This is a genomic window from Enterobacter cloacae complex sp. 342H5 (assembly GCF_050030905.1).
GTDB lineage: Bacteria > Pseudomonadota > Gammaproteobacteria > Enterobacterales > Enterobacteriaceae > Enterobacter > Enterobacter intestinihominis.
This window is the reverse complement of the sequence record NZ_JBLGVB010000001.1, coordinates 1,319,468-1,434,810: the sequence shown is the minus strand read 5'-3', so window position 1 is coordinate 1,434,810 and position 115,343 is coordinate 1,319,468. Positions and strand designations below refer to the sequence as shown.

The window sequence follows — 115,343 nt, the reverse complement described above, 5'->3', positions numbered from 1 at the left end:
AAATCGTCGTTCTGATAATTCATCTTCTTTCCGGCTCTGCCATATCTTTAGTAATGAAAGCAATGCTTTCAATCTAACTTGTCGGTCACGAAGTGTAAACGGGCTTTTACACTTCGCGCAGATAATTCCTGGAATTCGCCTAAAATACGCAACAAAATAGCGAAAAATGAGATCTCGCCTAAGCTTTTTACTTGTAACGACTGTTTTTAAATATTTATACGCGATTCCATCCTGACATAATTCAGGAATCTGGGATCTTTCGCCACTGAACAAGATGCACTGTTGGAGAATGTTATCCAGCGTAACGATAAGAACAGGAGCACCATGATGAAAATGACGAAACTGACTACGCTTTTCCTGACGGCAACCCTTACCCTGGCAAGCGGTAGCGTACTGGCAGCCGATACAGGCTCCTCCGGCAGCAACGGCGACGCGAATGCCGCTGCCGAAGCGGGCCAGGTTGCGCCGGATGCAAAACAGAATATCGCGCCAAATAATGTTGATAACAGTAATATCAACACGGGCAATACCAACACCGGCGGTACGAATACCGGCACGATGAACCATGACGGTATGAGCACTGACGAAGTTCACAAAAACTCAATGTGTAAAGACGGGAAATGCCCGGACCCGAATGACAAAGTGGGCAGCGATGCCAATACCAAAACGGACGGTACTACCCAGTAATCTTCCGTAAGGTAAAAGAGGGAGAGCGAATGCTCTCCTTTTTATTTAAGCTCTTAAAAACGCTACACTAAAAATAATAATAAATCAGGAACGATACCATGGCGCACTCCCACTCCCATTCCCACTCCACTGGCGATGAAAATGCCAAACGGCTTCTGCTGGCTTTTGGCGTCACTGCTACCTTTATGATTATTGAGGTGACAGGCGGACTGATCTCCGGATCGCTGGCGCTGCTGGCCGATGCCGGGCATATGCTGACCGACGCTGCCGCGCTCCTGTTTGCTCTGCTGGCCGTGCAGTTTGCCCGTCGCCCTCCCAATGCCCGCCACACCTTTGGCTGGCTCAGACTGACCACACTTGCTGCGTTCGTGAATGCGATTGCACTGGTGGTTATTACCATTCTTATCGTCTGGGAGGCGTTTCAGCGCTTTCGTCATCCACAACCGGTAGCCGGAACGACGATGATGGTGATTGCTATTGCCGGGTTGGTCGCCAATATTCTGGCATTCTGGATATTGCACCGCGGCAGCAGCGAAAAAAATCTGAACGTACGGGCCGCGGCGCTTCACGTGCTGGGCGATCTGCTGGGTTCCGTAGGTGCCATCGTCGCCGCGCTGATCATTATGGGTACGGGCTGGACCCCCATCGACCCGATTCTTTCCGTGCTGGTATCGTGCCTTGTATTACGCAGTGCCTGGCGGCTGTTGAAAGAGAGCGTGAATGAACTGCTGGAAGGCGCTCCCACGTCGCTGGATATTGGCGAGCTAAAACGCAATCTGTGTCGTTCCATTCCTGAAGTCCGTAACGTTCACCACGTTCACGTCTGGCTGGTGGGTGAGAAACCGCTTATGACGCTGCACGTTCAGGTTATTCCGCCCCACGATCACGATGCGTTGCTTGAACGTATTCGGCACTTCCTTGAGCATCACTACGAAATTGCGCACTCCACCATCCAGATGGAGTATCAGCCCTGTAACGGGCCAGACTGTCACCTGAACGAGGCGCAGTCCGGCCACTCACACGAGCATCACCATTAGCGGGAAAGCGCGCGAGAGCCACGCTCACGCGCGCTGTTGATCCACATGCGGCTACCGTTCAGGGCAATGACGGTCAGCAGCATATACTCCAGCGACATGGCATAAACGCCCTGACGGGCAAAAATCACCACGCTAATCACGTTGATGACCACCCACAGCAGCCAGTTTTCAACGTATTTACGGGTCATCAGGATCATTGCGGCAATCGACAGCACCATCATGCAGGAATCCCAGAACGGGAAGGCATCAGGCTGAAGCTCAGGCATCGTCACGTTTAATCCCAGACCCGACATGACCGAGACCGCCACGCGCGTCAGGAAGGCAAATACCGGGTCAATAAAGACGGTCATAAAGCCGATTGCCACCACGCAGGCCGCGAGCCAGGCAATGGCTTTTGGCAACGGCAGCCAGCGGATTTGCAGCTCCGCCTCCTGCTGACTGTTTTGCCGCGACCAGGCGTACCAGCCATAGATATTGGCCGCGAAGAAGAACAGCTGCAGAAGCAGGCTGGCGTAGAGCTGGATCTGGAAGAAGATGATCGCAAACAGCGTGACGTTTATCAGCCCGAACGCATAGTTACTGATCTTCTCAAGGCTGGCCAGCCAGATACAGAGTAAACCGGCCAGCGTACCTACCGCTTCAATCCACGACAGGTCATAACCGCCCGCACCAATCGGGATATGAACCAGGATGTTCTGTGTGCTAAAAAAATCCATTTTTTCTCCGGGGCGTAATAAGTTAAGTACGTAGTGTAGCCGCAAAATCCAGCATACGGTTAAGCGGAATTAACGCGCCTTCGCGCAGGGCGGCGTCTACGTGGATCTCATGCGCTGCGCCACCGATCTCCAGCCCCTCCGCTATCGCCTTAAGTCCATTCATCGCCATCCACGGGCAGTGCGCGCAGCTTCGACAGGTCGCCCCTTCTCCGGCGGTTGGCGCTTCGAGCAGCTCTTTTTCTGGTACGGCCTGCTGCATTTTATAGAAGATACCGCGATCGGTCGCCACGATGAGCTGCTTGTGCGGCAGGGTTTTTGCCGCGTTTATCAACTGGCTGGTTGAGCCGACTGCGTCCGCCATCTCAACAATCGACTGCGGCGACTCCGGATGCACCAGAATTGCGGCCTGCGGGTATAAGCGTTTCATCCGGGTCAGTGCCTGGGTCTTAAACTCGTCGTGAACGATACAGGCGCCCTGCCAGCACAGTACATCCGCACCGGTCTGTTTTTGTACGTAGTTTCCCAGGTGACGATCGGGCGCCCAGATGATTTTCTCCCCCAGGCTGTCCAGATGTTCAATCAGCTCAACGGCAATACTGGACGTTACTACCCAGTCTGCCCGGGCTTTCACCGCCACAGACGTATTGGCATAGACCACCACGGTACGGTCAGGGTGGGCATCACAGAAGGCGGTGAACTCATCAATCGGGCAACCGAGGTCAAGAGAACATTCGGCATTCAGCGTAGGCATCAGAATCGTTTTTTCCGGGTTGAGGATTTTTGCCGTTTCACCCATAAAACGAACCCCCGCGACCAGCAGCGTGGAGGCTGAATGCTTAGCACCGAAACGCGCCATCTCCAGGGAGTCTGAGATACAGCCACCCGTCTCTTCCGCCAGCTGCTGAATTTCCGGGTCGGTGTAGTAATGCGCCACCATCACCGCATCACGCTCTTTAAGGAGGCGCTTGATTTTTTCACGATAGAACTGCTTCTCATCCCGGCTTAGCGGAGCTGGCTTCGGCGGGAAGGGATAGATTGCGGTTTCGGGATCAAACATCACACTCATTATGGCTTCTCGTTTTACTGGCTTAACAATATTGCCTTTGTTTTGCATGAGATAACAAAAATGAGGCAATGATGTTTTATATACTAAACAAGATAGCGGATTTGAGGAGGAATGTCATCGGGAATTGATGCCGGTAGCACTTGTCGGCTGGTGGCTTCGCCTTACCCGACCAACAAGGCACTGGCGAACGACAGATAGCAAAAAGGCGCCTTTAGGGCGCCTTTCTACACTGGTGGGTCGTGCAGGATGACTCGGCTTCGCCTCGCCCTTCGGGCCGTTGCTAAAGCAACGTTATCCTTCACGTGTAGTATCTGAGTAAGACATTAAAATTGGTGGGTCGTGCAGGATTCGAACCTGCGACCAATTGATTAAAAGTCAACTGCTCTACCAACTGAGCTAACGACCCCTTACGGGATGTACTTCAAATCTATTCAGGCTGGTGGGTCGTGCAGGATTCGAACCTGCGACCAATTGATTAAAAGTCAACTGCTCTACCAACTGAGCTAACGACCCATTCGGGTGTTGCCTGAATTATCACTCGGAACCAATAAAATTGGTGGGTCGTGCAGGATTCGAACCTGCGACCAATTGATTAAAAGTCAACTGCTCTACCAACTGAGCTAACGACCCGAGTGGTGGGTGATGACGGGCTCGAACCGCCGACCCCCTCCGTGTAAAGGAGATGCTCTACCAACTGAGCTAATCACCCACTCTGTACTGCCGGAACTGCTTTAAGTGGTGGGTCGTGCAGGATTCGAACCTGCGACCAATTGATTAAAAGTCAACTGCTCTACCAACTGAGCTAACGACCCACTTTTGCGCTGCTTTCACGTTGTTTGATATCCCGTGGCAACGGCGGCATATATTACTGATTTAAGAATTCTGCGCAACAAAAATTTCGATGAAGATCACTTAACTGCTTAGGAATCATGCTGCACGACCAGAAATAACGCGATTTCTGGTCATGCGATAATCAACCCATCGAACTCAAACGTTTTTGCGCTTGTTTGGCGCCGTCTGTACCCGGGAATTTCGCAACCACCTGCTGATAAACCGCTTTGGCTTTTGCAGTGTCGCCTTTGTCCTGCATGATCACGCCGACTTTATACATCGCATCAGGTGCTTTCGGTGATTTCGGGTAATTTTTCACCACAGAGGCAAAATAAAACGCCGCATCATCCTTTTTACCCTTGTTGTAATTCAACTGACCCAGCCAGTAGTTCGCATTTGGCTGGTAAGTAGAATCAGGGTACTTCTTAACGAAGTTCTGAAACGCAACGATAGCATCGTCCTGGCGCGATTTGTCCTGTACCAGGGCAATGGCCGCGTTATAGTCCGTATTCGCGTCACCGCTCTGTACAGGCGCACCTGACGACGCGGAGGCATCTGCCGCAGGTGCAGGCGTCGCCGCACCGCTTTGATCGCCTGCTGCTGGCTGTGCTGCTGCTCCGCCGCTGTTCAGGCTATCCATCTGCAACAAAATTTGCTTCTGGCGCTCCACAACCTGATTAAGCTGATACTGGCTCTCCTGAATCTGACCACGAAGGGAATCAATATCATTCTGGTTATCGGAAAGCTGCTGCTGGAGTTGAGTTAAAAGTTGGCTGTGAGCGTTAGAAATACGCTCGAGTTGTGTAACCCGGTCTTCTACCGAGCCTGAGCCGACACTACTGATTGGTGCCTGAGCAAAAGCGGCCCAGGGGGCCGCTATTCCAACCAGTAACGACAGACTCATCAGATGATGTCTGAAGTTACTGCTCATGCAATTCTCTTAGTAAACGAGTACGGCACGACGGTTTTTGGAGTAAGCCGCTTCGTCGTGACCCAGTACTGCTGGTTTTTCTTTACCGTAAGAAACGATGGAGATCTGGTCAGCAGAAACGCCTTTACCCTGCAAATACATTTTAACAGCGTTTGCACGACGTTCACCCAGGGAGATGTTGTACTCCGGAGTACCACGTTCGTCCGCGTGACCTTCTACGGTGACTTTGTAAGACGGGTTGCTACGCAGGAAGTTTGCGTGCGCATCCAGCATCGCAGCGAAGTCAGAACGGATGTCGTATTTATCCAGATCGAAGTAAACGATGTTGTTCTGCTGTAACTGCTGCATCTGAAGACGCGCTTGCTCTTCAGAAGACATATTGCCATTGCCGTTAGCGTCCATACCGGTGCCGGCACCCATCATGCCTTCGCCGCTCTGGTCATTGCTTGCGTTCTTGTTAGAAGAACACGCTGCGATTGCCATAACAGGCAGAGCGATCATCAGCCCCTTCAGCACTTTGTTCAGTTGCATTTCTAAGATTCCTTTAGTAATCAATTAATTATTATTACAGATACGGCGACCAGGCAGGTGATTTTACCTGTCCATCAGTTGCCGGAAGACGCGCTTTGAAACGCCCATCTGTAGAAACCAGATTCAGCACGGATCCCATCCCCTGAGAAGAGCTGTAGATTACCATGGTGCCGTTAGGTGCCAGACTTGGCGTTTCATCCAGGAACGTTGACGACAGTATTTGTACGCCTCCCGTTACCAGATCTTGTTTGGCAATGTGCTGCTGACCACCCGCAGTGCTGACCATTACCATTGTTTTACCATCGGCACTGACGTCAGCATCCTGGTTCTGAGAACCTTCCCAGGTAATACGCTGCGCTGCTCCGCCGTTGATATTCACTTTATAAACTTGTGGACGACCTGCCTGGTCGGACGTAAAGGCCAGATTCTGGCTGTCCGGGAACCAGGTTGGCTCAGTGTTATTGCTACGACCATCCGTGACCTGACGGATCTGACCAGAACCAATATCCATTACGTACAGGTTCAGGCTACCGGTTTTAGACAGGGCAAACGCCAGTTTGGTACCGTCCGGAGAGAACGCAGGTGCACCGTTGTGACGTGGGAATGACGCAACCTGACGAACAGCACCGTTAGAGAGCGTCTGGATGACCAGCGCGGAGCGGCCGCTTTCGAAGGTCACATACGCCAGCTTAGAGCCGTCCGGAGACCATGCCGGAGACATCAGCGGCTGCGGTGAACGGTGTACGGTGAACTGGTTGTAACCATCGTAGTCAGAGACGCGCAGCTCATAAGGGAACTGGCCGCCGTTGGTCTGTACCACGTACGCGATACGGGTACGGAACGCACCTTTAATACCGGTCAGCTTCTCAAACACTTCGTCACTCGCCGTATGGCCAGCGTAGCGCAGCCACTGCTTGTTCACTTTATACGTGTTCTGAGCCAGAACGGTACCCGGCGCACCGCCGGTATCAACCAGCTGATAAGCGACGTTATAGCCGCCGTCTGGTGCAGGCGTAACCTGACCGACAACTACCGCATCAATACCCAGCGCAGACCATGCTGCAGGTTGAACTTCCTGCGCAGTACCCGGCTGCTGAGGCAGACGAGAACGATCTAAGGGGTTAAATTTACCGCTGTTACGCAGGTCAGCGGCAACGATGCCGCCAATATCTTCAGGCGCAGCGCCCGGGCCTGCCCACTGGAACGGAACGACACCAATCGGACGCGCCGAGTCCACCCCCTGGGTGATCTCGATACGTACTTCTGCGTGCAGTACAGCTGCCCACAGCATTAAAAAACTAACTGCTACACGTAATGCCTGCTTCATCATATCTCCCTTATCTGGGTAACCTTACCCACGATAATTTAGCAGAATGTTAACAAACCCAAATAGACAAAACTACTTATCCTGTTTACGACCATAGACTGTTTTTCATACTTCCGTTAGAAGAGTTGATTACAGCTTAAAGTCCAGTTTGGCATCTTTTATCCTTTCATAAACAGCCTCGCTAGGCGGTTTAGGAATGTTCGCCGATCTGGCTGCGGCCAGCGCAGCCTGACAGAGCGCAGGATCGCCCCCTTCAGACGTCACGCTTTTCAACCTGCCGTCTGGCGCAAGATTGATGTGCAGTACGCATTGCTTGCCCTGATACAGGCCTGCATCAAAGAGTCGGCTCTGAATCGCAACCTGGATCTGTTTGGCATAAGCACTGATATCTGCACCTGTTGCCCCACCGTTGGCTCCGGAGGTACCGCTGTCTTTTGACGGCTGTCCATTTCCTTTCGCCCCACCGCCCGTTTTCGGTGCATTCTTACCGGAACTCAGGTCGCCAAGCAGGTCATCAACACCGGCAGCAGCGGCTGCTTTTTCAGCGGCAGCGGCCTTTTTAGCCGCAGCTTTTTCCGCAGCGGCTTTCTTATCGGCAGCGGCTTTCTCAGCTGCAGCTTTTTTATCAGCAGCGGCTTTTTCCGCAGCGGCGGCTTTTTCTGCCGCAGCTTTCTCAGCGGCGGCCGCTTTTTTCGCAGCATCAGCAGCCGCTTTCTTCTCGGCTTCCTGCGCAGCTTTTTTAGCGGCTTCCGCTTCGGCTTTCTTCTGTGCGTCGGCAGCAGCTTTTTTCGCCGCTTCCGCTTCTGCTTTCTTCTTCGCATCAGCAGCCGCTTTCTTCGCCGCCTCGGCTTCCGCTTTCTGCTGAGCATCAGCAGCCGCTTTCTTCGCCGCTTCTGCGGCTAACTTAGCCTGAGCATCTGCCTGCGCCTTCGCATCTGCTGCGGCCTTGGCTGCCGCCTCTTCCGCTTGCTTCTGCTGTTCCTGAGCTTTCTTCGCGGCGGCTTCAGCCTGTTTCTGCTGCTCCGCCTGCTCTTTCGCCGCTTCCTGTGCCTGCAAACGCTCTTTCTCAAGCTGCTTCAGACGCTCCTGCTCGGCGGCCTGCTTTTCACGTAGCTCTTCCGCCTGCTGTTGCGCCTGTTTTTCACGCTGTTCTTCCGCACGTTTTGCACTCGCCTGCTGCTGTTGCTGGCGATTATAGTTCTGCACTACCGCACCGGGATCCACCATGACGGCGTCGATGGACGAGCCCCCACCGCCGCCTGATGCATCAAGGTGCTCATCGAACGAACTCCAGATCAGCGCTGCAAAAAGAATCACGTGCAGCACTGCGGAGACGATTATCGCTCGCTTAAGCTTGTCGTTCTGTTCGGTTGCCTTTGACACTATCGGTTCCCAAAAACTACGCAGATGATCAAATAGGCTGAGTCATTAAGCCAACTGACTTAACGCCCGCGCTATGTAGCAAGTTCAGCGCTTTGATAATTTCATCATATGGTACGTCTTTCGCACCACCGATTAAGAAGACCGTCTTCGGATTTGACTCCAGGCGTCGTTGCGCTTCAGCAATAACCTGCTCTGGGGGGAGCTGATCCATACGATCCTTCTCGACCACCACGCTGTACTGCCCTACGCCGGAAACCTCAATGATGACCGGAGGATCGTCATTGGTGCTTACCGCCTGTGATTCTGTCGCATCCGGCAGATCAACTTCTACGCTCTGGGTGATGATGGGGGCTGTCGCCATAAAGATCAGCAGCAGCACCAGCAGCACGTCCAGTAACGGAACGATATTGATTTCGGACTTGAGCTCGCGACGACCTCGTCCACGCGATCTGGCCATGGTTTACCCCTTGTTGCTCTCGGTGCTGGTAAACGCCTGACGATGCAGAATCGCGGTGAACTCTTCCATAAAGTTGTCGTAGTTCAGTTCCAGTTTATTCACGCGCTGGTTCAGACGGTTGTACGCCATTACCGCCGGAATTGCCGCGAACAGACCGATTGCGGTCGCGATCAGTGCTTCTGCGATACCCGGTGCCACCATCTGCAAGGTTGCCTGCTTCACCGCCCCCAGGGCGATAAAGGCGTGCATGATCCCCCACACCGTACCAAACAGGCCGATATACGGGCTGATGGAGCCAACGGTACCGAGGAAAGGAATATGCGTTTCAAGATTTTCCAGTTCGCGATTCATGGAAATGCGCATCGCACGCGACGCACCTTCTACCACGGCTTCCGGCGCATGGTTGTTAGCACGGTGTAAGCGAGCGAACTCTTTGAAACCGCTATAAAAAATTTGTTCGGAGCCTGAAAGGTTATCACGGCGTCCCTGGCTTTCCTGATAGAGACGAGAAAGCTCTATACCCGACCAGAACTTATCTTCAAACGCTTCGGCTTCGCGGCCAGCGGCATTGAGGATACGCGTTCTCTGGATGATGATGGCCCAGGATGCGATTGAAAAACCAATCAAAATCAACATGATAAGTTTAACCAGAAGGCTTGCCTTCAGGAACAAATCAAGGATATTCATGTCAGTCACTGCTTAAACTCCGCGACAATAGACTTAGGAAGCGCACGAGGCTTCATTATGGTTGGATCAACACAGACAATCAGGACTTCAGCTGAGTTCAGTACCGTGTTCTCTGCATTGACTATCCGCTGCGTGAAAACCAGTGAAGTTCCGCGCATTGATGTAATTTCTGTTTGGACTTCGAGCATATCGTCGAGTCTGGCAGGCGCAAAATACTCAAGCGTCATCTTGCGTACCACGAAGGCAACTCGCTCAGCCAACAGCACCTGTTGACTAAAGTGATGATGGCGCAGCATCTCTGTGCGTGCCCGTTCATAAAAAGCAACGTAGCTGGCGTGGTAGACCACACCACCGGCATCGGTATCTTCGTAATAGACACGTACCGGCCATCGAAACAGCGTTGTATTCACTTTACATCCCGGTAATACAAGAAAAGTTGGAGCTTTCAAACTTCGCTACTATACGCGCGGGAATGATGGTTTGGAATGGGGGAAAGTAAACGGAGAGTAAATTTTTATGGGCTCGGGTAAGCCCATATCATTAACGGACATTTCTTATTCAGAAGAAGAAGAAAATCAAACCGGCGAGAAGAACCAGATCGGCAATCAGCGGGCAGAAGATGCCCTGCCAGTGAAGCGCTTTCGGACGAAAGCCGACACCGTGAATCACACCTGCACACACCGCCCACATAATCAAGAAGCCGTGCCAGATCTCAAGCTCGCTGGTTTTAGCCGCGAAGCGCGACGGGTCCCAGAAGATACAGCCCGCCAGCAGTAATGCCATAATGAGGGAAAGCGCCCGCAGGGGGCGCTTGTCCATTACCGCATATAACGTTGCGATAATATTCATTAGTGCTTATCTTCACCTGCTTTAGACGCTTCTACATGCTCAAGCGCCAGGGCAGTGATGACACCAAATGCACAGGCAAGAAGCGTCCCTAAAATCCATGCGAAATACCACATATTCAGCTCCTTACTTAATACATAGAGTGGGTGTTGCTTTCGATATGTTCTTTAGTGATGCGACCGAACATTTTCCAGTAACACCAGGCGGTGTAGAGCAGGATAATCGGCACGAACACGCAAGCAACGTACGTCATCAGGTTCAACGTCAACTGGCTGGACGTTGCATCCCACATGGTCAGGCTAGCATTCATCATGGTGCTGGATGGCATCACGAATGGGAACATAGCAATACCTGCCGTCAGGATAATGCACGCCAGCGTCAGGGAAGAGAACACGAACGCCATAGCGCCTTTCTCCAGACGAGACATTAACACTGTCAGCAGTGGCAGCAGCACACCCAGAGCAGGGATCGCCCACAGTGCAGGCATATTGTTGAAGTTCACCAGCCATGCGCCAGCCTGACGCGCCACCTCTTTGGTCAGCGGGTTAGACGGTGCGGTATGGTTAATGGCGGAGGTCACCACGTAGCCATCAATACCGTACACGACCCACACGCCTGCCAGCGCGAAGCAGACCAGCGTCACCAGCGCCGCCACCTGAGCGGTCGCACGGGAACGCAGGTGCAGTTCACCCACGGTACGCATCTGGAGATAGGTTGCGCCCTGGGTGATGATCATCGCCACGCTCACCACGCCAGCCAGCAGACCAAACGGATTCAGCAGCTGGAAGAAGTTACCGGTGTAGAACAGACGCATATATTCGTCGACGTGGAACGGTACGCCCTGTAACAGGTTACCGAACGCCACACCAATGACCAGCGGTGGAACGAAGCTACCAATGAAGATGCCCCAGTCCCACATGTTACGCCAGCGGGTGTCTTCAATCTTGGAGCGGTAGTCAAAACCTACCGGACGGAAGAATAAAGAGGCCAGCACCAGAATCATCGCCACATAGAAGCCGGAGAACGCAGCCGCGTAAACCATCGGCCAGGCAGCGAACAGCGCGCCGCCTGCGGTGATCAGCCACACCTGGTTACCGTCCCAGTGCGGGGCGATGGAGTTGATCATGATTCGACGCTCGGTGTCATTACGACCGAGGAAACGGGTGAGCATGCCCACGCCCATATCGAAACCATCGGTGACCGCAAAACCAATCAGCAGAACGCCGATCAACAGCCACCAGATAAAACGCAATACTTCATAATCGATCATTTGATGACTCCTGTCTTAGCGTGCCGGCTGAGTAGTCGTAACAGACTGCTCGTAGTGGTAGCGACCGGTTTTCAGGCTGCTTGGGCCAAGGCGCGCGAACTTGAACATCAGGAACAGTTCAGCCACCAGGAACAGGGTGTACAGACCGCAAATCAGCAGCATGGAGAAGATCAGGTCGCCTGCGGTCAGGGAGGAGTTCGCTACCGCTGTTGGCAGCACCTCACCGATCGCCCATGGCTGACGGCCATATTCCGCAACAAACCAGCCGGACTCGATAGCAATCCATGGCAGTGGGATACCGTACAGCGCGGTGCGCAGCAGCCATTTTTTCTCACCGATACGGTTACGAATGACTGACCAGAACGAGGCCGCGATGATCAGCAGCATGATAATGCCGCAACCCACCATGATGCGGAACGCGAAGTACAGCGGCGCAACGCGTGGAATAGAGTCTTTGGTTGCCATCTGAATCTGCGCTTCCGTCGCGTCGGAGACGTTCGGGGTATAGCGTTTCAGCAGCAGACCGTAACCGAGGTCTTTCTTCACGTCGTTAAATTGATCGCGAACGGCCTGGTCGGTAGAACCGGCGCGCAGCTGTTCCAGCAGCGAGTAGGCTTTCATCCCGTTACGGATACGCTCTTCATGCTGCACCATCAGATCTTTCAGGCCAGTCACCTGTTTGTCGACGGAGCGCGTGGCGATAATACCCAGAGCGTAAGGAATTTGAATGGCGAAGCGGTTTTCCTGCGCGTCCTGGTCAGGCACGCCGAACAGGGTAAACGCTGCCGGTGCCGGCTGGGTTTCCCATTCAGCTTCAATTGCGGCGAGTTTGGTTTTCTGCACGTCACCCATTTCGTAACCGGATTCATCACCCAGAACAATAACGGACAGAATCGCGGCCATACCGAAGCTTGCTGCGATAGCGAAAGAACGCTTGGCGAACGCGAAGTCACGGCCGCGCAGCATATAGTAGGAGCTGATGCCCAGCACGAACATCGCGCCGCACACATAGCCAGACGCCACGGTGTGCACGAATTTAACCTGGGCAACCGGGTTCAGGACTAGCTCAGCGAAGCTGACCATCTCCATACGCATGGTTTCGAAGTTGAAATCAGATGCGATTGGGTTTTGCATCCAGCCGTTCGCCACCAGGATCCACAGTGCGGACAAGTTGGAGCCTAATGCCACCAGCCAGGTTACCGCCATATGCTGGACTTTACCCAGACGGTCCCAACCGAAGAAGAACAGACCTACAAAGGTGGATTCGAGGAAGAAGGCCATCAGACCTTCAATGGCCAGCGGCGCACCGAAAATATCCCCTACATAGTGGGAATAGTAAGACCAGTTTGTCCCGAACTGGAACTCCATGGTCAGACCGGTTGCCACGCCCAGCGCAAAGTTGATACCAAACAACTTGCCCCAGAACTTGGTCATATCTTTATAAATCTGTTTGCCGGAGAGGACGTAAACCGTTTCCATGATGGCCAGCAGGAACGCCATACCGAGCGTCAGCGGCACAAAAAGGAAATGGTACATCGCGGTCAAGGCAAACTGTAAGCGCGACAGTTCGACTACGTCTAACATTATGACTCCTTGCTCATCGCATGAAGACTCCGAGAGTGAACCCCGTTAGATAAGGATCCACACGCATGCCCCAATACAAAGTTATCTGCTTCCCTTCTTCGTTGCTTATTCTCTACAGGAGGAAAAAGCAATGATGAAAGGTTACAAATACGTTAAGAAAAAACCAAATTGATCCCGTAAATATAATACGCTGCAAAACCCTTACAATAAACAGGTTTTTATTCGAACAGATTTACGTTTTTCGACGGCGATCAATTTATAGCAAAATTACCACTTTTCGGCCATTTTGATCGGGAACAATTTAACGCCTTTTGGAGCCTTTTTCCAAGGATTAAACATTGATTTAAATCAAAAACAGCCGGTACTGTTAATGATGTTTCTTTGTGACATGGATAGTAAAAACCTTGTTAATAACATGTATATTTAAAGGCATTAATGGTTATAAAAGCCAGAAGATAATATAAACAGTTGTGATTTTTATTAACGCGTGTGAAAAAAGACCTTTTTGCAGGGAGAGAAACATATAATGTTATCCGCTTCACAGTATTTTTCTTTCGCTTTACTACCCGCCTAAAAGATTACATTTCATTCACCTTCGCTAATCTTAAAATTAACACCCTTTGGTGACTATTTGATGAAATAAAGGCCGCAGGGGATGCGGCCTTGATATTGTTCTTGAGATTACCTTTCAATTTTTATGCTGAAGGTCCGTGACTGGCCTGGCCTGAAAGACCCCGTAATGGCTGAGCCCTCCTCCCCTTGCGCTTTGCACACCTCATTCATGTCCGTTTCGCAACAGGCCTGGACCTCACGGTTCACAGACAAAGCCACGTCACAGGAGCGGGTCTCCGAAGGGTTGTACAGACGAAGAATCATCTCGTCACGATCCTCCGCTTTTTTCAGCGCACTGAGTACACATCCGTTAGGCGCCAGCGTTAGCAGGCTATAGCTACAGGGTGTGGTGAAAGAGGCACGGTTAAGCTTCATCGCATCCCACGGAATTTTGTTATAACAGTGCACTGGCGTTAACCACGACTTCGCCTGCTGCGCAACGCCAGCACTGACGGGCGTACCATTAAAACTGAACAGGCTAAAGCGACAGGTTAACTGGCCCCGCATCTGCGAATCAGGCACCGGCATTTTGATCCCGGACGGTCTGCCAGGGCGCAGAAGTAAGTCTTCCTTCCCAAGCAACCCGACGCCGCGAAGCAACGTCAGGGCAAACGTGTTTTGACGCTCACCTGTTACTTCAAATTCGCGCAACCCTTCGGTAAATAGCGCCATCCCGTTACGCCGTTCCTGGAGCACCGCGTAGTTGAGCAGATTCCACACCGGCAGCGGCGCTTCCTTCCATCCCTCCTCCTGCCAGTTTGCCATCGCTTCATCCTGTACAGGGCGCGTCAGCGAACCAAACTGGGTATCGGCTAAGACCGTCTCTGTGGTGAATGGTGTCGGGATCAGCACCCGCACACGGTGGTCATCCGCGTGATTTCCGAGACGTGCCTTGACGTCGATACGTCGGCTGTTATGGCTGAGCGTGACCGTGAGTTCTGCCTCAAGCGTTCCCGTCTGCTGACGCGCAGAACGTTCAGCGAGATCCGCTGGCACTGCCATTCGATGGCGGATCACCGCCCTGCTCTGCCAGGCCTCGTGGATCACCTCAACCTCATGTTCGCCCTGCGCGGAAGACAGTCTCCACTCTTCCCGTGAAGGCGAGTAGTCGTACTCATCGCCGTCATCCGAGCTCTCTTCAATTTCCAGCGCGCGGTCATAGATAAGCCCGGACGCTTTATCGAGCAGACGCAAAGTACCGTCCTCGTTTAACGTTACTTCCCAGAAAGCATTTTCCAGTAACGCCTCCGGCGATTTATCTGGCGTCTGCAGTTTGCCGGCCACGTGCGGCTCGATATAGAGCGTGCGGTAACCCATAGATGGCAGGATCTGGTTGAGCTGGATGTCAAACTCCATGAAGGGATCGTAGTTGCCGTAATGTACTATCTGCCGGTCAATCAGCCCGGGGTCTATCTCACGCGCGCTGCGGAGATAATAAGGGATTTCATTTCCCTTTTCGTCCAACAGGCGGAACTGGCTGGCGCGCAGACGTATCGTGGTGTTGATCACTTCCTCACGCGGCCAGGGCGTGAGGTTAAACATCACCAGTTTGTCTTCCTCGCTCTGCGGCATGTTGTCGACAATCTTGCGCATATAGAAGCACGTCAGGTTATCGGCCATGTCTTCCGCCAGCTCAAAGCGTGACATCACCTCGCGATGCACTTTATCGCTGCAGCAGCAGCCGATACTGTCGTGGGCGTGATTCTTGAGGATCTCTTTCCACATTTTTTCCAGCAAGCCGTGGTGATAGTCAAAGCCCAGCGTCCAGGCAAGCGTAGCCAACGGCTCGAGGACGTTGACGATTTTATTCTCTATCCGGGCGTGGGCGATTTTGATGTCCATCCGCGTGGAGCCGATCGTCCGGTGCACCCGCATATATTTACCGTCAATAAATTCCCCTTTCAGCGTCGCCAGTTCATCGCGGTGCGCATCGATATGGTCAAACACCTCCTCGAAGCGGCTCATCACAAACTGACGCTGCGGATAGATTTTGCGCAGCTTATCCATCACCGCAAATATGTTCTGCTGGAGCGGCATCTGATCATGGCCGTTAGGCAGCAAAATTTCTTTCGTCACGGAGGCTTTTTCGAGCACCTCGAAGTAGTTGTCGAGCCGTTTGCGCAGTCCGGCTTCATCCTCCGGTAAGTACTTACCAATCGCGTAGCCCAGCGGCAGCACCTGTGCCGTCACTTCGCTGCCGTCCTGGCTTTGCCAGAGAAATTCGGTTTTATCGGTACCGTGCCGCTCGGAACAGCCGCGCCAGAACATGGTGCGCGTGATGCCAAAACCGTTGTAAATGTGTGGCAGCTGGGAAGACATGCCGAAGGAGTCCGGCAGATAGCCAATTTTCATCGGCTCGCCAAAGGCCAGACAGTCGCGCATGCCGTACATCAGATTGCGCACAATCGACTCGCCGGAGACAAGGGTGGTGTCCGTCTGGGTATACCACGGCCCGATAATCAGCTTCCCGGCCGCCACCAGCGCCTTCACGCGTGGCCTGTTTTCCGGTTTCACGGCAAAATAATCTTCCAGCACCGCCGTCTGGCCGTCGAGAACGTAGTATTTATACTCTGCGTCCTGCTCAAGACGGGTGAGGATCTCTTCCATATTATTGACCAGAAGAATACGTGACGCTTCGGTGGTGAAGTACCACTCCCGGTCCCAGTGCATATGTGGCGTGATATGAACGCGAGATACAGCTTTCATCTTCGTTTCCTGTCAGTGCGTGTTTAGGATGGTATGTCTTCAGTCGCGTAGGTACCGCTCTTCACGGCCTGGCGTCGCCAGAGCAGTAAAATGAGCGTTGAGATTGCGGCGCCCACCAGCGCGGCGCCAAACCAGCCGGCAGCGGCTATCACGCCGCCCAGCCCGGCATCATGCAGTAAGAAGAGAGAGAAAATGCCCGCGCCCGGGGTGGAGAGCCCAATACCCATCGCTCCGACAATCGCTCCGGTCGCCATTGACCCCAGAACAAATGAGCCGATGACTCGCAACGGATCCTCGATAGCCATCGGAATTGCCCCTTCGGTGATGCCCGCCAGCCCCAGCAGCCAGGTGGATTTGCCGGTCTCAATTTCGAACTGTTTAAACAGATTCGGAGCCAGCATCGTTGATGCCGTCACGGTAAAGGCCGAAACCATTTTGACGGAGGCGAAGATCGCATAAGGCCCGTATACGCCGTTGGCCATCGCGCCCAGACAGAACGCGTAAGAGGCTTTGTTGACCGGACCGCCCAGATCGAACGAGCACATAAAGCCCAGGATTGCCCCCAGCAGCAGCGCGTTCGCGCCGGAGAGACCATTAAGCCAGGCGGTCAGGGCGTTATTGATCCAGGCCACCGGTTCGCCGATCACAAACAGCATCAGGCTGCCTGCACCCAGTACGCCAATCACCGGATAGAGATAAAAAGTCAGAAAGCCGTTGTAGCGGCTACTCAGCCGGATGTGGTTTTTCACCCAGCGCATCAGGTAGCCCGCAATCAGCCCGCCGACGATGGCCCCCAGAAAGCCGGAGCCGATCATATTGGCGGCAAGACCCGCCGCAAAGCCCGGCGTAAGCGCAGGTTTATCCGCCAGCGAGTAAGCGGTATAGGCCGCCAGAACAGGGACCATCAGAATGCCGAGCATCCCACCGCCCAGTTTGCGGTACATCCACAGCCACGAGTTTTCCTGATCGAACAGGTGCTGCAAGCCCAGGATTTGCGCCAGCAGTACCGACACGGCCAGCACCGTGCCGCCAGCGACAATCAGCGGCACCGCAAAGGAGATACCGCTGAGCAGCGCTTGCTTGAGTTCGGTTTTAACGGACTTTTTCGCGTCCGAGTCGACATGCGCAGGACGCGCATCGGATACAGGCTGTAGCGCCAGCGCACGCTCAATGAGCGCTTCCGCATGGCGCAAGGGTTCCGCGACGGGCACGGAAATGGCGGGGATCCCCTGAAAACGCTCACGCTCTTTGATCGCCACTTCCGCCGCGAAGATACACGCTTTTGCCTCCTGCAAATGCTGCGCGGTGATGCGCCCCTCAATACCGTTTGCCCCCTGCTTTTCGACCACTACATTGACGCCGAGCTTACGTCCCGCTTTTTCGAGATATTCCGCTGCCATGTAGGTATGGGCGATCCCGGCCGGACAGGCGGTAACGCAGACGATCGTCGGGGCATTCTCTGCGACGGCGGTTTCTTGCGCCTCAGGCGCCGTTTCCAGCGCAGCAAGCACCGCTTCCGCGCTGGTCGCCGTCATCACGTGCGCCCTGAGATCGTCATCCGCCAGGCGGGACGTCAGTTCCGTCAGCACCTGAATATGCGTTGATCCCGCTTGTGCGGGAGGAATGGCGAGCAAAAAAATCAGCTCGACCTCCTCCGGTCCGTCCACGCCTTCCCAGGCCAGCGGCTCGCGCAGTGTTGCCACGGCAAAAGCCGCTTCCTTTACTGCCGCTGATTTACCATGGGGTACGGCCAGCCCCTCGCCCAGCGCCGTCGGGCCAAGCGATTCGCGATGGAAAACCTCTGCCAGAAACGTATCGGCGTCGGCTATTTTGCCCAACGCTACCAGCCGCGTCGCAAGCTGACGGATTGCCTCATCACGGCTGGTAAACTGCGCCTGCACGCAGACAGCACGGGGGTCGGTCAGAGTCGTCAGGTTCATAAGATCCTCACCTATCCAAAGTTATTGTCTGGGGAGGATTGTGGCAGACTGGATAATACATTTATGTGATCATTTTCACTAACAATGATATTTGTATTTAATTTGTATTATTTACAAATCAGTCACTGAAGGCATAATTCCCCTAAAAAGGTATTAAAAAGGCGTAACACAATGGGCAATAAACCGATGTACCGGCAGATCGCCGATGCGTTCCGCGAGAAGATTAACGCCGGGGAATTAAAACCCGGAGACGCGCTGCCGACGGAATCCAGCCTTCAGGAGGCATTTAACGTTAGCCGTGTCACCGTGCGGCAGGCTTTGAAGCTGCTCGCCGACGAGCAGATCATCGAAAGCATTCAGGGCAGCGGCTCGTATGTAAAAGAGGAGCGGGTGAATTACGATATTTATCAGCTTACCGGCTTTTACGAAAAACTGGCGGATCGCAACGTTGATACGCACAGCGACGTCAGCGTCTTCGAAGTGGTGAAAGCCGATGAGCGGCTCGCGGCAAAACTGGCGCTCAATCCGGATGATAAGGTCTGGCACGTCAAGCGCGTACGCTTCATCAGGGAAAAGCCGGTGAATCTGGAAGAGACATGGATGCCGCTGGCGATGTTCCCCGACCTCACCTGGGAAGTAATGGAACAGTCGAAATACCATTACATTGAGCAGATCAAAAAGCTGGTTATCGATCGCAGCGAGCAGGAGCTGGTGCCCATCATGCCATCGGACGAGGCGATTGCCGCCCTGGCGCTCGATCCGGCAAAACCAATTCTTGAAAAAGTTTCCCGCGGCTTCCTGAAAGACGGCCGGGTATTTGAATACAGTCGCAACGTGTTTAATACCGACGACTATAAATTCACTCTGGTGGCTAAACGCAGGAAATAAAAAAAGGCCGCTTTACAGCGGCCAACCATGTCGAAACGGACATTTTTTTATACTTCAACGCGCCCCATTCGGGGAGCAGAGAGGACTTACTTAATGATGGATTTCAGTGCTTCACCGATATCCGCCAGGCTGCGAACGGTTTTCACGCCTGCGGCTTCCAGTGCTGCGAATTTCTCATCAGCCGTACCTTTACCGCCAGCGATAATCGCACCCGCGTGACCCATACGTTTGCCTTTCGGCGCGGTCACACCCGCGATGTAACCCACCACCGGCTTGGTCACATGATCTTTGATGTAAGCAGCCGCTTCTTCTTCCGCGCTACCACCGATCTCACCGATCATCACGATCGCTTCGGTCTGTGGATCTTCCTGGAACAGCTTCAGGATGTCGATGAAGTTAGAGCCTGGGATCGGGTCACCGCCGATGCCCACGCAGGTGGACTGGCCGAAGCCGTAATCGGTGGTCTGCTTAACTGCTTCATAGGTCAGGGTACCGGAACGGGACACGATGCCCACTTTGCCCGGTTTGTGAATGTGGCCCGGCATGATGCCGATTTTGCATTCGCCTGGGGTGATAACGCCTGGGCAGTTCGGGCCGATCATGCGCACGCCTGCTTCGTCCAGCTTCACCTTCACGGTCAGCATATCCAGCGTCGGGATGCCTTCGGTGATGGTGATGATCAGCTTAATGCCTGCGTCGATCGCTTCCAGAATAGAGTCTTTGCAGAACGGCGCTGGAACGTAGATCACGGTCGCGGTTGCGCCCGTCGCTTCTACTGCTTCACGCACGGTGTTGAACACCGGCAGGCCCAGGTGCGTGGTGCCGCCTTTACCTGGCGTTACGCCGCCAACCATCTGCGTACCGTAGGCAATCGCCTGTTCGGAGTGGAAAGTCCCCTGGCTACCGGTGAAGCCCTGGCAGATAACCTTGGTATCTTTATTAATTAAAACGGACATTATTTCCCCTCCACTGCGGCAACAACCTGCTGAGCTGCATCCGTCAGACTTTTCGCTGCAATAATATTCAGGCCGCTGTCAGCCAGTTTTTTTGCGCCGAGTTCAGCGTTATTCCCTTCCAGACGTACAACAACCGGAACGTTAACGCCCACTTCTCCTACCGCGCCGATGATACCGTCGGCGATCAGGTCGCAACGTACGATACCGCCGAAGATGTTCACCAGAACCGCTTTTACGTTGCTGTCAGAGAGAATGATTTTGAACGCTTCGGTTACGCGCTCTTTGGTTGCGCCACCGCCCACGTCGAGGAAGTTCGCTGGCTCACCGCCGTGCAGCTTAACGATGTCCATGGTGCCCATTGCCAGGCCCGCACCGTTAACCATGCAGCCGATGTTGCCATCCAGCGCCACGTAGTTCAGCTCCCACTGGGCAGCCTGCGCTTCACGCGGATCTTCCTGAGACTGGTCGCGCATTTCGCGCAGATCCGCCTGGCGGAACAGCGCGTTGCCGTCAGCGCCCAGCTTGCCGTCGAGGCAGATCAGGTCGCCCTGGGTGGTGATCACCAGCGGGTTGATCTCGATCAGCGCCAGATCGCGCTCCAGAAAGATGGTCGCCAGCCCCATGAAGATCTTGGTGAACTGCTGAACCAGCTTGCCTTCCAGACCCAGTTTGAACGCCAGCTCACGTCCCTGGTAAGGCATTGGGCCCGCCAGCGGATCGATTGCCACTTTGTGGATCAGGTGCGGGGTCTCTTCCGCCACTTTTTCGATTTCCACGCCGCCTTCGGTAGATGCCATGAACACCACGCGACGGGAGCTACGGTCTACGACTGCGCCGAGGTACAGTTCTTTCGCGATGTCGGTTGCCGCTTCAACCAGGATCTGGTTGACCGGCTGGCCATTCGCATCTGTCTGGTAGGTTACCAGACGCTTGCCGAGCCAATGTTCAGCAAACGCACGGATCTCTTCTTTGCTCTTAACAACCTTCACACCGCCCGCTTTACCACGGCCACCAGCGTGAACCTGACATTTAACTACCCACGGGCCGGAACCGATTTTAGATGCGGCTTCTTCTGCTTCACGCGGGGTAGTACAGGCATAACCCACCGGAGCCGGTAAGCCTGACCTGGCAAACAGCTGTTTGGCCTGATATTCATGTAAGTTCATGTGTTCTATCCATCCTTCAGGGTAATCGTTATCTTCAAACCTGTAGACCGGCGCTACGCTTATCCGGCCTACAGGGCAGGTGATGCTAAATAGTTACTAAACGTCCAGCAGCAGACGCGTTGGATCTTCCAGCAGCTCTTTAATGGCAACCAGGAAGCCTACGGACTCGCGGCCGTCGATCAGGCGGTGATCGTATGAGAGCGCCAGGTACATCATCGGCAGGATCTCAACTTTACCGTCTACCGCCATTGGACGATCTTTAATGGCGTGCATACCCAGGATCGCGCTCTGCGGCGGGTTGATGATCGGGGTAGACATCAGCGAGCCGAACACGCCACCGTTGGTAATGGTGAAGTTACCGCCAGTCAGGTCTTCAACGGTCAGCTTGCCGTCGCGGCCTTTCACGGCCAGCTCTTTGATTTTCTTCTCAATGTCAGCCATACCCAGGGTGTCCACATCACGCAGAACCGGGGTGACCAGGCCGCGTGGGGTAGAAACCGCCATGCTGACGTCGAAGTAGTTGTGGTAAACCACGTCATCGCCATCGATAGACGCGTTCACTTCCGGGTAGCGTTTCAGCGCTTCAACTACCGCTTTCACGTAGAAGGACATGAAGCCCAGACGGATACCGTGACGTTTTTCAAACGCGTCACCGTACTGCTTGCGCAGGTCCATGATTGGCTTCATGTTGACTTCGTTGAAGGTGGTCAGCATCGCGGTGGAGTTTTTCGCTTCCAGCAGACGCTCGGCCACGCGCTTGCGCAGGCGGGTCATCGGCACGCGTTTTTCGCTACGTGCACCCAGAGCTGGCTGTGCCGCTGGTGCTGCCGCAGGGGCTTTCGCTTCCGCTTTCGCCTCTGAAGGCGCTTTTGCCAGATGCTTGTCGATATCTTCGCGAGTCAGACGGCCACCCACGCCGGTACCTTTGATGGCTGCCGGATCGAGGCTGTGCTCAGCCAGCAGGCGACGGATCGCCGGGCTGAGCGCGTCATTGGTTTGCTCTTCCAGAGACGCCTGCTGGCGCTGGGCTGGGGTAGACGCTTTCTCTTCAGATTTCGCGCTGGACTCTTTGCCCGCGCTGTTGCCTTCACGCAGGCGACCCAGGATCTGGCGAGAAGTCACGGTCGTACCTTCGTCTTCCAGGACTGCATCCAGAATGCCATCCGCTGAAGCCGGTACTTCCAGTACCACTTTGTCAGTTTCGATTTCTACCAGCACTTCGTCACGGGTTACCGCGTCGCCTGGTTTTTTGTGCCAGGTGGCGACGGTTGCATCTGCTACGGACTCAGGCAGGTCGGGAACAAGAATATCTACGCTACTCATTATGTATCCTTTAATTAATCGACGTTCAGCGCGTCATTGACCAGATCTTGTTGCTGCTTCTGGTGAACGGACATATACCCTACCGCCGGAGAGGCGGAGGCCGGGCGACCTGCATAACGCAGGGCAGACCCAAATGGAATCACTTCACGGAAATGATGCTGGCTGCAATACCATGCGCCCTGGTTGAGCGGCTCTTCCTGGCACCAGACAAAATCATGAACGTGAGCGTACTGTTTCAGCACTTCCTGCATCGCCTGATGCGGGAACGGATAAAGCTGCTCGATACGCACGATGGCGACATCTTTCTGATCGTTCTTACGGCGCTGTTCCAGCAGGTCGTAATAAACCTTACCAGAACACATTACGACACGCTTAACGGCCTGCGGATCCAGCTCGTCAATTTCACCGATGGCTGGCAGGAAGGTGCCGTTAGCCAGTTCATCCAGGCTCGAAACCGCCAGCGGATGACGCAGCAGGGATTTTGGCGACATGACCACCAGCGGACGGCGCATACCGCGCAGCGCCTGACGACGCAACATGTGGTACACCTGAGCCGGGGTGGACGGCACGCAGACCTGCATGTTCTGCTCGGCGCAGAGTTGCAGATAACGCTCCAGACGCGCGGAGGAGTGCTCCGGCCCTTGTCCTTCATAGCCGTGCGGCAGCAACATCACCAGACCACACATACGGCCCCACTTCTGCTCACCGGAGGAGATGAACTGGTCGATGACGACCTGCGCACCGTTGGCGAAGTCACCGAACTGCGCTTCCCAGATAGTCAGGGTGCGAGGTTCTGCGGTGGCGTAGCCGTATTCGAAGGCCAGAACCGCTTCTTCTGACAGCACGGAGTCCCAGACCTTGAACTGGCCCTGACCGTTATGCACGTGCTGAAGCGGAGTATAGGTTGAACCGTTAGACTGGTTGTGTACAACCGCATGACGGTGGAAGAAGGTGCCACGACCCGCATCTTCACCGGACAGACGAACCGGAATACCTTCGTCAACCAGCGTCGCATAGGCCAGCGTTTCCGCGCCGCCCCAGTCGAACAGCTTTTCACCCGCCGCCATGGCCTGGCGGTCGCCATAGATCTTGGCCACGCGGGATTGCATCTCGATCGCTTCCGGCACGGTGCTGATGCGTTTAGCCAGCTCCTGCAAACGCTTCATCTCAACCTTGTTCGGGTAGCTCTCGTCCCACTCGTGGTTGAGGTACGGCGACCAGGTAAAGGAGTGCATGTTCATTGGGCGCAGCTCTTTGACCACGCATTCACCCGCGTCCAGCGCGTCGCGATAAAGATTGACCATTTCGGTCGCATCTTCCAGCGTCGCCACTTTTTCGCTTTCCAGCTTGTCAGCATAGATTTTACGCGGCGTCGGGTGTTTTTTGATTTTCTGGTACATCAGCGGCTGGGTTGCACTTGGCTCATCCGCTTCGTTGTGGCCGTGACGGCGGTAGCAGAAGAGGTCAATGAACACGTCGCGCTTAAAGGTGTTACGGAAGTCCAGCGCCAGACGGGTAACGAAAGCAACGGCTTCCGGGTCATCCGCGTTTACGTGGAAGATTGGCGCCTGAACCATTTTACCGATGTCGGTGCAGTACGGGGTAGAACGCGCATCCAGCGGGTTAGAGGTGGTGAAGCCCACCTGATTGTTGATTACGATGCGAACGGTACCGCCCACTTCATAACCACGCGCTTTCGACATGTTCAGGGTTTCCTGAACCACGCCCTGCCCTGTGACTGCCGCATCACCGTGAATGGTGATTGGCAGCACTTTATTGCTGCTCGGCTCGTCCAGACGATCCAGACGCGCACGCACGGAACCGATAACCACCGGGCTGACGATTTCCAGGTGCGACGGGTTAAACGCCAGCGCCAGGTGAACCTGACCGCCCTCGGTTTCGATATCCGACGAGAAACCCATGTGGTACTTCACGTCACCGGTGCCGAGGTGCTCTTTATGTTTACCCGCAAATTCGTCAAACAGATCCTGCGGTTTTTTACCCAGCACGTTAACCAGCACGTTCAGACGGCCACGGTGCGCCATGCCCAGCACCACTTCGCGCGTGCCGCTCTTACCGGCATGACGAATCAGCTCTTTCAGCATCGGGACTAACGCATCGCCGCCCTCCAGTGAGAAGCGTTTTGCGCCCGGGAATTTCGCGCCCAGATAGCGCTCAAGGCCTTCGGCTGCCGTCAGTTCGCTCAGGAAACGTTTTTTCTCGTCTGTTGAGAAATTCGCGTGACCCGCCACGGATTCGATACGCTGCTGGATCCAGCGTTTCTCTTCGGTGGAGGTAATGTGCATATATTCCGCGCCGATGGAGCCGCAGTAGGTTTGCTTGAGCGCATCAATCAGATCGCCCAGCTTCATCGTGTCTTTGCCGATGGCAAAGGAACCTACGTTAAAGCTTTCCTGGAAATCGGCCTCGGTCAGATCGTGATAAGCCGGATCGAGATCCGCTACACGTTCCTGCTGCCACAGTCCCAGCGGATCGAGATTCGCATGCTGGTGACCACGGAAGCGATAAGCGTTGATAAGCTGCAGGACTTTTACCTGCTTCGCATTGGTGTCAGGGTCGGAAATCGCAGAAGAGTAACGTGAGGCATCCTTCGCCAGACGACGGAAATAATCACGTGTTTTTGAATGGAATTGATCCGGTTTGACCCCTGTACCAGGCAACTGCTGGAACATGGAACGCCAGTTTGCGTCCACTGAGTCAGGATCGGTTAAGAAGTCTTCATAGAGCTGTTCTATCCAGCTCTGGTTTGAACCAGAGAGGTAAGAAGAGTCCAGCCAGGCTTTCATTGCGCCGTTCTGCATCGTGATCCCTTAAGCATTTTTATGCTTACTTTCGCCGTAGAAACTACCACGCACACCACGTGTACGTGCCGGGGTTCACCTGCGAGCTCTTTTCATTTGGCCCGCGAAGGAACCTTTAGAAACTGTCTAAACTTCAGGGCAGTTTTTAAAGGTTTCTGCAATTTGCCCGGTGGCGCTACGCTTACCGGGCCTACTGTTACGTAGGCCGGATAAGCGCAGCGCCATCCGGCGTTGTTACTTACGCACTGCGTTGCAACAGCATCGACTTAATATGGCCGATAGCGCGCGTCGGGTTCAGCCCCTTAGGACACACACTGACGCAGTTCATGATGCTATGGCAGCGGAATACGCTGAAAGCGTCACTTAATCCTTCCAGACGGTTCTCGGTTTCGGTATCGCGGCTGTCGATCAGGAAGCGATAGGCAGCCAGCAGACCCGCAGGGCCGATAAATTTGTCCGGGTTCCACCAGAATGACGGACACGACGTTGAACAACATGCACAGAGAATACACTCATACAATCCATCGAGTTTTTCACGCTGCTCAGGAGACTGTAAATGCTCACGAGCGGGTGGATTTTGCCCATTATTCAATAAGTAAGGCTTAATCTTCTCATATTGTGCATAGAATTGCCCCATGTCCACCACCAAATCACGCACGACCGGCAGGCCAGGCAGAGGACGGATGACAATTTTCTGGCCTGCACGCTGTAGCGCTGAAATTGGCGTGATACAGGCCAGACCGTTTTTGCCGTTCATGTTTACACCGTCAGAGCCACATACCCCTTCACGGCAGGAGCGGCGGAACGACAGCGTAGGATCTTTTTCTTTCAGCTGGATTAAAGCATCCAGCAGCATCATGTCACGACCTTCTTCCGCTTCGAGGGTGTAATCCTGCATACGCGGAGCATCGTCTACATCCGGGTTATAACGATAAACTGAGAATTCGAGTTTCATTATCCTGTCTCCGCATTAGTAAGTACGAATCTTCGGCGGGAACGCCGGACGCAGTTTCGGTTCCATGTTAACGCTACGACGCGTCATGGTTTCCGACTCTGGCAGATACAGGGAATGGCACAGCCAGTTTTCGTCATCACGATCCGGGAAGTCGAAGCGGCTATGGGCGCCACGGCTTTCGGTACGGAAGTTTGCCGACATCGCGGTCGCGAACGCGGTTTCCATCAGGTTATCCAGCTCCAGGCACTCAACGCGCTGGGTGTTGAACTCGCTCGAGGTATCGTCCAGACGGGCATTCTTCAGACGCTCGCGGATCGCTTTCAGCTGCTCCAGCCCTTTGGCCATCGCGTCACCTTCACGGAATACCGAGAAGTTGTGCTGCATACACTCTTGCAGCGCTTTACGGATTTCCACCGGATCTTCGCCGTTACGGTTGCCGTTCCAGCGGTTGAGGCGCTCAAGAGAGGCATCAATTTCGTCGTCGGTCGCATCACGCAACGCGCCCTGCTCGGCAATAGATTCCTGGAGATGCAGCCCCACCGCACGGCCAAATACCACCAGGTCCAGCAGGGAGTTGCCGCCCAGACGGTTTGCGCCGTGCACGGATACGCAGGCAATTTCGCCTACCGCGAACAGACCAGGGATGACCACGTCTTCACCCTGCTCGTTCACGGTCAGCGCCTGACCGGTCACTTTGGTCGGAATACCGCCCATCATGTAGTGACAGGTTGGGATAACCGGAATCGGCTCTTTCACCGGGTCGACGTGGGCGAAGGTGCGGGACAGTTCCAGTATGCCCGGCAGACGGGACTCCAGCACTTCTTTACCAAGATGGTCGAGTTTCAGCTTCGCGTGCGGGCCCCAAGGGCCGTCGCAGCCGCGGCCTTCACGGATTTCGATCATGATGGAACGCGCCACCACGTCACGACCCGCCAGGTCTTTCGCATTCGGGGCATAACGCTCCATAAAGCGCTCGCCATGTTTGTTCAGCAGGTAGCCACCTTCACCACGGCAGCCTTCTGTCACCAGCACGCCCGCACCGGCGATACCGGTTGGGTGGAACTGCCACATCTCCATGTCCTGCACCGGCACGCCAGCGCGGATAGCCATCCCAACGCCGTCACCGGTGTTGATGTGGGCGTTGGTAGTGGACTGATAGATACGGCCTGCGCCGCCGGTGGCCAGCACGGTTGCGCGCGCTTTGAAATAGACCACTTCACCGGTTTCAATGCACAGTGCGGTACAACCCACCACCGCGCCATCGGCGTTTTTCACCAGATCCAACGCATACCACTCGGAGAAGATGGTGGTGTGGTTTTTCAGGTTTTGCTGATAAAGGGTGTGCAGCAAAGCGTGACCGGTACGGTCAGCCGCTGCTGCGGTACGTGCCGCCTGTTCGCCGCCGAAGTTTTTCGACTGGCCGCCAAACGGACGCTGATAGATGGTGCCATTTTCCAGACGGGAGAACGGCAGACCCATGTGGTCCAGCTCCAGAATCGCTTCCGGGCCGGTTTTACACATATATTCGATGGCATCCTGGTCGCCGATGTAGTCGGAACCTTTTACCGTATCGTACATGTGCCATTCCCAGTTATCTTCATGGGAATTACCCAGCGCAACGGTGATACCGCCCTGCGCAGACACAGTGTGGGAACGGGTCGGGAATACTTTAGAGAGCAGCGCACAGGTCTGGCCGCTCTGGGAAATTTGCAGTGCGGCACGCATACCTGCGCCACCCGCACCAATCACAACAGCATCAAATTCTCTGACTGGCAGTTTCATTACACACCCCACACCACAACAAATCCATAAATGACGTAAACCAGCAGAGCAACAACAATAATCAGTTGCAGCGGAAGGCGAATCGCCAGCGGTTTAACGTAATCGGTCAACACCTGCCACATGCCAATCCAGGCATGAATAAGGATGGAGAACAGGGCCAGCAGGGTGAACACTTTGGTGAAGGCCGATCCGAAGAAACCACTCCAGATTTCCCACGTCAGTGTGCCGCTAGTGGCGAAGAAACCGATCATATAGATGATGTAGAGCGTGAGGACGATGGCGGTAGCGCGGACCAGGATGAAGTCATGTACGCCGTTGCGTCCTAATGCGGAGGCGTTGCTTACCATACGAGAACTCCTGCGAGAAGTGAAAGCACGACAGTGATCACAAATGAAATGTTAGCGGTACGTTTACCGGCCTCGAACGTCTCTTCCAGGTAGCCAAAGTCCATCAGCATATGGCGAACGCCGCCAACCACGTGATAGGCCAGCGCGGTCAGAATGCCCCACATGATAAATTTCACGAAGAAGCTGTTCATGATGGCTGAGGCCTGGAGGAATCCTTCAGGAGATGAGAGGCTGGTTCCCAGTAACCACAGCAAGATACCAACCGCCACAAACGTAATCACACCAGAAACACGGTGCAGAATGGACGCTATTGCTGTTACAGGGAATCGGATCGTTTTGAGATCCAGATTGACAGGTCTTTGTTTTTTCACATTTCTTATCATGAATAACGCCCACATGCTGTTCTTATTGTTTCCTTCCTCCGGACTGCGATGCGGGTCAGACAGCGTTCCTTTTCTATAACTGCGCGTCATGCAAAACATTGCTTCCAAATGCTAAAATGACACGTTACAACGCTGGGTGGCTCGGGATTGCAGGGTGTTCCGGAGACCTGGCGGCAGTATAGGCCGTTCACAAAATCATTACAATTAACCTACATACAGTTTGTTGGGTTTTCTCTGGAACAGTGATCGGGGTCACGATAACAACATCTTTTTAATTTTTAATCATCTGATTTGACAAATGTTAAACAATATTGTTACAAACGTCATCAGAAAAGGCATATAATGCGCAAAAGTTATGAGGTCTCTCTTTCACCTGACAAATAGTTATGTAACAGTGTGATGGTATTGACCGAAGTTATCAGGACAGTTATTAGTGATATACAGGTTTGAATAATTCGGACTGCAAAAACGCTGATTTGCTGTTGTTTCACTGATATTTCATTCGTTTACCTGCAAGGCGCCATAGCTCTGTACCCTGGTTTCTCCTCGTGAGCTGAGCGGTAAGCCAAATAACAATCTGGTAACGATGATTAACAGCTGAAAGCAAATCCGGTAAAGCGCAGTCTTAAGCATAAGGCGCTAAGGAGACCGTAAATGGCTGATACAAAGGCAAAACTCACCCTAAATGGTGATGATGCTATTGAACTGGATGTGCTAAAAGGCACGCTCGGTCAGGATGTTATTGATATCCGTACGCTGGGTTCCAAAGGGGTATTCACCTTTGACCCTGGATTCACCTCCACCGCATCTTGCGAATCCAAAATCACCTACATTGACGGTGACGAAGGTATCCTGCTCCATCGCGGCTTCCCCATCGATCAGTTAGCCACCGAATCCAACTATCTGGAAGTGTGCTACATCCTGCTGAACGGCGAAAAACCGACGCAGGCCCAGTACGATGAATTTAAAACCACCGTGACCCGTCACACCATGATCCATGAGCAGATTACCCGTCTGTTCCATGCGTTCCGTCGTGACTCTCATCCGATGGCGGTCATGTGCGGTATTACCGGTGCGCTGGCAGCGTTTTACCACGATTCTCTGGACGTGAATAACCCACGTCACCGTGATATCGCGGCGTTCCGTCTGCTGTCCAAAATGCCTACCATGGCGGCGATGTGTTACAAATACTCTATCGGTCAGCCGTTTGTGTATCCACGCAACGACCTCTCCTACGCAGGTAACTTCCTGCGCATGATGTTCTCCACGCCGTGTGAAGAGTACGAAGTGAACCCGGTGCTGGAACGCGCGATGGACCGTATTCTGATCCTGCACGCTGACCACGAACAGAACGCCTCGACCTCTACCGTCCGTACCGCGGGCTCTTCCGGCGCGAACCCGTTCGCCTGTATCGCTGCGGGTATCGCCTCCCTGTGGGGACCGGCGCACGGCGGCGCGAACGAAGCGGCACTGAAGATGCTGGAAGAAATTAGCTCCGTTGAGCACATTCCTGAGTTCGTGCGCCGCGCGAAAGACAAGAATGACTCCTTCCGTCTGATGGGCTTCGGTCACCGTGTTTACAAAAACTACGACCCGCGCGCGACCGTCATGCGTGAGACCTGCCACGAAGTGCTGAAAGAGCTGGGCACCAAAGATGATCTGCTGGAAGTGGCGATGGAGCTGGAACACATCGCGCTGAACGACCCGTACTTCATCGAGAAGAAACTCTACCCGAACGTCGATTTCTACTCTGGCATTATTCTGAAAGCGATGGGCATTCCGTCTTCCATGTTCACCGTGATCTTTGCCATGGCGCGTACCGTAGGCTGGATTGCGCACTGGAACGAAATGCACAGCGAAGGCATGAAAATCGCCCGTCCTCGTCAGCTGTATACCGGCTACGAGCAGCGTGACTTTAAGTCTGATATTAAGCGCTAAAAAACACGCCCGGCGGAGCTTCGCTTGCCGGGCCTACAAGTGCGAGATGTAGGCCGGGTAAGGCGTAGCCGCCACCCGGCTTTTTTACATCTGGCACCCAGGACACCAGTAAAACGGCCTGGAAGAGATCGTCGCCTTCTCAATCACCCCGCCGCACCGCTCGCACTTTTTACCCGCCCGATGAAACACCTTGAAGCGAAACAGCGCCCCGTGATGCTTGTTCTCATCCACCACGCCGCGCGTGTTGTACGACAGCCGGGGAATGTCCAGCAACGCGTGGGACAGCGCCTCCAGCTGTTCATCGCTTAGCTGCGACGCTTTGTGCTGCGGCGCCAGCCCGACTTCCCAGAGGATCTCCACCCGCAGGTAGTTTCCCAGCCCCGCCAGAAATGCCTGATCGAGCAACAGCCCGGAAAACTGCCGGTTGCGGAATGTGGGCGATAACAGCCGGGCTTTCACATCGCTTGCCGTCAGGCGCATATCCAGCACGTCCGGCCCAACCCGCTGTAAGAACGGGTGCGTGAGCAACTGCTCCGGCGTTAACATTTCGATATCAGAAGCGCTATAGAGCAGGATCGCCTTATCCGCCGTTTGTAGCCGCACGCGCAGCACGCGGGTCGTTTGCGGCTGCTCGTCCGCCTTTACCACCCGCCAGACGCCGTAAAGCTGATTGTGGCTATATAACGTCAGGTTATGGGAAAAGTGGGTGAGTAACGCTTTGCCGCGCGTTTCAATGTGGGTCACCGTCTGTCCCACCAGCTGCGATTCAAACGGTTTGAGTTGAGGAAAGGCAAACCAGACGTGTGTCAGAGTTTTGCCCTTTATCGCCGCCTCCAGGCTATCCGCCGCGCGGCGGATCTCCGGACCTTCTGGCATGTTATTGTCCTTTCATGATTATTCTGCGCTGACAACAATGCCCTCTTCCGAGAACGCCGCCCGCAGGCGTCGTGCAAACTGGAGCGCATGCTCGCCGTCACCGTGTAAGCACACCGTATCAGCCTGAACGTTTGCCGTTGTACCCTCCGGCGAGGTTACTCGCCCGAAGCGCACCATCTCCAGCGTCTGCGCCAGCGCTTTACCTTCGTCGGTGATCAGCGCACCGGCCTGCGTACGCGGAACCAGGCTACCGTCCGGCAGGTATCCCCGATCGGCAAACACTTCCTGCCGCGTAATCAGCCCCAGCCGTTCGCCGGCACGGATAAGCTCGCTGCCCGCCAGGCCAACCAGAATCAGACGCGGATTGCAGTCCCGTACCGCGCGGGCAATGGCGTCTGCCAGCGCCGGATCTTTCGCCGCCTGGTTATAGAGCATGCCGTGCGGCTTGACGTGGCGCATCTCGCCCTTCTCAGCGCGCACTATCGCCTCCAGGGCGCCGATCTGGTAGAGCATTTGCGCGTAAACCGTCTCAGGCGCCAGATCCATCGCCGTGCGACCAAAGTTTTCCCGGTCCGGAAAGCTGGGGTGAGCGCCTATCGCCACGCCGTTTTTCATGGCATTGCGCACGCTCGCCAGCATGGTCTGCGCATCGCCGGCATGAAACCCACAGGCGATGTTCACCGAGGAGACCAGCGTCATCAGCGCCGCATCGGCGCTGCTGCCCTCCCCCAGATCGGCGTTTAAATCAATCTTTACCATCGAGCCTCCACGCCAGCTGTTCGAGATAACGCTGCTGATCCTGACGGGCTTTCAGCGCCTCCTCCAGCGAACACTGCACAAAATGAATTGGCTGACCGAGAGGAATTTGCGCCAGATGGTAGCGATCCGCTTCAATAATGCAGGCAATACGCGGATATCCTCCCGTGGTTTGCGCATCGTTCATCAGTACGATGGGCTGTCCGTTGCCCGGCACCTGAATCACCCCCGGCAACAGACCATGGGAAAGCAGCTCCCGGTCAGTCGTGCGGGTCAGCGGCTGGCCCTGAAGCCGGTAACCCATGCGGTTACTCTGCGGGCTGATCTTCCATGGCGAGCGCCAGAAAGACTCTTTTGAGGCCTCATCGAACTCATGATATTCCGGCCCCGGCAGGGCGCGGATCAGGTTCCCCCACAACAGCTGCTTCACGCCCTGCGTGGTGGTGAAATGGCGCGCTGATGGCTTAATCGCCAGGCGATCGCCGTCGCGCAGCAGCCGTCCTTCATGTCCGCCCATTCCCGCTTTCTGGTCGGTGCTGGATGAGCCCAGCACCTCCGGCACGTCGATACCTCCCGCCACCGCAAGATAGCTGCGCACGCCGTGCAGAGGACGCTTGAGCGTCAGACGCTGTCCGGCTTTCGCCCGCAGGCGCCAGCCGGTCCACACCGCTTTGCCGTCCAGCGTCGCGTCACAGCCCGCGCCGGTTAAGGCAAACCAGGTTTCCTGACCAAACTCAATCACGCACTGACCCAGCGTAATTTCTAACGCCGCCGTGCTGCCGGCGTTGCCTACCAGCAGGTTGGCAATCTCCAGCGAGGGACGATCAAGCGCACCGCAGTAGCTCACGCCCGACTGACGCAGGCCAAAGCGCCCGGCATCCTGTACCGAGGTGTAAAGCCCTGCGCGAATAAGCGTTAACATATCCCCTCCTTTTGCGGGATAAAGCGCAGGGTATCCCCCGGACGCAGGAGTATGGGCTCGTCCTGGCCTGGTTCAAATAACGGCGTGGATGTGTGCCCGATAAGCTGCCAGCCTCCCGGCGAGGCGAGTGGATAAATTCCCGTTTGCTCGCCACCAATCGCCACGCTGCCCGCCGGTACGCTCAGGCGCGGCTCAGCCCGGCGCGGCGTATGCAACTGGGGCGATAACCCGCCCAGATAGGGGAAACCCGGCTGAAATCCCAAAAACCAGACGACATAGTCGACTGAGCTATGCAGCTCCACAACCTGCTTCTCCGTTAATCCACAGTGTTCGGCCACCACGCCAAGGTCGGGGCCTCCCTTGCCGCCATAGACAACCGGGATCTCAATCGTCCGCGATTCCGGCTCCAGCGCCTCGCTCTCCTCCCACCAGCGTTGCAGGCGCTCAATGGCATCCAGCGCCCCCGTGTGAGGATCACGCAGCACCACGGTGATATTATTCATACCCGGAATAGCTTCAACCACGCCAGGTAGCTCGGGCAGTCGTTGAGCCAGACGCCAGATACGCTTTTGCGTGGCAAGCGTCACCGGAGGCTCAAGTTCCAGAACCACTGCGGTTTCACCCAGAAGATAACAACGCGCTCGCTGCACTTAACTACCTCTCATCAGGCCGGATTAGGGATATCAATAAACGTCACATCCAGATCGGTATTTTCCGTCAGCCACTCGCTGAGGGCGCGGATGCCGCCACGCTCGGTGGCGTGATGGCCTGCCGCGTAAAAATGCAGGCCTTGTTCACGGGCAGAGTGAATGGTCTGCTCGGAAACCTCGCCGGTAATGAAGGCGTCGACACCGAAACGCGCCGCGCTATCAATAAAGCCCTGGCCGCCGCCGGTGCACCATGCCACGCGCTTCACGGTATCCGGCCCGGTGTCGCCGCACCACAGCGGACGACGCCCCAGGCGTGCTTCGATCCACGATGCCAGCTCCAGACCCGGAACCGGCATCGACAGTTCACCCCACGGCATCAGGGGTTCAATTTCGCCCATCACGGTAATCCCCAGCAGCTGCGCAAGCTGAACGTTATTCCCCAGTTCAGGATGCGCATCGAGCGGCAGGTGATAGCCGTACAGGTTGATGTCATTCGCCAGCAGCGTTTTGAGACGGTTGCGCTTCATGCCGCGAATAATCGGTGATTCGTTTTTCCAGAAATAACCGTGATGGACAATCACCGCGTCGGCTTCCTGACGCACCGCCTCATCCAGCAGCGCCTGGCTTGCCGTTACGCCGGTGATGATTTTTTGCACCGTCTCGCGACCCTCCACCTGCAAGCCATTCGGACCGTAGTCGCTAAACGAGGCGGTGTTGAGTTTTTCGTTAATCAGGCGTTCCAGTTCACTGTTTTTCATCATCATTCTCTCAAACTTTTCGGGCGGTTTCGTACGCCGCCAGCGTGGCGACACGCGCCTGTTTATGGTCGACAATGGGACGGGGATAGTTCAGGGTAACACGCTGTTTATCCGCCCATGCCCAGGGTTCATGAATGGCTTTGGCGGGGACATCCTTAAGTTCAGGCAGCCAGCGACGGATAAACTCGCCGTCGACGTCAAATCGTTGTCCCTGCGTGGTCGGATTAAAGATCCGAAAATAGGGAGCCGCATCCGTGCCGGTGGAGGCCGCCCACTGCCAGCCGCCGTTATTTGCCGCCAGATCGCCATCGATCAGCTGAGAGATAAAATAACGCTCTCCGGTTCGCCAGTCGATAAGCAGATCCTTTACCAGGAAGCTGGCGGTAATCATACGCAGACGGTTATGCATCCACCCGGTTTCATTGAGCTGCCGCATAGCCGCATCAACAATCGGGAAGCCGGTGAGCCCACGCTGCCATGCTTTAAGCAGCTTCTCATTCGACTGCCACTGTACCTGTTCGGTCCAACGAATAAAGGGCCGATGTTTACACAAATCAGGATGATACGTCATCAGATGGCGATAAAACTCACGCCAGATCAGTTCGTTCAGCCACACTGCGCCCGCCCCCCCGTCTAACGCCTGAGGCTGTTCCGCCAGTAGCCGATGTAAACACTGGCGCGGGGAGAGCGCGCCCAGCGCTAAACAGGCTGACAGGCGGCTGGTGCCTTCAATCGCTGGAAAATCCCGCCGCGCCTCGTAATCCGCCGCCCCCTGCGCGCAGAACTGACGCAACCGGGCGATAGCCGCTTTCTCGCTGGGGGGGAATACCGTTTCATCATACGACTGCTGGGGATAATTCAGCCTGATGTCCTGCAGATCCGTTATCGTTTCCCCTCTTATGGCCGGGGCGGGAACGCATTCTGGCAGCACCTCTTTCAGGCGTTTGATAAAAGCAGTTTTAAACGGCGTGAAAACTTTATACATTTCGTGACTGCCGGTCATCACGCTGCCCGGTGCGAGCATCACGCTGTCATCAAAGCCTTCACAGACCACGCCCGTAAGGTTTTTCTCCAGCTGACGATCCCGCTGCTGCTCGTTAAATTCATACTGGTAGTTGTAAAAAAGACGCGTTACCGCGTGCTGCTTACAGATTGCCTGCACCATCTCAAGCTGTGCGGCAAAATCATGGGCCTCTTTATAGATCAGCGGAATGCCTTTTTCGGCCAGTGAATGTTGCAGGTCATTCAGATACGCGCTGAGTAATGCCGCTTGCCGGGGCGCCATGTCATGCTGCCGCCACTGTTCAGGCGTGGCGATAAACAGGGCCAGCACATTCGCGTCTTTAGCGCGGCAGGCGGCCGCGAGAGCGAAGTTGTCGTGAATGCGTAAATCCGCGCGAAACCAAACCAGATGGGTGGGCATAAAACTCCAGGCAATTGTCCATTATGTCCGTAAGGGCATGCCGTAAAAGGAAAAAGGCACGCATTGAACTACTTTGCCATGAAGTGTAGACGGGATGAAATAAAAAAGGCCGCCCGAGGCGGCCTTAACGCTACTTGTCCTGCGCTATCGGGGTAAAGGCAATAAACACATCCGGTTTATCACTCTTTACAACGAGTGCGCTGGCGACAATGAACGCGATGCATAAATAGCGTTTCACTATGCGGTCCCTGCTGCTAACCGCTCCACCTATCACCACCGGTGATAAATCGGTGGACACAAGCCCGGGTAGGCGCGCTGCTTTACGGCTATGGATACACCTTTCCCAGGACCGATGCCCATTTGCGAGATGGCGGAAAGGGACGTGGCATCATAATTAACACCAACGCCAAAAGTAAGTTATTTCAGTAAAATTAGGAATTTATAAAGGTGAAGTGGATTGCGAACTTTTTAAAGAAGGGTATGATAAAAATCCCGGGTAGGGGCTGCAAGATTACCCAACGGACCGCGAATCCCGAGGGACAAAAAAACCGCCACTTTGCTGTAGGCGGTTTTTTTATGGCTACGATGTCACACCGTATCAGTAGAAATCGCAGGTTGCTTTCTCGGCCTGATCCATCCACACCGGCTTTTCGCTGGTTTTCGCCCAGACGCGGTGCAGATAGCTGTAAAAACGTGCGCGATCTTTCCAGAACAGCATCACCGGCAGGGCCAGCACGCCAGCCACTACGGCGAAAGTGCGACGCATGAACACGATATGAGCCGGATACTCTTTATAAAGATCCATATTTTTTTCCCCTGTAGTTGGCCGGAAACCGTCTCCGGAAAATGTGAAATCTGTGATCTGGTTAAAATAATACCGCTTTGTTTGTAATTTTACTACTCATCCGACCACTTATTTTCATCCATTTCGTGAATATTTACATTCACGCCTGTAATTAAGTTACAAAAAAGTTAACAGTTTACTTAACAATAGTTAAATTGTGGTCTTTCCCATTTTTATACTTTTTTTACACCTGCCCTTCTGATTTTTGCGAAATCTTTGCGCCACAAATCCTACCCTTTGTACAACAACAAAAGTCACCCGGAGGTGGAGTGTGAGTGCAGGTCTGATTGCCGGCATCGTGCTGGTGTTCCTGTTATTGGGTTATCTGATTTATGCGCTGATTAATGCGGAGGCATTCTGATGGCTGCTCAGGCGTTTTTGCTTATTGCCAGCTTTTTACTGCTGCTGTTTGTGCTCGCCAGGCCGCTGGGAACAGCGCTGGCGCGGCTGATAAACAACGTGCCACTGCCGGGTACGCGAAAAATTGAAAACGTGCTCTGGCGCATTTCAGGTATCAGCGACCGCGAAATGAGCTGGGGCCAGTACCTGATGGCGATACTGCTTCTGAATATCGTGGGGCTTATTGCCCTCTTTACGCTGCTCATGCTCCAGGGCAATTTGCCGTTGAATCCGCAGCAGTTACCAGGTTTATCCTGGCATCTGGCGCTGAACACGGCGGTCAGCTTTGTCACCAATACCAACTGGCAGTCTTACGCCGGTGAAACCACGCTCAGCTACTTCAGCCAGATGGCCGGGTTAACCGTGCAAAACTTTCTGTCTGCAGCCAGCGGTATCGCGGTGATCTTCGCCCTGACGCGCGCGTTTGCCCGTCAGAATGTCAGCACGCTCGGCAACGCGTGGGTTGATGTCACGCGCATCACCCTTTGGATCCTGGTGCCTGTTGCGCTGATTATTGCCCTGTTCTTTATACAGCAAGGCACTCTGCAAAACCTGCTGCCTTATACCCCTTACACCTCGCTTGAAGGGGGCAGGGAACTCCTGCCAATGGGGCCAGTGGCGTCGCAGGAAGCAATCAAGATGCTGGGCACCAACGGGGGCGGCTTCTTCAACGCCAACTCATCGCATCCGTTTGAAAACCCAACGGCATTAACCAATTTTGTACAGATGCTGGCGATCTTCCTGATCCCCGCCGCGCTCTGCTTCGCCTTTGGCGATGTGGTTAACGATCGCCGCCAGGGCCGTACGCTGCTGTGGGCCATGTCGTTAATCTTCGTGGTCTGCGTAGCACTGGTGATGTGGGCCGAATGGAACGGCAACAGCCACTTCATGAAGCTGGGGGCTAACAGCAATATCAACCTGGAAGGCAAAGAGAGCCGCTTCGGCATTCTTGCCAGCAGCCTCTATGCGGTGGTCACCACGGCGGCCTCCTGCGGGGCGGTGAACGCCATGCACGACTCTTTCACCGCGCTTGGCGGCATGATCCCGATGTGGCTGATGCAGATTGGCGAGGTAGTCTTCGGTGGGGTCGGTTCGGGGCTGTACGGCATGCTGTTGTTCGTTCTGCTCGCCGTGTTTATCGCCGGGCTGATGATCGGCCGCACGCCGGAATATCTCGGCAAAAAAATCGACGTCCGCGAAATGAAATTAACCGCGCTGGCAATCCTGGTCACCCCCGCCCTTGTGCTGCTCGGTACCGCGCTGGCGCTGATGACCGACGCCGGGCGCAGCGGCATCTTTAACCCGGGCATTCACGGCTTTAGCGAAGTGCTTTACGCCGTTTCGTCTGCCGCAAACAACAACGGCAGCGCCTTTGCAGGGTTAAGTGCCAACTCACCGTTCTGGAACTGTCTGCTGGCGTTCTGCATGTTCTTCGGTCGTTTCGGCGTGATTATTCCCGTCATGGCGATCGCCGGAACACTGGTGAATAAGAAGATCCAGCCGACCACTACCGGTACGTTACCGACTCACGGCGCGCTGTTCGTCGGCCTGCTGATTGGCACCGTTCTGCTGGTAGGTGCCCTGACCTTTATCCCCGCCCTCGCGTTAGGCCCGGTTGCGGAATATCTCTCTTTACGCTGATTTTGCGGAGAATTTGTCATGAGTCGTAAACAACTGGCCCTGCTCGAACCAACCTTAGTTCGTCAGGCCCTCATGGATGCGGTAAAAAAACTGAGCCCGCGAGTGCAGTGGCACAACCCGGTGATGTTTATTGTCTGGACTGGAAGTTTACTCACCACCGCACTGGCGATTGCCATGGGAACGGGACACCTTTCAGGAAATGCAACCTTTACCGGCGCCATCAGCCTGTGGCTGTGGTTTACCGTGCTGTTCGCCAACTTTGCCGAAGCGCTGGCGGAAGGCCGCAGTAAGGCGCAGGCCAACAGTCTGAAAGGGGTCAAAAAAACCGCCTTTGCGCGCAAATTACGCGAACCTAAATACGGCGCGCAGATGGACCACGTTCCGGCGGATGAACTGCGTAAAGGTGACGTGGTGCTGGTGGAAGCCGGGGACATCATCCCCTGCGACGGGGAGGTAATTGAGGGCGGCGCGTCGGTAGACGAAAGCGCTATTACCGGGGAATCCGCGCCCGTGATCCGTGAGTCGGGCGGAGATTTCGCCTCAGTTACCGGCGGAACGCGCATTCTTTCCGACTGGCTGGTGATCCAGTGCAGCGTTAACCCGGGCGAAACCTTTCTCGACCGGATGATCGCCATGGTGGAAGGCGCACAGCGTCGTAAAACGCCGAACGAGATCGCCCTGACCATTCTGCTGGTGGCGCTCACCATTGTCTTCCTGCTGGCAACGGCGACCCTGTGGCCCTTCTCCGCCTACGGCGGTACAGCGGTCAGCATCACCGTACTGATCGCCCTGCTGGTCTGTCTGATCCCCACCACTATCGGCGGCCTGCTTTCCGCGATTGGCGTGGCGGGGATGAGCCGTATGCTGGGCGCGAACGTCATCGCCACCAGCGGACGCGCCGTTGAAGCGGCGGGTGACGTAGACGTACTGCTGCTGGATAAAACCGGGACCATCACCCTGGGTAATCGTCAGGCCTCTGACTTTTTACCTGCTCCCGGCGTGGATGAAAAAACGCTGGCCGACGCGGCGCAGCTTTCTTCGCTGGCCGATGAGACGCCGGAAGGTCGCAGTATTGTGATCCTCGCCAAGCAGCGCTTTAACCTGCGCCAGCGCGACGTACAAAGCCTGCACGCCACGTTCGTGCCCTTTACGGCGCAAACCCGCATGAGTGGAATTAACATTCAGGACCGGATGATCCGTAAAGGGTCCGTTGATGCCATTCGCCGTCATATTGAAGCCAATAACGGACATTTCCCTCCGGAAGTCGACCACCTGGTGGAAAGCGTGGCGCGTCAGGGGGCAACCCCGCTGGTGGTGGCGGAAGGTGCAAGCGTTCTGGGGGTTATCGCCCTGAAGGATATCGTTAAAGGCGGTATAAAAGAGCGTTTCGCCCAGATGCGTAAGATGGGCATTAAAACGGTGATGATCACCGGGGATAACCGTCTGACTGCGGCGGCCATTGCCGCCGAAGCGGGCGTGGATGATTTCCTTTCCGAAGCGACACCGGAAGCGAAGCTGGCACTCATTCGCCAGTATCAGGCGGAAGGTCGTCTGGTGGCGATGACCGGCGACGGCACCAACGACGCCCCGGCGCTGGCGCAGGCCGACGTGGCGGTGGCGATGAACTCCGGTACCCAGGCGGCAAAAGAGGCGGGCAACATGGTGGATCTCGACTCGAACCCGACCAAGCTGATCGAAGTGGTGCATATCGGGAAGCAGATGCTGATGACGCGCGGCTCGCTGACCACGTTCAGTATCGCCAACGACGTGGCGAAGTATTTCGCCATTATCCCGGCGGCCTTTGCGGCAACCTATCCGCAGCTGAATGCCCTGAATATGATGCACCTGCACTCTCCAGCCTCGGCCATTTTGAGCGCGGTGATCTTCAACGCGCTGATTATTGTCTTTCTTATTCCTCTGGCGCTGAAAGGGGTGAGCTATAAGCCACTGACGGCCGCCGCCATGCTGCGCCGTAACCTTTGGATTTACGGTCTGGGTGGGCTGGTGGTGCCCTTTATTGGGATCAAGGTTATCGACATGTTGTTAATGCTGTTCGGGCTGGTTTAAAAGGTGAATCTCATGACGATGTTACGTCCCGCTATACTGTTGTTTATTCTGCTGTCTCTGATTACCGGCGGGCTTTACCCGCTGATGACAACCGCGCTGGGCCAGTGGTGGTTTGAGGACCAGGCCAACGGCTCGCTGATTATCCAGAACGGTGAAAACCGCGGCTCGCGTCTGATTGGGCAAAACTTTACGGACCCGCGCTACTTCCAGGGACGCCCTTCCGCCACTGCGGAAAGCCCGTATAATCCAATGGCCTCCGGCGGCAGCAATCTGGCTGGCAGTAATCCTGACCTGGACAAAGCCGTTGCTGAACGCGTTGCCGCCCTGCGCGCCGCGAATCCGCAGGCCAGCCGTGAGGTGCCGGTTGAGCTGGTCACCGCCTCCGCGAGCGGGCTGGATTACAGCCTGACGCCGGACGCAGCGGCGTGGCAGATCCCACGCGTGGCCGCCGCCCGTCAGCTGACCGTCGAGCAGGTGAGCCAGCTGGTTGCAGAACATACGCAAAAGCCGCTGGTCAGCTTCATCGGCATGCCGGTAGTGAACATTGTTGAGCTGAATCTGGCGCTGGATGCGCTAAGGAAGAACTAAATGACCGAAGAGCCCATGCGCCCGGATCCGGACAGGCTGCTTGAACAAACGGCTGAAGCCCACCGCGGCAAGCTGAAAATTTTCTTCGGCGCCTGCGCGGGCGTCGGGAAAACCTTCGCCATGCTGACGGAAGCCCAGCGGCTTCGGGCGCAGGGGCTTGATATTCTCATCGGCGTGGTGGAAACCCACGGTCGCAAAGAGACGGCGGCGCTGCTGACGGGGCTGGCGACGCAGCCGCCCCAGCGTATCAGCCATCGCGGGCGGCTGGTGACGGAGTTCGATCTTGATGCCGCCCTCGCCCGCCGCCCCGCGCTGATCCTGATGGACGAACTGGCGCACAGCAACGCGCCTGGCTCACGCCACCCGAAGCGCTGGCAGGATGTTGAGGAGCTGCTTGAAGCCGGCATCGACGTCTTCACTACGGTGAATGTTCAGCATCTGGAAAGCCTGAACGACGTGGTGAGCGGGGTAACCGGTATCCAGGTGCGCGAAACCATCCCCGATCCGTTTTTTGATTCTGCCGATGAAGTCGTACTGGTTGACCTGCCGCCGGACGATCTGCGCCAGCGCCTGCACGAAGGCAAGGTGTATATTGCCGGCCAGGCCGAACGCGCTATCGAACATTTTTTCCGCAAAGGAAACCTGATTGCCCTGCGCGAGCTGGCCCTGCGCCGCACCGCCGATCGCGTGGATGACCAGATGCGCGCCTGGCGGGACCTGCAGGGGCGGGAGCGCGTCTGGCACACGCGTGACGCCATTCTGTTATGCATTGGTCACGGCAGCGGCAATGAAAAACTGGTCCGCACCGCCGCCCGGCTTGCGGCGAAGTTTGGCAGCGTCTGGCACGCGGTGTATGTCGAAACGCCACAGCTTCACGGCCTGCCGGAAAATCAGCGTCGCGCCATTTTGAGCGCGCTGCGGCTGGCGCAGGAGCTGGGTGCCGAAACCGCAACCCTGTCCGATCCGCAGGAAGATAAAGCCATTCTGCGCTACGCGCGCGAGCATAACCTGGGCAAGATTGTCATTGGACGTCGCCAGCATCGCCGCTGGTTTAGCCGCGAATCTTTTGCCGACAGGCTGGCACGCCGCGCGCCGGATCTGGATTTAGTCATCGTCGCGCTGGATGACAAGCCCACCCCCCTGCCCGGCCGTACGCCGGACGCACGCACCTTTGGCGATAAATGGCGCGTCCAGATCCGGGGCTGCCTCGTGGCCGTGGTCCTTTGCGCCCTGATTACGGTGATTGCCAGCCAGTGGCTAATCGCCTTCGATGCCGCCAATCTGGTCATGATTTATCTGCTGGGCGTCGTTGTGGTCGCGCTCTTTTATGGCCGCTGGCCGTCGGTGCTGGCAACGGTGATCAACGTCATCAGCTTCGACCTCTTTTTTATCGCTCCGCGCGGGACGCTTGCTGTCTCGGACGTGCAGTACATTCTGACCTTTGCCGTGATGCTTACCGTCGGGCTGGTGATCGGGAATCTGACGGCAGGCGTGCGCTACCAGGCACGCATTGCCCGCTATCGCGAGCAGCGCACCCGCCATCTGTATGAGATGTCAAAATCGCTGGCGGTCGGTCGCACGCAGCAGGATATCGTCCAGACCAGCGAGCAGTTTATCCGTTCGACCTTTCATGCCAGTAACCTGATTTTGCTCCCCGACGAGCAGGGGCGCCTTCGCCCGCTGACCTCCCCTTCGGGGATGACGCCCTGGGATGAAGCGATTGCCCGCTGGAGCTTTGATAAGGGTTTACCTGCCGGTGCCGGCACCGACACTCTGCCCGGGGTGCCTTACCAGATCCTGCCGCTGCGCAGCGCGGATAAAAATCACGGGCTGGTCATCGTCGAGCCGTCTAACCTGCGTCAGCTGATGATCCCCGAGCAGCAGCGCCTGCTGGAAACCTTCACCCTGCTGATCGCCAGCGCCCTTGAACGGCTGGCGCTCACCGCCAGCGAAGAGCAGGCGCGGCTGGCAAGCGAGCGCGAAAGTATTCGCAATTCGCTGCTGGCAGCGCTGTCTCACGATTTGCGCACCCCGCTTACCGTGCTGTTTGGCCAGTCCGAAATTCTGACGCTGGATCTGGCGGCGGAAGGATCAAAACATGCGATGCAGGCCAGCGAAATTCGTCAGCACGTGCTAAATACCACGCGTCTGGTGAACAACCTGCTGGACATGGCGCGCATTCAGTCCGGCGGGTTTAACCTCAAAAAAGAGTGGCTCACCCTTGAGGAGGTTGTCGGCAGTGCGCTGAAGATGCTGGAGCCGGGTCTCGGCGGGCGCCATATCGAGCTGGACATGCCGGAACCCCTGACGTTAATCCATGTGGATGGCCCGCTGTTTGAGCGCGTGCTGATTAATCTTCTGGAAAATGCCGCTAAATACGCCGGGACAAAGGCCCGGCTGGGGATTGCTGCCAGGGTGGATAAACGTGTGCTGCGGCTCGATGTCTGGGATACCGGGCCGGGTATTCCGGCCGGCCAGGAGCGCGCCATATTCGAAAAATTTGCGCGCGGTAATAAGGAATCTGCCATTCCGGGCGTCGGGCTGGGGCTGGCGATCTGCCAGGCGATTGTTGACGTGCATGGCGGCACCATTTCCGCAGAGAACCGCCCGGAAGGTGGGGCACGCTTTTGTGTTACACTTCCTCTTGAAACCCCACCAGAACTTGATGAATTACCAGAGGATTTGTGATTAACGTTCTGATTGTTGAAGATGAGCTCGCTATCAGCCGATTTCTGCGTACCGCGCTGGAAGGCGACGGTTTGCGCGTTCATGAAGCCGGTACGCTTCAACGGGGGTTAATTGAAGCCGCCACCCGCAAGCCAGATCTGGTGATCCTGGATCTGGGACTCCCGGATGGCGATGGCATCGATTTTATTCGTGAGGTGCGTCAGTGGAGCCAGATGCCCATTCTGGTGCTCTCTGCCCGCACCGAAGAGACGGATAAAATCGCCGCGCTGGATGCCGGAGCGGATGATTATCTGATCAAACCGTTTGGCATTGGCGAGTTACAGGCCCGGCTGCGTGTGGCGCTGCGTCGACACAGTGCCACGACCCCTTCTGAACCGGTGTACGTCTTTGGCGATATCCGCGTCGATCTTGCCGCCCGCCGCATCGTGCGAGGGGAAGAAGAGATCCACCTTACGCCTATCGAGTTTCGTCTGCTGGCCGTGTTGCTCAGTAACCACGGAAAAGTGTTAACGCAGCGACAGCTGTTAAGCCAGGTCTGGGGACCGAATGCCGTCGAACATAGTCACTATTTACGCATTTATATGGGACACCTTCGCCAGAAACTTGAAGCCGATCCCGCGCGCCCTCGTCATTTATTAACAGAAACCGGTATCGGATATCGGTTTATGATCTGAATAAGTATTCACTTTAATTTTAAATAAAGAACACACCATCCTGAATATAGCCATGAAAATAACGACGAGATTATTTTCATGCCTATATTCGCCCTCACTAAACATAATTAGAACACCAATTTAACACCAAGCCAACAAAACAGCATTTTGATCTGCGTTATTCACTCAAAACGACTAATTATTTCTGAAATGATCGGTTATTGGTGATCTGTTTCACAGTTAATACCTTTTTCCTGGATAAAATGACCATGCTTTCAATTACTGAAAGGAAAATGAACATGGAAAACAATAATCGTTTAATGCCCCATATAAGGCGGACAACACATATCATGATGTTTGCCCACCGAAACTGTTTTGACTTTCATCTCTTTAACGCCCGGTAGTCCTTCGACTTCTGGCGCATCTGCTTACAGGTTATCCTGAAAAACGCTATTTTACAGGCTGTTGCCTGTGAACACCTGCGCTCATTCCTTGTGATTCAGATTCTCCGCAACCGGGCGGACTGAATTCTACTCAGCAAAAAAGCAATTAACTGATTTCGTATCAGCGGACACGCTTTGCTTTTTTTTCCGGAAAAAATCGATTTCTTTACCGCAAGAAGTCGAGGGACCCATATTGCCTGAAATAAAGAGATAAAGATGAAAACGTTAAAAATTGCCGTCAGCCGTGCCTGCCCTGAATGCTTTACCACTTCGCGCGAGATCGTGGATATCACCGCATCGGATTATATTGATGTGGCAGCCGTGGTTCTGGCCGTCAGCGATATTTTCAATGGCGCCATAGAAGAAATAGAAGCCACGGGATTCGGTATTCCGGTGTTTATTGCCACGCATAAAGAAGAAAGGGTTCCGGCTGAATTTCTGTCGCGTATTCACGGCGTTTTTGAGTACTCCGACACCAGCAATGCGTACTACGGACGCCAGCTTGAAGCGGCTGCGCAGAAGTACGAAACCCAGCTCCGCCCGCCGTTCTTCCGCGCGCTGGTCGATTACGTCCAGCAGGGGAACAGCGCGTTTGACTGCCCCGGACATCAGGGAGGCCAGTTCTTCCGCCGCCATCCGGCCGGAAACCAGTTTGTCGATTTCTTTGGCGAAACGCTTTTCCGCGCCGATCTGTGCAATGCCGACGTGGCAATGGGCGATCTGCTGATCCATGAAGGTGCGCCATGCATCGCCCAACAGCATGCGGCAAAAGTCTTTAATGCGGATAAAACCTACTTCGTGCTGAACGGCACCTCCTCTTCCAATAAGGTGGTGCTCAATGCCCTGCTCACGCCAGGCGATCTGGTGCTGTTCGATCGCAATAACCATAAATCTAACCACCACGGGGCGCTGTTACAGGCGGGAGCGACGCCGGTGTATCTGGAAACAGCGCGCAACCCGTACGGGTTTATCGGCGGTATTGACGCACACTGTTTCGACGAGAGTTACCTGCGGGAACTGGTGTCAGAGGTCGCGCCTGGTCGCGCGCGGGATGAACGTCCGTTCCGTCTGGCGGTGATCCAGTTGGGCACCTACGACGGTACTATTTATAACGCCCGTCAGGTGGTGGATAAGATTGGTCACCTGTGCGATTACATCCTGTTTGACTCCGCCTGGGTGGGTTACGAGCAGTTTATCCCGATGATGGCCGACTGCTCGCCGCTGCTGCTGGAGCTGAACGAAAACGATCCGGGCATTCTGGTTACCCAGTCGGTGCATAAGCAGCAGGCGGGCTTCTCGCAAACCTCGCAAATCCATAAGAAGGACAGCCACATAAAAGGCCAGCCGCGCTATGTTCCGCATAAGCGCCTCAACAACGCCTTTATGATGCACGCCTCCACCAGCCCGTTTTATCCGCTGTTTGCCGCCCTGGATATCAACGCCCGCATGCACGACGGGCAAAGTGGGCGCAACATGTGGATGGACTGCGTGGTGACGGGTATCGAAGCGCGAAAACTGATCCTTCAGAACTGTCAGTTTATTCGCCCGTTCGTGCCGGAGATGGTGGATGGCCGTCCGTGGGAAAGCTGGGATACGGCGGAGATCGCCACCGATCTGCGCTTCTTCCATTTCGTTCCGGGCGAACGCTGGCACGCCTTTGAGGGATATGCCGAGCATCAGTATTTTATTGATCCCTGCAAACTGCTGCTGACCACGCCAGGCATCAACGCCCGCACCGGCGAGTATGATGATTTCGGCGTGCCCGCCACCATCCTCGCCAACTTCCTGCGTGAAAACGGCATCGTGCCGGAAAAATGCGACCTCAATTCCATTCTGTTCCTGCTCACCCCGGCGGAGGACATGGGCAAATTGCAGCAGCTCGTCGCCCAGCTGGTGCGCTTCGAAAAACTGCTCCAGAGCGATGTGCCGCTGAAAGAGGTTCTGCCCTCTCTTTATAAGCAACATCCGGAACGTTATGCGGATTATTCCCTGCGTCAGATTTGTCAGGAGATGCACGACCTCTACGCCCGCCATAACGTGAAGCAGTTGCAGAAAGAGATGTTCCGCAAGTCTCACTTCCCGCGCGTCATGATGAACCCGCAGGAGGCGAACTATGCCTATCTGCGCGGTGAGGTCGAGCTGGTGTCACTGCGCGACGCGGAAGGCCGTATCGCCGCGGAAGGCGCGCTGCCTTACCCACCGGGGGTGTTGTGCGTGGTTCCGGGGGAAGTCTGGGGCGGTTCCGTGCTGCGCTATTTCGCCGCGCTGGAAGACGGGATCAATCTGCTGCCGGGCTTTGCGCCGGAGTTACAGGGGGTTTACGTCGAGGAGTGTGACGGGCGCAAACAGGTACGCTGCTACGTCATTAAACAACCCGCCGCTCAGCCGTCTCTGCTGAAAGGAGAAAAATTATGAGTAAGTCCAACAAGATGGGCGTGGTACAACTCACTATCCTCACCATGGTGAATATGATGGGGTCCGGGATCATCATGCTGCCCACCAAGCTCGCTGAAGTGGGGACGATTTCGATTATCTCCTGGCTGGTAACGGCAGTCGGCTCAATGGCGCTGGCGTGGGCGTTTGCCAAGTGCGGGATGTTCAGCCGTAAGTCTGGCGGCATGGGCGGCTATGCCGAATATGCGTTTGGCAAGTCGGGCAACTTTATGGCCAACTACACCTACGGCGTGTCGCTGCTGATCGCCAACGTGGCGATTGCCATCTCCGCTGTCGGTTACGGTACGGAGCTGTTTGGCGCGACGCTGACCCCGGTGCAGATTGGGCTGGCGACCATCGGCGTGCTGTGGATCTGCACCGTCGCCAACTTTGGCGGCGCGCGCATCACCGGACAACTCAGCAGCATCACCGTCTGGGGCGTGATCATTCCGGTAGTCGGTCTGTGCATCATCGGCTGGTTCTGGTTCAGCCCGACGCTGTACGCCAATTCCTGGAACCCGCACCACGTGCCGTTCTTCACCGCCGTGGGATCGTCGATCGCCATGACGCTATGGGCTTTCCTCGGTCTCGAGTCAGCCTGTGCGAATGCGGAAGTGGTGGAAAACCCGGAAAAGAACGTGCCGATCGCGGTACTCGGCGGGACGCTGGGGGCGGCAGTGATCTATATCGTCTCAACCAACGTGATTGCGGGAATTGTGCCCAACATGGATCTCGCCAACTCCACGGCGCCGTTCGGGCTGGCGTTTGCGCAGATGTTTACGCCAGAGGTAGGGAAAGTGATCATGGGACTGATGGTGATGTCCTGCTGCGGCTCGCTGCTGGGCTGGCAGTTCACCATCGCCCAGGTATTCAAATCCTCCGCTGACGAAGGTTATTTCCCGAAAATCTTCTCCCGCGTCACCAAAGCGGATGCGCCGGTACAGGGTATGCTGGCGATTGTGATTTTCCAGAGCGGTTTGTCCCTGATGACCATCAGCCCGTCACTGAACAGCCAGTTTAATGTACTGGTCAACCTGGCGGTGGTGACGAACATCATTCCGTACATTCTGTCGATGGCGGCACTGGTGATTATTCAGAAGGTGGCGAAGGTGGATCCGCGCAAAGCCCGGGCGGCCAATATCGTGGCGCTGATTGGGGCGATTTACAGCTTCTATGCGCTCTACTCGTCCGGTCAGGAGGCGATGCTGTATGGCGCGATGGTGACCTTTATGGGCTGGACGCTGTACGGTCTGGTATCGCCGAGATTTGAACTGAAGAATAAGCATAGTTAAAAAAGAAGCCCGGTGGCGCTAACGCTTACCGGGCCTACGAGATCACTGTTTTCTCCCTCTCCCTGTGGGAGAGGGCCGGGGTGAGGGCATCAGCCCGCACCAGACACCACTTACGCGTTTTTCAGCACTTCGCTGACAATCTCTACCGCTTCTTTCTCAATCTGCTGGCGGTGCTCAGCGCCGAGGAAGCTTTCGCAATAGATTTTATACGCATCTTCCGTACCGGATGGACGCGCGGCGAACCAGCCGTTTTCGGTCATCACCTTCAGGCCGCCGATGGATGCGCCGTTACCCGGTGCCGCCGTCAGACGCGCGGTGATCGGGTCACCTGCCAGGGTGCTTGCGCTGACCATCTCCGGAGAGAGTTTGGACAGAGCGGCTTTCTGAGCAGAGGTCGCGCCAGCCTGAATACGGTTATAGCTTGGCGCACCAAAGCGTGCTGCCAGGTCGTTGTAATGTTCCTGCGGGTTCTTACCGGTAACCGCGGTGATTTCCGCCGCCAGCAGGCACATGATGATGCCGTCTTTATCGGTTGACCATGGGGTGCCGTCGAAGCGCAGGAAGGATGCCCCCGCGCTCTCTTCACCACCAAAGCCGAAGCTGCCGTCGTGCAGACCGTCAACAAACCACTTGAAGCCCACCGGCACTTCCACCAGCTTGCGGCCCAGCGCATCGACCACACGGTCAATCATGGCGGAAGAGACCAGCGTTTTACCCACCGCAACCTCTTTGCCCCACTGCGGACGGTGCTGGAAGAGATAGTTAATCGCAACAGCCAGGTAGTGGTTCGGGTTCATCAGCCCAGCCGGGGTGACGATACCGTGGCGGTCGTAGTCCGGGTCGTTGGCAAACGCCAGGTCGAACTTGTCGCGCAGCGCCAGCAGGCCCGCCATCGCGCATTCGGATGAGCAGTCCATACGGATCGCGCCGTCTTTGTCCAGGTGCATAAAGCGGAAGGTCTGATCGACGTGATCGTTCACGATGGTCAGATCCAGCTTGTAGTGCTCGGCAATGCGTTTCCAGTATTCAATACCGGAGCCGCCCAGCGGATCCACGCCCAGCTTCAGACCGGCTTTCTGGATAGCGGCCATATCGACGATATCCGCCAGCCCTTCCACGAACGGCTGCACCAGATCCTGCTCTTTCACGTGGCCGGACGCCATGGCTTCATCCAGCGAGATGCGCTTCACGCCGTTCAGACCGTTAGCCAGTAACGCGTTGGCGCGATCTTCCACCACTTTCGTGACGTTGGTATCCGCCGGGCCACCGTTAGGTGGGTTGTACTTGATGCCGCCATCTTCCGGTGGGTTGTGGGACGGGGTGATCACAATACCGTCCGCCTGCGCGCCACCTTTTTTGTTATGTACCAGAATAGCGTTAGAAACCGCAGGCGTTGGCGTGAAACCGTTGTTCTCCTGAACAATCACGTCTACGCCGTTTGCCGCCAGTACTTCCAGCACGGAGATAAAAGCAGGTTCAGACAGGGCGTGGGTATCTTTCCCAACATAGCACGGACCGGTGACGCCATTTTTGGCGCGCTCTTCCGCGATGGCCTGAGCAATGGCCAGAATGTGCGGTTCGTTAAAGCTATGGCGCGCCGCGCTGCCGCGGTGGCCAGATGTACCAAACTTCACTGCGTGTTCTGCGTTGCCTACCACCGGCTTCAGCACGTAGTACTGCGCGGTCAGTTGAGCGACGTTAATCAAATCGCGTTGTTGTGCAGGTTGTCCTGCACGGCTGTGATTTGCCATTGCCTGGTCCTTCTGATGCAAGGGTTAAATTGTACCGCAAACCTTTTCGATCAATTCCGCCGGGAACTGCATGGACTGCATGATATGTTCGATCATGCTGCACTTGCGGCCCGTATTGGTATTGGTGATCACCCAGTATGGCGTACCGGGAACATGTTTGGGTTTGGTTTGGTTGCCATTTTGCAGCAGGGTCTGCTCGTCACCTGCGAAGTAAACGCGCGTGCGACCGTGCAGCGACTCTGTCGCTTCTGCAAATGCGTTGTTATCCAGTGAGTAAAGTGTAGACAGCACCAGCATAAAGCGGTTAACCGCCTTTTTCTGCTCTGCATATTCATCGGACAGCAGCAGCTCGCGCATCGCGCGCACTTTGTCTTTTGCCGGCATGACGGCAGGTTTTACTTGTGCAACAACGCTCGGCTGAGACACGACATCTTTAGTGACAGGAGTGGGCTGTGAGGCGGCGGAAATTTTAAGCATGCGCCGTAAAATGTCGGACGCGCTCTCCCCAATATGCCGCGTCTGGCTGGCAATATACTGATAGAGTTCGTCATCAACTTCGATTGTTTTCATCTTAATCCAGTGCGATATCTTATCTGAATACAAGTCGTTGAGATTATAAGGTCTAATCCCAACAGCGGATAGCGTCAAACCAAGTTGGCGGCAAAAGTCAGATTAAACTGGATCCTTGCCCCCGGGCGGCAGAATGGTCAACATGATACCCTAACCTGACAAACCTAAAAAAAGAACTTTGCCATGAAATTGAATACCCGAGCGCAAACTGCACAATCGCCGAACAATAATTCTCCCATCGTACTGGTTCACGGCCTGTTTGGTAGCCTGGATAACCTGGGCGTGCTGGCGCGCGATTTAGTGACCGATCACGAGATCCTCCAGGTTGATATGCGCAATCACGGTCTTTCAGGGCGCTCTGAGGAGATGACCTACGCAGCCATGGCGCAGGATCTGCGGGACACCCTCGATGCGAATAATATCCAGAAAGCGACGCTCATCGGGCATTCAATGGGCGGTAAAGCGGTGATGGCGCTTACAGCGCTGGCCCCTGAGCGAATTTCCGGTCTGGTGGTAATTGACGTTGCGCCCGTCAATTACGACGTTCGCCGTCACGATGAGATTTTCGCTGCGATCAATGCCGTGACAGAGTCAGGCGTCTCCACACGCCAGCAGGCGGCAGCCGTTATGCGCGAGCATCTCGATGAAGAAGGCGTGGTCCAGTTCCTGCTGAAATCCTTTGTTGACGGACAATGGCGCTTTAACGTCCCGGTACTGTGGGATCAGTATTCGCATATTGTGGGGTGGGAAAATGTCCCCGCCTGGCCGCACCCTACCCTCTTTATTCGCGGCGGCAACTCCCCTTACGTTACTGACGCGTACCGTGACACGCTGCTGGCGCAATTTCCGCAGGCTCGCGCTCACGTCATCGCCGGTGCCGGGCACTGGGTCCACGCGGAAAAACCGGATGCGGTCCTGCGCGCCATTCGCCGCTATCTTACTGATACAGCGAATTGATTAAAAAGCCAGCGACCGGAAGACGACGGGCTTCCAGTCGTTGGCGTGTGGATATGGGTGATGTATGATGGCGCGCTTATCGCCCGGGCATTAGCAGGGCGGCGTGTTTCCCCCGAAGTCTCAGAATCATGGCCAAAGAACAAACGGACCGTACGACACTAGATCTGTTCGCGAATGAGCGTCGACCGGGACGACCGAAAACGAATCCGCTTTCGCGCGATGAACAGCTGCGTATCAATAAACGCAACCAGCTTAAACGCGATAAAAATCGTGGGCTTAAGCGTGTCGAACTCAAGCTGAATGCCGATGCCGTCGATGCGCTTAACGAGTTAGCTGACGCGCGCAACATCAGCCGCAGCGAACTGATCGAAGAGATGCTGATCGCCCAGCTTGAGACGTTACGCGGCAAGGCGTGAGTCAGAAAATCCCCAATATTACCTTTTTCATGTAGCACAGAGTGCAGTCCTGCGTGATAGCTGTTTCCGCAGGGTTGCCTGTTCTGCTATTATTGCCCTTATCCGTGGACAATTTGCGCCACCATACCATTAAGTTTCAAGAGGTTATTTTACTCATGGCAATCATCGGCATTTTCTTTGGCAGTGATACCGGCAATACTGAAAATATCGCAAAAAACATTCAAAAACAGCTCGGTAAAGACGTTGCTGATGTGCATGACATCGCCAAGAGCAGCAAAGAAGATCTCGAGGGCTATGACATCCTGCTGCTGGGCATTCCGACCTGGTACTACGGTGAAGCACAGTGTGACTGGGACGATTTCTTCCCGACGCTGGAAGAAGTCGACTTCAACGGCAAGCTGGTTGCCCTGTTTGGCTGTGGCGATCAGGAAGACTACGCTGAGTATTTCTGTGATGCGCTGGGCACTATTCGCGACATCATTGAGCCGCGCGGTGCGGCGATCGTTGGTCATTGGCCAACAGCGGGTTACCACTTTGAAGCTTCCAAAGGTCTGGCAGATGACGATCACTTCGTTGGCCTTGCCATTGATGAAGACCGTCAGCCAGAGCTGACCGCAGAGCGTGTAGAAAAATGGGTTAAGCAGGTTCGTGAAGAGCTGAACCTGGACGATATCCTTAACGCCTGATATCCCTGCGGCGCAACTCCGGTTGCGCCCGTTGTCCAGGTAAAACCGATTAAATTAATTGCTACAAACTTTTAACTTTTTCGTCCAGACCTGTACAATATCCCCCTGGTAAAAAGTGGGTGCCATCGAACAAGTTTGTTGGTGATACCACGTTTTTATAAGCATACTTTGCTTGAGACTTGCAGTTTTCATTTAGCCATGGCAGTTCTATAATGAGACGCATTATCCCAAGTGCATTTTCTGTCACTTCTTCTTTTGAAGTGAATCGTTTAGCAACAGGACAGATTCCGCATGACTGACAACAATACCGCATTAAAGAAAGCTGGCCTGAAAGTAACGCTTCCTCGGTTAAAAATCCTTGAAGTGCTTCAGGGGCCAGACAATCACCATGTCAGTGCGGAAGACCTTTATAAGCGTCTTATCGATATGGGTGAAGAGATTGGGCTGGCAACCGTCTATCGTGTGCTGAACCAGTTTGATGACGCGGGCATTGTTACTCGTCATAATTTCGAAGGCGGTAAATCCGTGTTCGAGCTAACTCAGCAGCACCACCACGATCACCTGATCTGCCTCGACTGTGGCAAGGTCATTGAATTTAGCGATGATTCCATTGAATCACGCCAGCGTGAAATCGCCGCCCGTCATGGCATCCGCCTGACCAACCACAGCCTGTACCTGTACGGTCACTGTGCTGAAGGGGATTGCCGCGAAAATGAACATGCGCACGACGCAAAATAAGTCAGTGTTCATACTCTGAGCCAGCCGTGAGGTTGGCTTTTTTTTGCCTGGAAAAAGCCCGGTAAGCGCAGCGCCACCGGGCGTAAAGCAACTTATTTATTGTTATTGCGAATCTCGTCCCAAATCTTATCGCAACGCTTCGCCACTTCCTGATCGTTACCGGTTTTACGCGCCTGAATACAGGCCTGGTAATCCATCACGCGAACGTTTTCCTGCGTGGCGAATTGCTCATGGGCTTTGTCTTTTTTTAGCTCGTTCAGCACGCTTTGACAGGCTTCAATCTTCTCAGGTGAACCTTGTGCGGTATTGATGCAAGCGCTATACGCCTCTTTCAGACGGGAGTCTTCTTTCGGCGCCTGATCCTGCGCGCACGCCACCAGCCCGAATGCCAGCAGCGCAACGATTACCCTTTTTTTCATCATGTTCAGTCTCCATAACGGCGGGACACAGCCCGCCGCAGCATTCATCAGAAGATGGTAAATGGCGCAATGACCATAAATTTCACGTCGCGCTCATCCTGGAAGATGTTGCCGTAACCGCCCGCGTAGCTCGGGATATCGGAGTGGTTGTCATACTGGGTGAAGTGCAGTTTGAACATCGTGCCTTTCGCACGACCCTCCTGCAGGGTATAAATCGCATCCAGACTGTATGAAGACTCTTTCAGACGGTAGTTCGGATCGTAGTAGGCGTCTGGCGTAGCCATATCCGCTGGCTTCGCGTCCCAGGCGTACGCGTAGGACGCACCCACTGCCCAGCCAGGCAGGTTCCAGTTCTTCAGGTCATACATTGCGCCGAAGAAGACCGCCTTTTCACCGTCGGCGTTGAAGTCAGAGCGATTATCCCACCAGATATCCAGACGACCATTGGAAGAGGCGTAGGTTGGCGTCATACGTTGCAGGAAGTAGCCCTGCTGCCCTTCTGCCTTGACCCATGTACCCTCCAGACGCAAATCAACCTGACCCACTTTGTAGCCGAAGGTCAGCGCCTGTAACCACGCGGTGCCGTCATAAATATCATTTACGCTGCCATCGCTGACCTTGTCGCGCGTACCGTAGAACTGATAGCTGGTGCTCAGCGGGCTACCTGCGATATCAAATTTGTAGCTGGCTTTAGCAAAGTACTGATCGATATAGCCTTCAGCCTGACCAAAAGCCGCTTCCAGCACCAGATCGTTTTTGAAGTCGTACTTCGCCCCCAGCGAGTGGAGATAATCAACTTTGGTTTTTTTATCGTTTTGATAGAACTTGTCCATCTCAATGTGCCACGGCGCTTTGTACTCGTTGGTCCACATATAGGAGAAGCTCAACGCCCCCGCATCGCCGTAGTCAAAATTAGCACCGGCTTCCGCGCCCTGATAGGTACCTGGCATAAAGCTCCAGTGCGGCGCTAACAGCGTCTGACCGGTTGGCTGGATATAACCACCACGCGCCCAGACCGGGCCATATTTGAATTTTGCAGCCGCTTTATACAGGCTGATTCCGCTTTTATCGCCGGACCAGTCTTCGTCGTAAGCTTTATTGCTGGAGGAGAACGCAATTTCGTTCGGATGGCCGCTGTCGCCATTTTCGGCCATTTCAATTGCGGTGAACGCTGCAATATCGATCCCGAACATATCGGCGGCATATCCCGACTGGAAATCCAGGTTGGCGTTCCAGGTCGAGTGAGAAAGGTTAGTTTTGTATTTATCTTCAGTGACGTCTTTACGGTCACGCTCACGTTGCCAGTAATAAATACCGCCCGTAAGGGTGGAATCTTCAATGAAACCTGCTGCTTTTGCCTCTGGCGCAATCACCAGGCCCGACATTGCTGTCACACCGGCGATAGCCAGCGCCAGCGCACTACGTTTGCCACTGAACGTACGCATAGATTATTCCTCTTTGACGAATTAAAACGCCTTAAACGGCGAAAAACAGAAAAGACCAAATGGTCAGGGGTAGTCAGAAATACCCTCGAATTAACTACCGTCTTTAGGTTATTTTTCGCGACGCGAATTATCAATGCTTTTAATCAGGCAAAAGTCAGGATTATGACGAAGAGCACATATTTCGTAGTGCTTTGTAACATTTACCGTGAAGCGAGTACTGGCGGGGGAATACGCTAATTTTCAGTAAGTAACATTGAGATTGAGAATATATTTTTTAAGCGTTTCAGTTTTTGGAAAACAACAAACTTTTTTTAAATAAAATAAGTAGCACCACATTGACCTGGAATGTTGGCTTTAAAAGATTATCCCGATGCTTAACGACATGATCGTTAAATAAAAAAACGCCGCATTACGCGGCGTTTGTTTCTCATTGACCAGAGCAGCGTTATTATTCGCCGATCTTAGTCCAGGTATCACGCAGACCCACGGTACGGTTAAATACCGGTTTTTCTGCCGTGCTGTAACGACTGTCCAGGCAGAAATAACCCTCACGTTCGAACTGGAACGCTTTACCGGCTTCAGCGACTTTCAGAGACGGCTCGGCATACCCCTGCTTGATAATCAGCGACTCAGGGTTAATAACCGCCAGGAAGTCTTCCGCTGCGCCTGGGTTAGGCACGCTGAACAGACGGTCGTAGAGACGGATCTCAACCGGCAGCGCATGCTGCGCGCTCACCCAGTGGATTACACCTTTCACTTTACGGCCATCCGCCGGATCTTTGCTCAGCGTTTCTGCGTCGTACGTACAGAAGATGGTCGTGATGTTACCTTCCGCATCTTTCTCTACGCGCTCGGCTTTGATTACATAGGCGTTACGCAGACGTACTTCTTTGCCCAGCACCAGACGCTTGTACTGCTTGTTCGCTTCTTCGCGGAAGTCGGCACGATCGATCCAGATTTCACCGCTGAACGGCACGTCGCGGGTGCCCATTTCCGGTTTGTTCGGATGGTTAGGCATAGAGACCAGTTCGCTCCCGCCCTGCGGATAGTTTTCGATAACCAGTTTCACTGGATCGATCACCGCCATCGCGCGCGGCGCGTTTTCGTTCAGGTCTTCACGAATGCAGGATTCCAGAGACGCCATTTCGATGGTGTTGTCCTGCTTGGTGACGCCGATACGTTTGCAGAACTCACGAATGGAGGCGGAGGTGTAGCCACGACGACGCAGGCCAGAGATGGTCGGCATACGTGGGTCGTCCCAGCCTTCAACGTGCTTGTCAGTGACCAGCAGGTTCAGCTTACGCTTGGACATCACGGTGTATTCCAGGTTCAGACGAGAGAACTCGTACTGACGCGGATGCACAGGAATGGTGATGTTATCCAGCACCCAGTCGTACAGACGACGGTTGTCCTGGAATTCCAGCGTGCACAGAGAGTGCGTAATGCCTTCCAGCGCATCGCTGATGCAGTGGGTGAAGTCGTACATCGGGTAGATGCACCACTTGTTACCGGTCTGGTGGTGTTCTGCGAACTTAATGCGGTACAGCACCGGATCGCGCATCACGATGAACGGAGACGCCATATCGATTTTGGCACGCAGACACGCTTTACCTTCTTCAAAGCCACCGGCACGCATTTTTTCAAACAGCGCCAGGTTCTCTTCCACGCTACGATCGCGGAACGGACTGTTCTTACCGGGCTGAGTCAGCGTACCGCGGTATTCACGGATTTCGTCAGCAGAGAGCTCGTCGACGTATGCCAGACCCTTGTTAATCAGTTCAACCGCATAGGCATACAGCTGATCGAAATAGTCTGAGGAGTAGCAGATATCGCCTGACCAGTTGAAGCCCAGCCATTGCACGTCGTTTTTAATCGACTCAACGTATTCGATGTCTTCTTTTACTGGGTTGGTGTCATCGAAACGCAGGTTGCACTGCCCCTGGTAGTCTTGCGCAATACCAAAGTTCAGGCAGATCGATTTGGCGTGACCAATGTGCAGGTAGCCATTTGGCTCCGGCGGGAAACGCGTGTGGACTGTGGTGTGCTTACCACTGGCCAGATCTTCATCGATGATCTGACGAATAAAGTTACTCGGGCGGGCTTCTGCCTCACTCATCGTGGATTCCTCAAAGCGTAAACAACGTATAACGGCATATGATCTTATAAGCCGGACGTAGTGACAACCCTTAAAACGTCCCGGAAGAAAATAATGGGGGCAATTGCTGCAAAAAAAAGCGGCGGAGGATATCCCCCGCCGCTAAAGGCATAACTCTACTCAGGAGCGATTACTTGCCTTTAATCTCATACAGTGGCGTTTGGCCTGCAACTACCTGCCCCTGCGCCTGGATCACCAGACCGCTGAAGTCGTCGATGTTGCTGCACACTACCGGGCTTATCATGGAGCGCGCGTTGGCGTTCAGGAACTCCAGATCCATTTCCAGAATCGGCTGGCCTGCCGCCACTTCAGCGCCCTCTTCCACCAGGCGAGTAAAGCCCTGACCGTTCAGCGCAACGGTATCGATACCCATATGGACAACGATCTCCGCGCCTTTTTCCGTTTCCAGGCAGAACGCATGGTTGGTGTTGAAGATTTTCACGATAGTACCGGCTGCCGGAGAGACCACGGTTTTGTCCGTTGGTTTCACCGCCACGCCATCACCGACCGCTTTGCTGGCGAACGCTTCGTCAGGCACCTGCTCAAGCGCAACAACGTCACCTGTCACCGGAGAAACCAGCGCAGCGATGGTCACCGCATTTGGCACAGCCTGCGGTTTTGCAACCGGCGCGTCAGCCACTGGCGCGTTATCCGTTGAGGCGGCAGCGACCGGCCCACGGGCAACCACTTTTTTCATTTCATCGCCGATAGATTCGGCTTTCGCACCTACGATAACCTGGATGGTTTGTTTGTTCAGCTTCACCACACCAGACGCACCAAGGCGTTTGCACATTGCATCGCTCACGCGCGCGGAGTCGCCCACGGTCAGACGCAGACGGGTAATACAGGCATCGATCGCTTTCAGGTTGTCGGTGCCACCCACAGCGGCAATATAGCTGGTTGCCAGCTGGGTTAAACCCTCTTCGGTATTGCTGTTGGCTTCACTGGTCACAACATCATCTTTCGTATCTTCGCGGCCCGGCGTCTTCAGGTTAAACATACGAATAACCGCGCTGAACAGAACGAAGTAGATAACGAAGAAGATCAGGCCCATCACCACCAGCATCCAGACGTTGCTGCTTGCCGCCGGCAGGTTGTACATCAACACATAGTCGATAGCGCCTGCGGAGAAGGAGAAGCCTGCATGGATACCCAGAAGGGTGGCAACGAACAGGCTGATACCGGTCAGGATCGCGTGCATCAGATACAGCAGCGGAGCCAGGAACATGAACAGGAATTCCAGTGGCTCGGTCACGCCGGTCAGGAAGGCGGTGATCGCAACGGACAGCAGCATCCCGCCAACCATTGGGCGACGCGCTTTCGGCGCAGCCAGGTACATTGCCAGCGCGGCGCCAGGCAGACCAAACATCATGATTGGGAAGAAGCCGGACATGAACATGCCCGCGGTGCCGTCACCTGCGTAGAAGCGGTTGATATCACCGTGGAATACCGCGCCAGCCGCGTTGGTGAACTCACCAATCTGGAACCAGGCGATGGTGTTCAGTACCTGATGCAGACCGGTTGGGATCAGCAGACGGTTAATGAAACCGAAGATGCCCGCGCCCATTGCACCCGCAGACACGATCCACTCGCCACCCGCATGGATAGCATGCTGAACCGGTGGCCAAACGTAGCCAAAGATGGCGGCGAGGATCAGACAGAAAAAGCCCGTCGCAATCGGCACAAAACGTTTACCGCCGAAGAAGCTCAGGAAGTCAGGCAGTTTGATACCCGCCCAGCGGTTGTACACGGCGCCACCGACCAGACCGGTAATGATACCCGCCAGTACACCCATGTTGATTTCCGGGTTGATGGTTACCATCGCTTTCGTGAGGATGAAGTAACCTACCGCCCCTGCCAGTGCCGCAGCACCGGCGCTGTCTTTTGACCAGCTTGACGCCACGCCGATGGCGAAAATCAGCGCAAGGTTGTCAAAAATGGCGCCGCCTGCCTGGGCAATAAACGGCACATTAAGAAGATCGGGTTGCCCGAATCGCAGCAGCAACGCTGCAACCGGTAGCACGGCGATAGGGAGCTGCAAAGCCCTACCGAGGCGCTGGAAAAAACCTAAAATATTCATCCTATTCCCCCTACGAGACCCTTTGTTAAGACTCGCGCATAAACTATGTTTTTATTGTGTCACGAACGATAGATACTGTTGATGATTCACTGGCAGTGTGAGTGTGTGAAAAATTAATTCGTATCGCAAATTAAACACCTATTTTTTGTGATTATTGTCACCAAATATCGTATTAAACCCTCCCTTTCACTGGCTAACCACGAAAACTTATTTTATCATTCAAAAAATCAAGACGGATTGATCCGGCCTGAAAGGTTCCAGGTTACGCTTAGTTCAGGTTGCACTAATCATCCGCCCACTTTTACTTAAACTTTAGAGGTGAATAATGAGACTGATTCCCCTGGCAACAGCTGAACAAGTCGGAAAATGGGCTGCTCGTCATATCGTTAACCGCATCAACGCGTTCAAACCAACAGCCGATCGTCCTTTTGTACTCGGTCTTCCAACCGGTGGTACTCCCCTGACCGCGTATAAGGCTTTGGTTGAAATGCACAAAGCGGGCCAGGTTAGCTTTAAACATGTTGTGACCTTCAACATGGACGAATATGTCGGCCTGCCAAAGGAACATCCGGAAAGTTACCACAGCTTTATGCACCGTAATTTCTTCGATCACGTTGATATTCCGGCTGAAAACATTAACCTGCTGAATGGAAACGCGCCTGATATTGACGCAGAATGCCGTCAGTATGAAGAAAAAATCCGTTCTTACGGTAAAATCCACCTGTTTATGGGCGGCGTAGGCAACGATGGTCATATCGCGTTCAACGAACCGGCATCTTCACTGGCTTCCCGTACCCGTATTAAAACGTTGACCCATGACACGCGTGTGGCTAACTCCCGCTTCTTTGACGGCGACGTCAATCAGGTGCCTAAATACGCGCTGACCGTGGGTGTGGGTACACTGCTGGATGCCGAAGAAGTGATGATTCTGGTGCTGGGCGCAGTGAAAGCGCAAGCGCTTCAGGCTGCCGTTGAAGGCAACGTGAACCATATGTGGACGATCAGCTGCTTACAGTTGCATCCAAAAGCGGTTGTCGTGTGTGACGAACCGTCCACCATGGAGCTGAAAGTGAAAACGCTGAAATACTTCAACGAGCTGGAAGCTGAGAACATTAAAGGTCTGTAATTGAATAACCGCCTCTTTTATCAGGGGCGGTCGCTTTTTTAACCGGGGGTCGATATGTACGCTTTAACCCACGGTCGGATTTATACCGGCCATGAAATTCTGGATGACCATGCGATTGTAATCGCCAATGGCCTGATTGAACGTGTTTGCCCGCTGGCGGAACTGCCGCCGGAGATCGAACAACGTTCCCTCAATGGAGCAGTAATCTCCCCCGGTTTCATCGACGTACAGCTTAACGGCTGCGGCGGTGTCCAGTTTAACGATACCGCAGAGGCGGTAACGGTTGAAACGCTGGAAATCATGCAAAAAGCCAACGAGAAATCGGGCTGCACCAGCTATCTGCCAACGCTGATTACCAGCAGCGATGACCTGATGAAACAGGGTATCCGCGTCATGCGCGAATACCTGGCAAAACATCCGAATCAGGCGCTGGGTCTGCACCTGGAAGGACCATGGCTGAATATGGTCAAGAAAGGCACCCATAACCCGAACTACGTGCGCAAACCGGATGCCGAGCTGGTGGATTACATGTGCGCCAATGCCGATGTGATCACTAAAGTGACGCTGGCACCGGAAATGACCGGCACGGACGTTATCAGCAAACTGGCCGCCGCCGGGATTGTGGTATCTGCGGGCCATTCGAACGCGACGCTGAAAGAGGCGAAGGCCGGTTTCCGCGCAGGCATTACATTTGCCACACACCTTTATAACGCGATGCCGTATATTACCGGTCGCGAACCGGGACTGGTTGGCGCAATTCTGGATGAACCAGACGTCTACTGCGGCATTATCGCCGACGGCTTGCATGTCGATTACACCAACATCCGCAACGCCAAGCGCCTTAAAGGCGACAAGCTCTGCCTGGTCACGGATGCTACCGCTCCGGCAGGAGCGAATATTGACCAGTTCATTTTTGCTGGTAAAACAATATACTACCGGAATGGACTGTGTGTGGATGAGAACGGCACGCTGAGCGGTTCTTCTCTGACGATGATCGAAGGGGTACGTAACCTCGTTGAACATTGCAGCATTGCGCTTGAGGAAGTGCTGCGCATGGCTACGCTTTATCCGGCGCGCGCTATTGGCGTCGATAAACAGCTCGGCGGTATTGCGCCAGGTATGGTTGCAAACCTGACGGCGTTCACACACGATTATAAAATTATTAAGACCATCGTTAATGGTAACGAGGTCGTCACTGAGTAAGTAAAAGTATGACACCAGGCGGACAAGCTCAAATCGGTAATGTCGATCTCGTTAAACAACTTAACAGCGCGGCAGTTTATCGCCTGATTGACCAGCACGGGCCAATCTCACGCATTCAGATAGCCGAACAAAGCCAGCTTGCTCCCGCCAGCGTGACAAAAATTACACGTCAGCTTATTGAGCGCGGCCTGATCAAAGAAGTGGATCAGCAGGCCTCCACCGGCGGCCGCCGCGCGATTTCCATCGTCACTGAAACCCGCAATTTTCAGGCCATTGGCGTTCGCTTAGGCCGTCATGACACCACGCTTACGCTCTACGATCTGAGCAGCAAGGCCATTGCCGAAGAGCACTACCCCCTTCCTGAGCGCACGCAGGAGACGCTCGAACACGCGTTACTGAATACCATTGCGCAGTTTATCGAAAGCTGTCAGCGCAAGATCCGTGAACTCATCGCCATCTCGGTGATTTTACCCGGTCTGGTTGACCCGGAAAGCGGGGTTATTCGCTACATGCCGCACATTAAGGTAGAGAACTGGGGGCTGGTTGAGGCGCTGGAAAAACGCTTCAAGCTGACCTGCTTTGTTGGTCACGATATCCGCTCGCTGGCGCTGGCGGAGCACTACTTTGGTGCGAGCCAGGACTGCGAAGACTCTATTCTGGTGCGCGTTCACCGTGGTACAGGTGCGGGTATCATCTCGAATGGCCGCATTTTTATTGGTCGTAACGGTAACGTAGGCGAGATCGGTCATATCCAGGTGGAACCGCTTGGCGAGCGCTGCCACTGCGGTAACTTTGGCTGTCTTGAAACCGTTGCCGCCAATGCCGCCATTGAACATCGCGTCCGCCACCTGCTGGAGCAGGGTTATCAGAGCCGCGTCACGCTGGGCGACTGTAAGATCGGTGCCATCTGCAAAGCGGCAAACAAAGGCGATGCGCTGGCCTGCGAAGTGATCGAACAGGTAGGACGCCACCTGGGTAAGACCATCGCCATTGCCATCAACCTGTTTAATCCGCAAAAAGTGGTGATTGCCGGCGAGATCGTTGAAGCCGAAAAAGTATTACTGCCTGCCATTGAAGGCTGCATCAATACCCAGGCGCTGAAGGCATTTCGCCAGAATTTGCCGGTGGTGCGATCTACGCTCGATCACCGCTCGGCAATTGGCGCATTCGCCCTGGTAAAACGTGCCATGCTCAACGGGATCCTGCTGCAACATTTGCTGGAATCCTGATCGGACCTTATAGTAACGCCTTCTTTTTTTGATGTCGGATTGTCCATGACCATTAAGAATGTAATTTGTGATATCGATGGCGTGCTGATGCACGACAACGTTGCCGTGCCAGGTGCTGCGGAGTTTCTTCACCGCATCATCGACAAAGGAATGCCACTGGTTCTTCTCACGAACTACCCTTCACAGACTGGTCAGGATCTGGCAAATCGCTTTGCTACCGCGGGCGTCAATGTCCCGGACAGCGTGTTTTATACCTCTGCGATGGCGACCGCGGATTTCCTGAAGCGTCAGGAAGGCAAAAAAGCTTACGTGGTTGGCGAAGGCGCGCTGATCCACGAGCTGTATAAAGCGGGCTTCACCATCACCGACGTGAATCCGGACTTTGTCATCGTGGGCGAAACGCGCTCCTTTAACTGGGAGATGATGCATAAAGCAGCCTACTTTGTCGCCAATGGTGCACGTTTTATCGCCACTAACCCGGATACGCATGGTCGTGGTTTTTATCCCGCCTGCGGTGCGCTGTGCGCCGGTATCGAAAAAATCTCAGGCCGTAAGCCGTTTGTTGTCGGCAAACCGAGCCCGTGGATCATCCGCGCTGCACTGAATACGATGCAGGCACACTCAGAAGAAACCGTCATTGTTGGCGACAACCTGCGCACCGATATTTTGGCCGGCTTCCAGGCCGGGCTTGAAACCATCCTGGTGCTTTCTGGCGTTTCACAGCTTGATGACATTGATACGATGCCGTTCCGGCCAAGCTGGATTTACCCCTCTGTCGACGAAATCGACGTTATTTGATTCAGAACCACGCCCCAGGGCGTGGTTTTTCATTTCTGCTGCCTGAAAATATCACTTCATCTAACGAAATCAGCTCTTCATTGAGAAATCATCAATAGAATGGCTTAATGCATACTCTTTTTTTAAGATTCGGCAATTGCCATTGCACTTTTTACGTTTTCATCGGTAAAACGCTTGCGCCCCCTCCCCTTTTTGCGGCATTTTCATAAGCAAGCAACATCACAACGCAACAGGGTTAACGGAGAAGGTTATGTGTTCTATTTTTGGCGTACTGGATATTAAAACTGACGCGGGCGAACTGCGTAAAAAAGCACTCGAATTGTCCCGCCTGATGCGCCATCGCGGTCCGGACTGGTCAGGCGTTTACGCCAGCGATAAAGCGATTCTGGCTCACGAACGTCTTTCCATTGTTGATGTCAACGCTGGCGCACAGCCGCTGTATAACGAGAAAAAAACGCACGCGCTTGCTGTTAACGGTGAAATTTACAACCATCAGGCGCTGCGCGCTGAGTACGGCGATCGCTACGCGTTTCAGACCGGCTCAGACTGCGAAGTGATCCTGGCGCTGTATCAGGAGAAAGGCCCGGAGTTCCTCGACGACCTGCAAGGTATGTTCGCCTTCGCGCTGTACGACAGCGAAAAAGACGCTTACCTGATTGGCCGCGACCATATTGGTATTATCCCGCTGTACATGGGACACGATGAACACGGTAACTTCTACGTTGCCTCAGAGATGAAAGCCCTGGTACCGGTGTGCCGCACCATCAAAGAGTTCCCGGCAGGTAGCTACCTGTGGAGTAAAGACGGCGAGATCCGCCCGTACTACCAGCGCGACTGGTTTGATTATGAGGCGGTGAAAGACAACGTGACGGACAAAGCCGAACTGCGTCAGGCACTAGAGGAGTCAGTGAAAAGCCACCTGATGTCAGACGTACCCTACGGCGTACTGCTCTCCGGCGGTCTGGACTCCTCCGTGATCTCCGCGATCACCAAGAAATTCGCCGCACGTCGCGTGGAAGATCAGGAGCGCTCTGAAGCCTGGTGGCCGCAGCTGCACTCCTTTGCCGTGGGTCTGGAAGGGGCGCCTGACCTGAAAGCCGCCCAGGAAGTGGCGAACCATCTCGGCACGGTGCACCATGAAATTCACTTCACCGTACAGGAAGGTCTGGATGCGATCCGCGATGTGATCTATCACATTGAAACCTATGATGTGACCACCATTCGCGCCTCCACGCCGATGTATTTGATGTCGCGGAAGATCAAAGCGATGGGCATCAAGATGGTGCTCTCCGGCGAAGGTTCTGACGAAGTGTTTGGCGGTTATCTCTATTTCCACAAAGCGCCAAACGCCAAAGAGCTGCATGAAGAAACGGTGCGTAAGCTACAGGCGCTGCACATGTTTGACTGCGCGCGCGCCAACAAAGCGATGTCCGCCTGGGGTGTGGAAGCCCGCGTGCCGTTCCTCGATAAGAAATTCCTCGATGTGGCGATGCGCATCAACCCGCAGGACAAAATGTGCGGCAACGGCAAAATGGAGAAACATATCCTGCGTGAATGTTTTGAATCCTACCTGCCGGCGAGCGTGGCGTGGCGTCAGAAAGAGCAGTTCTCGGATGGCGTGGGTTACAGCTGGATCGACACTCTGAAAGAGGTGGCGGCAAAACAGGTTTCTGATCAACAACTGGAAACTGCGAGCTTCCGCTTCCCGTACAACACGCCAGCCTCGAAAGAAGCGTATTTGTACCGTGAGATCTTTGAGGAGCTGTTCCCGGTTCCAAGTGCAGCCGAGTGCGTACCGGGTGGTCCATCGGTCGCCTGCTCTTCTGCTAAAGCCATTGAATGGGATGAATCCTTCAAAGCCATGAACGATCCGTCAGGACGCGCGGTGGGCGTTCACCAGTCTGCCTATAAATAATGTTTAGAGTATCATCAGGCCCTCCGGGGCCTGATTTTTTTGTCTCTCTTTTCTCCGCATAAAATCGATTAATAACCAATAATTGTCGAATATTCGGCCTCGCTGTTCGCAACCTAACCAAACAGTCACATTCCGGCTATTTTCATTGAAAAAGGTGTTGACGCTGCAAGGGTCTATACGCATAATGCGCCCCGCAACGCCGATAAGGTAACGCGAAAAAAAGATGGCTACGTAGCTCAGTTGGTTAGAGCACATCACTCATAATGATGGGGTCACAGGTTCGAATCCCGTCGTAGCCACCATCTTTTTTGCGGGAGTGGCGAAATTGGTAGACGCACCAGATTTAGGTTCTGGCGCCGCAAGGTGTGCGAGTTCAAGTCTCGCCTCCCGCACCATTCCCAGGTAAGCGTTGCACGGATGGGGTATCGCCAAGCGGTAAGGCACCGGTTTTTGATACCGGCATTCCCTGGTTCGAATCCAGGTACCCCAGCCATATTTCTTCGATCATGCGGTTCTCCGCGGTATTGGGGTATCGCCAAGCGGTAAGGCACCGGTTTTTGATACCGGCATTCCCTGGTTCGAATCCAGGTACCCCAGCCATCGAAGATTGCAGTACTGGCTACGTAGCTCAGTTGGTTAGAGCACATCACTCATAATGATGGGGTCACAGGTTCGAATCCCGTCGTAGCCACCATATTTATGTTATCGAATACGATTCGGTAAACTGAACATTGTTGGGGTATCGCCAAGCGGTAAGGCACCGGATTCTGATTCCGGCATTCCGAGGTTCGAATCCTCGTACCCCAGCCACTTTAAAGTCGTTAAGCAGTTTGTTTAACGCAATTGGGGTGTCGCCAAGCGGTAAGGCTCTGGTTTCTGATACCAGCATTCCGGGGTTCGAATCCCTGCACCCCAGCCACTTAAAACAAACAAGCCCACTCTGCGGGCTTTTTTGTTTTTGTTGCTCAGAATAGTGCGGCCTGATGCCCTCACCCCAACCCTCTCCCACGGGGCTGAGGGATCCCCAGTAATTTTTTTATGCAGAAGCAATAAAGTTGCTTTCTAAATGACTGAGGGCTGTCAGCGATGCCCTGGTCCGGCTGTAAATCGCTGAGGCGTTTGCCTTCCGGCCGGGGCGAGGCGCAGGGATGCGCCGAGAGGGCGGCTTTACAGGGACGTTGCCTCCGCCCGTACCCGATAAGCCGGAAGGAATAAGCCGAGGGCACCGCGAAGCGGCGATTTACCGCCGGGAGCCCGGGTCGCCAGGGTGGTGGCGACTGAGCCACCCTGGCACGTTCACCGGTCATGTCGTTACAGAGTAGCAAGGAACATAAAGTGAACGGAATGACCACCACCGCCGTATATTCCCCTCACCCTAACCCTCTCCCCGGAGGGGCGAGGGGATTGCTCAGTGCTCGCATTAATTTGTGGGGAACCCTCAGCCCACGGGGAGAGGGAATAAAGATTAGAGTCCGAGGGCGTATTTCAGTGCCTGACGCTTCAGACCACCGGCACGTTCCGCTGCCATCAATCCAATATTGCGCAATATCCGCACCGGGCCAACATCATTGCTGAACCCGGCATAGAACAGATCCATCCCCGACTGCATAATGAAGTTATCCGCCATACGGCGCGTCTGGTAGCGCTTCAGTACCTGATGGCTGGCCCAGGCTTCCGCGTGGGCGCGAGCGTTACCCAGCACATCCAGTAACGCATCGACGTCACGGTATCCCAGGTTAACCCCCTGCCCCGCCAGCGGATGAATGGTGTGCGCCGCGTCTCCCACCAGGGCCAGCCCTTCACGGGCATACTGCAACGCATGGCGTCGCATCAGCGGGAATGCGCCAGCGGCAACCGGGGTCACGTTACCCAGACGGCGCGGGAAGTGCTGGCGGATTTCGCGCTGCAACTGATCCATGGACAGCCCCTGCAACTGTCGAATGCGCGCCGGCTTGTCGTACCACACCAGCGAAGCCCAGTTATCAAACAACGGTAAGAATGCATGCGGGCCGTTCGGCGTAAAATGCTGCCAGGTGCTTTCGCCCGGCGCGTTTTCTGACTGCACGGTGATCAGCATGCAGGATTGCTGATACTGCCAGGCATGGATCCCAATGCCTGCCATCTGCCTGACCTGCGAGTTCGCGCCATCCGCCCCCACCACCAGCTTCACGGCCAGCTCATCGTCGTTATCCAGCGTCAGGAGATATCCACCTTCATGACGATGCAGGGCTTTCAGCGAGTCCGGAACACGCAGCGTCACCTTCGGGTGCGCCTCCAGCGCCTGCCAGAGCGCCTGCTGGAGCACGTTGTTTTCCACCATATAGCCCAGACGCGGCAGTTTCAGCTCGGCGGCGTCAAACGAGACGTGAGCATTTTCCCACTCCCAGGTTTCAAGACGGCTGTAAGGGTGCGCGCGCATCGCCAGCACCGCCTCCCAGACGCCCAGCCCGCGAAGCAGATCAACAGAGGACGCGCTGATGGCGGAAATACGCACGTCCGGTTGGCTGGAAGGATCGAATACCGGCGGAGCCGCCTGTTCAATAACGGTTACGTCAAATCCCTGCTGCGCCAGCCCCAGCGCCAGTGCGCCGCCGACCATACCGCCGCCAACAACGGCAACTTCGGTGTTCAGGAGTGTCATGGTCACTATTCCTTATTGGAGAATACCTTAAGTTTACCGGATTTTTGCGGCCCTGAGGTTGACAACCTTCATACTGGTCACAACCGCACCAAAGCATTACAATACGCGGCTTGCAATCCTGAGCTGAGCAAGTCGATGACTAAAAAACTCCATATAAAAACCTGGGGCTGTCAGATGAACGAATACGATTCATCTAAGATGGCCGATCTGCTGGATACCACCCACGGATACCAGCTGACTGAAAATGCGAAAGAAGCCGATGTGCTGCTGCTGAACACCTGTTCAATTCGTGAAAAAGCACAGGAAAAAGTCTTTCATGTGTTAGGCCGCTGGAAGCTTCTCAAACGGAAAAATCCGGACCTGATCATTGGCGTGGGTGGCTGCGTCGCATCGCAGGAAGGTAAGCTGATCCGGCAGAGAGCCCCCTATGTGGATATCGTTTTTGGCCCTCAGACCCTGCACCGCCTGCCAGAGATGATTAATCAGGTTCGCGGCAGCCGTAGCCCGGTGGTTGACGTGAGTTTCCCGGAGATCGAGAAATTTGACCGTCTGCCAGAGCCGCGCGCTGATGGCCCGACCGCCTTCGTCTCCATCATGGAAGGCTGCAACAAATACTGTACTTACTGCGTGGTACCTTACACCCGCGGTGAAGAAGTGAGCCGCCCGGCAGACGATATCCTGTTTGAAATCGCGCAGCTTGCCGCGCAGGGCGTACGCGAAGTGAACCTGCTGGGCCAGAACGTGAACGCCTGGCGCGGGGAAAACTACGACGGCACCACTGGCAGCTTTGCTGAACTGCTGCGTCTGGTGGCGGCGATTGACGGCATTGACCGCATTCGCTTTACCACCAGCCATCCGATGGAATTTACCGACGACATTATTGACGTCTATCGCGATACGCCAGAGCTGGTGAGCTTCCTGCACCTGCCGATCCAGTGCGGCTCTGACCGCGTGCTGAACCTGATGGGTCGTCCACATACGGTGCTGGAGTATAAGTCCACCATCCGCAAGCTGCGTGAAGCGCGCCCGGATATCCAGATTAGCTCCGACTTTATCGTCGGCTTCCCTGGCGAAACCGCTGATGACTTCGAGCGCACCATGAAGCTCATCGGCGAGGTGAATTTCGACGTCAGCTACAGCTTCATCTTCTCAGCACGCCCGGGCACCCCAGCGGCCGATATGGTTGACGATGTGCCGGAAGAAGAGAAAAAGCAGCGTCTCTATATTTTGCAGGAGCGTATCAACCAGCAGGCCAACGCCTGGAGCCGTCGTATGCTCGGCACTGTCCAGCGTATTCTGGTGGAAGGCACTTCCCGTAAGAGCATCATGGAACTGTCCGGTCGAACCGAAAATAACCGCGTGGTGAATTTTGAAGGCACCCCGGACATGATTGGTAAGTTTGTGGACGTCGAGATTGTCGAAGTGCTCACGAACTCGCTGCGCGGGAAGGTGGTACGCACTGAGGACGAAATGGGTCTGCGTATTGCACAGACTCCGGAATCCGTTATCTCTCGCACCCGTAAAGTCAACGATTCTGGCGTAGGTATTTACCAGCCCTGATCCCTCTGGCCTGCCTGTCCGGCAGGCCTTGTATTTCCTCTCATCACCCCCAATATCTACCGCAACGCTTGCGCCTTTATTCTATGGCGTGAATAATTTCGGTAATGACCGTTTTATTACGCCGTGTGGCCACAGGTCAGTTAACCAAATAAAGAGGAACAGTTTGAACATAGATACGCGTGAAATTAGCCTTGAGCCCGCAGACAACGCTCGCCTGCTGAGCCTGTGCGGGCCGTTTGATGACAACATCAAACAACTGGAGCGACGTCTGGGTATCGAAATCAATCGTCGCGATAACCATTTCAAACTCACCGGACGCCCAATCTGCGTCAACGCCGCGGCAGATATTCTCCGCAGCCTGTATGTTGATACCGCCCCGATGCGCGGTGAGATCCAGGATATTGAACCTGAACAGATCCACCTGGCCATCAAAGAGGCGCGCGTGCTTGAGCAGAGCGCGGAAAGCGTGCCGGACTATGGCAAAGCCATCAACATTAAAACCAAACGCGGCGTGATTAAGCCTCGTACCCCGAACCAGGCACAGTACATCGCCAACATTCTCGACCATGACATCACCTTTGGCGTGGGTCCGGCGGGTACGGGTAAAACCTATCTGGCCGTTGCTGCTGCTGTCGATGCGCTTGAGCGTCAGGAGATCCGCCGTATCCTGCTGACCCGCCCTGCTGTAGAAGCCGGTGAGAAACTCGGCTTCCTGCCGGGCGATTTAAGTCAGAAAGTGGACCCCTACCTGCGCCCGCTGTACGACGCGCTGTTCGAAATGCTCGGCTTCGAGAAAGTTGAAAAGCTCATCGAGCGTAACGTGATTGAAGTGGCTCCGCTGGCCTACATGCGTGGGCGTACGCTTAACGACGCGTTCATCATTCTGGATGAGAGCCAGAACACCACCATTGAACAGATGAAGATGTTCCTGACGCGTATTGGCTTTAACTCGAAAGCGGTTATTACCGGTGACGTCACCCAGATTGACCTGCCGCGTAACACCAAATCGGGTCTGCGTCACGCCATCGAAGTCCTGGCCGAGGTAGACGAAATCAGCTTCAACTTCTTCCACAGCGAAGACGTGGTACGCCACCCGGTGGTCGCGCGTATCGTTAACGCTTATGAGGCCTGGGAAGAGGCAGATCAGAAGCGCAGGGCCGAGCTGGCCGCAGAACGTAAGCGCGAAGCGCAGGAGCATGAACAGAAATGAGTCAGGTGATCCTCGATTTACAGCTGGCCTGTGAAGATAATTCCGGCATGCCAGAAGAGGCACAGTTTCAGAAATGGCTGGATGCCGTTATCCCCCAGTTTCAGGAAGAATCAGAGGTCACGATTCGCCTGGTGGATGAAGCAGAAAGCCATGAGCTCAACCTGACCTATCGCGGGAAAGATAAGCCGACCAATGTGCTCTCTTTCCCATTCGAAGCCCCTCCGGGCATTGAGATGCCGCTGCTGGGCGATCTGATCATCTGCCGTCAGGTGGTTGAGCAGGAAGCCAAAGAGCAGCAAAAGCCGCTGGAAGCGCACTGGGCACACATGGTGGTGCACGGTAGCCTGCATCTTCTGGGTTACGACCATATTGAAGATGACGAAGCGGAAGAGATGGAATCCCTTGAGACAGAGATAATGCTTGCTCTGGGCTATGAGGATCCGTACATTGCCGAGAAAGAATAGTCAGTCACTGACTACCATGCCGCCGCGCAGGGACATAGCGCGGCGGTTAACGTTGAACTAACAAGAGAACCCTTAACAAACGCCATGAGCGACGACAATTCACACAGTAGCGACACGACAACCACTAAAAAGGGATTTTTCTCCCTCATCCTGAACCAGCTTTTCCACGGCGAACCGAAAAACCGTGATGAACTGCTGGAGCTGATTCGTGATTCCGGGCAGAACGACCTTATCGACGAAGATACGCGCGAAATGCTCGAAGGGGTGATGGACATCGCCGACCAGCGCGTCCGCGACATCATGATCCCCCGCTCGCAGATGATTACCCTGAAACGCAACCAGACGCTGGACGAGTGCCTCGATGTGATTATCGAATCGGCTCACTCACGTTTCCCGGTCATCAGCGAAGACAAAGATCACATCGAAGGGATTTTGATGGCGAAAGATCTGCTGCCGTTTATGCGCAGCGATGCCGAAGCCTTCAGTATGGAAAAAGTGTTACGCCCGGCCGTGGTTGTGCCGGAAAGTAAGCGTGTGGATCGGATGCTGAAGGAGTTTCGCTCCCAGCGCTATCACATGGCGATTGTTATTGATGAATTTGGTGGCGTTTCCGGTCTGGTCACAATCGAAGACATCCTTGAGCTGATCGTGGGCGAAATCGAAGATGAGTATGACGAAGAAGAGGATATCGACTTCCGTCAGCTGAGCCGCCACACCTGGACCGTGCGCGCGCTGGCCTCCATTGAAGACTTCAATGACACCTTTGGCACCAGCTTCAGCGATGAAGAAGTGGACACCATTGGTGGTCTGGTGATGCAGGCCTTCGGCCATCTTCCGGCCCGCGGTGAAACCGTTGACATCGATGGTTACCAGTTCAAGGTCGCAATGGCTGACAGCCGACGTATTATTCAGGTTCATGTCAGAATGCCGGACGACTCACCGGTGCCAAAACTGGAAGATTAATGTAAATGGCATTTGCCCCACTCTTTGAACGCCAGCGCGTCCGTTTGCTGCTGGCGCTGTTACTCGGAGCCAGCGGTACGCTGGCTTTTTCTCCTTACGATATCTGGCCAGCCGCTATTCTCTCCCTGATGGGGCTACAGGGTCTTACCCTGAATCGTCGTCCGGTACAGGCCGCGGCCATAGGCTACTTCTGGGGGCTGGGGCTGTTTGGCTCTGGTATCAACTGGGTCTACGTCAGTATCGCGCAATTTGGCGGAATGCCGGGGCCGGTTAACGTCTTCCTGGTTGTGCTGCTCGCCGCCTATCTTTCGCTCTACACTGGCCTGTTCGCCGGTATTCTATCTCGTCTGTGGCCTAAAACGACCTGGCTGCGCGTCGCGATAGCGGCTCCCGTTGTCTGGCAAATCACCGAATTTCTGCGCGGCTGGGTACTGACCGGCTTCCCGTGGTTGCAGTTCGGCTATAGCCAGGTGGACGGCCCGCTGAAAGGTCTGGCTCCCGTCATGGGCGTGGAGGCGATTAACTTCCTGCTCATGGCGGTCAGCGGCCTGCTGGTGCTGGCTCTGGTGACACGTAACTGGAAGCCGCTGGTTGCCGCGTTAATCCTGTTTGCCCTGCCTTTCCCACTGCGTTATATCCAGTGGTTCACGCTGGAGCCCGCGCGCGCCACGCAGGTATCGTTGATACAGGGCGATATCCCGCAGTCATTGAAATGGGATGAGAATCAGCTGCTGAACACGCTGAAAATCTACGCCAACGCCACTGAAAAGGTGATGGGCAAATCGCAGCTCATCATCTGGCCTGAGTCTGCGATCCCGGATCTGGAGATCAATCAGCAGCCCTTCCTGAAGATGATGGACGATCTGCTGCGCGCGCGCGGCAGTACGCTGATTACCGGAATTGTGGATGCGCGTCTCAATCAGCAGAACCGCTATGACACGTACAACACGATCATTACGCTCGGTAAGGACAGCGAATACAGCTATACCTCCACCAATCGTTACAACAAAAATCACCTTGTACCGTTTGGCGAATTTGTTCCGCTGGAGTCTATTCTGCGCCCACTGGCACCGTTCTTTGACCTGCCGATGTCCTCATTCAGCCGGGGCCCTTACGTTCAGCCGCAGCTGCATGCGCACGGTTTTGCCCTGACGGCCGCTATTTGCTACGAGATTATCCTCGGCGAGCAGGTGCGCGATAACTTCCGCCCGGACACCGACTATCTGCTGACCATCTCAAACGATGCGTGGTTCGGTAAATCGATCGGCCCGTGGCAGCACTTCCAGATGGCACGAATGCGTTCTCTGGAGCTGGCACGTCCGCTGTTGCGCAGCACCAATAACGGCATCACCGCCGTGATTGGTCCGCAGGGTGAAATCCAGGCCATGATCCCGCAGTTCACCCGTGAGGTGCTGACCACGAAAGTCACGCCAGCTACGGGCCTGACGCCTTATGCGCGCACCGGGAACTGGCCGCTGTGGATCCTGACCACGCTGTTCGGTTTTGCCGCCGTAGTGATGAGCCTGCGTCAGCGTCGTAGATAACCTGGCCTTCTGTTGCCGGGTGGCGGCTACGCCTTACCCGGCCTACTCTCCGGCGCAGCCGCCACCCGACAATTTCCTCCTAAACTTCAATTCTGGCACGCCTGTTGCTTTGTTTAATTACGCAAACGCTGTCTGGCTTAACGTGCAACCTTGTCGCACCAGCATGGATCTCCGGTAGCACCGAAACGGTGCAACGAGAGATTATTGCCTCTGAATGGTGCGGCGCGCTTCGCAAAAATAAACAATAACGCAGCAAAATCTTTACATTAAGCCAGACTAAATGTTAACAAGCTTGCATAACACTGCACTCGCATTGCGCGAGATATAACAACATCACAATGGGTATCAAAGCGTCACTGGCGCTGATAAGAAAGGAGTTGGGTATGCAATTACGTAAACTGGCCACAGCAATGCTGGTTATGGGAATGTCTGCGGGCATCGTTCACGCTGAAGACGCTCCGGCAGCAGGAAGCACTCTCGACAAGATTGCCAAAAACGGCGTGATCGTGGTCGGCCACCGTGAATCTTCTGTCCCGTTCTCTTACTACGACAACACGCAAAAAGTCGTGGGCTATTCACAGGATTACTCCAACGCCATCGTTGAAGCCGTGAAGAAAAAGCTGAACAAACCTGACCTGCAAGTGAAGCTGATCCCCATCACTTCACAGAACCGTATTCCTCTGCTGCAAAACGGCACATTTGATTTTGAATGTGGCTCAACCACCAACAACCTTGAGCGTCAGAAACAGGCCGCTTTCTCGGACACCATCTTCGTTGTAGGCACCCGCCTGCTGACGAAGAAAGGCGGCGATATCAAAGATTTTGCTGACCTGAAAGGCAAAGCGGTTGTCGTGACCTCCGGTACCACGTCCGAAGTGCTGCTGCACAAGCTGAACGACGAGAAGAAAATGGACATGCGCATCATCAGCGCGAAAGATCACGGCGACTCCTTCCGTACCCTGGAAAGCGGTCGTGCCGTTGCGTTTATGATGGATGACGCTCTGCTGGCAGGCGAGCGCGCCAAGGCGAAGAAACCAGACAACTGGGAAATCGTCGGGACTGCGCAGTCGAAAGAAGCTTACGGCTGTATGCTGCGTAAAGGCGATGAAGGCTTCAAAAAGCTGATCGATGACACCATCGCTCAGGCGCAAACCTCTGGCGAAGCGGCAAAATGGTTCGACAAATGGTTCAAGAACCCAATTCCACCAAAAAACCTGAACATGAACTTTGAACTGTCTGACGACATGAAAGCGCTGTTCAAATCACCAAACGACAAAGCTCTTAACTAACTAGAACGACAGGGGCGGGATCTCCTGCCCTCTCGATTGTCGGGAAGCATGGACAGACTATACGTTGAGTGGTCGTTCCCCACTCAGCGCAAAAATTGAGCTTCTCACCAATCTTCGAGGGTAGCGCTGCTACCCTCTTTTTTCTGGAGTTTACTATGTCAATTGACTGGAACTGGGGCATCTTTCTGCAACAAGCCCCGTTCGGCAACACCACCTATCTCGGCTGGCTGTGGAGCGGCTTTCAGGTTACCGTTGCGTTATCGATAACGGCGTGGATTATCGCGTTTCTTGTCGGTTCGCTGTTCGGTATTCTGCGTACCGTCCCTAACCGTTTTCTCTCTTCGATTGGCACGCTCTATGTGGAACTGTTCCGTAACGTTCCGCTGATCGTGCAGTTCTTTACCTGGTATCTGGTGATCCCGGAACTGCTGCCGGAAGATCTCGGCATGTGGTTCAAGGCCGAGCTGGATCCTAACGTACAATTCTTTGTCTCCTCCATGCTGTGTCTGGGACTGTTCACCGCTGCGCGCGTCTGCGAGCAGGTGCGTGCCGCCATACAGTCACTGCCACGCGGACAAAAGAATGCGGCACTGGCGATGGGCCTGACCCTGCCACAAGCCTACCGTTACGTACTGCTGCCTAACGCTTACCGCGTCATCGTTCCGCCGATGACCTCCGAGATGATGAACCTGGTAAAAAACTCGGCCATCGCCTCAACCATTGGTCTGGTAGATATGGCGGCGCAGGCGGGCAAACTGCTGGATTACTCCGCTCACGCATGGGAATCCTTCACGGCAATCACGCTCGCCTATGTTCTGATTAACGCTTTCATCATGCTGGTGATGAACCTGGTTGAACGCAAAGTACGCCTGCCGGGCAATCTGGGGGGCAAATAATGTACGAATTTGACTGGAGTTCCATTGTTCCCTCCATGCCTTATCTGCTGGATGGACTGGCGATCACCTTAAAGATCACCGTAATCGCCATTATCGTCGGTATTGTCTGGGGCACCCTGCTGGCAGTGATGCGCCTGTCGAGCTTTAAACCGCTCGCCTGGTTTGCTACGGCTTACGTTAACGTGTTCCGCTCCATTCCACTGGTCATGGTGCTGTTGTGGTTTTACCTGATTGTTCCCGGCTTTTTACAGAACGTGCTGGGACTGTCGCCGAAAACCGATATCCGCCTGATCTCTGCCATGGTGGCATTCTCCATGTTTGAAGCCGCCTACTACTCCGAGATCATCCGCGCAGGTATTCAGAGTATCTCGCGCGGGCAGTCCAGCGCTGCGCTGGCGCTCGGTATGACGCACTGGCAGTCCATGAAGCTCATTATTCTGCCGCAGGCGTTTCGCGCCATGGTTCCGCTGCTGCTGACGCAGGGCATCGTCCTGTTCCAGGATACCTCCCTGGTCTACGTGCTGAGCCTGGCAGACTTCTTCCGTACCGCCTCCACCATTGGCGAACGTGACGGAACGCAGGTTGAGATGATCCTCTTCGCGGGCGGGGTCTATTTTGTGATTAGTTTAAGCGCATCGCTGTTGGTCAGCTGGCTGAAGAAAAGGACCGTATAATGATTTCCCTGAAAAATGTTTCTAAATGGTATGGGCACTTTCAGGTGCTGACCGACTGCTCAACAGAAGTGAAAAAAGGCGATGTGGTGGTGGTATGTGGCCCGTCCGGCTCCGGTAAGTCGACGCTTATCAAAACCGTTAATGGGCTGGAACCTGTCCAGCAGGGCGAGATTGTCGTTAACGGCACCAAAGTGAATGACCGCAAAACCAACCTTGCCCAGCTTCGCTCCCACGTTGGGATGGTGTTCCAGCATTTTGAGCTGTTCCCTCACCTCTCCATCATTGAGAACCTGACGCTGGCGCAGGTGAAAGTGCTGAAGCGCGACAAAAAAGCGGCGCGTGAAAAGGGACTGAAGTTGCTGGAACGCGTCGGTCTGTCTGCACATGCGGATAAGTTCCCGGCGCAGCTTTCAGGTGGCCAACAGCAGCGCGTGGCAATCGCGCGTGCGCTGTGCATGGATCCGGTGGCGATGCTGTTTGATGAGCCGACGTCCGCGCTCGATCCTGAGATGATCAACGAAGTGCTGGACGTTATGGTGGAACTGGCGCACGAAGGGATGACCATGATGGTGGTGACGCACGAAATGGGCTTCGCCCGTAAAGTGGCCAACCGTGTGATCTTCATGGATGAAGGGAAAATTGTTGAAGACTCACCGAAAGAAGAGTTCTTCGCAAATCCTAAATCTGAACGTGCAAAAGACTTCCTCGCCAAAATCCTGCATTAATCTTTTTAGTGCGCAATCTGTGGATTGCGCACTGCTTCACGCTTTAGATCTCTTTTTCTATTCGGCGTCACATCGCAGCGTTAACCTTGTCACAAATAATGCTAAGAATGGAGAACGCCATGGCACAGCCTATTATTCTCGACTGCGATCCGGGTCATGATGACGCAATCGCACTCGTCCTTGCTCTTGCCTCCCCTGAACTGGACGTAAAAGCTGTCACCTCCTCTGCAGGGAACCAGACGCCGGATAAAACCCTGCGAAACGTGTTGCGCATGTTAACGCTGCTAAAACGCACCGATATTCCGGTCGCAGGGGGCGCCATTAAGCCGCTAATGCGCGAGCTGATCATTGCGGATAACGTTCACGGTGAAAGTGGGCTGGATGGCCCGGCGCTGCCGGAGCCGGGTTTCGCACCACAAAACTGTACTGCCGTCGAGCTCATGGCGAAAGTTCTGCGTGAAAGCGCAGAGCCCGTGACGCTGGTGGCGACCGGCCCACAGACCAACGTAGCGCTGCTGCTGAACAGCCATCCTGAACTGCACAGCAATATCGCCCGTATCGTCATCATGGGCGGGGCAATGGGGCTGGGGAACTGGACGCCAGCCGCGGAGTTCAACATCTTTGTTGACCCGGAAGCCGCAGAAATCGTCTTCCAGTCGGGCCTGCCGATTGTGATGGCGGGGCTGGACGTTACCCACCGCGCACAAATTATGGCGCAGGACATCGAACGATTTCGTACTGTGGGTAACCCGGTTGCAACAACCGTGGCAGAGCTGCTCGATTTCTTTATGGTGTATCACAAAGCCGAGAAGTGGGGATTCCACGGCGCCCCGCTGCATGACCCATGCACCATCGCCTGGCTACTGAAGCCGGAAATGTTTACCACGGTCGAGCGTTGGGTTGGTGTGGAAACACAGGGGAAATATACCCAGGGAATGACGGTGGTGGACTATTACTCGCTGACGGGAAACAAGCCGAATACCACAGTGATGGTGGATATCGATCGGAAAGCGTTTGTGGATTTGCTGGCGGAGAGGCTGGCTTATTATTCTGCGGCCTGATGCCCTCACCCACAGGGAGAGGGAGCAGACACTAAAAACGGCAACGACGTTGCCGTTTTGCTTTTACCTACGGCTCAAACGGCCGACGCTGGAACTGGTCGTGCCCGCATTTCGGACACAGCGACAGCACCTCCGGCGTATAAACGGCGATATGGTGGTGGCACTTCTCACACACAAGGTTCCCCAGCCCCACCACTTCGCCGCTGTGATAGACACCGTGGTGGTTTAAATCCTGGAACACCTCGCGCCACTCCAGTTGGGTTTTATCGGTAATATCCGCCAGCTCCTGCCACAGGCTCTCTTTAATTACCCGCATAAAAACACTGTCGACGATTTCGTCCTGGCTCTCTTCATAGCTTCGCGCAAACTCTTCCAGGTCGCGGCGCACGGCGCGCGTCACCTCTTCCACTTCGGTTCGCGATAACTCACCCGTTTGCGTCACGCGTGCGCGTGCCTGTTCGACCAACGCGTCGATATCACGCTCGCCGTTACGCAGCCTTTCCGTCAGAGTCGCTACCAGTTCACGGTAAAATTGAGCAACCTTGTTCATCATTTTGCCTCCCGGGTAAGTAACTGTCTCTAATAATAGACCTTATTTCGTCGCCGCTTTGTCAGGTGAAGCACAGACCCGGTAAATTCCTGCAAAGTGCATTTGCGTGAAAGGCTGTTTTGACGCGGGCGTTTGGGCTATGCTATGCGGATCTGAATTACCACATCCATTGGCTACATTTGTAGCTGTATTGAACACAGGACCACTGGCTGCCATGCAAGAGCAATACCGCCCGGAAGAGATAGAATCAAAAGTCCAGCAACACTGGGACGAGAAGCGCACCTTTGAAGTAACCGAAGACGAGAGCAAAGAGAAGTATTACTGCCTGTCGATGCTTCCCTATCCTTCTGGTCGACTACACATGGGCCACGTGCGTAACTACACCATCGGTGACGTGATTGCACGCTACCAGCGTATGCTGGGCAAAAACGTACTTCAGCCTATCGGCTGGGATGCGTTCGGCCTGCCTGCTGAAGGCGCGGCGGTGAAAAACAACACGGCACCGGCTCCGTGGACGTACGACAACATCGCGTACATGAAAAACCAGCTGAAAATGCTGGGCTTTGGCTATGACTGGAGCCGCGAGCTGGCAACCTGTACCCCGGAATACTACCGCTGGGAGCAGAAGTTCTTCACCGAGCTGTATAAAAAAGGCCTGGTCTACAAGAAAACGTCCGCCGTTAACTGGTGCCCGAACGACCAGACCGTTCTCGCGAACGAGCAGGTTATCGATGGCTGCTGCTGGCGCTGCGACACCAAAGTTGAGCGTAAAGAGATCCCGCAGTGGTTTATCAAAATCACCGCCTACGCTGACGAACTGCTGAACGATCTGGATAATCTGGATCACTGGCCTGACACCGTTAAGACCATGCAGCGCAACTGGATCGGCCGTTCCGAAGGTGTGGAAATTACCTTTAACGTAGAAAACTACGACCAGACGCTGACCGTCTACACCACCCGTCCGGACACCTTCATGGGCGCGACCTACTTGGCCGTGGCCGCAGGTCACCCGCTGGCGCAAAAAGCGGCGGAAAACAATCCGGAGCTGGCGACCTTTATCGACGAATGTCGCAACACGAAAGTGGCCGAAGCCGACATGGCGACGATGGAGAAAAAAGGCGTTGATACCGGCTTCAAAGCGATCCACCCGCTGACGGGCGAAGCGATACCTGTCTGGGCCGCCAACTTCGTACTGATGGAATACGGCACAGGCGCCGTGATGGCCGTGCCGGGTCACGATCAGCGCGACTACGAATTTGCCACCAAATACGGCCTGACCATCAAGCCTGTTATTCTTGCTGCTGACGGCTCTGAACCCGATCTCTCTGAGCAAGCGCTGACTGAAAAAGGCACCCTGTTTAACTCCGGTGAGTTCAGCGGCCTGAGCTTCGAAGAGGGCTTCAACGCCATCGCCGACAAACTGGCCTCCCTGGGCGTGGGCGAGCGTAAAGTCAACTACCGTCTGCGCGACTGGGGCGTTTCCCGTCAGCGTTACTGGGGCGCGCCAATCCCAATGGTGACCCTGGAAGACGGCACCGTGATGCCAACGCCGGAAGATCAGCTGCCGGTGATCCTGCCGGAAGACGTGGTCATGGACGGCATCACCAGCCCGATCAAAGCCGATCCTGAGTGGGCAAAAACCACCGTCAACGGTCAGCCAGCGCTGCGTGAAACCGACACCTTTGACACCTTTATGGAATCCTCCTGGTACTATGCGCGCTACACCTGCCCGCAGTACAAAGAAGGCATGCTGGATTCCGATGCTGCAAACTACTGGCTGCCGGTAGACATCTATATCGGTGGCATTGAACACGCCATCATGCACCTGCTCTACTTCCGCTTCTTCCACAAACTGATGCGTGACGCAGGCCTGGTCAACTCCGACGAGCCGGCAAAACAGCTGCTGTGTCAGGGTATGGTGCTGGCAGATGCGTTCTACTACGTTGGCGCGAACGGTGAACGTAACTGGGTTTCTCCGGTTGATGCGATTGTGGAGCGCGACGAGAAAGGCCGTATCGTGAAGGCGAAAGACGCCGAAGGTCATGAACTGGTTTATACCGGCATGAGCAAGATGTCCAAGTCTAAAAATAACGGTATCGACCCGCAGGTGATGGTTGAGCGTTACGGCGCTGACACCGTGCGTCTGTTCATGATGTTCGCCTCCCCGGCAGATATGACGCTGGAATGGCAGGAATCCGGCGTTGAAGGGGCAAACCGCTTCCTGAAACGCGTCTGGAAACTGGTTTACGAGCACACCTCACAAGGTGATGCGCCAGCGCTGAACGTGGCTGCACTGAGCGAAGATCAGCAGGCGCTGCGTCGTGATGTTCATAAAACCATTGCGAAAGTCACCGATGATATTGGTCGTCGTCAGACCTTCAATACCGCAATTGCGGCTATTATGGAACTGATGAACAAGCTGGCGAAAGCCCCGCAGGACGGCGAGCAGGATCGCGCGTTAATGCGCGAAGCGCTGCTGACGGTCGTTCGCATGCTGAACCCGTTCACGCCGCACGTTAGCTTCACCCTGTGGCAGGAGCTGAAAGGCGAAGGGGATATCGACAACGCGCCGTGGCCAGTGGCGGATGAATCCGCTATGGTGGAAAACACCACGCTGGTTGTGGTGCAGGTTAACGGTAAAGTGCGCGGTAAAATTACCGTCGCGGTCGACGCAACCGAAGAACAGGTTCGCGAGCGCGCAGGCCAGGAGCATCTGGTCGCGAAATACCTTGAGGGCGTTACCGTACGTAAAGTGATCTACGTACCCGGTAAACTGCTGAATCTGGTCGTTGGCTAAGCGCGGGAGGAAACGTGCGACACCTGGCAACAATACTCTTATCTCTGGCGGTGCTGGTCACCGCTGGCTGCGGCTGGCACCTGCGCAATACCACGGCAGTGCCTGCTCAGATGAAAACAATGATCTTCGACTCATCCGATCCGAATGGACCGCTGAGCCGGGCCATTCGTAACCAGCTGCGTTTGAACGATGTTGAACTGATCGAGAAGGGAACCCTGCGTCAGGATGTTCCTTCGCTTCGCGTCCTGAAATCAACGCTGGCAAAAGACACTGCGTCAATCTTCCAGGATGGGCGGACGGCGGAATATCAGATGGTGCTGACCGTTAGCGCGGCTGTTCTGATACCGGGTAAAGATATTTACCCTATCAGTACCAAAGTCTACCGTTCGTTCTTCGATAACCCGCAGACGGCGCTGGCGAAAGACGCCGAAGAGCAGATTATCATCAAAGAGATGTACGATAAGGCTGCGGAGCAGCTGATCCGTAAGCTGCCTACCATTGCCGCGTCGACGAAAAAAGGCGCTGACGTCATCGAAACACCGGATGCCCGCACGCCGGATATGCCAACGTCGCTGGGTAACTGATGATCAGGTTGTATCCTGAACAACTCCGCGCGCAGCTCAACGAAGGGCTGCGCGCGGCCTATCTGCTACTCGGCAACGACCCCCTGTTACTCCAGGAAAGCCTTGATGCGGTTCGCCATGCGGCAGCCGCGCAGGGTTTCGATGAGCATCATACGTTCCAGATCGATAACAGTACCGACTGGAACGCTATCTTCTCGCTTTGTCAGGCCATGAGCCTGTTTGCCTCTCGTCAGACAATCCAGATCGTGCTGCCAGAGAATGGTCCTAACGCGGCCATCAATGAACAGCTGACCATGCTGGTGAGTTTATTACACGGCGATCTGCTGCTTATCGTACGCGGCAACAAACTCACAAAAGCGCAGGAAAACGCGGCCTGGTTTACCCAGCTTGCCACCAATGCGGTACTGGTCACCTGCCAGACGCCAGAACAGGCGCATCTGCCAAAATGGGTTGCCGCGCGCGCAAAGCTGCACAATCTGCAACTGGATGATGCCGCCAGCCAGCTCCTTTGCTATTGCTATGAAGGCAACCTTCTGGCACTGGCGCAGGCGCTGGACAGGCTCGCCCTGCTGTGGCCCGATGGCAAGCTGACGCTACCGCGCGTGGAACAGGCGGTGAATGATGCCGCGCACTTTACTCCCTTCCACTGGGTTGATGCGCTGCTGTCGGCGAAAAGTAAGCGAGCCCTGCACATACTGCAACAGCTGCGCCTGGAAGGGAGTGAGCCGGTCATTCTGCTCCGCACGCTCCAGCGCGAATTACTGCTGCTGAACAACCTTAAACGTCAGTCGGCACATACGCCCCTGCGCGCCTTATTCGATAAACATCGCGTCTGGCAGAACCGTCGGGCGATGACCACGGAGGCGATAAACCGCCTGAGCCAGGAGCAGTTGCGTCAGGCTGTGCAACTTCTGATGCGCGCCGAACTGACGTTAAAACAGGACTACGGCCAGTCTGTCTGGGCGGAGCTGGAGAGCCTCTCTTTGCTGCTCTGCCATAAGGCGCTGGCAGACGTATTTATCGATGGGTGATATGCATTCTTTACAGGCAATGTATGGCGGGACCTTCGACCCGGTACACTATGGGCATCTTAAGCCGGTAGAAATCCTCGCGAATTTGATTGGGTTGCAGCGGGTAATCATCATGCCCAACAATGTTCCTCCGCATCGTCCTCAGCCAGAAGCAACCAGCGAGCAGCGCAAAGCGATGCTCGCGCTGGCTATCGCAGATAAGCCTCTCTTCACGCTGGATGAGCGCGAATTGCGCAGGGATACCCCTTCCTGGACATCGCAAACGCTGCGGGAGTGGCGCGCTGAGCAGGGGCCCATGCAACCGCTGGCGTTTATCATCGGCCAGGATTCCTTGCTCAACTTTCCCAGCTGGTACCAGTACGAAACCATTCTGGAAAACAGTCATCTGCTGGTCTGCCGCCGTCCGGGCTACCCGTTAACCATGCGCGATGCGCAGCATCAGCAGTGGCTTGACGCGCATCTGACGGACAATATAGAAGACCTGCACAGTCTACCCGCCGGGAAAATTTACCTCGCTGAAACGCCGTGGTTTGATATTTCCGCGACCCTCATCCGCGAGCGTCTCCACCAGGGTTTAGACTGTGACGATCTCCTGCCCTCGCCCGTGCTGGCCTATATCCACGCACACGGTTTGTATCAGAAAAGTACAGATGCCTGATCATCACCGGCGAAATTGTCTGTTAATGTTTATCCTGCCTTGACAGGCTAAGCCATACTGATATCCTCCGCTGCCAGACTTTCCCGCCGATCGCTGCTTTACAGAAATTGTTTTACAAAAATGGCGATGCAATCTCAGGCGGAGGGTGGGATGATACCCGCCTTCAAAAGCCGGGCGGTGACATTTGTCCCGCGACTGGCGTCAGTTCAGGTATACTGACTGGCCACGAATTCATAGTTGTACAATCTCATTCACCCAGGGGGAAAACTTGCAGGGTAAAGCACTCCAGGATTTTGTTATCGACAAAATTGATGACCTGAAAGGTCAGGACATCATAGCTATCGACGTTAAGGGTAAATCCAGCATCACCGACTGCATGATCATCTGCACCGGGACCTCAACTCGTCACGTTGTTTCGATTGCTGACCATGTTGTTCAGGAATCGCGCGCGGCAGGGCTGCTTCCGCTGGGCGTTGAAGGTGAAGCGACCGCTGACTGGGTGGTTGTCGATCTCGGCGATGTGATTGTCCACGTCATGCAGGAAGAGAGCCGTCGCCTGTATGAGCTGGAAAAACTCTGGGGTTAATGCGTGAAGTTGCAACTGGTCGCCGTCGGCACCAAAATGCCGGACTGGGTACAAACCGGTTTTACTGAGTATCTGCGTCGTTTCCCAAAAGATATGCCGTTCGAACTGGTGGAGATCCCAGCAGGAAAGCGCGGCAAGAACGCAGATATCAAACGTATTCTCGATAAAGAGGGAGAGCTGATGCTGGCTGCCGCAGGCAAAAACCGCATCGTGACCCTCGATATCCCGGGAAAACCCTGGGATACGCCGCAGCTGGCGCACGAACTGGAGCGCTGGAAGCAGGATGGTCGTGATGTCAGTCTGTTGATTGGCGGACCAGAGGGGTTATCTCCCGCCTGCAAAGCGGCAGCAGAACAAAGTTGGTCACTCTCGGCGCTGACGTTGCCCCACCCGCTTGTGCGGGTTCTCGTGGCAGAAAGTTTGTATCGCGCATGGAGCATCACTACCAACCACCCTTATCACCGCGAGTAATGACAGACCAGGGTAATTTAAGCAGCGGATGAAACTACAGAATTCTTTTCGCGACTATACGGCTGAGTCCGCGCTGTTTGTGCGCCGGGCGCTGGTCGCCTTTACGGGGATTTTGCTGCTTACCGGCGTGCTGATCGCCAACCTCTATAATCTGCAAATTGTCCGCTATACCGATTACCAGACCCGCTCAAACGAAAACCGTATCAAGCTGGTACCCATCGCGCCCAGCCGCGGCATTATCTACGATCGTAACGGCACCCCGCTGGCGCTAAACCGCACCATCTACCAGATAGAGATGATGCCGGAGAAAGTGGATAACGTGCAGGATACGCTGAACGCGCTGAGAAGCGTTGTCGACCTGACTGATGACGACATCGCTGCGTTCAAAAAAGAGCGCGCACGTTCTCACCGCTTCACCTCTATTCCGGTAAAAACCAACCTGACGGAAGTGCAGGTCGCCCGTTTTGCCGTTAACCAGTACCGTTTCCCCGGTGTGGAAGTCAAAGGCTATAAACGTCGCTACTATCCTTACGGCTCCGCGCTGACGCACGTCATAGGCTACGTCTCCAAAATTAACGATAAAGACGTCGAACGCCTTGATAAAGACGGCAAGCTGGCTAACTACGCCGCAACCCATGATATTGGCAAGCTTGGGATTGAACGTTATTACGAAGATGTCCTGCACGGTCAGACCGGGTATGAAGAGGTTGAAGTTAACAACCGTGGCCGCGTGATCCGTCAGCTCAAAGAGGTTCCCCCACAGGCGGGACATGACGTTTATCTGACGCTCGACCTGAAGCTACAGCAGTATATCGAAACGCTGCTGGCGGGTAGCCGGGCCGCCGTGATCGTGACCGACCCGCGTACCGGCGGTATTCTGGCGATGGTTTCTATGCCAAGCTACGATCCGAACCTCTTCGTGGATGGCATCTCCAGCAAGGATTACTCCGGCCTGCTCAACGATCCAAACACCCCGCTGGTGAACCGCGCCACGCAGGGGGTTTATCCTCCAGCCTCAACGGTAAAACCGTATGTCGCCGTTTCTGCGCTGAGCGCGGGCGTCATTACCCGTAATACCAGTCTGTTTGACCCTGGCTGGTGGCAGTTACCTGGCTCTGAAAAACGCTACCGTGACTGGAAAAAATGGGGTCACGGCCATCTGAACGTGACCAAATCACTGGAGGAGTCGGCGGATACCTTCTTCTATCAGGTCGCCTACGACATGGGAATTGATCGTCTGTCTGAATGGATGAGCAAATTCGGCTACGGACATTACACCGGTATAGATTTGGCGGAAGAACGTTCCGGCAACATGCCAACCCGCGAATGGAAGCTGAAGCGCTTTAAAAAACCCTGGTATCAGGGTGATACCATTCCGGTGGGCATCGGCCAGGGCTACTGGACGGCAACGCCGCTGCAAATGAACAAGGCGATGATGATCCTCATCAACGATGGCGTTGTGAAAGTACCGCACCTGCTGCAAAGCACCGTAGAAGACGGCAAAAAAGTGCCATGGATACAGCCGCACGAGCCGCCGGTGGGTGACATTCATTCCGGGTACTGGGAAATCGCCAAAGACGGGATGTATGGCGTAGCCAACCGCCCTAACGGGACGGCGCACAAATATTTCGCTGGCGCACCGTATAAGGTTGCCGCGAAATCAGGTACGGCTCAGGTCTTCGGTCTGAAAGCGAATGAAACCTATAACGCACATAAAATTGCCGAACGTCTGCGTGACCACAAGCTCATGACGGCGTTTGCCCCTTATGATAACCCGCAGGTTGCGGTGGCGATGATTCTTGAGAACGGCGGCGCAGGCCCGGCGGTGGGTACCATCATGCGTCAAATCCTCGACCACATCATGCTGGGTGATAACAACACCGAACTGCCAGCTGAAAACCCGGCAGCCGCTGCGGCGGAGGACCAATAATCATGACGGATAATCCGAATAAAAAATCGCTGTGGGATAAGATCCACATCGACCCTGCCATGCTGCTGATCCTGCTGGCTCTGCTGGTGTACAGCGCCCTCGTTATCTGGAGCGCCAGCGGCCAGGATATCGGCATGATGGAGCGTAAAGTTGGCCAGATCGCCATGGGTCTGGTCATTATGGTGGTGATGGCGCAAATACCACCGCGCGTGTATGAGGGCTGGGCGCCCTATCTCTATATTTTCTGTATCATTTTGCTGGTGGCAGTAGATGCGTTCGGTGCTATCTCGAAGGGGGCGCAACGCTGGCTGGATCTGGGGATTGTCCGCTTCCAGCCGTCAGAAATCGCCAAAATCGCCGTTCCGCTGATGGTGGCGCGCTTCATTAACCGCGACGTCTGCCCGCCGTCGTTGAAGAATACCGCCATTGCGCTGGTGCTGATTTTCCTGCCGACGCTGCTCGTGGCCGCACAGCCTGACCTCGGTACCTCGATTCTCATCGCCCTCTCCGGCCTGTTCGTCCTGTTCCTGTCCGGCCTGAGCTGGCGTCTGATCGGCATCGCGGTGGTCCTGCTGGCTGCCTTTATTCCTATTCTCTGGTTCTTCCTGATGCATGATTACCAGCGCCAGCGCGTGATGATGCTGCTCGATCCCGAGACCGATCCGCTGGGCGCAGGCTATCATATTATTCAGTCGAAGATTGCGATTGGCTCCGGCGGCCTGCGCGGAAAAGGCTGGCTGCACGGGACACAGTCGCAGCTCGAATTTTTACCGGAACGCCACACCGACTTTATCTTTGCCGTTCTGGCTGAGGAGTTAGGGCTGGTTGGCATTCTGGTGCTGCTTGCACTCTACGTGCTGTTGATCATGCGTGGGCTCTACATTGCCGCACGCGCGCAGACCACCTTTGGCCGGGTTATGGCGGGTGGATTAATGTTGATTTTGTTCGTTTATGTCTTCGTAAATATTGGTATGGTGAGTGGTATTCTGCCGGTTGTTGGCGTACCGCTGCCGCTGGTGAGTTACGGGGGCTCGGCACTGATCGTGTTGATGGCCGGGTTTGGTATCGTCATGTCGATCCATACCCACAGGAAAATGTTGTCCAAAAGCGTATAAAAATAAGGGGATCGCAATGCGTAAGCAGTGGCTGGGGATCTGCATCGCAGCAAGTTTACTTGCCGCCTGTACAAGTGATGATGGTCAGCAACAGGCAACCGTCGCGCCGCCGCAGCCTGCGGTCTGTAATGGTCCGATTGTTGAAATTAGCGGTGCCGATCCCGTTTATGAACCGCTGAACGCCAGCGTGAATCAGGATTATCAGCGCGACGGTAAAAGCTATAAAATCGTTCAGGATCCTTCCCGTTTCAGCCAGGCCGGCTTTGCTGCCATCTATGACGCTGAGCCAGGCAGCAATCTGACCGCGTCAGGTGAAACCTTCGATCCGATGGAGATCACGGCGGCACACCCGACACTGCCTATTCCAAGCTATGCGCGCATCACTAACCTGGCGAATGGCCGGATGATCGTGGTACGTATCAACGATCGTGGCCCTTACGGCAACGATCGCGTGATCTCCCTGTCACGCGCGGCAGCCGACCGTCTGAATACCTCAAATAATACAAAAGTGCGTATCGACCCGATTATCGTGGCGCAGGATGGTTCGCTGTCTGGCCCGGGCACGGCCTGTACCACGGTCGCGAAACAGACCTACGCCCTGCCCGCGCGCCCGGATCTAAGCGGTGGTATGGGGGGCGCTTCAATGCCAGCAGAGCCCGCGCAGCCGCAGGGTGAAGTGCACGCCATCAGCAACGATACGCTACAAAGTGAAGATGCGACAGGCGCCCCGGTGAAAAGCAGTGGTTTCCTTGGTGCACCCACCACGTTAGCGCCGGGCGTGATTGAATCAAATGAACCTGCCCCAGCGCCTGCGCCCGTTGTTGCTGCACCCGCTACACAACCCGCCCCGGTGACCGCACCGGCTGCTACGCAGACTGCGGCGCCTGCGACGGCGAGCGGCAGCTACGTGGTTCAGGTTGGCGCCGTCAGCGATCGGGCCCGTGCAGAGCAGTATCAGCAGCGTTTAAGCCAGCAGTTTGGCGTGCCAGGCCGCGTTGAGCAAAACGGTGCGGTATGGCGTATCCAGATGGGTCCGTTTGCCAGCAAATCGCAGGCAGCGTCCCTGCAACAGCGTTTGCAGAGCGAGGCGCAGCTCCAGTCGTTTATCGCTGTTGCGAAGTAATTAATCGGTGGTATCCGAAATGTCAGTTTGTGTAAACCACGTTAACACTCTCATGATGAAAGTCGGATGCCTGCCCGTATAGCATTTGCTATAGTAAGGCACTTTTTTTAATTCCATCACGGATGTCGTAGTTCTGACCATGAAGACCACTTTTTCTGCTCGTTTTGTGCAGCGCATGGCGCTGACCACGGCCCTTTGCGCTGCTGCGTTCTCCGCAGCTCACGCGGATGACCTGAACATCAAGACCATGATCCCTGGCGTTCCGCAGATCGACGCGGAATCCTACATCCTGATTGATTACAACTCCGGCAAAGTTCTGGCAGAACAGAACGCCGATGCCCGCCGCGACCCGGCCAGCCTGACCAAAATGATGACCAGCTATGTTATCGGCCAGGCCATGAAAGCGGGCAAATTTAAAGAAACCGATCTGGTGACTATCGGTAACGATGCGTGGGCAACCGGCAACCCGGTGTTCAAAGGTTCATCGCTGATGTTCCTGAAGCCAGGCATGCAGGTTCCGGTCTCTCAGCTTATCCGTGGCATCAACTTGCAGTCCGGTAACGACGCCTGCGTGGCAATGGCCGATTTTGCAGCGGGCAGCCAGGACGCGTTTGTGGGCCTGATGAACAGCTACGTCTCTGCGCTGGGCCTGAAAAACAGCCACTTCCAGACCGTTCACGGCCTGGACGCCGAAGGTCAGTACAGCTCCGCGCGTGACATGGCGCTGATCGGTCAGGCGCTGATCCGCGATGTGCCAAACGAGTACTCTATCTACAAAGAGAAAGAGTTCACCTTCAACGGCATTCGTCAGACCAACCGTAACGGCCTGCTGTGGGACAATAGCCTGAACGTCGACGGCATCAAAACTGGTCACACCGACAAAGCCGGCTATAACCTGGTGGCTTCTGCCACTGAAGGCCAGATGCGTCTGATCTCTGCCGTGATGGGGGGCCGCACGTTTAAAGGACGCGAAACGGAAAGTAAAAAACTGCTGACCTGGGGCTTCCGCTTCTTCGAAACCGTGAATCCGCTGAAAGCCGGTAAAGAATTTGCCTCTGAACCTGTCTGGTTTGGCGATAACGACCGTGCTTCCCTGGGTGTGGACAAAGATCTCTATCTGACGATCCCACGCGGTCGTATGAAAGATCTGAAAGCCAGCTACGTGCTGAATACCACCGAGCTGCACGCCCCGCTGCAAAAGAATCAGGTCGTGGGTACCATCAACTTCCAGCTGGATGGAAAAACCATCGATCAGCGCCCGCTGGTGGTGCTGGAGGAAATTCCTGAAGGCAATTTCTTCGGCAAAATCATTGATTACATTAAGCTGATGTTCCATCACTGGTTTGGTTAAAAATTGAACACTTGAAAGTGTGATTTTGATCCCCATATACTACGTATCAGTAAAACTCCCGCCCCGTGGCGGGAGTTATTATTTTTTATACACACGCCGGAGCTGACATGAAAACCAAACTTAACGAACTGCTTGAATTCCCTACCCCTTTTACTTACAAAGTAATGGGTCTGGCGAAACCTGAGCTGGTTGATCAGGTGGTTGAAGTGGTACAGCGCCATGCGCCGGGCGACTACTCTCCATCAGTCAAACCGAGCAGCAAAGGTAACTACCACTCGGTCTCAATCACCATCACTGCGACACACATTGAGCAGGTTGAGACGCTGTACGAAGAGCTCGGCAATATTGAAATTGTTCGTATGGTGCTGTAGTCCTTCTGCGGTTACCCGGTTTGCCGGGTAACCCACTTCCCCGCTGTGATATACTCCCCGTTACCTATTCTCCCTTGTCTTCGGAGACATCCTTTTGTACCAGGATAAAATTCTTGTCCGCCATCTTGGGCTACAGCCTTACGAGCCTGTCTCTCAGGCTATGCATGACTTTACCGACAGGCGCGATGACACCACGCCTGATGAAATCTGGCTGGTTGAACACCTGCCGGTGTTCACTCAAGGCCAGGCAGGAAAAGCCGAACATTTATTGATGACGGGCGATATCCCGGTGATCCAGAGCGATCGCGGTGGACAGGTGACCTACCACGGCCCGGGCCAGCAGGTGATGTATGTTCTGCTTAACCTGAAACGCAGAAAGCTGGGCGTTCGTGAGCTCGTGACCTTACTGGAGCAAACCGTGGTGAATACGCTGGCTGAGTACGATATTGACGCTCACCCTCGCGCCGATGCCCCGGGCGTTTATGTGGGAGAGATGAAGATCTGTTCGCTTGGGCTGCGTATCCGCAAAGGCTGCTCGTTCCACGGGCTGGCGCTGAATATCAATATGGATTTGGCCCCCTTCCAGCGCATCAACCCATGTGGGTATGCCGGTATGGAAATGACGCAAATGCGCCAGTGGGTCGATACCGCCACGCCTGACAATATCCGGCCCGTGCTTCTGAAGAACTTTTTAGCACTGCTTAACAATCCCACCTACGAATATATTGCTGCTTAACTTACCTTGGGCAGTGGCTCAATTATTTGACCAGCCACTGCTTAATTACCGCATTTACGCTTTACAATAAACCGCATATTCTATATTTTCGAGTCGCCCATATATTAGCGTCACATATTAATTAGAACCTTAATAGAACCATCACCGGGTTTCGTGTAACGTGCGTGACAATCACCCAACTGCTTGTTTTCGATAAATAATGGAAACTTACTAAACACTTTACGAATCTCTGCAAGCATAATAAATAAATTCAACTATCATTCATATTGTGAATGGATACGGAGTAAGAGCGTGGAGCCTACTAATTTACCAGCCAAACGCCTGAATGAAACCAGCGGCGAAGATAAGCCGCAAATTTTTCGGACTTTACGTAATATTGATCTCAATTTATTGACTATTTTTGAGGCGGTATATGTCCATAAAGGTATCGTTAATGCTGCGAAAATTCTTAATCTCACGCCCTCTGCTATTAGCCAGTCAATTCAAAAATTGCGCGCGATATTTCCCGATCCGTTATTTATTCGTAAAGGCCAGGGCGTAACCCCAACCGCGTACGCCACCCATCTGCATGAGTACATCAGCCAGGGTCTGGAATCAATACTGGGCGCGCTGGATCTCACCGGCAGTTATGATAAGCAACGAACTATCACCATAGGCACCTCTCCCTCAGTGGGCGTTCTGGTCATGCCGGCCATCTATCAGGCGGTGAAACAGCATGCGCCACAGTTGCTTATCCGCAACGTGCCCGTCACCGATCCGGAAACACAGCTGGCGCAATTCCAGACGGACCTGATCATCGACGGCAATAGCTTTACGGCCAGAGCGTTAGGGCATAACGTACTTTATACCGACACTCTGGCACTCGTTTGTCGTCAGGCTCACCCTGCGTTGAGCGCACCTTTGACGCCAGAAAATTTGCGCCATTACGAACATGCGACATTTATGTCCGAAGGACAGGGTCAGGATCCGCTGCGACAACGTATTGACGAACTCTTCCCGGATCGTCCGATCAGCTTTAGCAGTTACAATATGTTTACCCTCGCGGCCCTGATTGGCAGCAGCGACTTGCTCTGTATCATGCCTGTGCGTCTCTTCACTTTGCTTCAAAAGTGCTGGCCACTGGAGAGCATTCCATTAAGTCAACTTACGACGGAATCTATTGAAATCTCACTGCATTACAACAAGCTAAGCCTGCGCGATCCGGTGCTGGAAAACGTCATCAATGTGATCCGCCAGACTTTTTGATCCGCCTTTCAGCGTAAGGCCCTGCCGCATGCGGGGCAAAAGGCACAAAACAACAACTATTTTACAAATTGGCGACCTGGCAGGCTGCTTTACCGCCCCTTTAAATGATATACTGCCTGTCGTTCGTTCAAAAATAGTTGATAATTACAACATTCCCTTGAATTGAAACGCTTTCCTTCGATATTCGCAACTGGAACACGCACGCTATGAGTAAACCCATTGTGATGGAACGCGGTGTTAAATACCGCGATGCCGATAAAATGGCCCTTATCCCGGTTAAAAACGTGGCTACAGAGCGCGAGGCGCTGTTAAGAAAACCGGAATGGATGAAAATTAAACTTCCGGCTGACTCTTCGCGTATTCAGGGGATCAAAGCGGCGATGCGCAAAAATGGCCTCCACTCTGTCTGTGAAGAGGCCTCCTGCCCTAACCTTGCTGAATGTTTCAATCACGGAACCGCGACGTTTATGATTCTGGGTGCCATCTGCACCCGCCGCTGTCCGTTCTGTGACGTTGCTCATGGCCGTCCTGTTGCGCCTGACGCTAACGAACCGCAAAAACTGGCGCAGACCATTGCCGATATGGCGCTGCGTTATGTTGTTATCACCTCCGTTGACCGTGACGATCTGCGCGATGGCGGTGCTCAGCATTTCGCTGACTGCATTACCGCCATCCGCGAAAAAAGCCCGAACATTAAGATTGAGACGCTGGTGCCGGACTTCCGTGGCCGTATGGACCGCGCGCTCGATATCCTGACCGCGACGCCACCAGACGTGTTCAACCACAACCTGGAGAACGTACCGCGTATCTACCGTCAGGTGCGTCCAGGTGCAGATTACAACTGGTCGCTGAAGCTGCTGGAGCGCTTTAAAGAAGCCCATCCGCATATTCCTACCAAGTCTGGCCTGATGGTGGGACTGGGTGAAACCAACGCTGAGATCATTGAAGTGATGCGCGATCTGCGTCGCCACGGCGTCACCATGCTGACGCTTGGCCAGTACCTACAGCCAAGCCGTCACCACCTGCCTGTACAGCGTTACGTGAGTCCGGATGAGTTCGATGAAATGAAAGCCGAAGCGATGGCGATGGGCTTTACCCACGCTGCGTGCGGTCCGTTTGTTCGCTCCTCTTATCACGCCGATATGCAGGCGAAGGGCGAAGAAGTGAAATAAAGCTGTAAAACTTATTTACAGTAAAACAAAAAACCGGCCTCGTGAGCCGGTTTTTTTATGCAAGCCTTGCAGCATTGCCATTACTCTTTGTGTGAAAGCTTCTGTGCTGCGATGTCATCTTCGGCACTTTTCTTCGCTGCCGCGTCGTCATCGTTCATTGCTTTCTTAAAGCCTTTAATGGCAGCACCCAGGTCTCCACCCAGCGTGCGTAACTTCTTGGTACCGAACAGCAGGACGACCAGTGCGGCAACCACCAGCAGTTTGGTAATACTAATCTCACCCATAAATACCTTCTTTACATGAAACAGGCTGCATTCAGCGCCAAAGAAACCTGAACGTATTAACGGTCATTAGGCGCGCGCACACAATAGCAATCTGTAACAAGGTGAATCAAGCATTGTTGAAAAAAACATCATATTAATTGCGGTGGCGCAAACCTGCGGTTGCGCAGAACAGGTAATTGCTGACGCGCAAGCGTTATTCGTGCTGACGTTATCTCTGTCAGCAGTAAAGCAGGCGCTTCCGCCGCCGCGGCTACGGTCACTCCCAGCGGATCGACAACCCTGCTCTGCCCGATATTTTTATTGCCACATTCACCCGCAGCCACTACATAGCAGGTGGTGTCCAGCGCGCGTGCGGCCAGTAGCGTTACCCAGTGATGCTCCTTAAGCGGTCCTCTGACCCACGCGGCGGGCAGAACCAGCACCTCGGCCCCCTGTAGTGCCAGGTTCAGCGCCAGCTCCGGAAAACGGATATCGTAGCAGGTCATCAGGCCAACCTTAAAACCCTCCACCTCAATCAGCGGCGGAATTACACTCCCCGGATCGACCAGTCGCGACTCCTGGACGCTGAACGCATCATACAGATGAAGTTTGGCGTAGCTTGCGACAATTGTGCCTTCACGTATCGCCACCAGCGTGTTCACCGCCCGCCCCGGCGTGGAGGGAACATGGATAGTCAAAATGGTGGTGAGCGCGTTACCGACGCTTTCGGCCAGCAGTCGTTTCAGAAACGCCCCTTCCAGCATTTGCGCAGACTTTACCGACAGATCCGGATCGCCATCATCGCGCGCCAGTAACGCTTCAGGAAGCACCAGCAGCGCCGCCCCTTTTTGCTTCGCCTGGTTCATCAGGGAGATGCACTTGTCCGCGTTTTCATTCCAGTCCGGCGTCACCGCAAACTGCCCTACTGCAACATACATAATTGTCTCCCGGTTAAAAACAGCGTTACACTCGACGCACTTACACAGCAAATAGCAGGTATTGACAGTGTTACAACTACTTATAGCCGTTTTTATTGGTGGGGGCACGGGTAGCGTTGCGCGCTGGCTCTTAAGCATGCGGTTTAACCCGCTGCATCAGGCCATTCCGATGGGGACACTGGCGGCAAACCTGATCGGGGCATTTATCATCGGGATGGGGCTGGCGTGGTTTAATCGCATGACCAACATCGACCCTATGTGGAAGGTATTGATTACGACCGGTTTCTGCGGCGGTTTAACGACGTTTTCTACCTTCTCTGCGGAGGTGGTGTTTCTGTTTCAGGAAGGCCGGATGGGCTGGGCGCTGACGAACATTGCCGTTAACATGCTTGGCTCGTTTGCGATGACTGCGATCGCATTCTGGTTATTTTCCTCCGCCAGCGGACATTAAGCGCGACAACCTTAATGTTGGCTTAATTTTTGTCTGTCATTCTTGGCTCAATATTGAACGAGGGTGATAGCATGAGAGAGAATCTGTCAGGCGTGGGTATGGTATTGCTAAGCGTCGCGATCGTCGCCAGCTTTCTGAAGATCTATCTTTTTGGTTGATTCATAACGAAAAAAACCCGCTCATTGAGCGGGTTTTGAAATTCTTGCTGACGCGTCTGAATTACAGAGCGATTACGTTAGCAGCAGAAGGGCCTTTGGCACCGTTAGTGATTTCGAACTCTACGCGCTGACCTTCAGCCAGAGTTTTGAAACCATTAGACTGGATTGCAGAGAAGTGTACGAACACGTCTTTGCTGCCATCTTCAGGAGTAATGAAACCGAATCCTTTGGACTCATTAAACCACTTAACGTTACCTTTAATCTTAGACATCAAAATTACCTTTACATTAAAAAACGACACAAATGCTGTGTCGGGTATCAGTACAACAATTGTGAGGCGTTTTGTCCAGCGGATCTTTGATAAAAAGTGACAAAAGTCGCGTTAATTTTCGCTGTCCGATTTTTATCCTTTACATTTCAATGTCTGTGCGTTTTTTGGCCGATTTACCAGACAAATGCAGTTAAAACTGAAACCGCATCCAGGCAAAGTAAACGTTACCGTTGTTATACGTACCCGGTATGTAGGTCATCTGAAACGTTGCCGGACCATAGCCGATGGAGGCAAGCGGCAACAGTACCGGAACAGGAATGTATTTCCAGTTATCACGCGCCGTAAACCCTGCCGTATAGCCCAGTCCCAGACGGAAGTTGTCGTCTGATAACGGACGCCAGGTTTTTTCCCAGCCGTAGCCACCAATAGGCTCCCATTTATTGTAGGAGTCCTTAAACGCCATCAGGTACAGGCCATGCCAGTTACCTTTTTCATCCCAGCGAGACTGACCGAAACCAGCCCCCCACGGACGCTCGTTATAACGGTCTGTTTTTTCTTTATCGTAGGCAAAACGTGCATGCCACGTAATGGCCGGAATATAGAGATCGTAATGTTCAGGTTCGTTCCATGTTTGCGCAACGTTATCCGTGAAGGTGGTGAACCAGCTTTTATCCGCTGTATTGCTCTGTGCATTAACAGCAGACGCAAATGATAACTGCGCAATAATAAACAATAAAATCAGGGGGAATTTAATTCGTACAATCACAATGCCATTACCATATTTAGTATTCGGTGCAGACCTTAGCACAGAATACTTGAATGAACGCTTAACAGCATGGGTGTTATTCCTAATTACCATCCCGTTCCTGAGAATAGTCTGAGGATACATAAACTGCATGCCTGAATAAGCACATGCAGTTGACATTTTTAACGTTGATGTAACAATTTGTAGAGTGCGGGAATAACTAACATCGACAATAACGGTGCAGTAACCATGCCACCAATCATCGGTGCAGCAATACGTTGCATCACCTCCGAGCCACTCCCATTGCCCCACATGATGGGCAGCAGTCCCGCCATAATCGTGGCGACCGTCATCACCTTCGGACGCACGCGCAGCACGGCACCTTCGTGAATCGCCCGCAATAGCACCGTATTTCCCCCTTCTGGCTCAAGCCTGTGATATTTATCAAGCGCATGATTCAAATATAGAACCATAATTACGCCGAATTCTGCTGCCACCCCGGAAAGGGCGATAAAGCCAACGGCCCCCGCCACAGACAAATTATATTCAAGCAGCCATAATAACCACACCCCACCAATAAGCGCGAAAGGCAATGTCCCCATTATTATCAGGACATTTGATATCCGCCTGAAGGTTAACCATAAAAGGATGAATATAATCATCAGCGTGACAGGTAAGACTATTTTAAGCGTCGCGGTCGCCCGTTCCAGATATTCAAACTGCCCGGACCAGGAGAGAGATACGCCCTGCGGCAATACCACCTTCTCCTCCACCCGTTTTTGCATTTCATCTACGGCGGACTTCAGATCGCGCCCGCGTAAGTCCACGTAGATCCAGCTGGAAAGGCGCGCGTTTTCACTTTTTAGCATCGGTGGGCCTTCCGTCACGACGATATCGGCCAGTTCCCCCAGCGCCACCTGGCTACCGCTGGCGGTTACTACCGGCAACACCCGCAACGTGTCGACGTTATCACGCAAATCGCGGGGATAACGCAGGTTGATGGGGTACCGCTCGCGTCCCTGGATCACCTCACCAATGTTATCGCCCCCGACCAGCGTGGAGACCAGGCTTTGCAGTTCATCGACGGAAACGCCGTAGCGCGCGGCTTTTTGCCGGTCGATACGAATATCCACGTAGCGCCCGCCTTCCAGTCGCTCCGCCAGCGCCGAGGAGACGCCAGGAACGTCCTTCACCACCTGCTCAATCTGCCGGGCCACGCGCTCAATGTCGGCAATATTATTGCCGTTCACCTTAATGCCGACCGGGCTTTTGATCCCGGTTGCCAGCATGTCCAGACGGTTACGGACAGGGGGCACCCACACATTGGCAATGCCCGGCAGCGACACGGTTTTATCGAGCTCCTCCACCAGCTTTTGCGGCGTCATTCCAGGCCGCCACTGCTCGCGGGGCTTAAAGTGGATAGTTGTTTCCAGCATGGTTAATGGCGCGGGATCGGTTGCCGACTCCGCCCGACCAGCTTTGCCAAACACGCTCGCCACCTCCGGTACGCTTTTGATCAAGCGGTCCGTCTGCTGAAGCAGCCGCGATGCCTCGCGAGCAGAGATCCCCGGCAGCGTGGAGGGCATATAGAGTAAATCCCCTTCATCCAGCGGCGGCATAAACTCACTGCCCAGGCGGCTCAGCGGCCAGAGCGTGGCGATCAGCAGCAGACATGCCAGTGCCAGTGTCGTTTTCGGGAAGGTCAGTACCTTATCAAGCAACGGCTCATACAGGCGGATCAGGAGGCAGTTTATCGGGTTTGCCTTCTCATCCGGGATTTTCCCGCGAATAAAGAAGCCCATTAGCACCGGCACCAGAGTGATCCCAAGCCCGGCGGCCACGGCCATCGACCAGGTTTTGGTGAACGCCAGCGGCGAGAACATTCGCCCCTCCTGCGCTTCCAGCGAAAATACCGGTATAAATGACAGCGTGATGATTAACAGGCTGCAAAACAGCGCCGGTCCCACTTCAACCGCCGCCTTTTCCGCCAGACGCCAGTACTCTCCCGACGCAGGCTCCTTGCCCGGATTATCATGCCGCCACTGCTCCAGCACCTTGTGCATGTTTTCAATCATGACAATTGCCGCATCCACCATCGCTCCGATGGCAATGGCGATCCCGCCGAGCGACATCATATTCGCGTTAATGCCCTGATAGTGCATCACCACAAAAGCCCCGAGGATCCCCAGCGGCAGAGAAACCATCGCCACCAGCGCGGAACGCAGGTGGAACAGGAACAGCGCGCACACCAGTACCACCACGGCAAACTCTTCGAGCAGCTTGTGCGTCAGCGTTTTGACCGACTCCTCAATCAGCGTGGAGCGATCGTAGACCGGAACAATCTCGACGCCCTGCGGCAGCGTTTTTTGCAGCTCGCTCAGTTTCGCTTTTACCGCGCGAAGGGTTTCCAGCGCGTTCTGCCCGTAGCGCATCACGATTACGCCGCCAGCAACCTCCCCTTCACCGTTAAGCTCCGCCACGCCCCGGCGGATCTCCGGGCCAATGCCAATGGTGGCGACATCTTTCAGCAGGACAGGTACGCCATCGCGGGTGGCGATCACCACATTGCGAAAATCCTCCAGCGAGCGCAAATAGCCCGTTGTCCGCACCATATACTCCGCTTCGCCCATCTCCAGCAGGGCGCCGCCGCTCTCTTTATTGGCGGCCTGCACCGCGCCGGATAGCTGGCTGTGGGTAATATTCAGCGCGCGCATTTTCGCCGGGTCCGCCACGATCTGATACTGACGCACCATTCCGCCAATGCTTGCCACTTCAGATACATTCGGTACCGTCTTAAGCTCGAACTTAAGCGTCCAGTCCTGAAGGGCCCGCAGATCTGCCAGGCTGTGTTTTCCACTACGGTCGATCAGCGCATATTCGTAGATCCAGCCCACGCCCGTCGCATCCGGCCCCAGCGACACCTTCACGCCCGGCGGAAACTGCGCCTGTACCTGGCTTAAATATTCCAGCACCCGGGATCGCGCCCAGTAGAGATCGGTGCCATCCTCAAACAGCACATACACATAAGCGTCACCAAACATTGAAAAACCGCGCACGGTTTTGGCGCCCGGCACAGACAACATGGAGGTTGTCAGCGGCCAGGTCACCTGATCTTCAATCACCTGCGGCGCTTTCCCGGGGTAACTCGCTTTGATAATGACCTGCACATCAGACAGATCGGGCAACGCGTCCAGCGGCGCGCGCTGCACCGCCCACCAGCCCCAGCTGGCCATCATCAGCGCGGCCAGGATCACCAGCAGGCGGTTACGCAACGAGGCGCGAATCACAGCGGCAATCATGGCGTCACCTCCGGCATCACGCTACGCAGGCTGGCTTCGGAATCAATCAGGAATTGCCCGGACGTCACCACCTTATCGCCCTCTTTGACCCCGGACAGGATCGCCGTCCAGCCCTGCGCCGTCAGGCCGGTTTTCACCGTCACAGGCTGGAAATAACCGTCCCCGGTAGCCAGCAGCAGACGCGCAGACTCTCCGCTGTTAATCACCGCTTCTTCCGGCACCGCCAGCACCGGCGGGCCTTTCAGCTCTTCCGCACGCCTGACGGAGAGGTACATGCCCGGCTTCAGCTTATGTGCGGAATTTTCCAGCACGATACGGGCTTTCAGGGTTCGCGTGGCCGCCTCCATCTGCGGCAGCAATTCGCTGACCGTGCCGTGGAACTGCTCCCCCGGCCAGCTTTCTGAGGTTGCTACCACCTTGCTGCCCACCGCCAGAGACTGCGCCTGCGTTTGCGGGTAGTCGACCACCAGCCAGACCGGATCGAGGCTGGCGATCTCAAACAGCGGCGCCGTTGCGGTGATTTGCGCCCCTTCCCGCACGTCCAGCTTCACCACATAGCCCGCCCGGTCGGTGCGCAGAATGAGCGTGGTCTGCGGCTTACCGCTACGCTCCAGCAAACGAATGACCTCTTCTGGCATAAACTGCAACGCCAGCCGCTCGCGTGCGGCGCGGGTCAATGCGGCATCGCCAAGCTGACGAACCGCGAGATACTCCTGCTGGGCGGCGGTCCACTGCGGGATCCACAGTTGCGCCAGCGCCTCTCCGGCTTTTACCTGCTGCTGCGGCGCATTAACAAACAATTTTGACACCACGCCATTGGCCGGGGCTGACAACACCGAGACGTTACGTTCATCCGTTGCAACCGTGGCAAAGGCCGAGAACGGCGAAACCAGCTGGCGCATCTCAACGTTGGCGGTTTTCATCCCCAGGTTTTGCTGCTGTTGAGTGCTGATGGCCACGCCTGACGCCGCCTGCGCTTCATCGGCGTAGCGTGGGACCAGATCCATATCCATAAAAGGGGATTTACCCGGCTTATCGAAGCGCTGACCGGGCACCATGGGGTCGTACCAGTAAAGCACCTTGCGTTCTGATGGTTGTGAAGCCGCATCCGGCTGATGCGTCTGCTTCTGTCCGACAAAATAGCCGCCAGCGACAGCTATCGCGATGGCAATCGCCATTAACGTTGTTTTTTTCATTGCGCCAGCTCCTGCGGGATCAGCCAGTTCACGGCAGCCCAGGTTCGCGCCATTTCGCGCTCCGCCTGGTTCACCGCCAGTTCCGTATCCAGTACGCCACGACGCGCCTCCAGCAGGGCCGGAAGCGCCGACTGTCCAGAACGATATTGCGCCGTCAGCACCGCCAGCCGTTGACGCTGCAACGGTAGTACCTCGTCCCGCTGACGCTGCCACACCGTTTGCGCAGCCTGATACTGCGCCACCAGCGTTTGCACCTGGGCAATGTGTTCGCGTTTGAGCAGCGTCAGTTGATCCACCGCCTGCATTGAGCGGGAAACATCGGCGGCGTAATCCTTGTCCTGACGTTTTGACTGGAACAAAGGCAGATCCACGCTGAACATCACGCCAGCCATATCGTCATAGCCTTCGGCGCGGTGGGCGTAATAGACCTCCACATCCACATCGGGTAGCGCTGCCACGGCAGATTGCGCTGAACGCGCTTTCGCTGTCTCTGCTTCACGTCGCGCGGCCTCCACTTCCGGGTGTCTGGCAATCCCCTCCTGCAACGTTTTTTCATCGGCAGGAAGGCGCTGATAGCGCGGCAGCGGACCGCGAACCGCCGTAATAGCGTGCCCTGTTAGCTCCAGCAGACGGCTTTGCGCCAGCTGCACATCCCGCTGCGCCAGCGTCTCTTTGTCGCGCATGGCGCTGAGGATCATTTGCAGGGCCAGTACGCTGTCCGGCGTTGCGCCTCCCGCCCCGACGCTCGCCTTCTGCACGCCCCGCTGGCGTTCCGTTTCACGGACCAGCGTTCTGGCCGTTTTCAGCGCCTGCTGTGCCAGCGCCAGATCCAGCCAGGCCTGGGCGGTATCACGCTGAAGCGCGGCACGTACGGCCTCGGATTTTGCCAGCACGCTTCGCGCCTGCGCCTGAAAAGTCTGTGCTTTACGTTCCCGCTTCTCTGAGCTGACGTAGCTTTGCATGATGCCAACCTTCTGCATGGTCATCCCTTCGCGCGTAAGCCGCCGATCGTTGCTGCCCTGTACCGGCACGTTTTCAATACCGAATTTCAGTTTTGGATCAGGTAATTGCGTGGCGGAATCCGCCATCGCATCCAGCGCCTGCGCTTCGTTACGGCTGGCGGAGAGTTCTGCCGAGTAGCGCTGGGCTTCGGTCAGGGTGTGTTCGAGCGTCCACGGCTCCGCCTGCGCGGCGGAGGTTAACAGGCCGAACAACACCCCACCGAGCCACAGGCTCAGTGTGTGTTGTTTCATGGTGACCTCGCTTAGCGCGCTGGCGTCAGCGAGATAATCTGGAAACCGTCACCCGCACGCTCAAGCGTGAAGGTCACCTCATCCCCCGGTTTGGCGCCATTCAGCGTGGCGCCGGCAGATAAAGTAAACGGCATGGTCATCGCTGGCCATTTTAGTTCCGGTATGGCCTCGTGACGGAGCATGACGGCATTGTCAGAGATCGACTGAACCACGCCGCGGCCCTGCCAGGTCTGGTTTGCCTGAACGGTATAAGAAGCGAAAGAGATGGACGCGCCAACCAGCGCGGAAAGGAATAGGGTACGCATGATAAAACTCCTGTTAAACGTTAAGTAAATAAAATCAACGAATTAACAGGTTTTCACTCCCGAAGCCGGCAATAGCGGATCGTTGCCGGCGGCCCCACAGCAGGAGGGGTAACAGACCACGCAGAATGGCTTGCAGATGAACACTCTGGCGTCGTTAAGGTCAGCGTCATGGCGGCAGGCAGCGCCACCAGATGCGGCTGGGCAGGTTCTTTTTGTACCTGATCCGGCACACAATGTTTTTCACACAGCGGTGAAGCACCGGCAGCATAATGCGGCCCCGGTTCCGCCATCATATCCATATGCTGGATGGTGGCCACCTCACCGCGCAAATCCATTGAACATTGATGGGAGGCGACGGCCACCTGACTCTGGATTAACAGCCAGCCAAACGCCAGCAAAAACATCAGCAGATGTTTTTTGATAAAGCGCAGGCGATACGTCCAGCTGGCGTGCATATTCAGATCGTCGGATAGGGTAAAAGTGAACCGAGTATAAGCAGGCAAAAGAATGAAAGAGAAGTAGTTTTAAAGAGATTTACGTTTTTAAATCGATTGTCGGCAAGTAATACTCAAAACCTTAACACTTCACCATCAATTTAATGACATATAATATCTATTCATCAGGTCAATAACGTCTTAATATAAATGACGCAGGGTTAGCAAAAATATCGTCATCATTGCCTTTAGTAGTCTCTTTCTTGATTTTAATCAGCAAGGACTGGCCATTTATTCGGCACATTTCAGGCTTCTTTTTTATTGATTATTTGTCTCTCGGGCAGCAAGGATACAGGGGAAATCATGCTTACTTTTCTCGAACTCCTCATTGGAGTCGTGGTCATTGTCGGTGTAGCACGCTACATCATTAAAGGTTACTCAGCCACCGGCGTGCTATTTGTCGGCGGCCTGACGCTGCTGATCATTAGCGCGCTAATGGGTCATCAGGTTTTACCCGCCAGCGAAGCCAGCACCGGATATACCGCTACCGATATTGTGGAATATATAAAAATTCTGCTGATGAGCCGCGGCGGCGACCTGGGCATGATGATCATGATGCTCTGCGGATTTGCTGCCTATATGACCCATATCGGTGCGAATGATATGGTGGTGAAGCTGGCTTCTAAGCCGCTGCAATATATTAACTCCCCCTATCTGCTGATGGTCGCGGCTTATTTCCTGGCCTGTCTGATGTCATTAGCCGTTTCCTCAGCAACAGGCCTTGGCGTGCTGTTAATGGCGACGTTATTCCCGGTAATGGTTAACGTCGGAATCAGCCGTGGCGCAGCGGCGGCTATTTGCGCCTCTCCGGCGGCGATTATTCTCTCCCCTACTTCCGGTGACGTGGTGCTGGCCGCGAAAGCCGCGGAAATGTCGCTGATTGACTTCGCCTTCAAAACCACACTGCCAATCTCCATCACCGCTATTCTCGGCATGGGCGTGGCGCATTTCTTCTGGCAACGCTACCTCGATAAGAAAGAGAACGTCAGCCATGAGATGATGGACGTCAGTGAAATCACCACTACCGCCCCGGCGTTTTATTCCATCCTGCCCTTCACGCCGATTATTGGCGTGCTTATTTTTGACGGCAAATGGGGCCCTCAGCTGCACATCATCACTATCCTGGTGATCTGTATGCTGCTGGCGGCCATCCTGGAATTTGTTCGTGGCTTTAATACCCAGAAGGTGTTCACGGGTCTTGAAGTCGCCTTCCGCGGCATGGCGGATGCCTTCGCGGGCGTGGTGATGCTGCTGGTTGCCGCAGGGGTGTTTGCTCAGGGGCTGAGCACCATCGGCTTTATCCAGAGCCTGATCTCTATCGCCACCTCTTTCGGCTCGGCCAGCATTATCCTGATGCTGGTGCTGGTGGTACTGACCATGCTGGCGGCGATGACTACCGGCTCCGGTAACGCGCCGTTCTATGCGTTTGTTGAGATGATCCCTAAGCTGGCACACTCCTCCGGCATCAACCCGGCTTACCTGTCCATTCCGATGCTCCAGGCCTCCAACCTGGGTCGTACCATTTCTCCGGTATCGGGCGTGGTGGTTGCGGTGGCGGGGATGGCAAAAATCTCTCCGTTTGAAGTGGTAAAACGCACGTCAGTGCCGGTGCTGGTTGGCCTGATTATCGTTATTATCGCCACCGAAGTGCTGGTTCCCGGCGCTGCCTAAGCGAAATTCCTGCTTTCCAAAAAGCGCCTGCGGGCGCTTTTTGTGCTTTAATAACCCCCAGAAATTAATCGCGCCCAACCAATCAGGAAAGCAAATGTTCAGGAAGGATATCGTTATCCCGTCTGGCGCAGTAGCGCTTGCACTCTGTGTCTTCTCAATTCAGGCAGATCCGCTTAAGCCAACCCAGTACGGCGATTTCGATCGCTACGTTCTGGCTCTTTCCTGGCAAACGGGATTTTGCCAGAGTATGGTCGAACGCAACCGTGACGAACCGGAAGAGTGTCGCCTGCAAAAAGAGAGCAGCAACAAAGCCGATTTTCTGACCGTCCACGGCTTATGGCCAGCACTGCCGAAATCTATTGCCGCTCGCGGAGTGGATGAACGCCGCTGGATGCGCTTCGGCTGTGCCACTCGTCCGGTTCCGAATATGCCGGAAGCAAAAGCCAGCCGCAAATGTGACGCCGCAGAGACCGGACTATCGCTAACGGGCGCGGCAAAGCTTAACAGCGTGATGCCCGGCGCGGGCGGCAACTCCTGCCTTGAACGTTATGAATACGCGAAACACGGCGTCTGCTTTGGTTTTGATCCCGACGCTTACTTCGGCACCATGGTGCGCATGAACCAGGAAGTGAAAAATAGTGCGGTTGGGGAATTTCTGGCGGAAAACTATGGCAAGACCGTCCGCCGTAGCGATTTTGATGCAGCCGTGGCCAAAAGCTGGGGGAAACAGAACGTAAAAGCGTTCAAGCTTACCTGCCATGGCAATCCGGCTTATCTGACCGAGATGCAGATCTCGCTAAAATCCAGCACCATTAACAACTCGCTCTCAGCCAGCACCTTTGCGCCACAGCCGCATCCGGGCAACTGCGGCAAACAGTTTGTTATCGATAAAGCTGGTTACTGATTGTTCCTGCGCGCATCCGGGCGTACCAGATCGAAGCGATGGCTGTCGCTGATGCCGTAGTAGGCGGACGGTCCACCCGCACGCAGAATGGGCTGCGCTTTCGCGGTCTGGTAAATCCCCTCTTCCAGCAAACTCTCAGCGATATGGACGCCCACCACTTCGCCGAGCACCAGCCAGGTATCAATCGGTGTCCCATCCGCGCCGGTCAACTGAATGCACTGTGACAATCGACACTCGAAATTCACCGGGCTTTCCGCCACGCGCGGCGAGCTCACAAGCTGGCTGGCTACGGGCGTCAGGCCGGCAAAGGTAAATTCATCCTCGCCATGAGGGAGTGTGGCGGAGGTTTCATTCATCGCCTCAGCCAGATCGCGCGTTGCGAGGTTCCAGACAAACTCTTCCGTTTCGGTAATATTCCGCACGCTATCCTTCCAGCCGTTGCTGGAAAAACCAATGATCGGTGGGCGATAGTTAAAGCAGTTAAAGAAGCTGTACGGGGCAAGGTTCAGTTGACCGGCCTTATCACAGGATGAAATCCAGCCAATCGGACGTGGACCGATAATGGCGTTCAGCGGGTCGTGCGGCAGGCCGTGCCCCTGAGACGGTTGGTAAAAGTACATATCGCTCTCTCTACGCTGGGGCTGCAATGCGCATTGCCCGGTTTAAGTTTTACCAGCGTAACGAAATTTCCGTTCAGCGTGAATCGGGATGCCGGGTTTATTGCCAAAAATTCATATGGCGCACGAATGTGACCTTCATCACTTCAAACTTAGGGTTTCAGACAGTATCATCAGATAAGTTAAACCCTCGCTGCCAGACGGCGAGGGTTTTCTTTTGGATTGGTTTCTGCGTTACACGCAGCATTAACGACATGGAGTAAAAATGTCCAGACCTACGATTATCATCAATGAACTCGACGCAGAACGTATTGACCGACTGTTGGAGAAACCAGAATTCGCCTCGCTGCCGGTTGCCGATGCGCTGAACGAAGAGCTAGACCGGGCGCAAATGTGTACGCCTGAGACCATGCCGCATGATGTGGTCACCATGAACAGCCAGGTGAAGTTCCGCAACCTGACCACCGGGGAGGAACTCACCCGTACGCTGGTCTATCCGGCGCAGATGACCGACAGCAGCATGCAGCTTTCGGTGCTGGCACCCGTGGGCGCGGCGCTGCTTGGACTGCGCACGGGCGATACTATCCACTGGGAACTCCCGGGCGGCGCCTCAGCCCATCTGGAAGTACTTGAGCTGCTCTACCAGCCCGAAGCCGCTGGCGATTACCTGCGTTAATCCCTTCTGAACAAGCGACCCCGCTTTGCACAGAGGATGCACCTGCATCCTCTTTCCGCAAATTCACCCGATTGTCTTATATCGGACAAAAACCGCTTAATCCACGCTTACTCTGTTGTAGTGCCATGGGGACGAAACCTCACACAACGCCGCCGGGGAAGGCATTCACCAGTCCCTTCACTTTCTGCTGCGCTGCCTCCGGGGTATCTGCGCCAGGCACCAGGATCACCTTGCGGCACTCCTCCTCCCGTTTTTCGAAGATCTTATAGGCGCGCTCCGCATCAGCCAGCGGAAGATAGTGGGTCACAATATCTTCCGGTGTAAGCAACCCTTTTTCGATAAGCGGCAGCAGCTCTCCCAGCCAGGCGTGGACGTGCGTCTGCCCCATCTTAAAGCTCAGCCCTTTATCGAAGGCATCGCCAAACAGGAAGCCATGGATGAAACCGGCGTACACGCCCGGCACGCTGACCACGCCGCCGCGTCGCACCGCAGCAATGCACTGGCGCAGGGCTTTGCCGCTGCTGCCTTCAATTTTCAGGTTACTGAGGATCGTTTCCGTCGTGCTGCCTTTGGCCTCAAACCCGACGGCATCAATCACCGCATCCACCCCGCGCTGCCCGGCCGTTTGCTCAATGATTTTCTCCGCCGCGTCGTTATCGTCATCAAAGTTAATCGGGATCGCGCCGTAGCGCTCCTGGGCAAACCGCAGACGATAGGGATGATGGTCAACCACAAAAATCTGCTCTGCGCCGAGAAGCCGCGCGCAGGCAATGGTCAGTAACCCCACCGGCCCGGCCCCGAATACGGCGACGCTGGAGCCTTTCTGGATCTGCGCATTTTTCGCCGCCTGCCAGGCGGTAGGCAGAATATCTGACAGGAAAAGCGCTTTGTCGTCTGACAGCAGCTGAGGCACTTTAAACGGCCCCACGTTGCCTTTCGGCACGCGCACATACTCCGCCTGTCCGCCCGGCACGCCGCCGTAAAGATGGCTGTAGCCAAACAGCGCGGCAGGGGCGGGAATTTGCTTTTTGTTCAGCGCCGCGCCCTGCCCGCGGTTCGTGTTTTCGCAGGCCGCGTACTGTTGCATCTGGCAAAAGAAACAGTCACCGCAGGCAATCACAAACGGGATCACCACCCGGTCACCTTTCTGCACGTTCTTCACTTCGCTCCCGCACTCCACCACCTCGCCCATAAATTCATGACCAAAGATATCGCCGTGCTGGACCTTGGGAATTTTTCCGCGATAAAGATGCAAATCAGAACCACAGATCGCCGTGGCTGTTACGCGCAGGATGATATCGTCAGGCTGTTCGATGCCCGGATCGGGGACATTATCGACCCGAACATGATGTGGACCGTGATAGGTGAGAGCTTTCATGCAACCTCCGAAAGGGTGTGGGTAAGCTTATAAAAGGGTAGCTACCTCTCGGGATATGCCCCGGAATCCGGCTGTTTTGAGATTTATCCTGGCGAGATAAAAGTGCTGTCGGGATTACAGAAACCATTTATTTTTTGTGGTTGAATGATTGCAGCGTTTATAAACAAGGAGAAACGGTTATGTATCAAACAATCATTATGCCGGTTGATGTTTTCGAAATGGAACTGAGTGATAAGGCTGTACGTCACGCGGAATTTCTCGCGCAGCAGGACGGAGTTATTCATCTTCTGCATGTTTTACCGGGCTCTGCCAGCCTGAGCCTGCATCGTTTCGCTGCTGATGTGCGTCGTTTTGAAGAGCATTTACAGCATGAAGCCGAGACGCGCCTGCAAACCATGGTCGGGCACTTCAGCATCGATCCTTCCCGCATAAAAACCCACGTCCGGTTCGGTAGCGTGCGTGACGCCGTTAATGAACTGGCCGCGGAGCTGAACGCAGACGTGGTGGTGATTGGTTCGCGCAACCCGTCTATCACCACTCACCTGCTGGGGTCGAACGCCTCCAGCGTGATCCGCCACACCCACATTCCGGTGATGGTCGTCAGATAAAAAAAGAGGCCACCTTTTGGTGGCCTCTTGTATTGCAGGTGTCGTCTTGCTTTCTTTTATTATGCAGTTTTGGTGCGGATCAGGTAATCAAACGAGCTCAGCGACGCTTTCGCACCTTCACCGGTAGCGATGATGATCTGCTTGTACGGCACGGTGGTGCAGTCGCCCGCCGCAAATACGCCCTTCACGCTGGTTTCGCATTTCGCATCGATGATGATCTCGCCCATGCGGTTGCGCTCAATTGCGCCTTCCAGCCAGGTGGTGTTTGGCAGCAGCCCAATCTGAACAAAGATCCCTGCCAGCGCTACGCTGTGGATATCGCCACTCACGCGGTCACGGTATTCCAGACCGGTCACTTTGCTGCCGTCGCCTTTCACTTCTGTCGTCTGGGCATTGAGCACAATGTCGACGTTATTCAGGCTACGTACTTTATCCTGTAACACCTGGTCCGCTTTCATCTCAGGGGCGAACTCCAGCAGGGTAACGTGTTCAACAATTCCCGCCAGATCGATAGCCGCTTCCACACCGGAGTTACCGCCGCCGATCACCGCTACGCGTTTACCTTTGAACAGCGGGCCGTCACAGTGCGGGCAATAGGTCACGCCTTTGGTGCGATACTGATCTTCGCCCGGCACGTTCATGTTGCGCCATTTCGCGCCAGTGGCAATGATCACGCTGCGCGCCTTCAGCACCGCGCCGGACGCCGTTTCAATCTGGTGCAAACCACCCTCGACCGCTGCCGGAACCAGTTTGCTGGCGCTTTGGCTGTCAATGACATCCACGTCGTAGTCGCTGACGTGCGCTTTCAACGCCCCGGCCAGCTTCTGGCCTTCGGTTTTCGGCACGGAAATGTAGTTTTCAATGTCTACGGTATCCAGAACCTGACCACCGAAACGCTCGCCCATCAGACCGGTACGGATCCCTTTACGTGCGGAGTAAACCGCTGCCGCCGCGCCCGCCGGGCCGGAGCCAACAATCAGCACGTCGTACGCATCACGTTGGTTCAACTCTTCCGCCGCACGTTTTTCTGCGCCGGTATCCACTTTGGCGACGATTTCGGTCAGCGTCATACGCCCCTGGCCGAACTCCTGACCATTCAGGTAAACCGCCGGAACGCCCATCACGTTGCGCTCGGTGATTTCGTTCTGGAACGTACCGCCGTCAATCGCCGTGTGCTTAATGCGTGGGTTGAGCACTGACATCAGGTTCAGCGCCTGCACCACGTCCGGGCAGTTGTGGCAGGAGAGCGAGTAATAGGTTTCAAACTCAAAATCACCGTCGATATCGCGGATCTGCTCCAGCAGCGCCTGCGCTTCTTTTGACGGATGACCACCGGTCCACAGCAGCGCCAGCACCAGGGACGTAAATTCGTGCCCCAGCGGAGAACCCGCGAAACGCGGCCCCTGGTCAGACCCTGGGTTGGCGATCAGGAAAGAAGGCTTACGGACTGCCAGCGTGTTGTCTTCTTTGAAGGTCACTTTCGGCGACAGCTCAGCAATATCTGTCAGCAGCGCTTTGATTTCTGCCGATTTCGCGCTGTCGTCCAGCGTGGCAATCAGCTCAACAGGTTTGGTCAGTTTCTCAAGGTAGGCCTTGAGCTGGGTTTTCATGTTAGTGTCGAGCATTATTCTTCCCTCTCTTAAAACGTCATCATGCAAGCCGCCTTATACGGGCTGCCTGAATGCAACTTGCATCATGGTGCTGGAATGAAATGGGCGCGGGGAGCGCCCATGACTGAAACAATTTCCAGAGTATTTCGCGTCAGAGCAAGGCGGCTAGCCTGAGAATCCCCGGGAGCTTACTGAAGTAAGTGACCGGGGTGAGCAGGCGACGCCAACGCAGCTATGGCGTGAAAGACGACGGAAATTTAGATCTTGCCGACCAGGTCCAGAGATGGCGCCAGCGTTGCTTCGCCTTCTTTCCATTTCGCCGGGCACACTTCGCCTGGGTGAGAAGCAACGTACTGAGCCGCCTTCACTTTGCGCAGCAGGTCAGATGCATCACGGCCGATACCTTCAGCGGTAACTTCGATAGCCTGGATAATGCCCTGCGGGTCAACAACGAAGGTCGCACGGTCAGCCAGGCCTTCATCTTCACGCATGTTGTCGAAGTTACGGGTCAGGGCGCCAGTCGGGTCGCCGATCATCGCGTATTTGATTTTCGCGATAGTTTCAGAGCTGCTGTGCCACGCTTTGTGGGTGAAGTGGGTATCGGTAGAAACAGAGTAAACGTCTACGCCCAGCTTTTGCAGTTCTTCGTAGTGGTCTGCAACGTCACCCAGTTCGGTCGGGCAAACGAAGGTGAAGTCAGCCGGATAGAAGAAGAACACGCTCCAGCGGCCTTCGGTATCTTTCTCAGTAACTTCGATGAACTCACCGTTTTTGAACGCCTGGTTTTTGAAAGGTTTAATTTTGGTGTTAATCAAGGACATCTGTACTTCCTCCGTGTTTTCGTTGAGGTGTAAGGTAACCAACTTTGTTCATCGGGGCTAATGCGTATGCTTTATCAAATCAATCAGCCAAACCTTACAACAGCAACAAGACAGCAAGGTGAACCTTTTACAGGAGAGCCTGAAAGTAAAAAGGCCGCCTCAACGGGCGGCCCTGATACCTGAATTCCCCGCAGGTACATTCAGTGCCAGCCGAAGCTGGCGTTGCGTTGCGCTCTACATACCTTGTATCAAGGCCGTAACAGCGGTTTGATTACAGCACCCCTGCGCGCAATGAGCAATGCATAAGAGGGATAGTCCTGCCTATGGCTGTGATAGGCAGATTCGAACAGGTCATTGAAACATTATAAATTTAATTTCATTATGGGTTTCACGCTATATATAAACGCCATTTGTCATTCAAATAATTCAATCACACTTTAAAGATAAAATTATCTTAATAACTCTTGAAGATATGTTTCAATAATCCAAAGCCGTGATATATTAAGATCACTTAAATTTTAAATTAAGCGAGTTATTCACACGGATTGTAAAGGGTAACTACACTCTGTCGTACTCCATGGTGTGATAACGACAGCAAACTCAACTCACTCAGGACGAAACATGGCAAACCTCTACGACCTAAAAAAATTCGATCTCAATCTGTTAGTTATCTTCGAATGCATTTACCAACATCTCAGTATCAGTAGGGCTGCCGAGACGCTTTATATCACACCATCCGCCGTCAGCCAGTCGCTGCAACGCCTGCGCGGTCAGCTTGATGACCCCCTGTTTATCCGTTCAGGGAAGGGAATTACTCCCACCACGGTAGGTACCAACTTGCATCATCATCTGGAAAAAAATCTCAATCAGCTTGAGCAGACGATCAACATGATGCATCACTCGGACATCAAGAAAAAGTTCGTTATCTATTGCACTCAAATGGTGTCTCCTGGTTCGATGCTGGAACCGTTGAAGCTTTTAATATCTGAGGAGAATTATGAGATAGAACAAAGAGATATGCTTATTTCCTCCGAATCAGCGGAAGATTTGTTGGCCTATCGTAAAGCCGATCTCATCTTCTCTATCGCACCTATCCACAATCGCTCTGTGGTCTGCACCCACTTCACTACGGTGCCGATAGCCTTAATCTGTAGAGCAGACCACCCAAGGCTCGCTGACACAGCCACGGTGGACGCGCTATACCAGGAGAAATTCACTTTTTACCAGAGTGCTCATCCGGGTGTAAAAGAGTTCCAGAGTCGGGCCAATGACGCTTTTCCGGAAAGAAATATTGCTTTTCGCACCGACTCCCTTAGCTCTCTCATCTCTATGGTCAGTTCATCTGATTTGTTAGGCTATATCCCCGTGTCGATCTATGAAACATTTAAAGAATCTTTGAAATTAAAAAGGCTTGAGCCACCGTTTGCGCTGCCTGAATTAAAGATCTATATGCTCTACGGCCGTTCATCACTGAATAGCTCTGTTTTTTCAACATTCATTGAAAAAATGCATAAGCTCTGCGTTTCTCCGCCGTCTGCGTAAAATACATTTGCATGGTGAATATAATTAAAGCGAACCGAAAAAAATGACTCCGTGAAATTAAGGATAAATAATTCCATAATATCGTTTTGATTTTCCCCAGACATTTAACACGCAGGACGCGATTAATCATGTCGAACTATAAAATCCCTTTACAGGAAAATGTTTTAGACGCTTCTGCGGAACGCATACACTGGACGCTTAACAATTTCCCCAGGGTATGCGTTTCCTTTTCCGGTGGAAAAGATTCTACCGTGATGCTGCATCTTGTTGCCCAGAAAGCACGGCAATTAAAGCGAAAAATAGA

At 54.6% G+C, this 115,343-nt stretch carries 105 protein-coding genes and 12 tRNA genes (2 of these 117 running past the window's edge); 60 read left to right on the top strand and 57 right to left on the bottom strand.

Going from position 1 to position 115,343, the window contains the following annotated elements:
• Positions 1-23, bottom strand: partial view of a 3-deoxy-7-phosphoheptulonate synthase AroG gene (aroG, locus tag ACQG03_RS06955; RefSeq protein WP_022647478.1) — the 5' portion only. The gene continues 1,030 nt to the left of window position 1, outside the view; the window shows 23 of its 1,053 coding nt (coding positions 1-23); its start codon is at positions 21-23; its stop codon lies beyond the left edge, outside the window.
• A 304-nt stretch (positions 24-327) separates the two neighbouring features.
• Between aroG and ACQG03_RS06950 the strand changes: the two genes are divergently transcribed.
• Both ACQG03_RS06950 and zitB read left to right on the top strand, forming a co-directional pair.
• The gene (locus tag ACQG03_RS06950) at positions 328-687 is read left to right on the top strand and encodes a protein YbgS (RefSeq protein WP_022647477.1); all 360 of its coding nucleotides are present in this window, start codon (positions 328-330) and stop codon (positions 685-687) included.
• Positions 688-785: 98 nt separating this feature from the next.
• Positions 786-1,724 carry a CDF family zinc transporter ZitB gene (gene zitB / locus ACQG03_RS06945; protein WP_022647476.1) on the top strand — a complete coding sequence of 313 codons (939 nt, stop codon included), beginning with the start codon at positions 786-788 and terminating at the stop codon, positions 1,722-1,724.
• Here the strand turns inward: zitB and pnuC are convergent.
• From pnuC to mngA, 20 genes are all read right to left on the bottom strand, one after another.
• Positions 1,721-2,440, bottom strand: a complete 720-nt coding sequence (gene pnuC, locus ACQG03_RS06940) for a nicotinamide riboside transporter PnuC (protein ID WP_022647475.1) — start codon at positions 2,438-2,440, stop codon at positions 1,721-1,723. The genes zitB and pnuC overlap by 4 nt on opposite strands.
• 22 nt (positions 2,441-2,462) lie before the next feature.
• The gene (nadA, locus tag ACQG03_RS06935; protein ID WP_063163809.1) at positions 2,463-3,506 is read right to left on the bottom strand and encodes a quinolinate synthase NadA; all 1,044 of its coding nucleotides are present in this window, start codon (positions 3,504-3,506) and stop codon (positions 2,463-2,465) included.
• Positions 3,507-3,836: 330 nt separating this feature from the next.
• Positions 3,837-3,912, bottom strand: a tRNA-Lys gene (locus tag ACQG03_RS06930).
• 31 nt (positions 3,913-3,943) lie between these two features.
• Positions 3,944-4,019 (bottom strand) — tRNA-Lys (locus tag ACQG03_RS06925).
• Between the two features lie 41 nt (positions 4,020-4,060).
• A tRNA-Lys gene (locus ACQG03_RS06920) sits at positions 4,061-4,136 on the bottom strand.
• Between the two features lie 3 nt (positions 4,137-4,139).
• A tRNA-Val gene (locus tag ACQG03_RS06915) sits at positions 4,140-4,215 on the bottom strand.
• A gap of 27 nt (positions 4,216-4,242) precedes the next feature.
• Positions 4,243-4,318: transfer RNA gene (locus tag ACQG03_RS06910), tRNA-Lys, on the bottom strand.
• A 161-nt stretch (positions 4,319-4,479) separates the two neighbouring features.
• Complete coding sequence (cpoB, locus tag ACQG03_RS06905; RefSeq protein WP_003858574.1) at positions 4,480-5,268, bottom strand: cell division protein CpoB; 789 nt, start codon at positions 5,266-5,268, stop codon at positions 4,480-4,482.
• A 9-nt stretch (positions 5,269-5,277) separates the two neighbouring features.
• Positions 5,278-5,799 carry a peptidoglycan-associated lipoprotein Pal gene (pal, locus tag ACQG03_RS06900; RefSeq protein ID WP_003858578.1) on the bottom strand — a complete coding sequence of 174 codons (522 nt, stop codon included), beginning with the start codon at positions 5,797-5,799 and terminating at the stop codon, positions 5,278-5,280.
• A gap of 34 nt (positions 5,800-5,833) precedes the next feature.
• On the bottom strand, positions 5,834-7,126 hold the full coding sequence (tolB, locus tag ACQG03_RS06895; RefSeq protein ID WP_023305712.1) for a Tol-Pal system beta propeller repeat protein TolB: 1,293 nt from the start codon (positions 7,124-7,126) through the stop codon (positions 5,834-5,836).
• 129 nt (positions 7,127-7,255) lie between these two features.
• Positions 7,256-8,509, bottom strand: a complete 1,254-nt coding sequence (tolA, locus tag ACQG03_RS06890) for a cell envelope integrity protein TolA (protein WP_063163808.1) — start codon at positions 8,507-8,509, stop codon at positions 7,256-7,258.
• A gap of 28 nt (positions 8,510-8,537) precedes the next feature.
• Positions 8,538-8,966: a colicin uptake protein TolR gene (gene tolR, locus ACQG03_RS06885; protein ID WP_003858589.1), complete on the bottom strand. Its 429-nt coding sequence runs from the start codon at positions 8,964-8,966 to the stop codon at positions 8,538-8,540.
• A 3-nt stretch (positions 8,967-8,969) separates the two neighbouring features.
• The gene (gene tolQ / locus ACQG03_RS06880; RefSeq protein ID WP_022647470.1) at positions 8,970-9,662 is read right to left on the bottom strand and encodes a Tol-Pal system protein TolQ; all 693 of its coding nucleotides are present in this window, start codon (positions 9,660-9,662) and stop codon (positions 8,970-8,972) included.
• A complete protein-coding gene (gene ybgC, locus ACQG03_RS06875; RefSeq protein WP_003858593.1) occupies positions 9,659-10,063 on the bottom strand; it encodes a tol-pal system-associated acyl-CoA thioesterase in 405 nt (134 codons plus the stop codon). The genes tolQ and ybgC overlap by 4 nt, the downstream gene beginning before the upstream one ends.
• A 148-nt stretch (positions 10,064-10,211) precedes the next feature.
• Positions 10,212-10,502, bottom strand: coding sequence for a cyd operon protein YbgE (gene ybgE, locus ACQG03_RS06870; RefSeq protein ID WP_003858596.1), 291 nt, complete (start codon positions 10,500-10,502; stop codon positions 10,212-10,214).
• The gene (gene cydX, locus ACQG03_RS06865; RefSeq protein WP_014169181.1) at positions 10,502-10,615 is read right to left on the bottom strand and encodes a cytochrome bd-I oxidase subunit CydX; all 114 of its coding nucleotides are present in this window, start codon (positions 10,613-10,615) and stop codon (positions 10,502-10,504) included. Before cydX ends, ybgE begins: the two co-directional genes overlap by 1 nt.
• A 14-nt stretch (positions 10,616-10,629) precedes the next feature.
• Positions 10,630-11,769: a cytochrome d ubiquinol oxidase subunit II gene (cydB, locus tag ACQG03_RS06860; RefSeq protein WP_022647469.1), complete on the bottom strand. Its 1,140-nt coding sequence runs from the start codon at positions 11,767-11,769 to the stop codon at positions 10,630-10,632.
• A gap of 15 nt (positions 11,770-11,784) precedes the next feature.
• On the bottom strand, positions 11,785-13,353 hold the full coding sequence (gene cydA / locus ACQG03_RS06855; protein WP_023299615.1) for a cytochrome ubiquinol oxidase subunit I: 1,569 nt from the start codon (positions 13,351-13,353) through the stop codon (positions 11,785-11,787).
• A 681-nt stretch (positions 13,354-14,034) separates the two neighbouring features.
• Positions 14,035-16,671, bottom strand: a complete 2,637-nt coding sequence (gene mngB / locus ACQG03_RS06850) for a mannosylglycerate hydrolase (RefSeq protein ID WP_063163807.1) — start codon at positions 16,669-16,671, stop codon at positions 14,035-14,037.
• Between the two features lie 23 nt (positions 16,672-16,694).
• On the bottom strand, positions 16,695-18,611 hold the full coding sequence (mngA, locus tag ACQG03_RS06845; protein WP_063163806.1) for a PTS 2-O-a-mannosyl-D-glycerate transporter subunit IIABC: 1,917 nt from the start codon (positions 18,609-18,611) through the stop codon (positions 16,695-16,697).
• 171 nt (positions 18,612-18,782) lie between these two features.
• Between mngA and ACQG03_RS06840 the strand changes: the two genes are divergently transcribed.
• Complete coding sequence (locus ACQG03_RS06840; protein ID WP_063163805.1) at positions 18,783-19,499, top strand: GntR family transcriptional regulator; 717 nt, start codon at positions 18,783-18,785, stop codon at positions 19,497-19,499.
• An 86-nt stretch (positions 19,500-19,585) separates the two neighbouring features.
• On the opposite strand, the gene sucD is transcribed toward ACQG03_RS06840, so the two are convergent.
• The 8 genes from sucD to sdhC form a co-directional block, all read right to left on the bottom strand.
• On the bottom strand, positions 19,586-20,455 hold the full coding sequence (gene sucD, locus ACQG03_RS06835; RefSeq protein WP_006809578.1) for a succinate--CoA ligase subunit alpha: 870 nt from the start codon (positions 20,453-20,455) through the stop codon (positions 19,586-19,588).
• Positions 20,455-21,621 carry an ADP-forming succinate--CoA ligase subunit beta gene (sucC, locus tag ACQG03_RS06830; protein WP_022647464.1) on the bottom strand — a complete coding sequence of 389 codons (1,167 nt, stop codon included), beginning with the start codon at positions 21,619-21,621 and terminating at the stop codon, positions 20,455-20,457. The genes sucD and sucC overlap by 1 nt, the downstream gene beginning before the upstream one ends.
• A gap of 96 nt (positions 21,622-21,717) precedes the next feature.
• A complete protein-coding gene (odhB, locus tag ACQG03_RS06825) occupies positions 21,718-22,944 on the bottom strand; it encodes a 2-oxoglutarate dehydrogenase complex dihydrolipoyllysine-residue succinyltransferase (RefSeq protein WP_023299612.1) in 1,227 nt (408 codons plus the stop codon).
• A 14-nt stretch (positions 22,945-22,958) separates the two neighbouring features.
• The gene (gene sucA, locus ACQG03_RS06820; protein WP_426726106.1) at positions 22,959-25,766 is read right to left on the bottom strand and encodes a 2-oxoglutarate dehydrogenase E1 component; all 2,808 of its coding nucleotides are present in this window, start codon (positions 25,764-25,766) and stop codon (positions 22,959-22,961) included.
• Between the two features lie 238 nt (positions 25,767-26,004).
• A complete protein-coding gene (locus ACQG03_RS06815) occupies positions 26,005-26,721 on the bottom strand; it encodes a succinate dehydrogenase iron-sulfur subunit (protein ID WP_022647461.1) in 717 nt (238 codons plus the stop codon).
• A gap of 15 nt (positions 26,722-26,736) precedes the next feature.
• Positions 26,737-28,503, bottom strand: a complete 1,767-nt coding sequence (sdhA, locus tag ACQG03_RS06810; protein ID WP_003858619.1) for a succinate dehydrogenase flavoprotein subunit — start codon at positions 28,501-28,503, stop codon at positions 26,737-26,739.
• Positions 28,503-28,850, bottom strand: coding sequence for a succinate dehydrogenase membrane anchor subunit (gene sdhD, locus ACQG03_RS06805; RefSeq protein ID WP_003858621.1), 348 nt, complete (start codon positions 28,848-28,850; stop codon positions 28,503-28,505). Before sdhD ends, sdhA begins: the two co-directional genes overlap by 1 nt.
• Positions 28,844-29,248 (bottom strand): succinate dehydrogenase cytochrome b556 subunit, encoded by a 405-nt coding sequence (sdhC, locus tag ACQG03_RS06800; RefSeq protein ID WP_026080740.1) that lies wholly within the window; start codon positions 29,246-29,248, stop codon positions 28,844-28,846. Before sdhC ends, sdhD begins: the two co-directional genes overlap by 7 nt.
• A 639-nt stretch (positions 29,249-29,887) precedes the next feature.
• On the opposite strand from sdhC, the gene ACQG03_RS06795 reads away from it, so the two are divergent.
• Entirely contained in the window at positions 29,888-31,171 is a 1,284-nt protein-coding gene (locus ACQG03_RS06795) for a citrate synthase (RefSeq protein ID WP_006809584.1), read from the top strand.
• Positions 31,172-31,255: 84 nt separating this feature from the next.
• Here ACQG03_RS06795 and nei read toward each other — a convergent pair whose 3' ends face one another.
• From nei to ACQG03_RS06760, 7 genes are all read right to left on the bottom strand, one after another.
• Positions 31,256-32,047: an endonuclease VIII gene (nei, locus tag ACQG03_RS06790; protein ID WP_063163803.1), complete on the bottom strand. Its 792-nt coding sequence runs from the start codon at positions 32,045-32,047 to the stop codon at positions 31,256-31,258.
• 18 nt (positions 32,048-32,065) lie between these two features.
• Positions 32,066-32,806 carry a 5-oxoprolinase subunit PxpA gene (gene pxpA, locus ACQG03_RS06785; RefSeq protein WP_063163820.1) on the bottom strand — a complete coding sequence of 247 codons (741 nt, stop codon included), beginning with the start codon at positions 32,804-32,806 and terminating at the stop codon, positions 32,066-32,068.
• Positions 32,793-33,725 (bottom strand): 5-oxoprolinase subunit PxpC, encoded by a 933-nt coding sequence (pxpC, locus tag ACQG03_RS06780; protein ID WP_022647458.1) that lies wholly within the window; start codon positions 33,723-33,725, stop codon positions 32,793-32,795. The genes pxpA and pxpC overlap by 14 nt, the downstream gene beginning before the upstream one ends.
• Positions 33,719-34,375 (bottom strand): 5-oxoprolinase subunit PxpB, encoded by a 657-nt coding sequence (gene pxpB, locus ACQG03_RS06775; RefSeq protein WP_063152760.1) that lies wholly within the window; start codon positions 34,373-34,375, stop codon positions 33,719-33,721. The genes pxpC and pxpB overlap by 7 nt, the downstream gene beginning before the upstream one ends.
• 14 nt (positions 34,376-34,389) lie before the next feature.
• A complete protein-coding gene (locus ACQG03_RS06770; RefSeq protein ID WP_063163819.1) occupies positions 34,390-35,133 on the bottom strand; it encodes a type 2 GTP cyclohydrolase I in 744 nt (247 codons plus the stop codon).
• A 10-nt stretch (positions 35,134-35,143) separates the two neighbouring features.
• The gene (gene phrB / locus ACQG03_RS06765) at positions 35,144-36,556 is read right to left on the bottom strand and encodes a deoxyribodipyrimidine photo-lyase (protein ID WP_063163802.1); all 1,413 of its coding nucleotides are present in this window, start codon (positions 36,554-36,556) and stop codon (positions 35,144-35,146) included.
• 598 nt (positions 36,557-37,154) lie between these two features.
• Positions 37,155-37,361 carry a YbfA family protein gene (locus ACQG03_RS06760; RefSeq protein WP_014069366.1) on the bottom strand — a complete coding sequence of 69 codons (207 nt, stop codon included), beginning with the start codon at positions 37,359-37,361 and terminating at the stop codon, positions 37,155-37,157.
• Positions 37,362-37,671: 310 nt separating this feature from the next.
• On the opposite strand from ACQG03_RS06760, the gene kdpF reads away from it, so the two are divergent.
• The 9 genes from kdpF to potE all read left to right on the top strand — a co-directional run bounded on the left by kdpF (position 37,672) and on the right by potE (position 49,604).
• Positions 37,672-37,761, top strand: a complete 90-nt coding sequence (gene kdpF / locus ACQG03_RS06755) for a K(+)-transporting ATPase subunit F (RefSeq protein WP_003858638.1) — start codon at positions 37,672-37,674, stop codon at positions 37,759-37,761.
• Positions 37,761-39,440 carry a potassium-transporting ATPase subunit KdpA gene (kdpA, locus tag ACQG03_RS06750; protein ID WP_063163800.1) on the top strand — a complete coding sequence of 560 codons (1,680 nt, stop codon included), beginning with the start codon at positions 37,761-37,763 and terminating at the stop codon, positions 39,438-39,440. The genes kdpF and kdpA overlap by 1 nt, the downstream gene beginning before the upstream one ends.
• Before the next feature lie 18 nt (positions 39,441-39,458).
• Positions 39,459-41,507 carry a potassium-transporting ATPase subunit KdpB gene (kdpB, locus tag ACQG03_RS06745; protein ID WP_426726105.1) on the top strand — a complete coding sequence of 683 codons (2,049 nt, stop codon included), beginning with the start codon at positions 39,459-39,461 and terminating at the stop codon, positions 41,505-41,507.
• Positions 41,508-41,519: 12 nt separating this feature from the next.
• Positions 41,520-42,095, top strand: coding sequence for a potassium-transporting ATPase subunit KdpC (kdpC, locus tag ACQG03_RS06740; protein WP_022647452.1), 576 nt, complete (start codon positions 41,520-41,522; stop codon positions 42,093-42,095).
• The gene (gene kdpD / locus ACQG03_RS06735; protein ID WP_063163798.1) at positions 42,096-44,783 is read left to right on the top strand and encodes a two-component system sensor histidine kinase KdpD; all 2,688 of its coding nucleotides are present in this window, start codon (positions 42,096-42,098) and stop codon (positions 44,781-44,783) included.
• Complete coding sequence (kdpE, locus tag ACQG03_RS06730; RefSeq protein ID WP_022647450.1) at positions 44,780-45,457, top strand: two-component system response regulator KdpE; 678 nt, start codon at positions 44,780-44,782, stop codon at positions 45,455-45,457. The genes kdpD and kdpE overlap by 4 nt, the downstream gene beginning before the upstream one ends.
• 278 nt (positions 45,458-45,735) lie before the next feature.
• The gene (gene speFL, locus ACQG03_RS06725; RefSeq protein ID WP_003858645.1) at positions 45,736-45,840 is read left to right on the top strand and encodes a leader peptide SpeFL; all 105 of its coding nucleotides are present in this window, start codon (positions 45,736-45,738) and stop codon (positions 45,838-45,840) included.
• A 255-nt stretch (positions 45,841-46,095) separates the two neighbouring features.
• Entirely contained in the window at positions 46,096-48,294 is a 2,199-nt protein-coding gene (gene speF, locus ACQG03_RS06720; RefSeq protein WP_063163797.1) for an ornithine decarboxylase SpeF, read from the top strand.
• Positions 48,291-49,604, top strand: coding sequence for a putrescine-ornithine antiporter (gene potE / locus ACQG03_RS06715; RefSeq protein ID WP_022647448.1), 1,314 nt, complete (start codon positions 48,291-48,293; stop codon positions 49,602-49,604). Before speF ends, potE begins: the two co-directional genes overlap by 4 nt.
• Before the next feature lie 110 nt (positions 49,605-49,714).
• On the opposite strand, the gene pgm is transcribed toward potE, so the two are convergent.
• Positions 49,715-51,355 carry a phosphoglucomutase (alpha-D-glucose-1,6-bisphosphate-dependent) gene (gene pgm / locus ACQG03_RS06710; protein WP_023305695.1) on the bottom strand — a complete coding sequence of 547 codons (1,641 nt, stop codon included), beginning with the start codon at positions 51,353-51,355 and terminating at the stop codon, positions 49,715-49,717.
• Between the two features lie 24 nt (positions 51,356-51,379).
• Positions 51,380-51,925 (bottom strand): replication initiation negative regulator SeqA, encoded by a 546-nt coding sequence (seqA, locus tag ACQG03_RS06705; RefSeq protein WP_003858650.1) that lies wholly within the window; start codon positions 51,923-51,925, stop codon positions 51,380-51,382.
• A gap of 183 nt (positions 51,926-52,108) precedes the next feature.
• Between seqA and ybfF the strand changes: the two genes are divergently transcribed.
• The 4 genes from ybfF to fur all read left to right on the top strand — a co-directional run bounded on the left by ybfF (position 52,109) and on the right by fur (position 54,722).
• Positions 52,109-52,882: an esterase gene (gene ybfF, locus ACQG03_RS06700; protein ID WP_022647446.1), complete on the top strand. Its 774-nt coding sequence runs from the start codon at positions 52,109-52,111 to the stop codon at positions 52,880-52,882.
• Between the two features lie 128 nt (positions 52,883-53,010).
• Positions 53,011-53,298: a LexA regulated protein gene (ybfE, locus tag ACQG03_RS06695; RefSeq protein WP_003858652.1), complete on the top strand. Its 288-nt coding sequence runs from the start codon at positions 53,011-53,013 to the stop codon at positions 53,296-53,298.
• A 155-nt stretch (positions 53,299-53,453) separates the two neighbouring features.
• The gene (gene fldA, locus ACQG03_RS06690; RefSeq protein WP_003858653.1) at positions 53,454-53,984 is read left to right on the top strand and encodes a flavodoxin FldA; all 531 of its coding nucleotides are present in this window, start codon (positions 53,454-53,456) and stop codon (positions 53,982-53,984) included.
• Positions 53,985-54,275: 291 nt separating this feature from the next.
• Positions 54,276-54,722, top strand: coding sequence for a ferric iron uptake transcriptional regulator (gene fur / locus ACQG03_RS06685; RefSeq protein ID WP_003858655.1), 447 nt, complete (start codon positions 54,276-54,278; stop codon positions 54,720-54,722).
• Positions 54,723-54,814: 92 nt separating this feature from the next.
• Here fur and chiQ read toward each other — a convergent pair whose 3' ends face one another.
• The 4 genes from chiQ to nagE all read right to left on the bottom strand — a co-directional run bounded on the left by chiQ (position 54,815) and on the right by nagE (position 60,821).
• Complete coding sequence (chiQ, locus tag ACQG03_RS06680; RefSeq protein ID WP_023299602.1) at positions 54,815-55,141, bottom strand: ChiQ/YbfN family lipoprotein; 327 nt, start codon at positions 55,139-55,141, stop codon at positions 54,815-54,817.
• Positions 55,142-55,188: 47 nt separating this feature from the next.
• Positions 55,189-56,586, bottom strand: a complete 1,398-nt coding sequence (chiP, locus tag ACQG03_RS06675) for a chitoporin ChiP (RefSeq protein WP_032657586.1) — start codon at positions 56,584-56,586, stop codon at positions 55,189-55,191.
• A 448-nt stretch (positions 56,587-57,034) separates the two neighbouring features.
• Positions 57,035-58,702, bottom strand: a complete 1,668-nt coding sequence (gene glnS, locus ACQG03_RS06670; RefSeq protein WP_058645949.1) for a glutamine--tRNA ligase — start codon at positions 58,700-58,702, stop codon at positions 57,035-57,037.
• Positions 58,703-58,871: 169 nt separating this feature from the next.
• Positions 58,872-60,821 (bottom strand): PTS N-acetyl glucosamine transporter subunit IIABC, encoded by a 1,950-nt coding sequence (gene nagE, locus ACQG03_RS06665; protein WP_022647444.1) that lies wholly within the window; start codon positions 60,819-60,821, stop codon positions 58,872-58,874.
• Positions 60,822-61,146: 325 nt separating this feature from the next.
• Here nagE and nagB point away from each other — a divergent pair, with 325 nt between their 5' ends.
• The 12 genes from nagB to ACQG03_RS06605 all read left to right on the top strand — a co-directional run bounded on the left by nagB (position 61,147) and on the right by ACQG03_RS06605 (position 68,011).
• The gene (nagB, locus tag ACQG03_RS06660; RefSeq protein ID WP_003858663.1) at positions 61,147-61,947 is read left to right on the top strand and encodes a glucosamine-6-phosphate deaminase; all 801 of its coding nucleotides are present in this window, start codon (positions 61,147-61,149) and stop codon (positions 61,945-61,947) included.
• A 54-nt stretch (positions 61,948-62,001) separates the two neighbouring features.
• Positions 62,002-63,150, top strand: a complete 1,149-nt coding sequence (nagA, locus tag ACQG03_RS06655; RefSeq protein WP_063163796.1) for an N-acetylglucosamine-6-phosphate deacetylase — start codon at positions 62,002-62,004, stop codon at positions 63,148-63,150.
• A gap of 8 nt (positions 63,151-63,158) precedes the next feature.
• Positions 63,159-64,379, top strand: a complete 1,221-nt coding sequence (gene nagC, locus ACQG03_RS06650; protein ID WP_022647442.1) for a DNA-binding transcriptional regulator NagC — start codon at positions 63,159-63,161, stop codon at positions 64,377-64,379.
• A 45-nt stretch (positions 64,380-64,424) separates the two neighbouring features.
• Complete coding sequence (nagD, locus tag ACQG03_RS06645; protein ID WP_003858667.1) at positions 64,425-65,177, top strand: ribonucleotide monophosphatase NagD; 753 nt, start codon at positions 64,425-64,427, stop codon at positions 65,175-65,177.
• A 250-nt stretch (positions 65,178-65,427) separates the two neighbouring features.
• Entirely contained in the window at positions 65,428-67,092 is a 1,665-nt protein-coding gene (gene asnB, locus ACQG03_RS06640; protein ID WP_015571128.1) for an asparagine synthase B, read from the top strand.
• Between the two features lie 225 nt (positions 67,093-67,317).
• Positions 67,318-67,394 (top strand) — tRNA-Met (locus tag ACQG03_RS06635).
• A gap of 8 nt (positions 67,395-67,402) precedes the next feature.
• Positions 67,403-67,487 (top strand) — tRNA-Leu (locus tag ACQG03_RS06630).
• 23 nt (positions 67,488-67,510) lie between these two features.
• A tRNA-Gln gene (locus ACQG03_RS06625) sits at positions 67,511-67,585 on the top strand.
• Between the two features lie 32 nt (positions 67,586-67,617).
• Positions 67,618-67,692 (top strand) — tRNA-Gln (locus ACQG03_RS06620).
• 17 nt (positions 67,693-67,709) lie between these two features.
• A tRNA-Met gene (locus tag ACQG03_RS06615) sits at positions 67,710-67,786 on the top strand.
• 41 nt (positions 67,787-67,827) lie between these two features.
• Positions 67,828-67,902: transfer RNA gene (locus ACQG03_RS06610), tRNA-Gln, on the top strand.
• Positions 67,903-67,936: 34 nt separating this feature from the next.
• Positions 67,937-68,011, top strand: a tRNA-Gln gene (locus tag ACQG03_RS06605).
• 546 nt (positions 68,012-68,557) lie between these two features.
• Here ACQG03_RS06605 and ubiF read toward each other — a convergent pair.
• Positions 68,558-69,733: a 3-demethoxyubiquinol 3-hydroxylase gene (ubiF, locus tag ACQG03_RS06600; protein WP_023305692.1), complete on the bottom strand. Its 1,176-nt coding sequence runs from the start codon at positions 69,731-69,733 to the stop codon at positions 68,558-68,560.
• Positions 69,734-69,868: 135 nt separating this feature from the next.
• Here ubiF and miaB point away from each other — a divergent pair, with 135 nt between their 5' ends.
• The 10 genes from miaB to rihA all read left to right on the top strand — a co-directional run bounded on the left by miaB (position 69,869) and on the right by rihA (position 80,119).
• Positions 69,869-71,293 carry a tRNA (N6-isopentenyl adenosine(37)-C2)-methylthiotransferase MiaB gene (gene miaB / locus ACQG03_RS06595; protein ID WP_003858672.1) on the top strand — a complete coding sequence of 475 codons (1,425 nt, stop codon included), beginning with the start codon at positions 69,869-69,871 and terminating at the stop codon, positions 71,291-71,293.
• 163 nt (positions 71,294-71,456) lie between these two features.
• The gene (locus tag ACQG03_RS06590; RefSeq protein ID WP_022647440.1) at positions 71,457-72,503 is read left to right on the top strand and encodes a PhoH family protein; all 1,047 of its coding nucleotides are present in this window, start codon (positions 71,457-71,459) and stop codon (positions 72,501-72,503) included.
• Positions 72,500-72,967: an rRNA maturation RNase YbeY gene (gene ybeY, locus ACQG03_RS06585; protein WP_003858677.1), complete on the top strand. Its 468-nt coding sequence runs from the start codon at positions 72,500-72,502 to the stop codon at positions 72,965-72,967. The genes ACQG03_RS06590 and ybeY overlap by 4 nt, the downstream gene beginning before the upstream one ends.
• An 84-nt stretch (positions 72,968-73,051) precedes the next feature.
• Entirely contained in the window at positions 73,052-73,930 is an 879-nt protein-coding gene (gene corC, locus ACQG03_RS06580; RefSeq protein ID WP_003858679.1) for a CNNM family magnesium/cobalt transport protein CorC, read from the top strand.
• A gap of 5 nt (positions 73,931-73,935) precedes the next feature.
• Positions 73,936-75,474 (top strand): apolipoprotein N-acyltransferase, encoded by a 1,539-nt coding sequence (gene lnt, locus ACQG03_RS06575; RefSeq protein WP_022647439.1) that lies wholly within the window; start codon positions 73,936-73,938, stop codon positions 75,472-75,474.
• A gap of 383 nt (positions 75,475-75,857) precedes the next feature.
• On the top strand, positions 75,858-76,763 hold the full coding sequence (locus ACQG03_RS06570; RefSeq protein WP_022647438.1) for an amino acid ABC transporter substrate-binding protein: 906 nt from the start codon (positions 75,858-75,860) through the stop codon (positions 76,761-76,763).
• A gap of 155 nt (positions 76,764-76,918) precedes the next feature.
• The gene (gltJ, locus tag ACQG03_RS06565) at positions 76,919-77,659 is read left to right on the top strand and encodes a glutamate/aspartate ABC transporter permease GltJ (RefSeq protein WP_015571133.1); all 741 of its coding nucleotides are present in this window, start codon (positions 76,919-76,921) and stop codon (positions 77,657-77,659) included.
• On the top strand, positions 77,659-78,333 hold the full coding sequence (gene gltK / locus ACQG03_RS06560) for a glutamate/aspartate ABC transporter permease GltK (RefSeq protein ID WP_022647437.1): 675 nt from the start codon (positions 77,659-77,661) through the stop codon (positions 78,331-78,333). The genes gltJ and gltK overlap by 1 nt, the downstream gene beginning before the upstream one ends.
• Complete coding sequence (locus tag ACQG03_RS06555) at positions 78,333-79,058, top strand: amino acid ABC transporter ATP-binding protein (protein ID WP_006809622.1); 726 nt, start codon at positions 78,333-78,335, stop codon at positions 79,056-79,058. The genes gltK and ACQG03_RS06555 overlap by 1 nt, the downstream gene beginning before the upstream one ends.
• Before the next feature lie 119 nt (positions 79,059-79,177).
• The gene (gene rihA / locus ACQG03_RS06550) at positions 79,178-80,119 is read left to right on the top strand and encodes a pyrimidine-specific ribonucleoside hydrolase RihA (protein WP_058677429.1); all 942 of its coding nucleotides are present in this window, start codon (positions 79,178-79,180) and stop codon (positions 80,117-80,119) included.
• 67 nt (positions 80,120-80,186) lie between these two features.
• Here the strand turns inward: rihA and ACQG03_RS06545 are convergent, their stop codons facing one another.
• Positions 80,187-80,669, bottom strand: coding sequence for a zinc ribbon-containing protein (locus ACQG03_RS06545; RefSeq protein ID WP_063163839.1), 483 nt, complete (start codon positions 80,667-80,669; stop codon positions 80,187-80,189).
• Between the two features lie 214 nt (positions 80,670-80,883).
• Between ACQG03_RS06545 and leuS the strand changes: the two genes are divergently transcribed.
• The 14 genes from leuS to lipA all read left to right on the top strand — a co-directional run bounded on the left by leuS (position 80,884) and on the right by lipA (position 95,839).
• Positions 80,884-83,466, top strand: a complete 2,583-nt coding sequence (leuS, locus tag ACQG03_RS06540; RefSeq protein WP_063163824.1) for a leucine--tRNA ligase — start codon at positions 80,884-80,886, stop codon at positions 83,464-83,466.
• Between the two features lie 14 nt (positions 83,467-83,480).
• On the top strand, positions 83,481-84,050 hold the full coding sequence (gene lptE / locus ACQG03_RS06535; protein ID WP_058677430.1) for an LPS assembly lipoprotein LptE: 570 nt from the start codon (positions 83,481-83,483) through the stop codon (positions 84,048-84,050).
• Positions 84,050-85,081 carry a DNA polymerase III subunit delta gene (holA, locus tag ACQG03_RS06530; RefSeq protein ID WP_058645953.1) on the top strand — a complete coding sequence of 344 codons (1,032 nt, stop codon included), beginning with the start codon at positions 84,050-84,052 and terminating at the stop codon, positions 85,079-85,081. Before lptE ends, holA begins: the two co-directional genes overlap by 1 nt.
• Positions 85,074-85,739, top strand: a complete 666-nt coding sequence (gene nadD / locus ACQG03_RS06525) for a nicotinate-nucleotide adenylyltransferase (RefSeq protein ID WP_063163825.1) — start codon at positions 85,074-85,076, stop codon at positions 85,737-85,739. The genes holA and nadD overlap by 8 nt, the downstream gene beginning before the upstream one ends.
• A 268-nt stretch (positions 85,740-86,007) precedes the next feature.
• The gene (gene rsfS / locus ACQG03_RS06520; RefSeq protein WP_003858696.1) at positions 86,008-86,325 is read left to right on the top strand and encodes a ribosome silencing factor; all 318 of its coding nucleotides are present in this window, start codon (positions 86,008-86,010) and stop codon (positions 86,323-86,325) included.
• Positions 86,326-86,328: 3 nt separating this feature from the next.
• Positions 86,329-86,796, top strand: coding sequence for a 23S rRNA (pseudouridine(1915)-N(3))-methyltransferase RlmH (rlmH, locus tag ACQG03_RS06515; RefSeq protein WP_003858701.1), 468 nt, complete (start codon positions 86,329-86,331; stop codon positions 86,794-86,796).
• A gap of 28 nt (positions 86,797-86,824) precedes the next feature.
• Complete coding sequence (mrdA, locus tag ACQG03_RS06510; RefSeq protein WP_015571138.1) at positions 86,825-88,726, top strand: peptidoglycan DD-transpeptidase MrdA; 1,902 nt, start codon at positions 86,825-86,827, stop codon at positions 88,724-88,726.
• A 2-nt stretch (positions 88,727-88,728) separates the two neighbouring features.
• The gene (gene mrdB / locus ACQG03_RS06505; protein ID WP_022647428.1) at positions 88,729-89,841 is read left to right on the top strand and encodes a peptidoglycan glycosyltransferase MrdB; all 1,113 of its coding nucleotides are present in this window, start codon (positions 88,729-88,731) and stop codon (positions 89,839-89,841) included.
• 16 nt (positions 89,842-89,857) lie between these two features.
• Positions 89,858-90,964, top strand: coding sequence for an endolytic peptidoglycan transglycosylase RlpA (gene rlpA, locus ACQG03_RS06500; protein WP_063163826.1), 1,107 nt, complete (start codon positions 89,858-89,860; stop codon positions 90,962-90,964).
• A gap of 139 nt (positions 90,965-91,103) precedes the next feature.
• Positions 91,104-92,315 (top strand): D-alanyl-D-alanine carboxypeptidase DacA, encoded by a 1,212-nt coding sequence (gene dacA / locus ACQG03_RS06495; protein WP_003858714.1) that lies wholly within the window; start codon positions 91,104-91,106, stop codon positions 92,313-92,315.
• A 107-nt stretch (positions 92,316-92,422) separates the two neighbouring features.
• Entirely contained in the window at positions 92,423-92,686 is a 264-nt protein-coding gene (ybeD, locus tag ACQG03_RS06490; protein WP_003858718.1) for a DUF493 family protein YbeD, read from the top strand.
• 94 nt (positions 92,687-92,780) lie between these two features.
• Complete coding sequence (gene lipB / locus ACQG03_RS06485; protein ID WP_023299587.1) at positions 92,781-93,422, top strand: lipoyl(octanoyl) transferase LipB; 642 nt, start codon at positions 92,781-92,783, stop codon at positions 93,420-93,422.
• 291 nt (positions 93,423-93,713) lie between these two features.
• Complete coding sequence (locus ACQG03_RS06480) at positions 93,714-94,667, top strand: YbeF family transcriptional regulator (RefSeq protein ID WP_022647425.1); 954 nt, start codon at positions 93,714-93,716, stop codon at positions 94,665-94,667.
• A 206-nt stretch (positions 94,668-94,873) separates the two neighbouring features.
• Positions 94,874-95,839 (top strand): lipoyl synthase, encoded by a 966-nt coding sequence (gene lipA, locus ACQG03_RS06475; protein WP_006809637.1) that lies wholly within the window; start codon positions 94,874-94,876, stop codon positions 95,837-95,839.
• A gap of 80 nt (positions 95,840-95,919) precedes the next feature.
• Here the strand turns inward: lipA and tatE are convergent, their stop codons facing one another.
• Both tatE and ACQG03_RS06465 read right to left on the bottom strand, forming a co-directional pair.
• Entirely contained in the window at positions 95,920-96,123 is a 204-nt protein-coding gene (tatE, locus tag ACQG03_RS06470) for a twin-arginine translocase subunit TatE (protein ID WP_022647424.1), read from the bottom strand.
• Positions 96,124-96,251: 128 nt separating this feature from the next.
• Complete coding sequence (locus tag ACQG03_RS06465; protein WP_023299586.1) at positions 96,252-97,040, bottom strand: deaminated glutathione amidase; 789 nt, start codon at positions 97,038-97,040, stop codon at positions 96,252-96,254.
• Between the two features lie 67 nt (positions 97,041-97,107).
• Between ACQG03_RS06465 and crcB the strand changes: the two genes are divergently transcribed.
• Positions 97,108-97,491, top strand: a complete 384-nt coding sequence (gene crcB, locus ACQG03_RS06460; protein ID WP_017382474.1) for a fluoride efflux transporter CrcB — start codon at positions 97,108-97,110, stop codon at positions 97,489-97,491.
• Between the two features lie 219 nt (positions 97,492-97,710).
• Here the strand turns inward: crcB and cspE are convergent, their stop codons facing one another.
• From cspE to ACQG03_RS06425, 7 genes are all read right to left on the bottom strand, one after another.
• On the bottom strand, positions 97,711-97,920 hold the full coding sequence (gene cspE / locus ACQG03_RS06455; RefSeq protein WP_002439184.1) for a transcription antiterminator/RNA stability regulator CspE: 210 nt from the start codon (positions 97,918-97,920) through the stop codon (positions 97,711-97,713).
• 190 nt (positions 97,921-98,110) lie between these two features.
• Positions 98,111-98,686, bottom strand: a complete 576-nt coding sequence (pagP, locus tag ACQG03_RS06450) for a lipid IV(A) palmitoyltransferase PagP (RefSeq protein WP_032621658.1) — start codon at positions 98,684-98,686, stop codon at positions 98,111-98,113.
• Positions 98,687-98,847: 161 nt separating this feature from the next.
• A complete protein-coding gene (locus tag ACQG03_RS06445) occupies positions 98,848-101,964 on the bottom strand; it encodes an efflux RND transporter permease subunit (RefSeq protein ID WP_063163827.1) in 3,117 nt (1,038 codons plus the stop codon).
• On the bottom strand, positions 101,961-103,160 hold the full coding sequence (locus ACQG03_RS06440) for an efflux RND transporter periplasmic adaptor subunit (RefSeq protein ID WP_063163828.1): 1,200 nt from the start codon (positions 103,158-103,160) through the stop codon (positions 101,961-101,963). Before ACQG03_RS06440 ends, ACQG03_RS06445 begins: the two co-directional genes overlap by 4 nt.
• Complete coding sequence (locus tag ACQG03_RS06435; RefSeq protein ID WP_032624672.1) at positions 103,157-104,413, bottom strand: TolC family protein; 1,257 nt, start codon at positions 104,411-104,413, stop codon at positions 103,157-103,159. Before ACQG03_RS06435 ends, ACQG03_RS06440 begins: the two co-directional genes overlap by 4 nt.
• 11 nt (positions 104,414-104,424) lie before the next feature.
• Complete coding sequence (locus tag ACQG03_RS06430; RefSeq protein ID WP_023299583.1) at positions 104,425-104,718, bottom strand: copper-binding protein; 294 nt, start codon at positions 104,716-104,718, stop codon at positions 104,425-104,427.
• 53 nt (positions 104,719-104,771) lie between these two features.
• Positions 104,772-105,173, bottom strand: coding sequence for a hypothetical protein (locus ACQG03_RS06425; RefSeq protein WP_063163829.1), 402 nt, complete (start codon positions 105,171-105,173; stop codon positions 104,772-104,774).
• A gap of 342 nt (positions 105,174-105,515) precedes the next feature.
• On the opposite strand from ACQG03_RS06425, the gene dcuC reads away from it, so the two are divergent.
• On the top strand, positions 105,516-106,883 hold the full coding sequence (gene dcuC / locus ACQG03_RS06420; protein WP_017382481.1) for an anaerobic C4-dicarboxylate transporter DcuC: 1,368 nt from the start codon (positions 105,516-105,518) through the stop codon (positions 106,881-106,883).
• A 94-nt stretch (positions 106,884-106,977) separates the two neighbouring features.
• Positions 106,978-107,787, top strand: coding sequence for a ribonuclease I (gene rna, locus ACQG03_RS06415; RefSeq protein ID WP_048966708.1), 810 nt, complete (start codon positions 106,978-106,980; stop codon positions 107,785-107,787).
• On the opposite strand, the gene ACQG03_RS06410 is transcribed toward rna, so the two are convergent.
• Positions 107,781-108,407, bottom strand: a complete 627-nt coding sequence (locus ACQG03_RS06410; RefSeq protein ID WP_023299579.1) for a flavin reductase family protein — start codon at positions 108,405-108,407, stop codon at positions 107,781-107,783. The two genes, rna and ACQG03_RS06410, sit on opposite strands and share 7 nt — an antisense overlap.
• Positions 108,408-108,669: 262 nt before the next feature.
• Here ACQG03_RS06410 and rnk point away from each other — a divergent pair, with 262 nt between their 5' ends.
• Entirely contained in the window at positions 108,670-109,080 is a 411-nt protein-coding gene (rnk, locus tag ACQG03_RS06405) for a nucleoside diphosphate kinase regulator (RefSeq protein WP_022647414.1), read from the top strand.
• Between the two features lie 139 nt (positions 109,081-109,219).
• Here the strand turns inward: rnk and ACQG03_RS06400 are convergent, their stop codons facing one another.
• Entirely contained in the window at positions 109,220-110,458 is a 1,239-nt protein-coding gene (locus tag ACQG03_RS06400; RefSeq protein WP_015571156.1) for a zinc-dependent alcohol dehydrogenase, read from the bottom strand.
• A gap of 179 nt (positions 110,459-110,637) precedes the next feature.
• Here ACQG03_RS06400 and uspG point away from each other — a divergent pair, with 179 nt between their 5' ends.
• Positions 110,638-111,066, top strand: coding sequence for a universal stress protein UspG (uspG, locus tag ACQG03_RS06395; RefSeq protein WP_022647413.1), 429 nt, complete (start codon positions 110,638-110,640; stop codon positions 111,064-111,066).
• 59 nt (positions 111,067-111,125) lie between these two features.
• Here the strand turns inward: uspG and ahpF are convergent, their stop codons facing one another.
• Positions 111,126-112,691: an alkyl hydroperoxide reductase subunit F gene (gene ahpF, locus ACQG03_RS06390; protein WP_063163830.1), complete on the bottom strand. Its 1,566-nt coding sequence runs from the start codon at positions 112,689-112,691 to the stop codon at positions 111,126-111,128.
• Between the two features lie 242 nt (positions 112,692-112,933).
• Complete coding sequence (ahpC, locus tag ACQG03_RS06385; protein WP_014882974.1) at positions 112,934-113,497, bottom strand: alkyl hydroperoxide reductase subunit C; 564 nt, start codon at positions 113,495-113,497, stop codon at positions 112,934-112,936.
• A 621-nt stretch (positions 113,498-114,118) separates the two neighbouring features.
• Here ahpC and citR point away from each other — a divergent pair.
• Together citR and ACQG03_RS06375 are read left to right on the top strand one after the other, a co-directional pair.
• Positions 114,119-115,039, top strand: a complete 921-nt coding sequence (citR, locus tag ACQG03_RS06380; RefSeq protein WP_022647411.1) for a DNA-binding transcriptional repressor CitR — start codon at positions 114,119-114,121, stop codon at positions 115,037-115,039.
• A 128-nt stretch (positions 115,040-115,167) separates the two neighbouring features.
• On the top strand, positions 115,168-115,343 hold the start of the coding sequence (locus tag ACQG03_RS06375; RefSeq protein ID WP_032624677.1) for a phosphoadenosine phosphosulfate reductase. The gene runs 1,048 nt beyond the window's last position; the window shows 176 of its 1,224 coding nt (coding positions 1-176); its start codon is at positions 115,168-115,170; its stop codon lies off the right edge, out of view.

What these genes read in the sequence shown, in the direction of transcription:
- ACQG03_RS06950 (WP_022647477.1), top strand. Translation starts at nt 328, where the DNA reads ATGAAAATGACGAAACTGACTACGCTTTTCCTGACGGCAACCCTTACC.
- zitB (WP_022647476.1), top strand. Translation starts at nt 786, where the DNA reads ATGGCGCACTCCCACTCCCATTCCCACTCCACTGGCGATGAAAATGCC.
- pnuC (WP_022647475.1), bottom strand. Translation starts at nt 2,440, where the DNA reads ATGGATTTTTTTAGCACACAGAACATCCTGGTTCATATCCCGATTGGT.
- nadA (WP_063163809.1), bottom strand. Translation starts at nt 3,506, where the DNA reads ATGAGTGTGATGTTTGATCCCGAAACCGCAATCTATCCCTTCCCGCCG.
- cpoB (WP_003858574.1), bottom strand. Translation starts at nt 5,268, where the DNA reads ATGAGCAGTAACTTCAGACATCATCTGATGAGTCTGTCGTTACTGGTT.
- pal (WP_003858578.1), bottom strand. Translation starts at nt 5,799, where the DNA reads ATGCAACTGAACAAAGTGCTGAAGGGGCTGATGATCGCTCTGCCTGTT.
- tolB (WP_023305712.1), bottom strand. Translation starts at nt 7,126, where the DNA reads ATGAAGCAGGCATTACGTGTAGCAGTTAGTTTTTTAATGCTGTGGGCA.
- tolR (WP_003858589.1), bottom strand. Translation starts at nt 8,966, where the DNA reads ATGGCCAGATCGCGTGGACGAGGTCGTCGCGAGCTCAAGTCCGAAATC.
- ybgE (WP_003858596.1), bottom strand. Translation starts at nt 10,502, where the DNA reads ATGAATATTATCGCAACGTTATATGCGGTAATGGACAAGCGCCCCCTG.
- cydX (WP_014169181.1), bottom strand. Translation starts at nt 10,615, where the DNA reads ATGTGGTATTTCGCATGGATTTTAGGGACGCTTCTTGCCTGTGCATTT.
- cydB (WP_022647469.1), bottom strand. Translation starts at nt 11,769, where the DNA reads ATGATCGATTATGAAGTATTGCGTTTTATCTGGTGGCTGTTGATCGGC.
- cydA (WP_023299615.1), bottom strand. Translation starts at nt 13,353, where the DNA reads ATGTTAGACGTAGTCGAACTGTCGCGCTTACAGTTTGCCTTGACCGCG.
- mngB (WP_063163807.1), bottom strand. Translation starts at nt 16,671, where the DNA reads ATGAAAGCTGTATCTCGCGTTCATATCACGCCACATATGCACTGGGAC.
- mngA (WP_063163806.1), bottom strand. Translation starts at nt 18,611, where the DNA reads ATGAACCTGACGACTCTGACCGACCCCCGTGCTGTCTGCGTGCAGGCG.
- ACQG03_RS06840 (WP_063163805.1), top strand. Translation starts at nt 18,783, where the DNA reads ATGGGCAATAAACCGATGTACCGGCAGATCGCCGATGCGTTCCGCGAG.
- sucD (WP_006809578.1), bottom strand. Translation starts at nt 20,455, where the DNA reads ATGTCCGTTTTAATTAATAAAGATACCAAGGTTATCTGCCAGGGCTTC.
- sucC (WP_022647464.1), bottom strand. Translation starts at nt 21,621, where the DNA reads ATGAACTTACATGAATATCAGGCCAAACAGCTGTTTGCCAGGTCAGGC.
- odhB (WP_023299612.1), bottom strand. Translation starts at nt 22,944, where the DNA reads ATGAGTAGCGTAGATATTCTTGTTCCCGACCTGCCTGAGTCCGTAGCA.
- sucA (WP_426726106.1), bottom strand. Translation starts at nt 25,766, where the DNA reads ATGCAGAACGGCGCAATGAAAGCCTGGCTGGACTCTTCTTACCTCTCT.
- ACQG03_RS06815 (WP_022647461.1), bottom strand. Translation starts at nt 26,721, where the DNA reads ATGAAACTCGAATTCTCAGTTTATCGTTATAACCCGGATGTAGACGAT.
- sdhA (WP_003858619.1), bottom strand. Translation starts at nt 28,503, where the DNA reads ATGAAACTGCCAGTCAGAGAATTTGATGCTGTTGTGATTGGTGCGGGT.
- sdhD (WP_003858621.1), bottom strand. Translation starts at nt 28,850, where the DNA reads ATGGTAAGCAACGCCTCCGCATTAGGACGCAACGGCGTACATGACTTC.
- sdhC (WP_026080740.1), bottom strand. Translation starts at nt 29,248, where the DNA reads ATGTGGGCGTTATTCATGATAAGAAATGTGAAAAAACAAAGACCTGTC.
- ACQG03_RS06795 (WP_006809584.1), top strand. Translation starts at nt 29,888, where the DNA reads ATGGCTGATACAAAGGCAAAACTCACCCTAAATGGTGATGATGCTATT.
- nei (WP_063163803.1), bottom strand. Translation starts at nt 32,047, where the DNA reads ATGCCAGAAGGTCCGGAGATCCGCCGCGCGGCGGATAGCCTGGAGGCG.
- pxpA (WP_063163820.1), bottom strand. Translation starts at nt 32,806, where the DNA reads ATGGTAAAGATTGATTTAAACGCCGATCTGGGGGAGGGCAGCAGCGCC.
- pxpC (WP_022647458.1), bottom strand. Translation starts at nt 33,725, where the DNA reads ATGTTAACGCTTATTCGCGCAGGGCTTTACACCTCGGTACAGGATGCC.
- ACQG03_RS06770 (WP_063163819.1), bottom strand. Translation starts at nt 35,133, where the DNA reads ATGAAAAACAGTGAACTGGAACGCCTGATTAACGAAAAACTCAACACC.
- phrB (WP_063163802.1), bottom strand. Translation starts at nt 36,556, where the DNA reads ATGCCCACCCATCTGGTTTGGTTTCGCGCGGATTTACGCATTCACGAC.
- ACQG03_RS06760 (WP_014069366.1), bottom strand. Translation starts at nt 37,361, where the DNA reads ATGGATCTTTATAAAGAGTATCCGGCTCATATCGTGTTCATGCGTCGC.
- kdpA (WP_063163800.1), top strand. Translation starts at nt 37,761, where the DNA reads ATGGCTGCTCAGGCGTTTTTGCTTATTGCCAGCTTTTTACTGCTGCTG.
- kdpB (WP_426726105.1), top strand. Translation starts at nt 39,459, where the DNA reads ATGAGTCGTAAACAACTGGCCCTGCTCGAACCAACCTTAGTTCGTCAG.
- kdpC (WP_022647452.1), top strand. Translation starts at nt 41,520, where the DNA reads ATGACGATGTTACGTCCCGCTATACTGTTGTTTATTCTGCTGTCTCTG.
- kdpD (WP_063163798.1), top strand. Translation starts at nt 42,096, where the DNA reads ATGACCGAAGAGCCCATGCGCCCGGATCCGGACAGGCTGCTTGAACAA.
- speFL (WP_003858645.1), top strand. Translation starts at nt 45,736, where the DNA reads ATGGAAAACAATAATCGTTTAATGCCCCATATAAGGCGGACAACACAT.
- speF (WP_063163797.1), top strand. Translation starts at nt 46,096, where the DNA reads ATGAAAACGTTAAAAATTGCCGTCAGCCGTGCCTGCCCTGAATGCTTT.
- potE (WP_022647448.1), top strand. Translation starts at nt 48,291, where the DNA reads ATGAGTAAGTCCAACAAGATGGGCGTGGTACAACTCACTATCCTCACC.
- pgm (WP_023305695.1), bottom strand. Translation starts at nt 51,355, where the DNA reads ATGGCAAATCACAGCCGTGCAGGACAACCTGCACAACAACGCGATTTG.
- seqA (WP_003858650.1), bottom strand. Translation starts at nt 51,925, where the DNA reads ATGAAAACAATCGAAGTTGATGACGAACTCTATCAGTATATTGCCAGC.
- ybfF (WP_022647446.1), top strand. Translation starts at nt 52,109, where the DNA reads ATGAAATTGAATACCCGAGCGCAAACTGCACAATCGCCGAACAATAAT.
- ybfE (WP_003858652.1), top strand. Translation starts at nt 53,011, where the DNA reads ATGGCCAAAGAACAAACGGACCGTACGACACTAGATCTGTTCGCGAAT.
- fldA (WP_003858653.1), top strand. Translation starts at nt 53,454, where the DNA reads ATGGCAATCATCGGCATTTTCTTTGGCAGTGATACCGGCAATACTGAA.
- fur (WP_003858655.1), top strand. Translation starts at nt 54,276, where the DNA reads ATGACTGACAACAATACCGCATTAAAGAAAGCTGGCCTGAAAGTAACG.
- chiQ (WP_023299602.1), bottom strand. Translation starts at nt 55,141, where the DNA reads ATGAAAAAAAGGGTAATCGTTGCGCTGCTGGCATTCGGGCTGGTGGCG.
- chiP (WP_032657586.1), bottom strand. Translation starts at nt 56,586, where the DNA reads ATGCGTACGTTCAGTGGCAAACGTAGTGCGCTGGCGCTGGCTATCGCC.
- glnS (WP_058645949.1), bottom strand. Translation starts at nt 58,702, where the DNA reads ATGAGTGAGGCAGAAGCCCGCCCGAGTAACTTTATTCGTCAGATCATC.
- nagE (WP_022647444.1), bottom strand. Translation starts at nt 60,821, where the DNA reads ATGAATATTTTAGGTTTTTTCCAGCGCCTCGGTAGGGCTTTGCAGCTC.
- nagB (WP_003858663.1), top strand. Translation starts at nt 61,147, where the DNA reads ATGAGACTGATTCCCCTGGCAACAGCTGAACAAGTCGGAAAATGGGCT.
- nagA (WP_063163796.1), top strand. Translation starts at nt 62,002, where the DNA reads ATGTACGCTTTAACCCACGGTCGGATTTATACCGGCCATGAAATTCTG.
- nagC (WP_022647442.1), top strand. Translation starts at nt 63,159, where the DNA reads ATGACACCAGGCGGACAAGCTCAAATCGGTAATGTCGATCTCGTTAAA.
- nagD (WP_003858667.1), top strand. Translation starts at nt 64,425, where the DNA reads ATGACCATTAAGAATGTAATTTGTGATATCGATGGCGTGCTGATGCAC.
- asnB (WP_015571128.1), top strand. Translation starts at nt 65,428, where the DNA reads ATGTGTTCTATTTTTGGCGTACTGGATATTAAAACTGACGCGGGCGAA.
- ubiF (WP_023305692.1), bottom strand. Translation starts at nt 69,733, where the DNA reads ATGACACTCCTGAACACCGAAGTTGCCGTTGTTGGCGGCGGTATGGTC.
- miaB (WP_003858672.1), top strand. Translation starts at nt 69,869, where the DNA reads ATGACTAAAAAACTCCATATAAAAACCTGGGGCTGTCAGATGAACGAA.
- ybeY (WP_003858677.1), top strand. Translation starts at nt 72,500, where the DNA reads ATGAGTCAGGTGATCCTCGATTTACAGCTGGCCTGTGAAGATAATTCC.
- corC (WP_003858679.1), top strand. Translation starts at nt 73,052, where the DNA reads ATGAGCGACGACAATTCACACAGTAGCGACACGACAACCACTAAAAAG.
- lnt (WP_022647439.1), top strand. Translation starts at nt 73,936, where the DNA reads ATGGCATTTGCCCCACTCTTTGAACGCCAGCGCGTCCGTTTGCTGCTG.
- ACQG03_RS06570 (WP_022647438.1), top strand. Translation starts at nt 75,858, where the DNA reads ATGCAATTACGTAAACTGGCCACAGCAATGCTGGTTATGGGAATGTCT.
- gltJ (WP_015571133.1), top strand. Translation starts at nt 76,919, where the DNA reads ATGTCAATTGACTGGAACTGGGGCATCTTTCTGCAACAAGCCCCGTTC.
- gltK (WP_022647437.1), top strand. Translation starts at nt 77,659, where the DNA reads ATGTACGAATTTGACTGGAGTTCCATTGTTCCCTCCATGCCTTATCTG.
- ACQG03_RS06555 (WP_006809622.1), top strand. Translation starts at nt 78,333, where the DNA reads ATGATTTCCCTGAAAAATGTTTCTAAATGGTATGGGCACTTTCAGGTG.
- rihA (WP_058677429.1), top strand. Translation starts at nt 79,178, where the DNA reads ATGGCACAGCCTATTATTCTCGACTGCGATCCGGGTCATGATGACGCA.
- ACQG03_RS06545 (WP_063163839.1), bottom strand. Translation starts at nt 80,669, where the DNA reads ATGAACAAGGTTGCTCAATTTTACCGTGAACTGGTAGCGACTCTGACG.
- leuS (WP_063163824.1), top strand. Translation starts at nt 80,884, where the DNA reads ATGCAAGAGCAATACCGCCCGGAAGAGATAGAATCAAAAGTCCAGCAA.
- holA (WP_058645953.1), top strand. Translation starts at nt 84,050, where the DNA reads ATGATCAGGTTGTATCCTGAACAACTCCGCGCGCAGCTCAACGAAGGG.
- nadD (WP_063163825.1), top strand. Translation starts at nt 85,074, where the DNA reads ATGGGTGATATGCATTCTTTACAGGCAATGTATGGCGGGACCTTCGAC.
- mrdA (WP_015571138.1), top strand. Translation starts at nt 86,825, where the DNA reads ATGAAACTACAGAATTCTTTTCGCGACTATACGGCTGAGTCCGCGCTG.
- mrdB (WP_022647428.1), top strand. Translation starts at nt 88,729, where the DNA reads ATGACGGATAATCCGAATAAAAAATCGCTGTGGGATAAGATCCACATC.
- rlpA (WP_063163826.1), top strand. Translation starts at nt 89,858, where the DNA reads ATGCGTAAGCAGTGGCTGGGGATCTGCATCGCAGCAAGTTTACTTGCC.
- dacA (WP_003858714.1), top strand. Translation starts at nt 91,104, where the DNA reads ATGAAGACCACTTTTTCTGCTCGTTTTGTGCAGCGCATGGCGCTGACC.
- ybeD (WP_003858718.1), top strand. Translation starts at nt 92,423, where the DNA reads ATGAAAACCAAACTTAACGAACTGCTTGAATTCCCTACCCCTTTTACT.
- lipA (WP_006809637.1), top strand. Translation starts at nt 94,874, where the DNA reads ATGAGTAAACCCATTGTGATGGAACGCGGTGTTAAATACCGCGATGCC.
- tatE (WP_022647424.1), bottom strand. Translation starts at nt 96,123, where the DNA reads ATGGGTGAGATTAGTATTACCAAACTGCTGGTGGTTGCCGCACTGGTC.
- ACQG03_RS06465 (WP_023299586.1), bottom strand. Translation starts at nt 97,040, where the DNA reads ATGTATGTTGCAGTAGGGCAGTTTGCGGTGACGCCGGACTGGAATGAA.
- cspE (WP_002439184.1), bottom strand. Translation starts at nt 97,920, where the DNA reads ATGTCTAAGATTAAAGGTAACGTTAAGTGGTTTAATGAGTCCAAAGGA.
- ACQG03_RS06445 (WP_063163827.1), bottom strand. Translation starts at nt 101,964, where the DNA reads ATGATTGCCGCTGTGATTCGCGCCTCGTTGCGTAACCGCCTGCTGGTG.
- ACQG03_RS06440 (WP_063163828.1), bottom strand. Translation starts at nt 103,160, where the DNA reads ATGAAAAAAACAACGTTAATGGCGATTGCCATCGCGATAGCTGTCGCT.
- ACQG03_RS06435 (WP_032624672.1), bottom strand. Translation starts at nt 104,413, where the DNA reads ATGAAACAACACACACTGAGCCTGTGGCTCGGTGGGGTGTTGTTCGGC.
- ACQG03_RS06430 (WP_023299583.1), bottom strand. Translation starts at nt 104,718, where the DNA reads ATGCGTACCCTATTCCTTTCCGCGCTGGTTGGCGCGTCCATCTCTTTC.
- ACQG03_RS06425 (WP_063163829.1), bottom strand. Translation starts at nt 105,173, where the DNA reads ATGCACGCCAGCTGGACGTATCGCCTGCGCTTTATCAAAAAACATCTG.
- dcuC (WP_017382481.1), top strand. Translation starts at nt 105,516, where the DNA reads ATGCTTACTTTTCTCGAACTCCTCATTGGAGTCGTGGTCATTGTCGGT.
- rna (WP_048966708.1), top strand. Translation starts at nt 106,978, where the DNA reads ATGTTCAGGAAGGATATCGTTATCCCGTCTGGCGCAGTAGCGCTTGCA.
- ACQG03_RS06410 (WP_023299579.1), bottom strand. Translation starts at nt 108,407, where the DNA reads ATGTACTTTTACCAACCGTCTCAGGGGCACGGCCTGCCGCACGACCCG.
- rnk (WP_022647414.1), top strand. Translation starts at nt 108,670, where the DNA reads ATGTCCAGACCTACGATTATCATCAATGAACTCGACGCAGAACGTATT.
- ACQG03_RS06400 (WP_015571156.1), bottom strand. Translation starts at nt 110,458, where the DNA reads ATGAAAGCTCTCACCTATCACGGTCCACATCATGTTCGGGTCGATAAT.
- uspG (WP_022647413.1), top strand. Translation starts at nt 110,638, where the DNA reads ATGTATCAAACAATCATTATGCCGGTTGATGTTTTCGAAATGGAACTG.
- ahpF (WP_063163830.1), bottom strand. Translation starts at nt 112,691, where the DNA reads ATGCTCGACACTAACATGAAAACCCAGCTCAAGGCCTACCTTGAGAAA.
- ahpC (WP_014882974.1), bottom strand. Translation starts at nt 113,497, where the DNA reads ATGTCCTTGATTAACACCAAAATTAAACCTTTCAAAAACCAGGCGTTC.
- citR (WP_022647411.1), top strand. Translation starts at nt 114,119, where the DNA reads ATGGCAAACCTCTACGACCTAAAAAAATTCGATCTCAATCTGTTAGTT.